Genomic DNA, 112,197 nt, shown 5'->3' with positions numbered 1-112,197 from the left:
GCAGCACCTGCCCGTCGGTGACCCAGGTGACGGTCTGCAGGCCGATGTGGGGGTGCGGTCCGATGTCCAGGCCACTGTTCTCGGTGACGTCGGCCGGGCCCATGTGGTCGGCGAAGCACCAGGCGCCGACCGTGCGGCGGCCCCGGCGCGGCAGCGCGCGACGCACCCGGGTCTTCCCGACCGTCGCCTCGCGGCTGTCGCTGATCTCCACGCACGGTGCCTCGGGGTGGCCGGTATCGGCCCGGGCCACGGGGGCGTCGACCGTACTGACCGGTCCGCTCATCACAGCACCTCGTCTTCTGTTGCCTTCACCGCGTACGTCGGCGGCGGATCGCCTGCGGGTTCTGCCGGGAGTCATGGGGCGTTTCGGTGCCTTGCGGCGGGTCGGGTGCACGGTGCGCGGGATGCCCGCGGTGATCCGCGGTGATCGCGGCGTGCGGTTCGGGAACACAGGTACCCCGGGTGCGCGTCCGGCAAAAGAAGGAGAACGCCGTCCGGCCGGAGTAACTCGGTGGTGCCGGTCCGGCCGGACAGTTCTCGCCGCCCGCGAGCAGGCGCTTGCGCTTCGCGCAGGCGCGATGACGTGGCAGACACAACCAGTGCCGTGCCACGAGGTGGCACGACGTAGCACCACCGGCTAATATGCGGGTTGTGTCAGCCCAGCACGAGATCACCCAGCGCGACCTGCGCAACCGGTCGAGAGAAATCATGGACGCCGTCCAGAACGGACAGTCCTTCACCGTCACACGGGACGGAAACCGGATCGGCGAACTGATCCCCCTGCGTCGACGCAGACGCTTCGTGCCACGCGGTGAATTTGCCGCGATGTCGCACACCGCCCCCGACATCTCCCTGGACACCTTCCGGTCGGATCAGGCCGCCACCGCCGAGCAGGAGGCGGACGACCCCTATGCCCGCTGAGTACCAGCAGGGACTGCTCGACACGAACATCATGATCCTGCGCAGATGGGTGGACCCGGAAGAACTCCCCGCAGAGGTGGCGATCAGCGCGATCACCCTGGCGGAACTCTCAGCGGGGCCCCATGAGGTGCGGCGGAACGAGGAGCAGGACGACTACGACGAGTACGCCGAGCGCGCCCGCCGTCTCGATGTCCTGCAGCGGGCCGAGAACGAGTTCGACCCCATCCCCTTCGACGCGGAAGCCGCCCGCATCTACGGCCGGGTGTGCGCGGCTGTGATCGGAGCCGGCCGCAGACCCCGCCGCCGGGTGGCCGACTTGATGATCGCCTCGATCGCCGTCGCCGAGGACCTCCCTCTCTTCACCACCAACCCCGACGACTTCAAGGGACTCGGCGACCTGCTCACCGTCGTCCCTGTGACCCGCCCCAAGGTGCTGCACGCCCGCTGAGGCGCACACATCTCCCTCCCGGGAGCCCGTCGGCCGGAACGCACACCGGGGCACCACCGGGGCGGATACCCGGTGGTGCCCCGGCCCTCGCCCGGCCGGGTGTGCCGGCCGGGCCGGGTGTGCCGGGCGCGCCACTGCCCGGACGGCCGGGTCTCAGTCCACGTCGATCACGACGTGCGGCGGCTGCCGGATCGAGTTGTGCACGGTGCAGTGGTTGACGACGGCGGCCAGCGCCTTGCGGCGCTGCTCGGGCAGTTCCCCGGGGACGACGAGGCGCATCCGCACCTCCCCGACCCGCGCCGGGCGGTCCCCGGCCAGCGCGAACTCCGTCTCCACCCGCAGGCCCTCGCGCGGCAGCCCGTGCCGGGCCAGATAACGGCCGGCGTAGTAGCCGACGCAGGTGGCCAGCGAGGCGGTGAACAACTCGACGGGGGTGGGGCCGAGGTCGTCGCCTCCGGCGTCCAGGGGCTGGTCCACGGTGAACTCGTGGCCGCGCACCGCGACCGAGTAGGACTCCCCGTCCAGGAAGTTCACGGTCATCTTCTGCATCACGTACCTCCTCGATACCCCTCCAGCCAACCGGAACCGGACAAGGCCGCACAGGGCCGAACGTCCGCACGGCGGAGGGCCGCCCGGACCCCTCCCACGGGCGAGTGCCGGGTCCCGGTGGGCGGGCACCCGGGTGCCCGGACCTGGCCGCGGCTCGGCCGGGCCCTCGCGTTCCGGCTCCCGCCGGGCCCTGAGCGTGGTGCCCGGGCGGCCCTCCGGGGCCCGCTCCCCGCCCCATCCGGAACCCTCCGCTCCGCACCGCGCCACTCGCCGTACGGGCGCGGCCCCGCCGCCCGATACGGTTACGGCTGTACGGCGGCGCTCGCGCCCGCACCGCCGGCGGTCCGCCCGGGAGGCCGGGCCGCACCGAAGCCCGATGGGGAACTCTGCCGGAAAGGCCCTGGACCGACGTGAACGAGCACCACGACCTGCAGGCTGTCGCCGAGGAAGCCGTCGAGGCGGGAGTCGCATGGCTCGTGCGAGCCGGGGACGAGTGGTCCGAGAAGAGATTCAAGGAGTCCGGCGAGGAGGTCACGGACGCCGACGTCGAGGTCGAACGGCGGGTGACCCGTGTCCTGCGCGAGCGCACCCCGGACATCCCCGTCATCGGCGAGGAGTCCGCCGAGGGCGGCCCGCTCCCGGAGCGCTGCTGGCTGCTGGACCCCATCGACGGCACCATGAACTACACCCGGGGCGCACCCCTGCACGCCGTCTCCCTCGCCTACGCGGAGGCCGGGACCCCGTCCGTGGGCGTGCTCCACGCCCCGGCCCTGCACCGCCGCTGGACCGTCGGCCCGCGCAACGCCCCGTCCACGGAACCGTCCGGGGTGCGCGAGGTCTCCCGGGCCATCGTCTCCGTCACGGGCACCGGATCGCCCCGCTCCCGGTCCGGCACCTTCCTCTCCGGCCTGCTGGGCGGCGTCGCCTACCGGGTGCGGATGCACGGCTGCATGAGCCTGGACCTGGCCGCGGTGGCCGAGGGCTGGCTCGACGCCTGTGTCTGCTTCGGCCCCGCCCCCTGGGACGTGGCCGCGGGCGTCACACTCCTCCGCCGGAACGGCCTGACCGTCCTGGGCGCGGAGGGCCGCGACTTCACCTTCGGCTCCCCGATCCTGGCCGCCGGCCACCCGGACCTCGCCAAGGAGCTGATCGAGATCTGGGAGTCCCTCCCGGCGAACGACGGAGCGGGAACCGAGCGGGCTTCCTGAGCCGGCACCGGACGGAGGAGCCCTGCCGGGCGCGTGCCGGCGGCAGGGCTCTCGCCCCCGGGGCCCGGCCGGCGATCAGCGCGGCCGGCGCAGTCCCGCGATGAGGGGTTCGACCATGCGGCGCGCGTCGTAGCGGGGGTCGTCCGCGCCGACGCAGAGGTTGCCGACGCCGCGCATGAGGTCGAGGGCCTTCACGTCGGACCGGATCTCCCCGGCAGCGGCGGCCGCGTCGAGCAGTTCGGTGCACACGGGCACGAGGCGGTCCAGGAAGTAATCGTGCAGCGTCCCGAAACCGGCGTGGTCGGACTGCAGCACGGCGGCTAGCCCGTGTTTGGTGACCAGGAAGTCGACAAAGAGGTCAATCCACTCCCCCAGCGCCGCATAGGGAGTCGGGCCGGCCGCCAGCAGGGCCGGCGCGGCCTCGACACAGGCCTCCACCTGGTGCCGGAAGACCGCGATGATGAGATCCGCCCGCTTCGGGAAGTGGCGGTAGATCGTCCCCACTCCGACGCCGGCCTCGGCCGCGATGTCGCGGACCGGCGCCTCCACACCCGCCCTGACGAAGACCGCGGCGGCCGCGTCGAGCAGAGCCTCCCGATTGCGCCGGGCATCCGCCCGTTTGGGCTGGGCCGCACGCCCCGCGCACTCACCGCTGCCTCTCACCGCGCCGCTCCCTCTCTCACATCACGCTTGCCAAAGCGGAACACTGTTCCGTATCGTCGTTCCGGAACGAGGTTCCGTTTGCTCATGATGCCAGAGCACGGACCCGCCACCAAGCCATGCCGTGCGGTGCGGTGCCGGCCGTGACGTGCCGCCACGCCACCGCACACCCCACCCGTCATGACGCCATGAGGAGACACGCTCATGCAGTACCGCACCTTGGGCCGCACCGGTGTGCAGGTCAGCACCCTCGCGCTCGGCGCGATGAACTTCGGCGCCATCGGGCGCACCACCCAGGACGAGGCCACCGCCATCGTCGACGCCGCCCTGGAGGCGGGGATCAATCTCATCGACACCGCCGACATGTACAGCAGGGGCGAGTCGGAGGAGATGGTCGGCAAGGCCATCGCAGGCCGCCGCGACGACATCGTGCTGGCCACGAAGGCGAACATGCCGATGAGCGAGGAGCGCAACCACCAGGGCAGTTCACGCCGCTGGCTGGTCACCGCACTGGACGACAGCCTGCGCCGCCTCGGTGTCGACCACGTCGACCTCTACCAGATCCACCGGTGGGACCCGAACACCAGCGACGAGGAAACCCTGTCGGCCCTCACCGACCTGCAACGCGCGGGAAAGATCCGCTACTTCGGCTCCTCGACCTTCCCCGCCCACCGCATCGTGCAGGCCCAGTGGGCCGCCCGCGAGCACCGTCTGAGCCGTTACGTCACCGAGCAGCCCAGCTACTCGATCCTGCAGCGCGGTATCGAGACCCACGTGCTGCCCGTGACCGAGCAGTACGGACTCGGTGTGCTGGTGTGGAGCCCGCTCGCCTCGGGCTGGCTGACGGGCGCGGTCCGCGCGGGCCGGGAGGTCACGACCAGCCGCTCGGCGGTGATGCCGGAACGCTTCGACCTCACCATCCCCGCCAACCGGGCCAGGCTCGACGCCGTCGAGCAGCTGGCCGGAATCGCCGACGAGGCCGGCCTGACGATGATCCAGCTCGCCCTCGCCTTCGTGACCGCGCACCCCGGCGTGACCAGCGCGCTCATCGGCCCCCGCACCCTGGATCACCTGCACGCGCAGACCGCCGCGGCCGACACCGTGCTCTCCGCCGACGTCCTCGACGCGATCGACGCGATCGTCGCCCCCGGCACCGACCTCGCCCCGCACGAGAAGCACGACACTCCGCCCTCGCTGCTCGACGCGTCGCTGCGGCGCCGCTGACCTCCCGGGAGACAGCCGCTCTCCCGCTTCCCGAGATCCGGGGGAATCGCGCGGGTGCCCGGCGAGACGTCGATCGTCCGCAGGCTCCCCGGGCACCCGCCGGCACGGACCTGCGGCGGCTCGTCACGTGGCGAACGCCACTTCTGCAGACAACCGACTCCACGGCTCCGGGCCGCGCCCCTCCCACTCGTCCGGATCACATCCCGCTCCCCGCCCCGGCCGGTGCCGCGGGCGTCGAAAGGACTGACCTTCCATGCCGCACACACCCCTGCCCAGCTTCGGCATCATGACCGCCCCCATGCAGGTCGGCTACCACGACATCCTGCGGGTCTGGCGCGAGGCGGACGCGATCCCGGCCATCGGGCACGCCTGGCTCTTCGATCACCTCATGCCGATCGGCGGCGACCCCAACGGGCCCGCCCACGAGGGCTGGACGCTGCTCTCGGCCCTCGCCGCCCACACCCGGCGGCTGCGGCTCGGCGTCATGGTGACCAGCAACCGGTTCCGGCCGCCCGCGATGCTGGCCAAGATCGCCACAACCGTCGACATCGTCTCCGGCGGACGGCTCGACTTCGGCATCGGCGTCGGCTCGCGCCCCCATCCTCCCGCGGCCCGGCGGGAGTACGCGGCCCACGGCCTGCCCTTCCAGGACCCAGCGCACGCCGTCGAGAGCCTCGCCGAAGCCTGCACGGTGATACGGCAGTTGTGGACCGAGGAGAAACCGTTCGACTTCCACGGCACCCACCACCGGCTCACCGGAGCGTTCGGCAGCCCCAAACCCGTCCAGCGCCCCCACCCGCCGATCCTCATCGGCGGACGCTCGTCCGCGACGCTGCGCGTGGTCGCCGAGCACGCCGACCTGTGGAACATCCCGGGCGGCGACATCGACGACGTCGTCCGCCGCAGCGCACTGCTGGACCGCTACTGCGCCGACATCGGCCGCGACCCCGCGTCGATCACCCGCTCGATCCACCTGCCCGTCTCCTACGACCGGCCCGCCGCCACGCGGGACGCGATCGCCGAGGCGGTCGGCGCCGGCTTCGGGCACATCGTCCTCGGACTGCCGTCGCCCTACCCGGACGGTGTCGCACGGTGGGTCGCCGACGAACTCATCGGCACGCCGGCCCGGTAGCCGTCGGCCGGCCGGCGGGCGCGCCCCGCGTGGAGATGCCCGTGCGGGGCAGGGTCAGAGCCGTGTGGCCGTGCGGATCAGCCCGGCGAGGGCGAGCGAGCGGCTGTGCGCGGGCCAGGCGATGTGGGTGACGACAGGGGGCGCGTCGGTCACGGGGACGGCGGCGTGCTCGGCCCACAGCCAGGCGCGGGCGGACTCGGGGAAGAGGGCCATGGTGCGTCCGAGGGCGATCAGTTGGGCCAGCTGCGTCTGATCGTGGATCTCGGGTCCCGGGCCGGGCGGGTAGCTGCCGCGGCGGGGCCAGCGGGCGTGCGGTAGACCGGGGATGTCGGTGACGTCGGCCAGGGACAGGGTTTTGCGCGCGGCGAGGGGGTGCCCGGCGGGCAGGATCGCGATCTGCCCCTCGGTCAGCAGTTCCTCGCTGTCGAACCCGGCGAGGGAGTTGAACGGCCTGTGCATGAGCGCCACGTCGGCGCGGCCGTCGCGCAGCATCTCCTCCTGCTCGCACGTGCCGCTGGGCAGCACCTCGACCTCGGCGGCGCCGGGCTCGGCCGCGTAGGCGGCGAGGAGTTTCTGCAGCAGCTCGTGGGAGGCGGCGGCCTTCACGGCCAGCACCAGGCGGTTGCGGGCGCCGCCCGGGGTACCGGCGCGACGGGTGCGGCGCGCGGCGGCGGTGGCCGCGTCGAGGGCGGCGCGGCCCTCGTGCAGCAGGACCTCTCCGGCGCCGGTCAGGGAGACGCCGCGGCGGTCGCGCTCCAGCAGGGAGACGCCGAGGCGCCGCTCCAGCTGCTGGATCGCCCGGGACAGCGGTGGCTGGGCGATGCCCAGGCGCTCGGCGGCGCGGCCGAAGTGCAGTTCCTCGGCGACGGCCGTGAAGTACCTCAGCTCGCGGGTCTCCAGGGTGTCCGGGGCATCCGGGGCGTCCATGGCCACGAGGGTACGCCGGTGATACCCACCGGGTATGACAGAGCACCGAATCGGTGTTGGATGCCCCTTGGGTCCGCGAGCGAGCATCGGCGGTATGAGCGAAACGAAGATCGCGCTGGTGACCGGCGCGAACAAGGGGATCGGATACGAGATCGCGAACGGGCTCGGCGCCCTCGGGTACCGCGTGGGCGTGGGAGCCCGCGACGACGCCCGGCGCGAGTCCGCCGTGGAGAAGCTGCGCGCGGCCGGGGTGGACGCGTTCGGGGTGCCGCTGGACGTGACCGGTGACCGGAGCGTCACCGAGGCCGCGGAACTGGTCGAAGAGCAGGCCGGGCGCCTGGACGCCCTGGTCAACAACGCCGGAATCTCGGGAGAGACGGGGCCGGGGTGGGGGCAGGACCCGACCTCGCTCGACCTCGACGTGGTCCGCACGGTCGTGGAGACCAACGTCATCGGTGTCATCCGGGTGACCAACGCGATGCTGCCGCTGCTGCGGCGCTCGGCGTCGCCCCGCATCGTCAACGTCTCCAGTTCCGTCGGCTCCCTGACCCGCCAGGCGGACCCGGACATCGATGTCGGCCCCGTCATGGCGGCCTACGCACCGACGAAGTCGTACCTCAACGCCGTCACCGTGCAGTACGCCCGGCAGTTCGCCGGCACGGACATCCTGATCAACGCCGCCTGCCCGGGCCTGGTCGCGACCGACTTCACCGGCTTCAACGGACCCCGCACCCCCGAACAGGGCGCGGCCACCGCGATCCGGCTCGCCACCCTGCCCGACGGCGGCCCGACCGGTTCGTTCTTCGAGGACGACGGCGTCATCCCCTGGTGACCCCGGGCTTGTCGTGACCGCGCGGTGGGCCCGGGCACGCTCGACACGGCCACGGACCCCGCGGCCGGCGCCCCTCGGCCACGCCCCAGGCCGAGAGGTCCTCGGCTCCGCTCCGTGGCCGGGCCGGGTCGTGGTCCGGATCCCGGGCGGCGCTCAGCGCCCCTTCAGGACCCGGTCCGCGAAAACCTCGACCGCGTCCACCACCGCCTCGAACCGGGCCGAGGGGAACAGGTCGAAGGCGTGCTGCGCGCCCGGGAGTTCCGCGTGGACGACGGAGGCGGCGGAGGCTGCGCGCAGTGTCCCGGCGAAGCGGCGCGCTTCCCTCGCCGCCACCACCGTGTCCCGGTCACCGTGGACGATGAGGAACGGCGGCGCGTCCGCGCGGACATGGGCAGCCGGGGACGAGGCGGCGCCATGGCCGTAGTACGGGCCGAAGTAGCCGTTCAGGCAGACGGCCGCGGTGACCGCGGTGTCGGCCTCCTCGAAGCCCGGCTGGAAGACGGGATCGTTCGGCGTCAGCGCGGCGAGGGCCGCCATGTGCCCGCCGGCCGAACTGCCCGCGACGACCAGCCGGGAGGGATCGGCGCCGTACCCCGGTCCGTGAGCGCGGAGCCAGGCGATCACCTGCTTGAGATCGACGAGGTGGTCGGGATGGCGCGCGGCCGGCCGCAGACGGTAGTTGGCGCTCACACAGACCCAGCCCCGGCTCGCGAGGCGGTACAGGAGAGGGAGCGCCTGAGTGTTCTTGCGGCCCTGGCGGTACCCCCCGCCGTGCAGATGGATCAGCACCGGGCCGCCCGCCGGGCGGGAGCGGTGGCGGTAGACGTCGAGCAGGTTCCGGCGCCCGGCGTCGCCGTAGCGGAGGTTCGGAATCCGCTCGACATCCCGGCGGCGCGGGAACACCGGTGCGAACAGGGCTCGGGCGAGCCGGCGGCGGTGGCGGGGCCGCCCCTCCGGCCCGGCACCGGCGGCCGCCCGCCCGTCCGGACCCAGCCCTTCGGCGAGGGCCCGCTCCAGCACCGGGGCGGCCCGCAGACCGCGCCGCGCGATGGCCACGAGACCGGCGCCCGTGAGAGCTGCCGCCCCAACGACCGCCCACGCGCCGGGACTTCCGATGTCCCGCTGGGCGAACACCAGCAGCGTCGAGGCCAGCAGGAAGTAGCCGCCGAGGACCGGCGCCTCGTTGAGCAGCAGCCCGAAGCGGAAGCTCAGCTCGGCGAGTGGCCGTGGCCGCCGCGGCGGCGCCAGCGCGCAGAGCGTTCCGGCCGCGATGACGGCCACGCTGATCAGATATCCGACTGGCACAAAGGCCCCCCGCTCCGCTCCCCGTCGTTCACGCCGCCCTTCGAGTCCTACCACGAAGGCTCGGGCACACCGGGGTCAGGCCCGGGGCCCGGTGACCGGAGCCCGGTGACCGGACATGGGCCCGCTCGCCCGCCACTCCGGTGCGAGCACCGACCAGATCTCCATGTCGAACCGCTTTCCCCGGCGCAGGTAGCTCTGGCGCAGCACGCCGTCCCGCGTCATCCCCAACCGCCGGGCGACGGCGATGCTGGGTTCGTTCCCCGTCACGGCCCACCACTCCACGCGGTGGATGCCCCGCTCCTCGACGGCCCAGTCGATGATGACGCGCGCCGCCCGGGTGACCAGGCCCCGCCCCACCGCCGACGGCTCCAGCCAGCATCCCGCCTCGGCGGTGCCGTGCTGGACGTCGAAGGTTCGGAAGAGCACGCCGCCGACCAGCCCGCCGTCGACCCGGATCCCGTAGAGCCGCCCGGTGTCGGCGGCGGCCTTCTCCGCGTAGGACCGGAGGAACGCCCGGCTCGACTCCGGGTCCGTGACCACGTCGGCCAGCCCGATGTACTGGCCGATGAACTCCCGCCCCCGGTCCATGTGGGCCAGGAACTCCCCGGCCTGCCACGGCTCCAGCGGACCCAGCACCGCGCCGTCCCCGCCCAGGGACACCGTGAACATCCGCGCCTCCAGCATGAGTGGACCGGTCCGCACTGCGACGAATCCTCCCACGGCGATCACGGGCGCCCCAGTGGATTACGACCGCCCTCGCGGAAGTGGACGATCACCCGGCCCTTCGGCGGCCGGGCAGCCGGCACTCCGCCCAGACGGTCTTCCCCGGGCCGTCGCTGCGGGCGCCCACCCCCACCGGTCGGCCAGCGCCGCCACCAGCAGCAGGCCCCGCCCCGACTCCGCGTCCGCGTCCCGCTCCCCCGGCCGCGCCGGCATCGGCAGCCGCTCGGCCCGGGTGTCGGTCACCTCCACCCGTACGCCACCGGGGCCGAGGGCCACCCCGAGCCGGAAGTCCCGCCCGGGGACACACCCGTGCCGTACGGCGTTCGCGCACAGCTCCGCCACCACCAGCGTCACAGCGTCGTGCGCATCGCTCCCGTACGGCACGCCCCGCTCGTCCAGCCACTGCCCGGCCAGTCGGCGGGCCAGCCGCGCACCGCGCGGGGTGGAGCTGAAGCGCAGGGTCAAGTCCCGGACATTCGCGGGGAGTCGGAAAGGGGTGGCGCACTGATCAGTCTTGCTCGTCATGCCTTCACGCTGACGCCCCAACCACAACGTGACCAGCGGTGACGCGCCCCGGCCACTCCGTTGTCCCACAGGCGGCATGCGCTGTACGCGCAGGGTGTGCGAAACCCAGTCGGGCGCCTACGGACCGGAGCGGCGCGGGGGCACCGGCTGTACGAGCCCACTGCGGCCTTGTACGCGGCGTGCGGCGTGACCGGCTCCGTGCCCGCCCGGTTGGACAGTGCCGAGCGTACGTCTGGAAGGGCGGTGGGCAGTGAACCAGGGGGACGACATGCGCGAGGGACCGGAGGGTCGAGAGGCGACGGCCGCGGCCCGCGACCAAGAACACCCGGCGGCCAACGACGAGCAGCACCGGGACGACGAGCACGGAACGGGCATCGTGACGGCATTCGGCCGTCAGCTGAAGCTGCTCCGCACCCGAGCGGGCCTGGAACGCCCCGAGTTCGGCTCCCTGATGAGCTACTCGGCTTCATCGATCGCATCGTTCGAGCAGGGCAGGCGCATCCCCCTGCCGACCTTCATCGACAAGGCGGACGAGGTGCTGGGAGCGGGCGGCCTTCTCAAGGCGCTCAAGAAGGAAGTCGAGCGGGCCCAGTACCCCAGCTTCTTCCGCGACGCCGCGCGCTTCGAGGCGGGCGCCACGGCGCTGTACGTCTACGCCGTCTACGCAGTGCCCGGGCTGTTGCAGACCGAGGACTACGCACGGGCCGGGTTCCGTCTCCAACGGCCGCTTCTCGAAGAGGACGTCATCGAGCAGCGGCTGAGCGCACGCATGGCACGCCAGGAAATCCATGACCGTCGACCTGCGCCTCTGCTCAGTTTCATCATCGAGGAGGCGGCTCTTCGCAGGCCTATCGGCGGGCGCACAGCTCTACGAGAGCAATGGGAGAAGCTGCTTCGCGTCGGGCGGCTTCGCAACGTGGAGATCCAGGTCATGCCGACAGACCGGGAGGACCACGCGGCGCTGGGAGGACCCTTCACTCTGATCGACGCTTCCACAGGCCAGCGCATCGCCTATACCGAGGTGCAGGACGACAGCCGCCTGTACACCGAGCAGGCAAAGATCCGCGAGCTCGAAACCCGCTATGGCATTCTCCGGTCTCAGGCACTCACACCGCGTGAGTCATCGACGTTCGTCGAGAGACTATTGGGAGAGTCATGAACGCTGAGCGCTCGGAGTCGGCCGTGCCCGAGGCAGCATGGTTCAAGAGCAGTTACAGCACCGGCGGAGGCGGTGAATGTGTGGAGGTGGCCGCCATGACGGACACCGTCCACGTCCGGGACTCCAAGAACCTCACCGGTCCTGAACTGACCGTGTCCCCGGATGCCTGGTCGTCCTTCGTCGGACTGGTCACCGGCCCGTCCGCCTGACGGCAGCACAGCGAGAGCGAGGGAGCCCTGCCGCACGCCTCTTGGCGCGGCAGGGCTCCCGTTCCTGGCCTGCCCCTCTGCCACCGCTCCGTTCGCCGGCGATCACCGGATCAGGTCCGCTGTCAGCGAATCCCCCTGGGCGCCCCGCTCGCGCGGTGCTTGAGTACCGGGATGGAGATCCTGGTACTGGGTGGGACGGCGTGGGTGGGCCGGGAGGTGGCGCGGCTGGCTTTGGCGCGCGGTCACCGGGTGACGTGCCTCGCACGCGGAGAGAGCGGCGAAGTCGCGGACGGGGCACGGCTGGTGGCCGCCGACCGGCGCGAACCCGGTGCGTACGAGCCGCTGCTCGACCGCGAGTGGGACGCCGTGGTCGAGGTGTCGTGGCAGCCGGGGTTCGTCCGCGAGGCGCTCGACGCCCTGGGCGGCAGGGCCGGGCACTGGACCTACATCTCCTCCTGCAACGCCTATGCCTCCCATGACACCCCCGGCGCCGATGAGTCGGCGGCCCTGCTCGCCGCGACCGACCGTGACGAGGTGGACCGCTCGCTGTACGGGGAGGCGAAGGTCGCCTGCGAGCAGGCGTCGGCGGCGGCCGTCGGCGACCGCCTGCTCATCGCGCGCGCCGGTCTCATCGGCGGCCCGGGCGACCACACCGGGCGCTCCGGCTACTGGGCGGCCCGCGCCGCACGCGATCCCCACGAGCCGATGCTGGTACCCGCCACCCCGGACCTGCCGACCCAGGTGGTGGACGTACGGGACCTCACCGCCTGGCTGCTCGACAGCGCAGAAATGGGAACCACCGGCACGTACACCGCCGTCGGCCCGGTCGTCCCGTTCGTGGAGTGGATCGAGCTGTCCCGGACCGTCGGCGGACACACCGGTCCGGTGGTCACGGCCGACTCCGCCTGGCTGCTCGCGAACGGCGTGGCCGAGTACATGGGTGACGAGTCATTGCCGATGTGGCTGGTCGAGCCGGGCTGGGAGGGCTGGTCCGCCCGTGACGGCTCGGCGGCGCACGCCGCGGGCCTCCGCCACCGGCCCCGTGCGGATCTGCTGACCGACACCCTGGGCTGGGAACGCGAGCAGGGCCTGGCCCGGCCCCGGCGCGCCGGCCTCAGCGCGGGACGCGAACGCCAACTGCTGGACGCCTGGCGGAAGATACGGTCGAGCCGGGAAGCGGACGAGCGTCGCTTGTAGGAGCCCTGCCTGTGACCGTGAAGACCGGTGCCCCCGATCGGCCCGGCACCGGGTCGATCCGCCGCAGACCCGATCATCGTCCTGTGCCCGGCACTCCCATCTGCGCGATCTCCCGTGGAAAGTAGGTCTCCAGGCTCTCCCCCGATCCGTACAGCTCGCGCACGAGGGCACGCGACCGCTCCACGACCTCCGGCTGCGTGAACCTGGTGGCGCCGTCGGGTACGCCCGCAGGGGTGTAGTCGAGAACGTAGACGGCTTCGGAGCCCAGCACGCACAGTTCGGGCAGGGGCTTCTCCCGCTCGTACGGCGCGACCCGCTCCGCTTCGAGCACGGAGACCTTCTCCCCGTACTCCCGCTTGACGTGCAGGATGTTCAGCTCCCACTGGATGTACGGCGTGACGGGCCGCTCCACGATCCGCACCCGGTGCAGGCCGATACCCGACCCAGTGATCTTCCCGAACTCCTCCTCGTACTCCGGGCGCAGCTCCTCGATCAGCCTCAGCGACCGTTCCCACTCGCCGCCACGGAACGCCAGCCAGCTCGGGAAGTCGCCCTCGTCGTAGCGCTGCATCCGCTCCAGCTTCCAGAAGCCCTCGGCCCCGATGCGCCAGAAACGCTCCATGAAGTCGGGTGTGTAGGCCGCCTGTTCAAGCCGGTTTCCGTGAGCGCCGCCGAAAATCTCACGCATGACGGGGACTCCCTCTCCTTCACAGTGGCTCGTCGGCAACCGCGTTGCTGCCGCCAAGTGACAAGCCAGCGAAGCTACCCCGCCTGCCCGGGGTGAATGCCTCTCCGCGGCTGGATCTACACCATGGAATGGGTCTCGCCCTGAAAGCCCCGATAGGCGGCAATTGCCGTGCAGACTCGACCACGTGGTTCAGGCCGCATCCCCTCGGAAGGAAGGCACATCCATGCCCAGGATTCGTCGCGCCGCCATCGCCGCGTCCACCGCCGTACTCACCTTGTCCGGCCTTGTCGCCGCCGGCACCGCGCCCGCCTCGGCCGAGCCCGGCTCCTTCGACCTCATCAACAAGAAGGACGGCTCGCGTCTCGCCCTGGTGGACAACAACACCGTGGCCGAGGGCGCCTTCGCCAACAGCCTGCGGGACCCGGGCTGGAAGTACAGCACGGAGGAGTGGACGTCACAGGTCGTCGGCGGCCGACTGCACGACGACACGCACAACCGTGTCCTCAGGAACGTGGCGGCGAACAAGTGCCTCCAGCCGCTGACCGATTCGCCGACGCGCGGGATGCGAGTCGTCGTGAAGACCTGCAACGGGTCGGAGGTCCAGAAGTGGAACCTCCAGCACGAGACGGTCTCCGGCACGAACTCGCGCTGGCAGATCTGGCGTCCCGTCGTCAACAAGCGTCTCGCGCTGACGCTCGACAAGTACGGGAACGGCAGCTGGAACACGCTCTACCTCGACACCTCCTACCCGTCGTCCGACAGGCTCTGGGTTCTCCGGCCGAACGACCAGCCCTGGCGTTACTGACGCCCCGCAGGCCGCCCGTCCGGTCGGTCGGAGGCCGATCCGGCTGGTTGTGTGAGAGCACGGCAGTTGTCACGTGCGCAGACCTGCCGCCCGGGAGAAGACTCCCTCAGACCAGTCCGATCCCGGCGATGACCGGGAGGTGGTCGCTGCCGGTCGTGGGCAGGGTCCTGATGTGACCGACGGTCGCGGAGCGGGCCATGATCTGGTCGATCCGGGCCAGTGGGAAGGCGGCGGGGAAGCTGAGGGCGAAGCCCCGGGCCGGCACGTTCATCTGTGCGGTCAGCGGGGCCAGCCCACGGTCGTCGACTGTGCTGTTGAGGTCGCCGAGGAGTATCACCGTGCTGAGCTTCTCGGCGGCTACGGCCTTGCCCAGCAGGTCGGCGCTTTCGTCGCGCCGGGAGGAGGCCAGGCCGGCCGCGTGGAGGCGGACCGAGGGCAGGTGCGCGACGTACACCGCGATCTCCCGGTGCGGAGCGCGGACGGCGGCCCGCAGTCCCCGGTTCCAGGGCTCGGTGATCCCGTCGGGTTTGATGTCCAGCTCTTCGACATCGGTGAGCGGGTGTTGCGACCAGAGTCCGACGGTGCCCACCACCGCGTGGTACGGGTAGTGCGGGGCGAGGGTTCTCTCGTAGACCGGCAGCGCCGCGGGGAGCAGTTCCTCCAGGGCGACGAGGTCGGGCTCGGCATCGGCCAGAGTGCGGGCCGTGCCCGCCGGGTCGGTGTTCTCGTCGCTGACGTTGTGCTGCACCACGACGAGGTTGTGCGCGCCGGGCTCTGCCCCGGGCAGCAGCAGTCCGCCGAAGAGGTACGTCCAGGCCGCCACCGGCAGGAGCAGGGCCAGCAGTGCGACAGCCGAGCGGCGCAGCAGCGCCAGGCCGAGCAGCACCGCGATCACCAGGCCGGACCAGGGCAGGAAGGATTCGAGCAGGCTGCCCAGGTGTCCGGGGGTGTTCGGGACCAGCCGGTGGAACGCCGTCAGCACGGCCGTCAGCACGGCCGACGCGGCGAGCATCCGCCCCCGTGTCCGGGACGCCCGGTTGCCCGCGTTCGCGACCGCCGACCACCACTTGGCCCTCTCGGGGGCTGCTGCCCCCGCCGGCGTCGCGCTGCTGTTCCGCTCTCCCATGGTGTCCCGTCCACTTGCCCTGTGCCATCGTTCCTGCCCGTCAGGACGAGCCGCCCGGTGCGGCGGGTTCTGTTCTTCGCGGGTGGGACGGCGCACATCCGTGAGGCCCTGGGGGCGGAACGGAGCCCGCCACACCCGGCGTCCCGGGTCCGGGAGATCAGCGGTTCGCGGTGCCGGAGGACTCGGGAGACGGGGACCCGGTCGCAGTGGCACGGACAGACAGTGGCAGATGTACTACCACCAGGCCACGCCCGTTCCGCCCGGCCAAACGTGACCGTCCCGCCGCACCCCGCTTCGGCGATGGGGCGGCCGACGGTCATCGCCGCAACCGCTGAACCTGCTCAGAGCCCCGGGTCCGGCGCTTCCAAGTGTGCGATCTCCCGGGGGAAGTAGGCCTCCACCCCTTCCCCCATCGCGTACAACTCGCGCAGGAAGGCACGGGACCGCGCCACGACGTCCGATTGGGTGAAGCGCGTGGCGCCGTCGGGCACGCCCGCAGGGGTGTAGTCGAGAACGTAGACGGCCTCGGAGCCCAGCACGCACAGTTCGGGCAAGGGCTCCGCCCGCTCGTACTGCGCGACCCGCTCCGCTTCGAGCACGGACACCTCCTCCCCGTACTCCTGCTTGACATGCAGGACGTTCAGCTCCCACTGGATATACGGCGTGACGGGCCGCTCGACGACCCGCACGCGGTGCAGGCCGATACCCGATTCGGTGATCTTCCCGAACTCCTCCTCGTATTCCGGGCGCAACTCCTCGATCAATTGCAGCGAGTGCCCCCAGTCGCCACTGCGGAACGCCACATAGCTCGGGAAGTCACCTTCGTCATAATGCTGCATCCGCTCCAGCTTCCAGAAGCCCTCGGCCCCGATACGCCAGAATCGCTCCATGAAGTCGGGTGTGTAGGACGCCTGTTCAAGCCGGGTTCCATGGGCGCCATCGAAAATCTCACGCATTACGGGGAATTCCTCTCCTTCACAGTGGCTCGCCGGGACCGTCGTTGCCGACGCCAGGTAACGAACCAGATGGCATGGACGCCGACGACGGCCGCAAGGGTAAATGCGGCGTCGGATACATCGAGTGGGGACCTGGCTGAGCTCAGCTGAACACAAGCCCTGCCGATCAGGCGAATCTCCGCCGGAATGGTGAAAGCGGCAAATCCTGCCAGACAGAGCACAGTTCCGGCCACCATGACGAAGCTGTAGATCCGGACCGCACGCCGCTCAGAAGCGGGAAGACTACGGCTCGGGTCGTCGCCCACCGACTCCCTTCGGAGCAGCCGTCTGGCCAAATGCCCGGCGTAGGCCCGGCCGTCGCCGTAGAGGTCGCGACAAGCGGTGAGGTCCTGAAGGACGAAATAGACGTCGGTCCGCATGAACACCATGAACTGGAAGGTGAGGGGCAGGGCCGCCCAGAGCACCACGGCCGCGAGGAGACGGTGCGCCGTTGTGTTCGGCGGCACCAGGGCAAGCAACAAAACCGCCGTGGAGGCGACAGCGAGATTGACCCCGATACCGGCGAGGTAGGCGGTCAGTCGATGGCGTCGAGGAGCGAGTTCGATACCGCTGATATCAGTCTGCATCACAAGGAATTGGAGCCGCGTTCCGAAACTTATCCTCCCGGGAACGTCCGCAGCCCGTGCCACGGCGAGATGCGCCACCTCGTGCAGGAAGACAATCGACCAGCCGACAATCAGCCCAACCGCCACCACCAGGGTCCCGTACGAGCTCCACACCAGATCGCGATGGGTCGGAATCAGCTCCGGACGCGCAAGAAGAACCGCCAAGGCGGCAGCAACCAGAACAGTCGGCAGCAAGGGGAGCGACGGACGCAGCAGAAACCGCACATGGTGTGCTCGCAACCTCGGAAAACTTTCGGGAGTCGTCGGAGCCGAGGAGATCTTCCTGCCGTCGACCTCGGCCACGAAGTCGACCGTCAACAGGCCCTGTACAAACTCCACGAGGTCTGCTTCCTCCCCCGTTCTGGCGCGCAGTTCCGCTTGCGCCGAAGCGACGCTCATGCCGCGTTCCAGCAGACCGAGTGCCTCGACTCCGATGTGGGGCAGGGCCACGAATACGCGGGTCTCGCGGCGCCCCACGATCCATTCATCGCCGTCCGGCCGCTTGCTCAGCCGGTGCAGCAGCACCCGGGAGTCGGGGCGGACAGCCACCGTTGCGCCCTCACCTCGGTCCCCCGTCATCTCACGGCTTCACCACAGACCTGGCAGTCGCGTCGACGGTGCACCGGCTCCCATCCAGGCTCTCCTGGGAGCATGAGGTTGAACTCCAGGCGGAAACCGGGGTGGAGCGGCGGCACACCGGTAAGCACCGCAATGGCGGCGTACACGAACAGAGCGCCTGCCAGAGACGCAGTGACGGCGTTCACCGGGCTCCACGGCATCCGAGGAGAAACGGTGTCCTCGTGTTGACCGGGCGGAAGCCTGAGGTCGCGTGACTCCGCCTGCGAGGATCTGTAGCACTCCAGGCAGCCGCTCTTGCCGGGCACATAAGCGCCTGCCGTGACCAGTGGCCCCCGATATCCTCCGTCTATCCACGGCGTGCCCGTCTCCAGGCATGCCTGGTTGGCCCAGGAGCGTATGGCAGCCGGACGGTCCGCGCTCAGCACCATGAGGTCGTATCCCTCTGTCCCCGCTACCCGCTTCTGCAGCAGTCGCACGAGGTCCTCGGCGTTCCGCACCTCGTCCACCTCGCCCGTTAAGGCGACATCGGAGTTCAGCGCTCGCAGTGATTCCAGAGCCACCTCCACCTTGTCCCGGCCGATATCACGCTCGCGGTAGAGCACTTGGCGGTTGAGGTTGGATAGTTCGACGACATCGGGATCCACGCAGTGCAGACTCCCCACACCTGAAGCCACCAGGCCCTGGGCTGCGATCCCTCCGGCACCGCCCAGACCTATCAGCAGGACACGCGCACGGGACAGCGAGAGTTGCAAGTCCCAACTGTTCCCTCTGGGCGAGGTGTCCATCCATCGGAGCAGGGAGACGCCACGGCCGTAGCGGACCTCCTCCCGCTCGGAGAGCTCTCCGGGAACTCCTGTGGCGGCGTCCTCGAGAAAGCCGGCCTGCCTCAGGTCGGCCATGGCTTGCAGGACGGCACCCTCGTCAACGGCTGCATGGGACGCGGCGACCTCAGCTGCGATCTGACGCGGACTGCGGTATCCGTCCAATGCCTGGGTCAATGCCCAGACCCAACCATCGGGATCCGCGATCTCCGCTCCAATACCGTGGATCACGCTTCCGATGCGCACATGGCCATCGACAGTCCGGTAGGGGCGGTGTTCAGGCTTGACGCGCGGCCGCAAAAAGTCGGCATCGCCCTTGCTTTGCTCCCCCACCGCAGCGCAACTCCCGTCCGCAGCAACCCACTTGACTACCCACGCCCCTGTGGCAGTGTTGGCATGCTAGCGCCAGACGAGACCAGGGAGGCAAGCATGGCCACCAAGATCACGATTCGTCCGCTGGACAAGAAGGAGACCACGGGCGAAAGCCAAGGGATCAGCAACTGAACCCGCTCGATGTTGTGATCAAGGGTTCCCATCTCCACTGAGGCCTTGGTCCACACCGCCGAGGCGCGGAGGCGGAGGCCGGCTGGGTGACGCGCAAGCGTCTCGTCGTGACGGGGCGCGACGCCGAGCCGGCCTCCTGCTTGTGACTGGGACCGAACGAGTATCGCGGACCTCCCCTTTGCCTGGCCACTACCGAGCCGGGCCCGCCAACGTACTGATGGGTAACGGAGGGCACATCTCCGGCTTTCGGGTGAGGCCCACCAGTTCCTCTGCAGGTTGTTTCCCGTCCCGGACAGCCGTGACATAGGCCTTCGCCTGCTGTGGTCCCAACAACGGGGCCTGCTTCCGTACGTGGCGCATCGCGGCCATGGTCCCGTCGGAGCACACGAGTGCCAGGACATCCGTGATCAGCGGATCGGGTGGTCGAACACCTCTGATCTGTTGGAGGTAGAGCTCCTCCCAGCCTTCGCCGACGAACGTAGTGACAGGGATGTGGTGAATGCTCCCGTCCTGTCGGTCCACCAGATAGGGACCATGGCCCACCAACATCTTCCCGATATCGCGGCTGCGGATGTACTCCACCGATTGCATGAAGACCAGCCACCCGAGGGCGTGCTCCTCCACATCGAGGACAGCGAGCTCGGGCGGCCCTGCCATCCATGGTGACTCCTGCCGCTCTCTCGACAGCAGGTCCTCGACCAGTTCCACGGCCCGTTCCTTGGTGACCACGTCCCTCATCTTTCACCACGGCGCAACCGGGTTTCGATTCCGACCGGACCAGTCGCACATCCCCAGATCGAGATCTCAAACGCGGCGCCCCCCTCGAACGTCATCGGTGCCCGGAGGGGGAGTGGGCACCGGCCGCGAAGGTACATCGCTGGGCGTCCCCGGCTCCCGGTCAGCGTGCCGTGTCCGATGACTCCGGGGAAGGGGTGAAAACCCGGTCGCAGTGCGGCCAGTGGCGGAAGTCCCGGTGCTGGTCCCACAGGCGCTTGGCGGCCCGGATGTTCCACTCCGGGTCCAGGGCCTGGCGCGGTGTGCCGCCGAGGTCGCGCAGACGGATGTCGGAGATCTGGAACACGCCCCAGTTCCTGGAGCCGTTGGTGTTCGGGAGGATGTGCAGCGGGTCGAGGAAGGACTGGCAGTCGGCGATGACGACCGCTCGGTCCGGTGCTTCGGTGAACACCTCGCGGATGCGCTCGCGCACCTTCTCCGGCGGCCACACGCTCATCTTCACGGGCTGCTCGTATAACGCCTTCTTGGTGGCATCGCCGACGACCCCGTTGGGCTTGAGGCCGGCGAGCACCTGGAAGGCGGTGACTCTTCGCTGGGTCTGCGGGCCGAAGTTCCCGTCCACGTCGATGTCCGCGCCCTTGGCGCGCAGCAGTTGCTGCACCTCCCGTGCGCAGGCGTCGTGCTGGCCCATGGCCACCACAGGACTGCAGGAGGCGGTGAAGAGCAGCCGCCGGCCGTTCTCGGCGGCCCCGCCGGTGCTGCCCGCGCTTCCGCCGTTTCCGGACGGAGCCGTCAGGGTCGCCACGGTCCAGGCGGTGGCGCTCAGGGCCAGGGCCGCGGCGATGACCCCGACGGCGGCCCGCACCCGGCGCCGTCCCGGGGAGGCGGAGGGTGCGCGCTCGTTCCGGTGGTCCTCGGCGGAACCGGCGGGAGCGCGGGGAGCGGGGGATGCGGCCGTCCCGGTGTGCTCGGCGGTGTTGTCCGGGGCGTCTTCGGTCCGGGGGACATTGCCGGTTCGGGGGGCGCCTTCGGGCCGGGCGTCCTCCTCCGTCCCGCTCTTCGGCGAGGGCGTTGTTCCGCCGCCTGCCTGGGCGCCGCCGGCCGGTCCGGTGTCACTCACCGGTGCGGTGCCTGCGCCTTCCTCGGCGGCAGCTTCGGCAGATCTGGCGCCTTCAGCAGCACCGGCCGCTCCGAGGGCTCCGGCGGCGGGCGTGGCCCGGGCAGTCTCCGCCCCGGCACCGGCCGCCCCGGCCCCGTCCGCCGACTGGCGTTCCCGCTCCGCCGGTTGACGTGTGCCGGTCTCCCCGCCGTCCCCGGTCCGCCCGGCTCCTCCGCCGTCTCCCGGCCGCGCCGCTCCTCCGCCGTGTCCCGCTCCCCGCCGCGTCCCGTTCCCGGGCCGCGTCCGCCAGGGCCCAGAGGCGGTGCAGCGTGCGCAGCTCGTCCGGGGCCGCTCCGCAGGCGACGGCGAGCCGGTGGAGGCTTCCGTAATCCTGCGGGACGGAGGTCCCCCGGCAGTAGCGGTGCAGACTGGAGCCGCTCATCCCGGACTTCCTGGCCAGCGCCTCGTAGCTCATTCCGGACCGGTCCTTGAGCGAACGCAAGAACGCGGCGAACCGCTCGGTTTCCCCGCACGCCGTCATCGGCGCACCCCCCTTGCCACACCCTGCGGGACGGTGGTCGGCCCGCCCCGGCCCCACTCTGCCACGGAACGCCGACAGCGCATCCCACTTCCGTCCCAGCCGTCCCGCAACGTGCCAGGCGGGACCACCGCACCGTCCCAGGCGTCCCGTCCCGGCCGATCTCCTTGCCCGTGCCGGCGGCCGGTTGCGAGCGTCTAGCCCGTTCCGCACGAGCCAACGAACTCCGAGGAGACGGGCCCATGCACTTCCCTTCCGTACGCAAGGGGCGCCGGACCGCGCCCCTGCTCGCCGCCTTCACCGTCAGCGCGGCGGCCGCCACGGCCTTCGTCCTGCCGACGTCCTCCGCCGCCGCGGCGCCGGCCGCGCCCGCGGCCGTGGACTGCGCGACGGGCGACGTGTGCTTCTGGACCGGTTACGACTTCACCGGCAGGAAGTGCGCCTGGGACATCGCCGACCCCGACTGGCAGAACGGGGCCATCAAGTGCTCCTGGGCCGCCACCACCAACGTCAAGTCGGTGTGGAACGCCGGCACCGGCAGCTACTCGGGCGTGGCCTACTACAAGGGTGCCAACTACACCGACCGGGTCGGCTGCACCCGCAACCAGCACGGCGGCAATCTGGCCGGCACCTACAAGGTCCGCTCCCACAAGTGGATCACCAGTAGCTGCGGCTGACGGCTGCCCCTCATGACCCGCCTCCCCGGGAGGGGGCCGGACCCGACCCCACCGGGTCCGGCCCCGGCCGGCCGCCGCGGCGGCGGACGACGGGCGGCGCACGACGGGCGACGGGCGGCGCACGACGGGCGACGGGCGGGTGCGGGGCCTGCACGCCGTCACCGCCCGTACGGGCACCCGCCGCGGCCGTGCCGACCACACGGCTGCGGCGGGCCGCCCCATTCCCCGCTCCCCGTTGACAGAAAGCGCTTCCCGCCCTCTCGACAACTCCCTCCCGCCCCACCAGGCTGCTACCCGGCCGGGGAGACGGACGAGAGGAGACGCTCGTGAGGCGCAGGACGTTACTGACGGCGGCCGGCGGGGTGCTGCTGGGCACCGCCGTGGCCCCGGGCACGGCGCACGCCGATGCGACGGTGCGGGTGGAGCCGGGCACGGACTACGGGGCCTGGGAGGGCTGGGGCACCTCGCTCGCCTGGTGGGCGAACGTCTTCGGCGACCGGGACGACTTCGCCGACGCCTTCTTCACCCTCGGCGACGTCCCGTACGACGGCCGTACGCTCCCCGGCCTGGGGCTGAACATCGCGCGCTACAACCTCGGCGCGTGCAGCTGGAACAGCGTGGACGGCGAGTCGATGGCGGTCTCGCCCAACATCCCCCGCTTCAAGCAGATCGAGGGTTTCTGGCAGGACTGGCGCGACGAGGATCCCGACTCCGCCGCCTGGAACTGGAACGTCGACGCCAAGCAGCGGGGTGCCCTGCTCCGCGCTCATCGCCGCGGCGCCAAGGCCGAGTTGTTCTCCAACTCCCCGATGTGGTGGATGTGCCTCAACCACAACCCGTCCGGGGCGGCCGACGGCGGCAACAACCTCCAGCCGTGGAACCACCGGCAGTTCGCCACCTATCTCGCGGTCACGGCGCAGCGGTCCCGTGACGCCTGGGGGGTGCCGTTCGTCTCCGTGGAGCCGTTCAACGAGCCGTCCTCCGACTGGTGGCGGGCGGACGGCCGGCAGGAGGGCTGCCACATCGACGCCGGGGTGCAGGCCACGGTGCTGGGTCATCTCCGTACGGAGCTGGACCGTCTCGGGCTGTCCGGCACGCCGATCGCCGCGTCCGACGAGACGAGTTACGACCTGGCCCGCACGACCTGGGCGTCCTTCGACGCGGGGACCCGGGCGCTGGTGGACCGGGTCAACGTCCACGGCTACCAGGGTTCGGGGGGCCGCCGGGATCTGCTGCACCAGGAGGTCACCGGCGCGGGCAAGGCGCTGTGGAACTCCGAGACCGGCCAGAACGACGCCACGGGCCTGTCGATGGCCACCAACCTCTTCCTCGACTTCCGCTGGCTGCATCCCAGCGCGTGGGTCTACTGGCAGGTGATGGACCCCAGCCCGGGCTGGGCCATGATCGCGTACGACCCGGACACGCTGCAGCCGGGGGCCGTGCAGACCAAGTACTACGTGTTCGCCCAGTTCACCCGGCACATCCGGCCCGGGATGCGGATTCTCGGCACGAGCGCGGGCAACAGCATCGCCGCGTACGATCCGGCGGCCCGGCGGCTGGTCGTCGTGGCGGTCAACCCGGACCAGGCGCAGACGCTGACCTTCGACCTCTCGCTCTTCGGGCGGGCGGCGGGCGGGCCGGGCGGCCAGGTGACACGCTGGTCCACGCACACCTCCGGCGGCGGCGACCTCTACACCCGGCGCACCGACACCCGTCTGACGGGCAAGTCCGTGAGTGTGCCGTTCGCGGCGGGCCAGGTCCAGACGCTGGAGATCACCGATGTGACGGAGTAGGGGCGGCCGCGCGGGCCCGGCGCACGGCCGTGAGCCGGGGCCGTGCGCCGGGGCCGTGGGCCGGGGCTCGTCCTCAGTCGAGGATGTGCCGCAGATACACGCGCGGGTCGTTGAGGTAGCGGCGCCAGTGGTCGACCAGGGCGAGGTCGCTCCACTCCGTCCGGCGCAGGCCGTGGTCGCCGACCTCGATGATGTCCGCGCCCGGCAGGGCGGTGAGCAGCGGGGAGTGGGTGGCGCAGATGACCTGGCCGCCGTTCTTCACCAACTGGTCGAGGTGGCCGAGGAGTTCGAGGCAGGAGGAGAACGAGAGCGCGGCCTCCGGCTCGTCCATCACATACAGACCGGGGCGGAGGAACTTGCCCCGGAACGCCGCCAGGAAGCCCTCGCCGTGGCTGACGGAGTCGGGCGCGAACCCTTCCCGGTCGAGCGCGTCGAGGGCGGTCTCGGCGCGCAGGAAGAAGCCCGTGCGTGCGGACCAGTTGCCGAGCATGCGCCGTCCGCGCGGCGCCGCTTCGAAGCGGATGCGCTCGCCGAGGACCGACTTGCCGCGGTGGCTGGCGTAGCGCCATTCGTGCGAGCCGCCGTAGGGGTCGAGCCCGAAGCCCTCCGCCAGGGCTTCGACGAGGGTGGACTTGCCCGAGCCGTTCTCGCCGACGAGGAAGGTCACCGGTGCCGTGAAGCGCAGCCCGTCCGTCAGGAGGCCGCGCACACAGGGCACGGACCAGGGCCACTCCCCCTCGTCGTGCGATTCCACATGTGCGTACGCGCGTTCGACGATCACGGGCCGAGTCTCGCACAGGGCGGGCCTGACCCTCTCGGCGCCGGCCCAGCGGTGTCGCCGTCCGCGGGCGGTCGCCCGGGCCCCCGCGAGCGGGCCGCCCCGCTACCCCGGGTATTCGGGCAGCAGCGGCCCGGGCGGGGCGGTCTCGGCGAGGCGCACCAGGGCGCCGGCGATGTCGCGGAGCTTCAGGTTGGTGCGCTGGGAGACGTCGACCAGCAGCTGGAAGGCGTCCTCGGGGTTGCAGCGGCGTTCGGCCTGGACGATGCCGATGGCCTGGTCGATCACCCCGCGGGAGCGCAGCGCCTGCCGGAGCTGGGCGATCTCCTCCTCCAGTTCGCGGTGGCGCTTGGTGTCGTCGGTGGTCTGCTCGACGTGCTCCGCGTAGCGCCGCTGGGCGACCGCGGAGTGGGTGCGCGCGGTGGGGGTGTCGGCCTGCCCGTAGGCGCGTTCGACGCGTCGCAGGTCCTCGTGGAAGGCGGTGACGTCCTCGACGTGGTGCAGGATCCCGGTGATCTCGCCGTGGGCGTCGGTGACGGGGCTGTTGACCGGGCTCCAGTACATGTCGCGGAAGCCGCTCGGGCTGTCGCGGAAGGGGATGGGGTACCTCTGGACCCTCATGGTGTCCACGCCCGCGCCCCGCAGGACGCGCCGCAGCGAGGCGCTCAGGTTCGCCACCCCGTCCGCCCGCGGGTCGTGGGGGTCGTCGGGGAACGCGTCGAACATGTGCAGCCCGAGCAGTTCCTCCCGCTCCCGGAAGGTCGCCGACGCATAGGCCCGGTTGGCGTCGCGGATCACCAGATCGGTGGTGAGGACGAGCAGGGGTGCGGTTGTGGCGTGGAACACAGCCTCGAAGTCGCTGGGGGACGCGTCGAACGGTGCCATACCCAGAACGTAACCCGGTTGAGGCTTCACACACTCCGCGGGGAGCCGGGGAGCACCGCCGCCTCGGGGGTGTCGGCCGGCCGGTCCGCCGCCGGTCCCGCCTCCAGGACGACAACGGCCGGCGGCCGGTCGCGGCGCAGCCCGGCCAGGGCGACGAGCACGACGAGGGCGAAGGCGGCGCCGCCCAGGCCGAAGCTCAGCGTGTACTGGGTCTCGGCGGGCAGCGCGGGCGCGCCCGGGGGCAGGTCCGGCAGGGTGTCGGCGGCGAGGAGCGTGGTGACGACGGCGCTCGCCACGGAGCTGCCCACCGAACGGGAGATGGAGTTGATGCCGTTGGCGATGCCGCTCTGGTGCGCCGGTACGCCGGCGACGATGAACGCGGGCAGGGTGGCGAAGCCGAAGGCCACGGCGATGCCGGTCAGGACGCCCCCGGTGACGACCGCCGCGGGGGTGCCGTGGGCGAGGGCGAGGACGGCGAAGCCGGCGACTCCCGCGCAGGCTCCGGCGGCCAGGGTGATCCGGGCGCCGATCCTGCGGACCAGCGCCCCGCCGAGCTGGGCCGCCAGGAGTGAGGCCGTCGCCCCCGGCAGCAGATAGACGACGGAGGTTCGCAGCACGGAGGCGCCGAAGCCGTACCCCGCGATCTCGCGGGGCGTCTGCACCAGGTACGAGACGCCGATGAACTGGGTGAACAGGCCGAAGCCGAGCAGCACGCCGGCGATGTTGGTGAAGAGCACGGGCCGCTGCAGGAGCATCCTCAGGTCCACCATCGGTTCCCGCACCCGGCGCTCCACCAGCGCCCACACGGCCGTCGCCACCGCCGCGCCCGCGAGGCAGCCGAGCGCCCGGGGCGAGCCCCAGCCCCAGGTGTTGCCCTGGGAGACCGGCAGCAGGAAGAGCACCAGGGCGGTGGCGAGGAGGGCCGCGCCCGCCCAGTCCGTGCGGCCGCCCGCGGGGTGCGGTGACGGCGGGACGGCCAGGGCCACGGCCGCCAGCGCGACGGCCGACAGCACCGCGGCGAACCAGAAGACCCGGTCGTAGCCGGCCTCCGGGCCCCGTGTGAGCAGTCCCGCGCCGACCAGCGCGAATCCGCTGCCGAACGCCAGGGTTCCGCTGACGAACCCCATGGCGCCGGGCAGCCGGTCGGCCGGCAGCTCGTCGCGGAGGACGGAGAGGGCGAGCGGGAAGATCGCGGTGGAGGCTCCCTGCAGCACACGGGCGGTGATCAGCAGGGGAAGCGAGCCGGCCGTGGCGGCGAGGACGGAACCGGCGACGGCCAGCGCCAGGACGCCGAGGAGGACGGGCCGCTTGCCGCGCTGGTCGCCGAGCCGCCCCAGCAGCGGGGTGGACACGGCGGCGGAGAGCAGGGTCGCGGTGATCAGCCAGCTCGTGGCGGAGGAGGTGAGGGACAGCTCGTCCCGGATGACGGGCAGGATCGGCACGACCAGGGTCTGCATCGTGGAGACGACCATGGCGGCGGGTCCGAGCGCCAGGACGAGAACGGGCGCGGGACGGAGCCGGGGCGGGGCCGGCGGTGCGGACGCGGCCGGGGACGGAGCCGCGGCCCCGGTCCCGGCCCCGGAACGGGGACAGGACGCCCCGGGGCCGCCGCGTGCGGTGTGCTGGTGGCATGTCGGTGTCGGTGCTTTCTGGGCGTGCGGACCCGGGCGGGTCCGGGGGCCGGACCGGCCGGCGGAGCGGGTGACGCCGGCCGGACCGGTGCGGGGACTCAGGCGAGCGGCACGTCCAGGACGGCCTTGTGGTGGCTGAACGTGGCGAGGGAGTGGCGGCCGTGGTAGTTGCCCATGCCGCTGGGGCCGACGCCGCCGAACGGCAGCTCGGGGACGGCGAGGTGGTAGATGGGCAGGCCGAAGTTGAGCGCCCCGGAGGAGGTCTCGGCGGCGAGCCGCTCCCGCGTGACGTCGTTGTCCGTGAAGGCGTACAGGGCGAGCGGCTTGTCGCGCTCGTTGATGAAGGCGATCGCCTCGTCGAGACCGTCCACGGTGACGATGGGCAGCACGGGGCCGAAGATCTCCTCCCGCATCACCGGTGCGTCCGGGTCCACGTCGGCCAGCACCGTGGGGGCGATGTACCGGTCGGCGCGGTCGTGGGTGCCGCCGGTCACCGTCCGCCCCGAGTCGAGGAGCGCCGCCACACGGTCGAAGTGGCGCTCGTTGACGATGCGCGCGTACGCGTCGGAGGACTGCGGGTCCGGGCCGAAGAGCTGCCCGATCACCTCGGTGAGGGCCGTTTCCAGGGCGCGGGCCGTGCCGGGGTCGGTGAGGACGTAGTCCGGGGCGACGCAGGTCTGCCCGGCGTTGGCGAACTTGGTGGCGGCGAGCCGTGCGGCCGTCGCGGCCACGTCGGCGTCGCGGTCGACGAACGCCGGGGACTTGCCGCCGAGTTCGAGCGTCACCGGGGTGAGGTGCTCGGCGGCCGCCTTCATGACGATGCGGCCGACCGTGCCGTTGCCGGTGTAGAAGACGTGGTCGAAGCGCTGGGCCAGCAGGGCGGTGGTTTCCGGGACAGCGCCCTCCACCACGGCGACGGCGTCGGCGTCCAGGTACTCCGGCAGCAGCCGGGCCATCAGCGCCGAGGTGGCCGGGGACAGCTCGCTCGGCTTGGCCACCACCGCGTTGCCCGCGGCCAGGGCGCCCGCGACCGGTACCAGCAGCAGGTTGACGGGGTAGTTCCAGGCGGATATGACCAGGGCCACGCCCAGGGGGTCGTACTGGGTGCGGGCCGTGGTGCCCTCGGGGAAGGCGGCCTCGGGGACGCCCGCGGGCCGCGGGCGCAGCCAGTCCTCCAGGTGCTCCAGGTAGTGGTCGATCTCGGTGACGGTGCTCGCGATCTCCATGGAGTCGGACTCCGCGCGGCTCTTGCGGAGGTCCGTGTGGAGGGCGGCGGCGATGGCGTCGCCGTTCTCGGTCAGCAGCGCGCGCAGCCGGGAGAGCTGCTGCTTGCGCCAGGCGAGCGGCTTGGTGCGCCCGCTGCGGAAGGTGGCGCGCAGGCGGCCGGTGAGGGCCGCGGCGTGCTCGGTGGTGAATCCGGTGCCGGTGGCCTGGTGGGTGGCCGGGGTCGCTGTCATGGTCGTGTCCCGTTCTGTCGAAGAGGTGGTGGGGAGGGCTGCCGGGCGGGGACGGGAGCCGGAGGGACGGTCGGCGGTCGGCGGTCGGCGGTCGGCGGTCGGCGGTCGGCGGTCGGCGGTCGGGGGAACGAGCGGTGCGGGCGGGTTCACCGCCGGGTGCGCGGATCAGGGGCGGCGCCAGCGTCGCCGAGCAGCCCGCGAGCAGCGCGTCCACCGCCGGGCGGAGAAGCTGTTCACCGCCGGGTACGGACTCCAGGCCGAGCACGAGGGCGATGCAGATGTCGGCCGCCTCGGCCGGATCGACCGCCCCGGCGCCCCCCGGAAGCCAGCGGGCGTCCGCCGTTCCGGTGCCCACCCGGTGTGCGTCCGCCGCCGGGCCGCCGGACGGCCGGGGTCCCGCCCCGGGGCCGGCCGGCCCGGCCTCGGCCGGGTCCGCGCCCCTGAGGCCCGCCTCGGCGAAGACGCCGATCAGCAGCGTGCGCAGGTCCGCGGTGAACCCGTGGCAGATGTCGCCGAACAACCGGGCCTTCTCGTCGAGGAGTTCGGCGGTGTGCGGCGAGTCGCCGGCCAGTTCCAGGACCAGGCCGAGCTTGGCCTCCAGGACGCCCCGGACCCGGGTCGCGGGCGGGGCGTCGGCGGACGCGGCCCGCCGGGCCCGCTCCAGCGCCCGCGTGTGCAGGCGCTCGGCGAGCCGGCGGACCGCGTCGTCCTTGCCGCGGACGTACTGATAGACCGCCGACCGGGACACGCCCATCGCACCGGCGATGTCGTCCACCGTGGTGCGCCGTACGCCGTACCGGGTGAGGCAGTCGTACGTGGCGTCCAGGACCTCCGTGAGCCGGTCACCCCCCATGGTCAGCCCAGGGCCTTGACCAGCTCGGCCGCGAGCGGGCCGGAGGAGGCCGGGTTCTGCCCGGTGTAGAGGTTGCGGTCGGCGACGACGTTCGGGGACCAGGGCTCGGCCTCGGCGTACTCCGCGCCCATCGCGACGAGACGGTCCTGGAGCAGCCACTTCGCCCGGTCCGCCAGGCCCGCCTGCTGCTCCTCGGCGTTGCTGAAGCCGGTGAGCCGGTAGCCCGCGAACGGCGAGCCGCCGTCCGCGCCGACGGTGGCCAGCAGCGCGGCGGGGGCGTGGCAGACCACGCCCAGGGGGCGGCCCGACTCCAGGGTCCGGGTCAGCACGGCGGCGGAGTCGGCGTTGACGGCCAAGTCCTCCATCGGGCCGTGGCCGCCGGGGTAGAAGACGGCGGCGTAGCCGTCCGGGTCCACGTCCTCCAGCTTGACGGGCCGCCGCAGTTCGTCGATCGACTCGAGCCTCTTCGCCATCGTGTCGGCGCCTTCCCGGCCGCCGTTGGCCTCCGGGGCGAGGCTCGCGCGGTCGACCGTCGGCACGACACCGCCCGGGGTGGCGACCACGATCTCGTGGCCCGCGGCGGTGAACACCTCGTGGGGGGCCACGGCCTCCTCGGCCCAGAAGCCGGTCGGGTGGCGGGTGCCGTCGGCCAGCGTCCAGTGGTCGGACCCGGTCATCACGAACAGGATCTTTGCCATGGTGGTGCTCTCTCTTTCCGGTTTCCGGTTCCGGTTCCGGGTTCCTCGGCGGTTCCGGTTCCGGTTCCGGGTTGGGGTGTTCCGGTGTTCTCGGGTGACGGTCTGACGTTCTGGACTCAGAGCGTCAGCCCACCGGCACCCCCGACCGTAGGCCGCCTCCGCTTCGGCGATCCAATAGAGTTCGCAAGATGAGAAATAGGGAATCCAATGGGTCGTGGGAAGGATCGGAGGGAACTCCGCCCGAGTCCGCACAGGGCTTCCCGGCGGCCCCGCTGGACCCGCCGGGCCGGCCGGCGGCACCGTCCGCACCCAGGCAGGCCCCGGCCGCGCCCGTGAACCTCTCCCTCCTCCGCACCTTCCTGGCCGTGCACCGGACCGGCTCGTACACGGCCGCCGCGCCCCTCCTCGGCCTGTCCCAGCCGACCGTGACCACACAGATCCGCGCGCTGGAGCGGCACCTCGGGCGCCAGCTCTTCGAACGGCAGTCGCGCGGGGTGGCGTCCACCCCCTTCGCCGACGAGCTGGCGGACCGGGTCGCCGGACCGATCGACGCCCTCGCCGCGGTCGCCGACCGCGGGCCGTCCGACGGCGACACCGCCGCGCCGGTACACCTCGCCGGGCCCGCCGACTTCCTCAGCTCCTGCGCCCTGCGCGTCCTCGCACCGCTGGTCGCGCGCGGCGTGCGGCTGCGGGTCGCCACCGGTCTCTCCGAGGACCTGCTGGAAGGGCTCCGTGCGGGCCGCCACGACCTGGTGGTCTCCTCCCGCCGGCCACGCGGCCGCACCCTGGCCTCCGTACCGCTGGCGGACGAGGAGTTCGTCCTGGTCGCCTCGCCCGAGTGGGCGGAGCGGATCGGCCCGGACCGGGTCGCCGCCGAGGGCCCGGCCGCCCTCTCCGGGGTGCCCCTCGTGACGTACGCGGAGGATCTGCCCATCGCCCGCCGCTACTGGCGCCATGTCTTCGGCCGGCGCCTGACCGGGCAGGCCGCGCTGACCATGCCGGATCTGCGGGGCGTCCTGACGGCGGTCACCGCCGGGGCCGGTGTCACCGTCCTGCCGGACTACCTCTGCCGGGCCGAACTCGCCTCGGGCGCCCTGGTCCCGCTGCTCAGCCCGGAGGACCCGCCCATCAACACGGCCTATCTCGTGCAGCGGCCCGGAACCGCGGACAACCCGCATGTGGCACTGGTCCGCGACCACTTGCTGAGAGAGTCCCGCAGCTGGTGACCCGGCGGGCCCGGGAGCCGGCGCGGGCGGAGCGGCTGCCGGCGGGGCCGGCGCCGGTGTCGGCGCCGTCCGGGGGAAGTCAGTCACCGGGGTGCGCCCGCAGGTGTTCCAGCAGCAGACGGTTCAGCACGCCGGGGACCTCCTCGGGGACCCAGTGGCTCACGCCCGGAAGGCGCTCGAAGCGGTAGGGCCCCTCGACCCGGCTCCCGGTCTCCTCGGCGGCGGCCGGGCCGAAGGCCGTGTCCTCCGTGCCCCAGACGTACAGGGTCGGCACGCCGGTGGCGCCGATCGCGTGGCCGGGGCGGCCGCCCCGGTACCAGTTCAGCGCCCCGGTGAGGGCGCCCGGCGGCGACAGGTGCCGCACGTACTCCTCGACCCGGTCCGCCGGGACCGCGTCTCCGTAGAGGGCGCGCAGTTCGCGGGCGCCGTCCGCGAGCATGCGCCGCTCGGTCGCCGGGTCCCGCCACTCGGTCATGTACCGCGAGCGTGCCCGCTGGTCCGGGTCGGTGCGGAGGGTGCTCGCCAGGGCCCCGGGGTGCGGGGTGGAGACGACCGTCAGGGTGCGCAGCCGGTCCGGGTGGGCGTCGGCGGTCCACCAGGCCACCGCGCCGCCCCAGTCGTGGCCCACGAGGTCGAAGACGGGCCAGCCGAGTTCACCGGTGATCGCCACCACGTCGGCGACGAGGGCCTCCATGGCGTAGTCGGCGGGGTCCTCCGGGCGGGCGCCGGGCGAGTACCCGCGCTGGTCGGGTGCGGCCACCCGGAACCCCCGGTCCGCCAGCGCGGCGATCTGCCGCTCCCAGACGAGCCCGGTTTGCGGGAATCCGTGCAGCAGGAGGACCGGACGGCCGTCCTCGGGCCCCGCGGTGACCGCGTCGAACACTCCCCGGGAGGTCGGGATCCTCACCTGACCTGACATGCGCCACCTCTTCATACCGACTGGTCGGTCCAGCCTTTGGCAGCGGCGGTGATCTGTCAAGCGAGCTGTGCACACACACGGTTCCCCGGAGGACAGCCGGTGCTCACGGCACCGTGGGACCCAACGGACGATCCACCCGGCCCCGTCCCCGTCCCTCAGTCCTCTCCTCGCATCAGCGGCTCCCGGGCGCGGGGGCGAGCGCCGGCTCGGGCTCCGGCCCGGGCGGGAGACCCTCGGCCTCCACGCTGATCCGGGGCAGCCGGCGGCCCAGCCGGCGGGGCAGCCACCAGGTGGCACGTCCCATCAGGGCCATGGCCGCGGGCACGAGGACCATGCGGACGAGCGTGGCGTCGAGCACGATGGCGGTCGCCAGGCCCAGGCCCATCATCTTGACGAGGGGTGAGGGGTTGGCGACGAAGCCGAGGAACACCACGGTCATGATCAGTGCGGCCGAGGTGATCACCCGGCCGGTGGCCGCCATGCCGCGCGCCACCGACTCGGTGGTGTCCCCGGTGGCCTCGTACTCCTCCCGGACGCGGGAGAGGAGGAACACCTCGTAGTCCATGGAGAGGCCGAAGAGGACCGCGAAGAAGATCGTGGGCAGGGGCGAGGCGATCAGGAAGGTCCCGTCGAGGTTGAACAGGCCGCCGAGCCAGCCCCACTGGAAGACGGCGACCACCACGCCGTACGCCCCGCCGATGGACAGCAGGTTCACCACGACGGCCTTCAGAGGCAGCGCGATGGAGCGGAACACCAGCATCAGCAGCAGGAAGGACGCTGCCAGGATCGCGGTGATCAGAACCGGCAGGGTGTCGGCGAGTTGCCCGGTGAGGTCGTCGGTCACCGCGGTCACCCCGGACACGGCGACGTTGGCGGGGACGAGGTCGCGAACCCGTTCGAGAGTCTGCGCGGTATCGGAGTCCGCGGGGCCGGTGGCCGGAATCGTGGGCAGCACGACGGTGTCCCCGGCCGCGGAGGTCTGCGCCTCACCGACCGTGACGATGCCGGGGTCGGCGGCGATGCGCCGGGCCAGCTCCGGGATGTCCTCGGCGCCGGCCCCGGGGCTGCGCAGATCGGCGACGATGACCAGGGGTGCGTTGACGCCGGGACCGAACCCCTCGGCCAGCAGGTCGTAAGCACGCCGGTGGGTGGTGGTCGTCGAGTCGTCGCCGGCGTCGGGGAAGCCCGTCTCCATGCTCAGCGCGGGGGCGGCCAGGGTGAGCAGCACCGCGGACGCGGCGAGCAGGTGGCGCCACGGCCGGGCGGACACGCGGTGGGCGAAACGCCACCACGCCGTGTCCTCGGACTTCTTCGCCGGGCGCTCGCGGCCCGGGAGCCGTCGCCTGTGGTGGACGCGGTCGCCGAGGAGCGTGAGCAGGGCCGGCAGGAGGGTCAGGGCGGCCGCCACGGCGAAGAGGACCACCAGGGCGGTGCTCAGGCCGATCGACGTCAGGAAGCTCAGCCCGGTCAGCGCGAGGGCGGCCATCGCCACGACGACGGTGCCGCCCGCGAACAGCACGGCCGCGCCCGCCGATGCCATGGCGTTCGACAGTGCGGTGGCGTTGTCCTGGCCCGCGGTGCGGTTCTCGCGGTGACGGGCCACGATGAACAGGGCGTAGTCGATGCCGGTGCCCAGGCCGATCATCGCGCCGATCGTGGGGGCGGCGGTGGAGACGTCCATCGCGTTGGCCAGCAGCAGGACGCTGCCCAGGCCCGCGGCGACGGCCACCAGGGCGAGCGCGACCGGCACCAGGGCGGCCACGATCGTGCCGAACGCCACCACCAGGATGACCAGTGCGGCCAGCAGGCCCGCCGCCTCCGCGCCCGAGGTCTCCGTCTCGGCGTTGAGGAAGACGGCGTCACCGCCCAGTTCGGCGACGAGGCCCTCACCGCGTGCGGGCTCGATCGCGTCGGCCAGGGCCTCGATCTGCTCGGGGTCCACATCCATCACGGGCACGTCGAACGTGATCCGGGCGAAGCCGATGCGTCCGTCGGGCGAGAGCGCACCGTCGGTGAAGGGGCCGGCCGCCGAGGCGACGTGCTCCACGTCGGCGATCCGGACGACCGCGGCGTCGACGGCATCCCGGTGCCGCTGCAGCCGGTCCCCCTCCGGCGCGGCGAAAACCACCATGGCGCTGCCGCCGGACGCTTCCGGGAAGCGCTCTTCGAGCAGTTCCATCGCTTTCTCGCTCCGGCTGCCGGGAGCGACGAGGTCATCGGCGAACGCCCCGCCGAACGTGCCGGCCAGAGGCAGCACGAGGAGGAGGGCGACCGCCCAGGCGGCGATCGTGGCCCGGGGCCGGCGGGCGCTCGCGCCGCCGATGCGGCGCGTGAATCGGTTCATGGATGTGTGTGCTCCCGTGAGATGACTGCCATCCGCCGTCTCTCTTCGGTGCGGCGGGGGCAGGAGCCGTGAGGCGGTTCCATCGTGGGCGCCCGGCCCCTGGCTGTCCCCGCCGCCGGACGGGTTCGCCCCTCCCCGCGGGGCGGGGGGACCGGGGCGGCGTCTCCCCCGCGCGACGGAGGAGGTACCCGCCCACGGGCGGGTGACCGCGTCTCCGACCTGGCCCTACGATGGTGTGCCCGGTGGATCCCGACGGCTCGCCGGGGCACCGAAGCCTCCCCGGGAGCGATGATGAACCGCACGGCGCTGCCTTCCGGTGTTCCGCTCCCCGGTCTGCCGAGCGGGTTCCGCGGGCCCTTCACCCGCCGGCCGCGCACCGCGGACGCCGTGCTCGCGGCCGTCATGTTCCTGCTGACGGTTTTCGTGGAGGAGGCGCCGGGCGACGCGCTCGCCCTCCGCCCGGTCACCGACGTCCCCGTCCCCGTCCTGCTGCTGTTCGCCGTGGCCGGCACGGCGCTGTACCGGCGCCGCGGCGAACCGGCCGCGGTGCTGGTGGTGGTGCTCGTCGCCTGGGCCCCGACGCTGGGGAGCAGCTACGCCACCATGGGCGGGATGGTGGTCGTCGCCCTGTACAGCGTGGGGAAGTACGCGGGTGCCACCCGGGGGAACCGTCTCGCCGTCGCCGCGGCCCTCGCCGCGCTGGTGGCCGACGGCCTGCTGGACTCCGTCCCCTGGGGGGACATCGGCTTCGGCGTCCTGGTCATGGCCGGTGCCTGGTACATCGGCCGGCGCCTGCGGCTGCGGGCGGAGCGCGCCGTCCAACTCCGTTACGAGCAGGCCGCCGAGGCGCGCCGGATCGTCACCGAGGAGCGCAGCCACATCGCCCGCGAACTGCACGACGTGGTCGCGCACCGGGTGAGCATGATGACGGTGCAGGCGGGTGCGGCCCGGATGGTGGCCGCCCACGATCCCGAGGAGGCCCGCGAGGCGATGGCAGCGGTGGAGGAAGCCGGGCGCCAGGCGCTGGACGAGCTGCGTCACCTGCTGGGAGTGCTGCGGCCGGAGGCGGACCGCGACCGGCTGGGCCCGCAGCCCCGGCTGGACGACCTCCCCCGGCTCGTCGAGCAGGTGCGCGAGGCGGGTCTGGACGTCTCGGTCGTCCCGGCCGGCGGCGGTGCCGGGGCTGCTCTCCCCGCCCGGGTGGAGCTGTCGGCGTACCGCATCGTCCAGGAGGCGCTGACCAACGTGCTCAAGCACAGCGGGCCGCGGACCCGCGCCGAGGTGCGCCTGCGCAGGGACGGCGGCGACCTCACCGTCGAGGTGGTCGACGACGGCCGTGGGGCCGCCGTCCCGTCCGTGTCGGCCGGCGCCCACGGCGGTGTGGCGGGCCACGGAATCCTCGGCATGCGGGAGAGAGCGCTCCTCCTCGGCGGAAGCCTCGACGCGGGGCCGCGTCCCGGCGGCGGATTCCGGCTGACGGCCCGTCTGCCCACGGGAGGAGAGCCCGCGTGAGCATCGGTGTCGTCGTCGTCGACGACCAGGCGCTGGTCCGCCGGGGCTTCGCCATGATTCTGCGGGTCCATGACGACATCCGGGTCCTGGCCGAGGCCGGGACGGGAATCGAGGCCGTCGAGGCGGTACGCAGGCACCGTCCGGATGTGGTTCTCATGGACATCCGTATGCCGGGCATGGACGGCATCGAGGCCACCTCCCGGATCCTGCGGGAGGCGGACTGGGACGTCCGGGTGCTGATCCTCACCACCTTCGACCCCGACGAGTACGTGTACGAGGCACTGCGCGCCGGTGCCAGCGCCTTCGTGCTCAAGGACATCCCGCCCGAGCAACTCGCCACCGCCGTACGCACCGTGGCCGGGGGCGGTGCGCTGCTGGCCCCCTCGATCACCCGGCGCCTCGTCGACCGGTTCGCGGAGCGCCGCGTCAACACAGCGGTGGCGGGCCGCCTGGAACGGCTCACCGAGCGGGAGCGCGAGATCGTGGTCGCCGCCGCCCGGGGCGCGAGCAACGCGGAGATCGCCGCCGAGCTCTTCATCGGGCCCGCCACCGTCAAGTCGCATGTGTCGAGCATCCTCGGCAAGCTCGGCCTGCGCGACCGGGTGCAGATCGTCATCTTCGCGTACGAGAGCGGACTGGTGGAGGCGGGTGACCGGGACATCGGGCACTGATCCCGGTCCGCGGGCCTGCCGGTCAGCACTCCTGCCGGTCCGCACGTCTGCTGGTGCGCACGTCTGCCGGTGCGCACGTCTCCCGGTCCGCACGTCTGCCGGACTCACCGGCCCGCCGGCCGTCCGGCCTGCCGACCCACCGTGCCCTCCGGCCCGCCGGCCGCGGGTCCGAACGCCGATCCCCACCGCGGGCGGCTCCGGCCGGGACACCGCCGGAGGCGCGGCCGCTACGCCGCACCCCGCCCCGGAGCGGCGGCGACGCGCGGCAGTGCCGTGACGGCCACGGGGCGGGCCAGGAGCGAGTAGCGCCCCGTGTGGTCGGCGGCGGTGAGCCGGAACGGCAGGCCCTCGGCGAGCCGGAGGGCTGCGGCCTGCTGCCGCAGGTCGTCGGCGGCCCAGCGGCGCAACTCGGCCGGCGCGTCGGCGTACCGCTCCGGTACGGGGCAGAGGACGCCCTCACCGGCCCACGGCTCGGCCGGGTCGGGGTCGAGCCCGTCGGCGATCCGGTGTGCCTGGGCGCGGAGCCAGCGGAGGGCGAGACGGCGGGTGGGCGCCGCGTAGCCGCCGAGCCGCACGGCGACGGTGCGGCCGTTCACCGGGCCCTCGGCGGTGGCCTCCGACCAGTAGACGCAGGCCACGGAGGCGCCCGGCAGGGGCCCGCCGTCCACGGCCACCCCGTGCGGCGCGAACGTCAGCGCACGGCGCCGGGCGGGCGCCCTGGGCGCTTCCCGGCCACCGGGGCGGCGGACGGACGCACCCCGAAGTGCCGTACGGGGAACCGGAGTCGGGCGGGGCATGGGGGGAGGCGGAGGTCGTTGGCCACGTCCCCGAACCCTGCCGTTCCCACGCCGCGTTGACCAGAGGTGGCGCACCGTCACCCGGGGGCTGTACGGGCGCGGCACCCCACCGGTACGCGCCGTACGGAGGACCGGTGTGCGAAGGAGCGGCGCACGCGCGCACCCGTACCCCGGCCCGTGCGCCGGTGCACCCGAGGCAGACGGCGCTCCCCCACCATGGGCACGCGTGTACCGGGCGCGACGAGCCCGAGGACGCTGGACCACGGCCGCGCCGCCCAGCGGCCGGTGTAGCCACCGCATGCCGGGCGGCCATACGGTGCCCGAAGTCCTGATCTCGTGTTGCGGCCTCCGACCCGGCGCCGGCGGCGCAGCGGGGAACCGGTCCGGCGACGACCACGCCGGGCTGCCGCATCGCGCCGACACCAACAGAAGAGGGGGGATGGACATGGCCGTACTCGTCCTGTCCGGGATTCTCGTGCTCGTCGCCGGAGGATGCGGCTGCGTCGTGTGGGCGGCGCGGGGCGGCCCGCGCTGGGTGCGTGCGGTTTCCGGAGTGACCCTGGCGGTGGCCCAGGTGGTCAGTCTGCTGGGGCGTTCGGGCCGGCGTTCGAGCCTGGGCCGGGGCGGAGGCTCTGACGACTGACAGCGCGGTGGGGTGTGCGGCGCCGCAACGCTCTTGTGTCTCAACTCCCGCGCTACACGGTCGTCCAGAACTCCCGGTCGGGCCGTGAGCAGCGGCCGAGTCGCCGCCCCACTCCGGACGCCCGGAGCACCGCCGTACGCGAGGCACGCCGTGACCGGCGCACCGCCCGCCCGTTCTCCCGTGGCAGAGGCGGAAGGAAGCCCCTGCCACGGCGGTAACCCGCGCGGCAGGGGCTTCCTCGTGCGCTCGTTCCGGACAGCGGAGCACACCGGCGTACCGCTCAACTCCCCACCGGTCTCAGCTCGTCCAGCGTGCTTTCGCCATACGGACCGGCCCGCGCCACCCGTGCGGCACGCACCGTGGAGGTCAGGCGCCGGGTGCGGGTGCCGGGGCCAGGCCGTCCTCCGCCAGACCCGACAGGACCGCCTGGCCGAGGGTGACGACGGCGGAGTGCGGGCGGACCATGACCGTGAGTTCCGTGATCAGGCCGGCCTCGTCGAAGGTGAAGAGGTCCATGCCGTGGATCTCCTTGCCGTCCACCGTCGCCCGGAAGATCAGGACGGCCGAGTCGGCCTCCTCGCCGGTGGCGTTCCGCTCGGAGGTGCCGGTGAACTCGCCGACGTAGCGGAAGTCCTCGAAGACGCGCATCAGGACGCCCAGCACGCCCATGATCATGGGCCGGCCCTCGAAGGGGCGAAACTTCACCGGGCTGTAGAGGCGGGCGTCAGGGGTGAACAGCTCCTCCAGGGTGGCGAGGTCCCGCTGCTCCGCGGCCGCACGGAAACGCTTCTGGGTCTGAGTGGCCTGAGTGGACATGACTTCTCCTCGTTCCTCTCGTGATGCGCGCCGTCGCCCCGATGGCGGCGGGCGTCGTCCCCGGGCGTCGTGCCCGTGGTTGCCCCGGGCGTGCTGGGGTGTCCCCCGGCGGCGCCGCGTGGGGCAGGCCCGGGGGCGCTCAGGTCGTGCGGAGGCCCGCCAGGGCCTTGGTCAGCCAGCCGATCCAGAAGGTCTCCTGGTCGATGCCGGCCTGGAGGACGAGGTGCCGCAGCCGGTCCGGCTCGTCCGCCGGTTCCTCGCCGAAGTCGCGGCGTTCGATGCCCTCGTACTCCGCCAACTGCCGTCGGTGCAGCTCCAGATGGCGTTCCAGTTCGGCTTCCAGGCCGGCCGCCCCCACCACCGCCGCCGCGCGCATGCGCAGCAGCAGCGGGTCGCGGATCTGCTTGGGGTCCTCCCTGCGGGCCACCCATTCGGTCAGTTCGGCGCGGCCGGCGGGCAGCACCTCGTACTCCTTGCGCTTCCCCTGCGCGGGGCGGTCCGACGGCAGCGTCCGGATCAGGGCCTTCTCCTCCAGGCGTCCCAGCTCGCGGTAGATCTGCTGGTGCGTGGCCGACCAGAAGTACCCGATGGACCGGTCGAAGCGGCGGGCCAGTTCGAGGCCGGAGGAGGGCTTCTCCAGCAGGGCGGTGAGGATCGCGTGCGGCAGGGACATACGGGCATCCTAGGTACGGTCCGCCGGGCGGCCTCCCGGCCGTCCTCCGACCCCTCCGGCGGCTGACCGGCCGGTCCGGGGCCACGCACGCCGCGGCCCGCGGCTGGAGCCGGGGCCGCGGACCGGTGGCCCGCGCCCCCGGTCCGCGGCGTGCGGCGCGTCCGCGTCTCACAGCGCGGCGGCGAGTTCCGTGCCCTGGAGGATGGCCCGCTTGGCGTCGAGTTCGGCGGCGACGTCCGCGCCGCCGATGAGGTGCACCGGGCGGCCCGCGGCGCGCAGTTCCTCGTACAGGCGCCGGTTCGGCTCCTGGCCGGCGCACAGCACCACCGTGTCGACCGGGACGACGCTCGCGGTGCCGTCGACCGTGATGTGCAGGCCCTCGTCGTCGATGCGGTCGTACGCCGCTCCCGCCACCGTCGTCACGCCGCGGTGCTTGAGCTCGGCGCGGTGGATCCAGCCGGTGGTGGTGCCGAGTGTGGCGCCGACCTTGCCGGTCTTGCGCTGGAGCAGGTGCACGGTGCGCGGCGGCTGCGGGCGCTCGGGGGTGCCGAGGCCGCCCGGCTCGCGGTAGTCGGTGTCGACGCCCCACTGGCGGAAGTAGGCGTCGGGGTCGAGGCTCGTCTTCTCGCCGCCGTCGGTGAGGTACTCGGCGACGTCGAAGCCGATGCCGCCCGCGCCGATGACCGCGACCCGGTCGCCGACCGGTGCGCTGTCGCGGAGCACGTCGAGGTAGCTGACGACCTTGGGGTGGTCGATGCCCGGGATGTCCGGGGTGCGGGGGATGACGCCGGTGGCGACGACGATCTCGTCGTACGCGGCGAGTGCCGGGTCCCCGGCCTCGATCCGGGCGCCGAGCCGGACGTCCACGCCGTGCTCCTCCAGCTGGACGCGGAAGTAGCGCAGGGTCTCGTCGAACTCCTCCTTGCCGGGGATGCGGCGGGCCAGGTTGAGCTGGCCGCCGATCTCGTCGGCCGCGTCGAAGAGGGTGACGGTGTGGCCGCGCTCGGCGGCCGACACGGCCAGGGCGAGGCCCGCCGGACCGGCGCCGATCACGGCCACGCGCTTGCCGCGCCGGGTGGGGGTGAGCACGAGTTCGGTCTCGTGGCAGGCCCGCGGGTTCACCAGGCAGGAGGTGATCTTGAGGCTGAAGGTGTGGTCGAGGCAGGCCTGGTTGCAGCCGATGCAGGTGTTGATCGTCTCGGGACGGCCCGCGCGGGCCTTGGCCACGAAGTCGGGGTCGGCGAGGAAGGGCCTGGCCAGCGACACCATGTCGGCGCGGCCTTCGGCGAGGAGCCGCTCGCCGACCTCGGGCGTGTTGATGCGGTTGGTCGTGACCAGCGGGACGGAGACCGCGCCCATCACCTTCTCGGTGACCCAGCTGTACGCGCCGCGCGGCACGGAGGTGGCGATGGTGGGGACGCGGGCCTCGTGCCAGCCGATGCCGGTGTTGATGATCGTGGCGCCCGCCGCCTCGATCTCCCGGGCGAGGGTGATCACCTCGTCCAGCGTGGAGCCGTTGGGGACGAGGTCGAGCATGGAGAGCCGGTAGATCAGGATGAAGTCGGGGCCGACTCGCTCGCGGACCCGACGGACGATCTCGACGGGGAAGCGCATCCGGTTCTCGTACGAGCCGCCCCAGCGGTCGGTGCGGTGGTTGGTCGCCGAGACGATGAACTCGTTGATCAGGTAGCCCTCGGAGCCCATGATCTCGACGCCGTCGTAACCGGCCGACCGGGCCAGCCCGGCGGCGCGGACGAAGGACTCGATGGTCTCCTCGATCTCGTCCTCGGTGAGGGCGCGCGGGACGTTCGCGTTGATGGGGGCGCGGATGGCGCTGGGCGCGACCAGGTCCTGGTGGTAGGCGTACCGCCCGAAGTGCAGGATCTGCATCGCGATCCGGCCACCCTCGCGGTGCACGGCCTCGGTGACCACCCGGTGCTGCTCGGCCTCCGCCTCCGTGGTGAGCTTGGCGCCGCCCTCGTACGGCCGGCCGCGGTCGTCCGGGGAGATGCCGCCGGTGACGATGAGCCCGACACCGCCGCGCGCCCGCGCCGCGTAGAAGGCGGCCATGCGCTCGAAGCCGCGTTCGGCCTCTTCGAGCCCGACGTGCATCGAGCCCATCAGCACACGGTTGGGCAGGGTGGTGAAGCCCAGGTCGAGCGGGCTCAGCAGGTGGGGGTACGCGGTCATCCGTCGTCTCCTCGCGCGCGGGTGGTACCGCCCTTTGTAGAGGACTCCCGCCTCTTGTGCAACTAGTTGCACAAGAGGTCTCCGTCACGCCGGCGCGTCACGGGCGCGTGCTTGGGACGATCAACCGGTTGGGCGGCCGGGCGAGGGCACTTCGTGACAGACGCGGCATCTCCGCCGCGTCCGGCCCGTTACGTACGGCCCGTCCTGGCCGTTGAACCGAGCATCCGTTTGATTGCGCGTCCACAGCCGGATGGTGCGCGCCCCGCGGCCGCCACCAGAGCCCGGCAGGGCGGGACCGACCACACGAGGGGGATGGGATGACGGCATCGGCACAGGCCGACTCGTCTGAGAACCACGGGCCGGGCGGCGAGCAGGACGCGAAACCCGACGGAAGCCCCGGCAAGGGCGCCGGGCCCGTCGGCGGCGGCGTCTCGGAGAGTGAGCGGCTGCTGTTCGGCGGGCGGCTGGTGTACGACACGAGCTGGGCCTCGTACGAGGAGACCCGGTACGCCCTCACGCTGCGCACCATGGCGGCCACGCTCCCCCGGCTGATGGGGATGGCCGTGCGGCTCTCCTGGCAGGCCGGGCGGGGCGCCACCGCGGCGGTCGCGCTCGCCGAGATCGGGCGGGGGGCGGCGCAGGCCGTGGGCCTGCTCGGGGTCAACGCGCTGCTCGCGGTGCTGCTCGGACCGGGTTCCCTGGACGGCCGGCTGCGGGAGTCCCTCCCCGTGGTTCTCTTCGTCGCGGGGGCCGCCGCCGTGGGGGCGCTCTGCTCGGCCGCGTCGATCCGGTTCACCGGGCCGCTGGAGCCGCGGGTGGAGCGGCTGGCGCGGGAGATGTACCTGGAGCGGGCGTACCGGGTCGAGATGGCGGCCATGGAGGACGAGGAGTTCCACCGGCTGCTGCAGTCGGCCCAGTTCGGCGCCGACTCGGCGCGGCGGATGGTCGGTCACTGCGTGGCCGTCATCTCGGGTCTGCTGTCGCTGGTCGCGGCGGCCGGGGTGCTGACCGTCCTGCATCCGGTGCTGCTGCCGATGCTGGTGGTGATGGTGGTGCCGAGCGCCTGGGCCTCGCTGACGGTCGCGCGCCGCCGGTACCGGTCGTTCCACCGCTGGCTCCAGCATGTCCGGGCCTCCTCGATGCTCTCCCAGCTGCTGACGGACACGGACGCGGCGGCGGAGGTCCGGGTGCACGGCGCGGGCCCGTTCATCCTGGAGCACTTCCGGGGCATGTCGCGGGCGGCGGAGGAGGAGCAGACCCGGCTGGCCCGGCTCGCAGCCCGTACGGGCCTGCTGGCCTCGGCCCTCACCGGGCTGGTCACCCTCGCCACGTATCTGCTGCTGGGCGCGCTGCTGTGGACCGGCGCCATGGCCCTGGCCGGCGCCGGGGCCGCGGTCATGGCGATCCGCACCGGCACCGGCGCCCTCGACGGGCTGATCCGGCGCGTCAACTACCTGCACGAGGAGTCGATGCACGTCGCCGATCTGAACCGGCTGCTGAAGGAGTCCGCCGACCGCCAGATTCCCGTCGGCGGACGGCAACTGCCCGCCCGGGTACGGGAGATCCGGCTGGAGGACGTGACCTTCGCCTACCCGGGCTGCGAGGAGACCCCCGTCCTGCGCGAGGTCGGCCTGGCCATCCCGCTGGGCGGCGTCGTCGCCCTGGTCGGTGAGAACGGCTCCGGCAAGTCCACCCTGGTGAAGCTGTTGTGCGGGCTCTACGCGCCGCAGCGGGGGCGCATCCTGTGGGACGGGGTGGACGCGGCCGACGCCGATCGGCAGGCCGTCTTCGAGCGGTTCGCGGTGGTCGCCCAGGACCACTACCGCTGGCCGATGACCGCCCGCGTCAACGTCGCCATCTCCGACACCTCGGCGCCGCTGTGCGAACGGCGGCTGGCCGAGGCGGCCGAGCACGCCGGGGTCGACTTCGTCGACGAGCTCCCCCGCCGCTGGGACACCCTGCTCTCCCGCACCTTCAAGGGCGGCCACCAGCTCTCCGGCGGTCAGTGGCAGCGCCTGGGCATCGCCCGCGCCCGCTACCGGGACGGCGAGATCCTCGTCGTGGACGAACCCACGGCCGCCCTGGACGCCAAGGCCGAGGAGCGGGTCTTCCGCCAGATCCGCCAACTCGCCGACGCCGGGCAGACGATCGTGCTCATCACCCACCGCATGGCCTCGGTCCGCCACGCCGACCTCGTCCACGTCCTCCACGAGGGCCGCCTGATCGAGTCCGGCCCACCGTCCGAGCTGCTGACCCGCCCCGGCGGCCACTTCCGCGAGCTGTACGAACTCCAGGCCGCCGCCTTCGACCGGGAGCAGCGGCCCTCCGGCAACGGCACGCCGAAGGGCATCCCGCCCCAGCAGGACGGCGCCGCCCGGGGCTGAGCCCGGGCCCTTCGCCTGCCCGCGGCTCAGGCCCCGCCCCCGGCCCCGTTCGCGGCCCCGCCCCGCGCTCCCGGTTCCCGGCCTCCCGGTCCTCGCTCTCCCGGTCGGCGGCGACCCGGGGGCGGAGCCGGACGCCGGTGACGGCGTGGTGGTCCACCTCGGTGACCTCGATGTCCCAGGTGCCCACCGGGATCCGTTCCCCGGCCGTCCTCGGGATGCGGCCGAGCCGGTCCAGTACGAGACCGGCGACGGTGGTGAACCGCCCCCGCGCCGCCAGGTCTCCCATGTCGACGCCGATGTCCGGCAGGTCGTGGACCGGGAAGGCCCCCGGCAGGAGCAGGGAGCCGTCCGGCTGCCGCCGCACGGACAGCACGTCGCGGTCCGTCTCGTCGTAGATCTCCCCGACGATCTCCTCCAGCAGGTCCTCGATCGTGACGATGCCCTGGACCGACCCGTACTCGTCGACGACCAGGGCGAACTGCTGGCGGTCCGCCCGGAAGCGCCGCAGGGCCTCGGACACCCGCATGAAGTCGGAGAACACCACGGCCGGCCGGGCCACCTCGGCGACGGGGACCGTGTCGTCGCTCGTCGTCAGGTCCCGCAGGCGCACCACGCCGACCACGTCCTCGAAGTGCCCGGCCCGGACGACCGGCGCGCGGGAGTGGCCGGCGCCCGCCAGCTCGGCGCGTGCCTCGGCGGCGGGCAGTGACGCGGCGAGCGTGAACACCGAGCGGCGCGGCACCAGGACGTCCCGCAGGATGCGTTCGTGGATCTCCAGGGCACTGGCGAGGATCCTGCGCTGCTGGGCCGTCAGGCCGCGCTGGCCGACCACCATGTCCTTGAGCTCGTCGGGGGTCGGGGGTTCCTGCCCCGCCCGCGGATTCCCGCCCAGCACTCGGACGAGGGCGTTGGTGGAGCGGCCCAGGGCCCAGATCACCGGCCGGGACGCGGTGGAGAGCACCGTCAGCGGGGTGGCGGCCAGCAGCGCCCACCGTTCGGCGAACTGCATGGCCAGCCGCTTCGGCGCCAGCTCCCCGGCCACCAGCGTCACGAACGTCAGCACCAGCGTCACCAGGGCGATCGCCACCGGTTCGGCCGCCGATCCCAGGAACGACAGCCGGGGCACCACCGGCTCGGCCAGGGACACCGCCGCCGTCGCCGACGCGAGAAACCCGGCCAGGGTGATCCCCACCTGAATCGTCGCCAGATAGCGGTTCGGGTCCTCGGCCAACCGCACCAGTCGGGCCGCGGTCGTACCGCCTCGGCGCCGCAGCCGGCGGAGCCGGCTCTCCCGCAGCGAGATCAGCGCGATCTCGCTGCCCGCGAACAGGGCGTTCAGCACGATCAGCGCGGCGACCAGCGCCAGCTCCCACCAGTAGCCGTCCATGACGGCCACCCTGCCACGTCCCGGGCGCGGGGCCGCGGTGCCCTCCGCCGCCCGTCCCCAGCACCGCTCCGGCGCTGCGCCATCCGGGGGACGGGGGGCGCGCAGCGCGCGGCCGCCTGCCGCGCGCGGGGTCTCCGGAGCCCCCGCGGACGGTCTCCCGGCCGGGCCTCCGCAACCGGGCGTTCGCTCCGCGGTCATCGCACTTTCTCGGCCAATCCTCGCGCAATTCTCATCGCCCTCTCATACGCCACTGGTTGCTTGTCCGGAGCCGGAAGATCCGGACCGCACGAACGAAGGAGGCGCAGGGTGGCGCGACCCGGAACGTCCGCACCGCGGGGCGGACGACACGGAGGGAATCAGGCAGGCGAGGCCTCCGCGGAGGAGGCGGCGGAGCGGGAGGGCGGGCCGCCGGAACGGGTGGCCGGCCGGCCGCACGTGTTCAACCGCTTCGAGCTCAAGTACCTGGTCCCGGTGGAGCAGGCCGCCGGCATCCGGGAGGAGCTGGCCGAACGCATGGACCCCGACCCCCACAGCCCGGCCGGCGGCTACGGAGTCTGGAGTCTCTACTACGACTCCCCTGGGCTCCGCTTCTACTGGGAGAAGATCGAGGGCTTGAAGTTCCGCCGGAAGCTTCGCATCCGCCACTACGGCGACCCGTCCGGCGTGACCGACGCGTCGCCGGTGTGCGTGGAGATCAAGCAGCGCGTCAACCGGGTCACCCAGAAACGCCGCATCGCCCTTCCCTACGGCACGGCCCGGCGGCTCTGCGACGGCCGGGAGCTGATCGAACACGCCCCGGGGGAGAGCGCGTTCGTCCAGGAGGTGCTGGAACTCCTCGTCCGGCTGAACCTGCGGGCCACCGCGATCACCGGATACCAGCGCGAGGCCCTGGTCGGCACCGGCACGGACACCGGGCTGCGGGTGACGTTCGACCGGCGGGTGCGCGGCCGGGACCGCGACTTCCACCTGGGGACCGCCGACCCGGAGAACCGGTTCACGATCCCGCCGCACCTGGCCGTCATGGAGGTCAAGGTCAACGAGCGCACGCCGTACTGGATCAGCGATCTGGCCGCGCGCCGGAACCTCGCTCTCGTGCGGGTCTCCAAGTACGTCCAGTCCATCGAGGCGTTCGGCCGGGCCCCGGTCCGTCTTCCACATCGGCGGGGCGGACCTCCCCGCCCCCGCCCCGACCCCACGGCCGCCGCACGGCAGCCGGCGGCGCGGCACCCCCACGCGCCCGTGAAAGCAGGAGCACAGTGAACTTCGAACTGCAGGAACTCAGCGGCACGTTCAGCGTCCTCGACGTCGTCGCCGCCATGTCGCTCTCGTTCGTCCTGAGCACGATGATCGGCTACGTCTACCGGTACACACACCGCAACATCTCCTACAGCCAGTCCTACGTCCAGACGCTGGTCCTGGTCGGCATGATCGTCGCGCTGATCATGCTGGTCGTCGGCTCCAATCTGGCCCGGGCGTTCTCCCTGGTCGGCGCGTTGTCCGTGATCCGGTTCCGGAACGCCATCAAGGAGACCCGGGACGTCGGCTTCGTCTTCCTGGCCATGGCGATCGGCATGGCCTGCGGTGCCCGGTTCTACACCCTGGCCGCGGTCGCCGCGGTGGTGATCTGCGCCGTCGTCGTCGTGATGTACAAGTTCAACTGGTTCCGGCTGAACATCCAGCGCCAGGTCGTCAAGGTCCAGGTCCCGGCCGGGGAGGACTACACGCCGGCCGTCCGCGATGTCCTCATCCGCTACACCACCGAGTTCGAGCTGGTGAGCACCGAGACGATACGCGGCGGGGCGCTCGTGGAGATCTTCTACACGGTGCGCATGAAGAAGGGCACCGAACCCGCCGACCTGGTGGCCGCGCTCCAGGAACGCACCGCCGGGCAGCGGGTGACGGTCCTCACCGGCTACGACCAGACCGATCTGTGATGCCCGGCGGCGGAAAGGCGCGGCGGGCTCCCGGGGCGGCGCGCCGGCGGCGGCTGCGGGACCGCGTTCCGGTGCGGCTGCGGCACCACTGGCGACCGGTGGCGGCCCTGTGCGCGGGGCTGGCGGTGATGGTGTACACGATCGGCGACGCCCGGGTCTCGCCGTACGTCACCTCGGCCTCCGCCGTGGAGGCCGACGCGATCACGCAGAACGTCCGCGGCACGGTCGGCCTGTACGACGACTCGGTGGCGCACACGATCCAGCTCGAGTACGACACGACCGACTTCGAGAAGATGATGAAGGAGTTCCGCGAGGAGGGTTCCAAGGAGTACATCGAGGCGGATCTCACCATCGACGGGGTCCATCTGGAGGATGTCGGCATCCGCCTGAAGGGCAACTCCACTCTGATGTCCCTGCGCGGCGGCGACCGCGGCATGCCCGGTGGCGGCCGGGCCGTGCCGGGCGGTGCCGCGCCGGACGGCGCCGCGGGCGGCGGCCGCCGCCCCGGCGGAGCGGGCGGCATGACGATGTACGACCTGTCGCCGGACAAGCCCGAGGAACTGCCCTGGCTCATCAAGATCGACGAGTACATCGAGGGCCGTGCCTACCAGGGCGAGCGGGAGATCTCCCTGCGCCCCGGCAGCGGCGGCGCGGTACCGCTCAACGAGGCGCTGTCCCTGTCGCTGACGGCTGCCTCCGGGGAACCGGCCGAGCGGTACGCCTTCTCCTCGGTGAAGGTGAACGACCGGCCGGCCGTCACCCGGCTCATGGTCGAGAACCCCGACACCGAGTACGCGGAGGCCGTCGGCGACGGCAACGGCGTGCTGTACAAGGCGCGGGCCGGCGGCAGCTTCGCCTACCGCGGCGACGACCCGTCCGCGTACGAGACGTCCTTCCGCCAGCTCAACAAGGCCGGCAGCCAGGACCTCACCCCGGTGATCCGCCTCATCAAGTGGGCCGACCGGGCGTCCGACGAGGAGTTCGCCGAGGAGCTCGGCCGGTACGTGGACGTGGATTCCCTCGCCGCGTACACCGCGGCGCAGAACCTGCTGCTGAACTTCGACGACATGAGCGGCCCGGGCAAGAACTACCTCCTCTGGTACGACCTGGACACGAAGAAGTTCTCCGTCCTGGGCTGGGACTACAACCTGTCCTTCGGCGGCGACACGGCGGCCGGCCCGGACGACTCGCTCGGCAAGGGCGGCGTCCCTGCCGAGCGGGAGGGCACTGGCACCGGCGCGGACACGGCCGACGGCCGGGCCGGGCAGAAGGTGCAGCCGCCGAAGGGCGGGACCGAGGACATGCCGCCCGGAGCCCCGGCGGGCAGAACGGCCGGGGGCCGGACGACGGGGAGGCGGGGGCGGCATGCCCGGCGGCATGACGGGCCATCCCCTCAAGGACCGCTTCCTCGAACTGGATGCCTTCGACGACGCGTACAAGACGGCCTACCGCGAGCTGTACGAGAAGTTCTACGGTTCCGGCACCGCGCTCCGGGTCCTGGACCGCATTGCGGACGGGGCGCGTGCGGCGGGCGCGGACACCGAGGAGCTGTCCACCGCCGTGGCGAGGCTGCGCGAGACGGTGTCCGCGCGGACCGAGGCCCTCGCCGAGGATGAGGAGGTCACCGGCTGATCCCCCCGCAGCACGCCGCCGCCGGGCCCCGCGGTCCGGCGGCGGCGTGGCTGTGCGATGACGGTGGTGGTGTGGCGGCGGCCCATCAGGCCGGTCCGGCGGGGCGGATCACGGCTTCGGAGCGCGCTGGAGGTTTTTCGCCGTCGGAGCCGGTGGATCGCGCCGGGTCCGGAGGGTCATGCGCCGGACGCCGACAGGTGAGCGCGCTCGCCCTGCGGGCCGAACAGGGTGAGCAGTTCCGCGGGCTCGCCGCCGGCGCTGCCGATCCAGTGCGGCACCCGGGTGTCGAACTCGGCGGCCTCCCCCGGCCCGAGGCGGAACTCCTGCTCGCCGAGCACGAGCCGGACCTGTCCGTTGAGGACGTAGAACCACTCGTATCCCTCGTGGGTCCGCAGATCCATGGTGGGCGCCCGGCCCGCGGGCGGGTAGATCACCTTGTACGCCTGGACGCCCCCGGCCCGTCTGGTGAGCGGCACCAGGACCAGCCCGGAACGCCGCACCGGCCGCAGGTGGATGCGCGGGTCCCCGGTCGGCGGTGCCGCGACGAGGTCGTCGAGCGGAACGCCGTGCGCCCGGGCCAGGGGCAGCAACTGCTCCAGCGTGGGGCGGAGTCTTCCGTTCTCGAGCCGGGACAGCGTGCTCGGCGTCAGGCCCGTCTCGGTGGCCAGGTCCTTCAGCGTCGCGCCCCGCGCCCTGCGCAGGGCGCGCAGGCGCGGTCCGACCCCCGCCAGGACGTCCTCTCCCGTTCCGCTCATCCCACCATCATGCGGATCCGCAACTTTTCTTGCAAGCCCGTAACCGGGGCGGGGATGCTGCCCGCGGAGGTGAGTCCGCATGACAACGCATGCCACAACAGCTCACGGGAGCGGAACAGCCGTCATCCGCCCGGCCGGGTCACGGTGGAGGCGCGGCGCGGCCATGGCCGTGGCCGTTCTCGTCCTGACGTCCGCGTGTGCGACGGGCGCCGGACGGACGCAGGACGAGGCACCACACCGTCCGGCCGCGGCAGCGAGTGCCCCGTCCTTCGACTCCGCCACCCGCGACGACGCCGAGTTCAACCGCCTGTTCCGCCATGAGTTCGCCCTCGTCGACGGGGTGCGCATGCACTACGTCACCGGCGGAACCGGCGAGCCGCTCGTCCTGCTGCACGGCTGGCCACAGTCCTGGTACGCATGGCGCGGCATCATGCCGGCGCTCGCCGAGCGGTACACGGTGTACGCGCTGGACCTGCCGGGACTCGGTGACAGCGAAGGAGCGCCTTCCGGCTACGACAAGGCCACCCTCGCGCGGTACGTGCACGGCCTGGTCGCCGGCGACCTGGGCCTGCGCGACATCAATCTCGTCGGGCACGACCTCGGCGCCGGCGTCGGTTTCCAGTACGCCGCGCGGTACCCGGACGAGGTCGCCCGGTATGCCCATCTGGACTATCCCCTTCCGGGCCCCGGACTCAGCGCCGACCGGTACCGGTCGCTGAGCTGGCATGTCGCCTTCCACGACCAGGAGATGTTCCCGGAGACGCTCGTGGCCGACGACGTGCGCGAGTACCTCGAACTGTTCTATCCGTACGTCGCCCACGGCGGTACGAGCTTCGGCGGGCCCGGCGCGGAGTCCCCCTTCACCGACGAGCAGGTCGACGAGTTCGCCCGCACCTACCGCCGGCCGCGGGTCCTGACCGGCGGGTTCGAGCTCTACCGGACGCTGGACCGGGACGAGCGCGACAACACCGCCGCCGCGCCGGTCTCCGTGCCGACGATGCTCATGACCGCTGAGGGCCTGCTCGAGTTCACCCGGTCCACCGCCGAACCCCGCATGTCCCGCATCACGCGGGCCGTTGAGGTGCCCGGAGCGGGCCACTGGCTGCCGGAGGAGAACCCGGACTTCGTCACCGCCGAACTGCTGGCGTTCTTCGACGACCGGGCAGCCCGGTGACGGCACGGCACGTCCACCCAAGAAGAAAGGAGCCACCGCGCATGGACGCCACACGAAGCCATGACCACGCCGACCCCGCGGACCACGAGGCCGAGTCGTTCTGGGAGCGGCACTACGCCGCCCGGAGCGGCGGGGGCGAGCGCGTGAACCCCCTGCTCGCCGAGACCGCCGGGCCGCTGCGCCCCGGAGCCGCGCTGGACCTGGGCTGCGGTGCGGGCGGCGACACCCTCTGGCTCGCCCGGCACGGCTGGCGGGTCACCGCCGTGGACGTCTCCGCCACCGCCGTCGAACGGGTACGCGAGCGCGCCCGTGAACTGGGTGCCGGGGACCGGGTCACCAGCGAACGGCACGATCTGGCCCGTAGTTTCCCGGCCGGGGAGTTCGACCTCGTCTCCGCGCAGTACCTCCACACCCCGTTCCCGCTGCCCCGCAGCCGGATCCTGCGCACGGCCGCACGGGCCCTGCGGCCCGGGGGTCTCCTGCTGATCGTCGACCACGGCTCCACCGCGCCCTGGTCCTGGAACCGGGACCCCGGCGTCCACCACCCCACCCCCGCCGAGATCGCCGCCGAGCTGGATCTCGACCCCGGGCAGTGGCCCGTCCTGCGCGCGGACAGGCCGCGGCGCCGGGCGACCGGCCCCTCCGGCGAGACCGCGACCGTCACCGACCACGTCCTCGTTCTCCGGCGGACCACCGGATGAGCGGGCACCCGACCACACGACACGCCCCGCAGCGGAGGAACGCGATGCCACTCGATCACCCACCGGAAGCCACGACGCGGACGCGGGACACCGGACCTCCGCGAACCGGCGGCGACGAGAAGGCCGTCCTTCTCGGGTTCCTCGAATATCTGCGGCGCTCGGTCGCGGACAAGGCGGCGGGGGTACCGGAACCGCAGGTCCGGACCGCCGGGGTGCCCTCGGGAACGAGCCTCCTGGGCCTGGTCAGGCATCTGGCGTGCGTCGAGCGGTTCCACTTCCTGGGGGAGGAGCCCGAGGACTGGGCCGGGACCATGAGGCCGTCCCCCGGGGAGACAGCCGGCGGTGTGCTCGCCGACTACCGGGAGGCCATCGCGCGGGCGAACGAGGTCATCGAAGCCTGTACGGACCTGACCCGCCCGCGCCCCGGCCCCGCAGCGGCGAGGGCGGCACCGTCGATGCGGTGGGTCCTGGTGCACATGATCGAGGAGACCGGCCGGCACGCGGGCCACGCCGACATCCTCCGCGAGCAGATCGACGGGTCCACCGGGCGCTGACTCCCGGCCGCCGGACGGGCGGTCACGCGCGGCGATTTCGGCGCGGGCCGCCGCCGGGCCCTCAGGTCCGGCGGCGGCCCGGCGGCGGCTCGCTCGGCAGCGGCTCAGCAGATGCCGAGTGCGGCCAGGGTCCGGCGCTGGACGGCCGTGGGGCGGGCCGGCCAGTAGAGGTAGCAGATGCCTCCCGTGCCGCTCGCCTCCTTGCCGGAGGCGTTGTAGCGCTTGGTGCGCAGCCAGATGTTCTCGAACTGGCGGCGCTTGTAGACGTGGCGCACGGCGTCATTGCTGTCGCTCGCCGGGTCGTTGGCGATGACGTCGCCGTCCTCCGTGAAGCCGATGAGGCACATCAGGTGGCCGGCGGTGCCGTAGCCGGCGCCGTCGAGCTCCGACTCCAGGAAGGACTGGGACGTTATCACCGGGATGCCAGCGCCGATCAGCTTCTCGACGTCGCCCAGGGAGCCGAGGCGGGTGACGATGCCCTGCATGTCGCGGTACGTCGCGGCGTAGGCGGCGTTGAAGGGCCAGTTGCCGCAGCCGTCGTACTGGTAGTCGAAGGTGTAGCGGGCGGCGTGGCAGACCTGGGGGTCGGCGAACTCCGGGTTGACCCAGGCCAGTTGCCGCTTCGTCGGCTTGCGGCCCCAGTACTCGATGACCATCTGGGACGAGGTGGGGCTGCACCACGCCTCGCCGCCGTTGTCGTACTCGGGGTACTCGCCGATGTGGATGTTCTGCGAGTAGCGCGGCACCTCCAGCTCGCGGGCGGCCCCCGCGCCCGGCGCCGAGGCCGGGACGGTGAAGCGGTCCGGGATGTCGGAGGCCATCGCGCCGAGCCGCCAGACCACCGGGGTGCGGTCGCCGCCCGGCTTGCGGTAGAGGGTGAGGCGCAGCCGGTACGAGGCGAGGCGCAGGTCGCCGGCGGAGCTGTTGACGGAGAAGGTGTCGGTCCAGATGCTGCTCCTGCCGTCCGACTGGTCGTCGACGGAGGTGCGGCGGATGTCGCCCTCGCCGTCACCCGCGGCCCAGCGGCCCATGACGTACCAGGGGGTGTCGGTGCCGTCGGTGTAGGTGCCGCGCAGCTCGACCTGGAGCCAGGTGCCGGCCGGGGTGTGGGCGTTCCAGGAGGGGACCACCTCGTTCGCCGGGACGGAGAGCCGGCGGACCGGGCCGGTCCAGGTGGCGTACTCCCAGGTGGCGGTCTGCTGCGTGTGCGGGTCGGTGTAGTCGGTGCGGCCGGCCGGGCGGCCGATGGCGACACCGGGTCTGCGGCCGGTGCGGACGGCGGTGCCCTCGGCCGCGCCGCCGCGCCAGTCCGAGGCGGTGGTCCAGCCGTGGTAGTCCACGCGGGGCACGCCCCTCCCGGCGGTGGTGTCGGACGGGTTGGTGGCGGCGGTGGCGGTGCCCGGGCCCGCCTGGGCGCCGGGGGCCCGGCCTCCGCCGGGGACGGCGAACGCGGCGGGGGCCGCCGCGGCGCCCGCCGCCGTGGCGAGTGCGGCGGCGAGGAGGGTACGCCGTGGTGTGGGTGAGGTCATGCGGATTCCCCCAGTCATGGGCCGGTCGGGCCACTGGTCTGCTGCACGGGTACGGGGCTGTGCGGCCCGCGTTGGCGCGTTCCGGCGCCGCCGCGGGGTCTTCCACTATCCCCGTCGTGATACCCGCCGACCAGCGCTCGTGCGCGGATGTCGGCCCGTTTGCCGGCCGGTACGGCCACGCGGCCGAATGACCGGCGGCTTCCCCTCCCCTGCTCCCTCTCCCCTTCCCCGGTTTCCCGGTCCGCCGGTGCGCGTTCCTCCCGCGGGCCGTCGGCCGTCAGCCTCCCAGCCGTACGGACAGGCGCACGGCCAGCCGTTCCCCGCGTCCGCTCTCCGGCAGGCGCGGAAGGCCGGAGGTGAAGTCGTCGGCGCCGTCGTCCTCCGTCACCGGCCCGGCGGGAGCCGGAGAGTCCCGGCAGGCCAGATCCCGCTGTACCGCGGCCACGGTCAGGGACAGTTCCTCGCGCCACCGGGCCAGCCGGTCCGTGGTCGGCGCGCAGAGCCCGATGGCCATGTCGGCCGTGCCGGTGACGGCCACCACCGGCATGGCCAGGGCCAGCAGGCCGGGCACCTCGTGGTCCCGCGTCAGCGCCCAGCCGCGGCGGCGTACTTCCGCGAGCCGGGTGCGCCGGCCCGACGCGCCCGCGCCGCGGTGGGCGAGCAGGGCGAGGCCGGCGGCCGACCCGGTCAGGGGGTGGCGCGGTCTGCGCCGCGGCCCGGCCGTACCGGCGCGCCGGCCGCCGAGATACTCCACGAACACGGCGTCGGAGCCGTCGGGGACGGCCAGATAGCTGTCCTCGCCCGTCCGCTCGTACAGCTTCCGCAGGTGGGGCAGTGCCACCTCCCGGGCCGAGGTCAGGGCCTGGGACAACGAACCCAGCTCCCACAGCCGCAGGCCGATGCGGTACCGGCCGTCGTAGCCGCGTCTCAGGGCGCCCCAGGTCTCCAGTTCTCCGGAGAGGCGGTGCACGGTGGCGAGGGGGATCCCGGTCCGCCGTGCGATGTCCGACAGGGTCAGGCTGGGGTGGAGGGGGTCGAAGGCACCGAGTATCGAGAGGGCTCTGCTGGTCACCGACGCACCGGCGGCCCGTGCGTTACCGGCCATCGTTCCCCTCCGCTCCGGGAGTCGCGGGGAGAGGGCGGACGTCGTTCATCGATGACTCCAAGGAATCGGTTGCTCCGGAAGGGCGGGCGGGTGGACGGGGGCACGGTGGTGCTCAGGCGGCGGCCGGGGCCGTCCGCGGGCCGCCGCGCGGGAGGCCCAGATTGCGGTGGATCTCCAGCGTCGCCGTGGAGCGGTTGAGCGTGATGTAGTGCAGCCCGGGTGCTTCCTCCGCCAGCAGCCGGAGGGCCATCTCCGTGGCGTGCTCCACACCGATCCGCCGGCTCTCGGCGGCGTCGTCCCGGGCCGCCTCCAGGCGCCGCGCGAGGTCCGGTGGGAAGGCGGCTCCGCTGAGCTCGGCGAAGCGGGTGATCTGCCGCACGTCGGTGGCCGGCATGATCGCCGGGATGACGGGGGTCGTGCAGCCCGCGGCGGCCAGCCGGTCCCGCAGCCGCAGATAGTCCTCGACGTGGAAGAACATCTGGGTGATGGCGTAATCGGCCCCGGCCCGGCATTTGGCGACGAAGTGCCGGATGTCGCTCTCCCAGTCCGGGGACCGCGGGTGGCGCTCCGGAAAGGCGGCGACGCCCACCCCGAAGTCCCCCAGCTCCCGTACCAGGCGCACCAGTTCACCGGCGTGGCGGAAGCCCCGCGGGTGCGGGGTCCAGGGGCCGCGCGGGTCACCGGGCGGGTCGCCGCGCAGGGCCAGCACATCGCGGACCCCCGCACTCGCGTACTGGCCGATGATCCGGCGCAGTTCGGCGGCGGAGTGCCCCACGGCGGTCAGATGGGCGACGGGGCGGAGGGTCGTCTCGGCCGCGATCCGCTCGGTCATCCGCACCGTGCGGTCCCGGGAAGAGCCTCCCGCGCCATAGGTGACCGACACGAACGTCGGCGCCAGGGCCTCGACCCGGCGGACGGCGTGCCACAGAGTGCGCTCTCCGGTCTCCGTCCGGGGCGGGAAGAACTCGAAGGAGTACGTCCGTTCACCCGCCGCGAGAATCTCGCCGAGTGGTCTCACGTCTGTCCCTCCGGTCGTCGTGCCGCGTGCGGCGGCCTGCCCGCCCCCGCCCCGGGTGGGCCCGGGTTCGGTCCCGTCATCCCGTGCCTCCGAGGGCCCGCTCCATGGCGTGCGCCGCGGCGGCGCCGTAGGCCCGGGAGACGCGGCCCAGGAGTTCTCCGGCGGACAGCTCGTACTCCTGGGTGCCGACCGTGCCGATCACCACGGATGCCAGGGCGCAGCCCAGTTGGGCCGAGCGCTCGTCGGGCCAGTCCCAGGCGGTGCCCGCCAGGAAGCCGGCGCGGAAGGCGTCGCCGACGCCGGTCGGGTCGGCCGTTTCGGTGACCGGTACCGCCGGGACGTGCAGCGGGCGCTGCCCGGCCCGGGTGACGGTCACCCCGTCCCCGCCCCGGGTCGTGACCCAGGTGCCGACGCGTTCCAGTACCTCCCGCTCGCTCCAGCCGGTGCGCCGCAGGAGCAGGGCCGCCTCGTAGGCGTTGGTGAAGAGGCAGGCGGCCCCGGTGACGAAATCCCGGACCTCCGCGTCGGTGAGGCGGGCGAGCTGCTGGGAGGGGTCGGCGGCGAACGGGATGCCCGCCCGCCGGCACCGTCGCGCGTGACGGAGCATGGCCACCGGGTCGTCCGGCGAGACCAGGACGAGGTCCGCCCCGCCCATGCGCGCCACGACCTCGGTGATGTCGATGTGCCGGGCGTCGGCCATCGCGCCCGCGTAGAAGGAGGCGATCTGATTGGCGTCTCCGTCGGTCAGGCAGACGAACCGGGCCGTCTGGCGGGCACTGGACACCCGGACGGAGTCGATGTCGACGCCGTTCTCCTTCAGCCAGACGCCGTAGTCGGCGAAGTCGGCGCCCACCGCCCCGACGAGCACCGGCGACAGGCCCAGCCGCCCCAGGCCCAGCGCGATGTTGGCCGCCACTCCCCCGCGCCGCACGTCGAGTTCGTCGACGAGGAAGGAGAGGGAGATCTTGTCCAGCTCCTCCGGGAGCAGATGCTCCGCGAAGGTCCCGGGAAAGGTCATCAGGTGGTCGGTGGCTATGGAACCCGCTACCGCGATACGCATCCTCACTCCCGCCCGTCCGTGGTCCGCACGCGTGCCGGGGGCCGATGGACCGGCCCGGTCACACCCCCGCCGCCTTGCGCAGTGCGTCGACGCGGTCGGTGCGCTCCCAGGTGAACTCGGGCAGCTCCCGGCCGAAGTGACCGTAGGCGGCGGTTCGGGCGTAGATGGGACGAAGCAGATCGAGATCGCGGATGATCGCGGCCGGACGCAGATCGAAAACCTCACCGATGGCCTGCTCGATCCGCTCCACGTCCACCGTGGCGGTACCGAAGGTCTCCACGAACAGACCGACCGGCTCGGCCTTGCCGATGGCGTAGGCCACCTGCACCTCACACCGCGAGGCCAACCCCGCCGCGACGACGTTCTTGGCCACCCAGCGCATCGCGTACGCCGCCGAACGGTCCACCTTCGACGGGTCCTTCCCCGAGAAGGCACCACCACCGTGCCGGGCCATACCACCATAAGTATCAATGATGATCTTGCGGCCGGTCAGCCCCGCGTCCCCCATCGGCCCCCCGATCTCGAACCGCCCCGTCGGATTCACCAGCAGCCGGTGTCCGTCGGTGTCCAGCGCGATGCCGTCCTCGGCGAGCTGCTTCAACTCCGCCTCCACGACGTGCTGCTGGATGTCCGGGGCGAGCAGCGAGCCGAGCGAGACGTCGGCCGCGTGCTGCGCGGAGACGACGACGGTGTCCAGACGGACGGGGCGGCTGCCCCGGTACTCGACGGTGACCTGGGTCTTGCCGTCGGGGCGGAGGTAGGGGGCGAGGCCGTCCTTGCGGACGGCGGTGAGGCGGCGCGCCAGACGGTGGGCCAGCGCGATGGGCAGCGGCATCAGTTCGGGGGTCTCGTCGCAGGCGTAGCCGAACATCAGGCCCTGGTCGCCCGCGCCCTGCCGGTCCAGGTCGTCACCGTCCTTGCCCTCGGTGTCGACGCCGCGGGCGATGTCGGGGGACTGCGCCCCGATGGACACCGAGACACCGCAGGAGGCGCCGTCGAAGCCCTTGGCCGACGAGTCGTATCCGATCTCCAGGACCTTCTCGCGGACGAGCCGGGCGATCGGCGCGTAGGCGCGGGTGGTGACCTCGCCGGCGATGTGCACCAGGCCCGTGGTGATCAGGGTTTCCACGGCGACCCGGGAGCCCGGGTCCTCACGGAGCAGCGCGTCGAGGATGGTGTCGCTGATCTGGTCGGCCATCTTGTCGGGATGTCCCTCGGTGACGGACTCCGAGGTGAACAGGCGGCGGGACATGGCGGTTCCTCCTCCGGTGGAGCGCAGGGCCGGGTGCCGGGGACGGCACACGGGGTGGGTACACGGGGTGGCACACGGGACGCGGAGGACGCACGGGACAGGCGGCCGGCGCGTCCCGGGGACGGGGCGCGGATCAGGGGCGCGGATCAGGAACGCGGGGTCAGAGCAGACCGGCGAAGTCGGGGACGGTGACGACGCCTTCCCTGCCGGCGGCACGCTCCAGGACGAGGGCGCCGATGGCGATGTCCAGCGAGCCGAGACCGAACGGGGCGTAGACGACGGTCCTCCCGCGGGAGGGGCGGGCGGCACCGCGCAGATGGTCGCCGATGGCGGTGATGTCCTCGCGCCGTACGGTTCCCCGCTCCACCGCCAGGGCCAGGGAGGTCTTCTCCCGCAGCGCGTGCGACACGTCGTCCACGACGTGTGCCGCGTCCGCCATGGCCTCCGGCTCCAGGTCGCGCAGCGACATGTGCAGGACGACGGCCCCGGGCTTGAACCACCCGGCGTCGGTGACGTACGGGACGACGGCGGTGGTGGCGAAGAGCACCACGTCCGCGTCGTCCAGCGCCTCCCGGAGGGTGCCGGCGACGGAGACGGAGGAGGCGAGGCCGTGGGTGCGCTCCGCGGCGAAGGCGCGGGCCCGGTCCACGTCGAGGTCGTGGACCGCCAGGGAACCGGCGGTCCAGCCCTCACCGGCCATGACCGCCAGGGTGGTGGCGGAGATGTAACCGGTGCCGATCACGGCCAGCTTCCCGATCCGGCTGTCGCCCCCGCGCAGGGCCCGGGCGCCCACCGCGGCGGACAGCGCGGTGCGGTGGCCGCTGATCCGGGACCCCTCCAGTACGGCCGTGGCCAGACCGGTGCGGACGTCGTTGAGGGCGATGAGGGCGGAGGCCCGGGGCAGTCCGAGCGCGAGGTTCCCGGGGAAGCTCGAAATCCACTTCACGCCCATGGCGGGCGCGGCTCCGGGCACGTAGGCGGGAAGGGCGATGGCGCGTTCGCGGCGGTCGGGGTCGGGGCGCAGGAACAGGCTGTCGGGGTTGACCAGGCCGCCCCGGGCCGCCTCGATGTACACGTCCTCGACGACCTGCCTGCACTCCTTGCCCAGCTCCGCCAGGACCGTCTCGACGACGGCGCCCGGGACGATCACCAGATTCCCGGAGTGACGTGCTTCCTGCATGAGTTCCCCCTCATGGGTCGGTTCGGTGGCCCGGCGCCGCGGCGCCGGACGTCACCTCAGCAACGAGAATTTCTTGGTCAGCGGGTCGAGGACGTCGCGCGGCCCGAACGCCGCGACGGCGTAGTAGTCGAGGTCCGCCTCCGCGGTCCGCTCCATCCGTTCGAGCTGGTCGGCGTAGGTGCCGCCGGTCATGGCCGAGGTGAAGTCCGTGCAGAGCAGTCCGGCCTCCGCGGCCTCGGAGCGCAGCCGCCGCAGCCAGGCCGGGCGGCCTTCGAGGACGACCAGGGAGAGGCCCGACACCGGCCAGTGCTCCTCGCCCCCGGCGTCGGGGAAGCGCAGGAACGACATGCGGGGAAGCAGTTCCGGACGCTCCTGGGCGGCCTTCGCGACCAGTCCCAGGCACAGGTGGGCGGTGGCGTTCATGGCCACCCCGTGATCGAGCTTCGCCCTGACCGCGACCACGAATTTGCAGTCGGTGTCGACGTTTTCCGGCTCGACGGCGATGGAAAGTGATTCGGACATGGCGGTACCCCGGAACGCTTCTCTTGTGATGCCGCGTGAACGGCGGACGGAATGGGCGCTGCTCCGCACCCGGAATTGCTGTCGGTCGTGCCCGGCCGGTGGCCGGCCGGCGGTCTGGTAATAGTTACCCGATGGTCAGTCGATGGTCGAATACGACGTGAATTTACGGACGCTCTGTGGATTCATGCGGTAGCCCGGACGCCCCTGGATCACCGCGTCCGACGCGATGTCCCAGTCCGTCACCTCGTCGAACCTGTCCCGGCACGCCATGCGGAACCTGCGGACGGACTGCGCCAGGGCCGCGGGGGTGCGGTGGGTCCGGGCGGACAGTTCCGACGCCGAGAGAAATGAGGGTTCCTCATTCTTCTCACGACTCCGCATGAATTCTTCTCCGAGTACCCGCAGAATGTCAAGGAGTGGCGGCGGGGTTTCTTCGTATACCGTCACCCCTTCCACGGACAACAGGTTTCCATACAGCGCAACCTCCCATGACGGCGAGCCCGTACCCGGTTCGTCGAGCAGCACGACCGGCAGTATCTCGGGCACCAGGAAATCCGTACGGAGCCCGATGTATTTACTGAGAAATCTCCGCCCGGCGATATTCTGCGGCGCCTGCAGATAATCGACGGCAACCTGGAGGATCTCCGGAATGCTCGGTCTGATGTCGATCAGATAGCGCGTTATCCACTCCACCGCGGCACCTTTTCCGTGCAGCCGCTCGTGCAGCACGGCCGCGTCCAGCAGGACCAGGTCGGCCTGCTGTTCCAGGCCCGCGTACGCCAGCCGGTCGTGCAGCGTCACGGCCACGTCGATCAACTGGCGGGCCTTGGTCCGCACCCGGTAGGTGCGCAGCATCCGGTGCCACTGCTCATGCGCCGTCAGATGAACGCTCCACGAGCCGGCCCGCCCTCCGTACCGGTCCGCGAGGTGCCTGAAGATCCGCGGATACGGCGACTGCTGGAACGTGACCCAGCCGAAGGAGAAGACGTCCATCGCCGCGTCGAAGTCCCGGCGGGAGCCGTAACGGCAGGCGGCGATGAGGAACTCGCTGGTGCGCACATAGCGTTTGAGCAGGGCCCGGTCCTGGTCGGACAGTTCCTTGGGCCGCAGCGACGAGGACTCGATGAAGGTGCTGTAGCTGCCGCTCTGCACATCCCCCAGCGAGAAGGCGAAGGAACGGGCCCCGGTGGCCGAGGGGTGGGAGGCGTACACCTCCTCCACATAGTGCCGCTGGCTGCCGAGCGCGGTCACCGCCTCCTCCAGACGGCCGGCCGTGAGGTGGTTGATGACGATGTCCGTGTAGAGCCAGGCGGCGTCCGCGTAGTAGAGGTACTTGCGGTACCGCTCCAGGGAGTCGTGGATCAGCGGCAGCGCCCGGTCGTGGTCGCCCGCCGCGGCCGCTCCCAACGCCTGCCACCAGAGCACGAAGGAGACCCGCGTGTACCGCGCCGGCTCGCCTCCCAGCCCCAGCCCTTCGGAGAGCCGGGCCAGGCCGGCCGGGAAGACGGAGTCGGGGTAGGTCGGCCATCCCTGGCTGAGATGGTCGGCCACCTCCACCAGGAGGTCGGGGGACCTCTCGTCCACTCCCCCGTCGAGGAGTTCGATGATCTCCTTGGTCCGCGGGAGGATGCGCCCGGTGTACAGGAGGGAGGTCTCCATGTAGCGCCGGGCGATGTCGAAGAGTGCCGGGGTGACCGGCTCGCCGCCTCCCATCCGGGCGCTCAGCGCGCCCAGCAGGAGCAGGACCGAGACGTCGTGCTCGCTCTCCTGCCGGAGATCGACGGAGGAGAGATCCGCCAGTTCCCCGGCGGCGAGGCGCCTTCCGCGCAGCACCCGTTCCTCCAGCGCCTGGCGCACCTCGGCCACTCTTCTCATCCTCGTCGTCTGCCTTCGTCCCTGCATCGCTCCGCGGGGAGCGACAACCACCGCCTACCGGACATCCCCGGGGGCGGTCACCTGATGCCACCACCGCCCGGTTGTGGCACTCCGCCGACCGTCTCCAGCCACCTGTCGCTGTAGACCGTGCTCTCGTACTTCTCTCCACCGTCGGCGCAGATGCACAACGGGTCAGTTATATCGGGGTTCTCCCCGAGGTGGCGCACACAGGCCGCCACGACCGCCCCCGAGGAAGCGCCGAGGTGGATCCCGGCCTCCCGCAGGACCTTCCGGCAGTAACGGGCGGTCTCGTCCACGTCCACATAGAGGTAGTGGTCGATCAGTTCGTCCGTGAGGAAGGAGGACGGGCGGCTGGCGCCGATGCCGGAGAGGTACCGCTTCCCGGGCGGGCCTCCGTACGCGGCCGAGCCGCTGATGTCCACGGCCACCATCCGGGTGGCCAGTCCCCGCTCCCGGAAGCACTGGCTCAGACCGGCGAAGGTCCCGCCGGTCGACACGGCCGCGAACAGCGCGTCCGGAGGAATCGGCATCTGGCCCAGGATCTCCGGGCCCGTCATCTCCCGGTGGATCTCGGGGTTCCGCCGGCTCTCGTACTGGTTGCCCCAGACGTACCGGTCATCGGTTTCCAGCAGTTCCCGCACCTTGGCCAGCCGGGAGAGCAGATAGCCCCCCGCGTGGTCGGCCTCCTCCACCATGACGACGCGTGCGCCCAGGTCCCGGAGACGGGAGCGGCTCTCCGCGGTGCTCAACGGGTCGACCACCGCGGTGAATCCGACGCCCAGGTATCTGGCCATGCTGGCCAGCGCCACGCCGAGGTTCCCCGAGGTCGACTCCAGGAGCTCGGCGCCGGGCCACAGCCGGCCGTCCTGCACCAGTCCCCGTACCAGCCCATAGGCCGTGCGGGCCTTGATGGAGCCGGTGATGTTGTAACCCTCCAACTTCAGATGAAGTCTGCGCGGCCGTCCGAGGACGTCGAGTTCGATCGTCTTCACGGGCGTCGGGCCGAGCAGGGCCTCGAACCGTTCCAAGAGGTGCTGCATGGACTTGCGGACCTTCCCCTCGATTCGTTCGCCGCTCGACCGAACGGCTACCAAATCCGACGACCGCGCATGTCATACTGATGCAGCTGAATGACATTGCTCGGTCAGCCTACGCATGATGTCTGACCGCCAAAAGCACCGTCTCAGGATCTGAGCCGAAACCGGAACCGGAATGCCGAGCTCCCGAGAAAGGCGACCCGTGAGCGAGTCAGCAGAGACAGCAGAGTCCGTTGGGACTCCGGAGACAACGAGGGGACCGGCGACGCGATTAGGCCGGCCGGCGCTCCTGCGGGATGCCCTGGGCATCGGCCTGGCAGTCGGCGCGTACGGACTCTCCTACGGCGCTCTGGGCGTCTCCTCGGGCCTGACGGTGGTACAAACCCAGTTCCTCTCCCTCCTCCTGTACGGAGGCTCCTCCCAGCTCGCCCTGGTGGGAGCACTCGCCGCGGGCAGTACGGGCGCGACGGCGACTGCCACCGCGGTGCTGCTCGGTGCGCGCAACCTGTTCTACGGAGTCGGCCTCCGCCCGGTGCTCGGGCTGCGCGGCCGCCAACTGCTGCCCGCCGCCCACCTCCTGAGCGACGAGAGCGCGGCCATGGCCATCGGCCGGCCCGACCGGGCCACGGCGCGCTACGCCTACTGGGCCACCGGCGGCGTGGTCTTCCTGTGCTGGAACCTCGCGACGCTGGCGGGCGCCCTGGCCGGCTCCCTCATGGCGGATCCCAAGGCGTTCGGTCTGGACGCCGCGTCCTCCGCCGCCTTCCTCGCCCTGGTGGCACCCCGGCTCGGGGAACGCGCCAACCGGATCGTCTTCGTTCTGGCCTGCGTGGTGGCGGTGGGTGTCTCCCCCCTGGTGGGAGCCGGGCTCCCGGTGGTGCTCGCGGGCCTGACCGCGCTGAGCGTGCTGCTCACCCCCCGAGCCCGGGCCGCGCTGCGAACGGCGCCGCCGGCCTCCGGCGGCGCGGCGGCGGCCCGCCCGGAGGACCCGGACGGCACACGGCACGACGGCGGCACGCCGGAGAAGGACGGTGCGGCATGAGCTGGACCTGGATCGCCGTCGCGGCCGCGGCCTGTTTCGCGCTGAAGCTGCTCGGACTGCTCGTCCCCCAGCGGACGCTGGATCACCCGGCCGTCTCCCTGACGGCCGAGGCCGTTCCCGTCGCCCTGCTCGCCGCGCTGATCGCCGTTCAGACCTTCACCGCGGAGCAGCAGATCGCGCTGGACGCACGGGTCGCCGGGATCGCCGTCGCGGCCCTGTGCATCTGGAAGAAGGCCCCGTTCCTCGTCACGGTGGTCGCCGCGGCAGCGGTCACGGCGCTGCTGCGCTGGGCCGGGGCGGCCGGCTGACCGCGCCCGCGTCCGGGCCGGCGCGGACCGGGCGCCCCGCGGCGGTGCGCCCGGGTGGCACGGCGGTCGGACCGCGCCGCCCGGGCGGCCCCGCGGTGGCGGCGCCCCGGGGGACGCTCAGCTCCGGGGAGTCGCGTAGACCACCCAGTTGTCGTGCTTGTGCGGGTAGGGACGGAAGTCGCCGTGCGGCGGGTCGTCCCAGGAGATGCGGTCCATCTCCAGGATGTTCCAGCCGGCGAACAGGGTCCGCATCTCGTCCTCGTCGTAGTACCGGAAGAGCGTGTCCTTGTAGGCGAAGGTGTGCGGGGCGATCTCGGTGCCCTCGCCGTAGGTCTCGTCCTTCAGCGTGAAGGCGTTGGTGACGAACAGTCCGTCGGGGTGGACCACCCGGCGGGCCTCGGCGATCAGCTGGGTCGGGTCCTGGATCTGCCCGAACACGTCGAAACAGGTCACCGCGTCGACCGAGGCGTCGACCAGCGGCAGCGTCGTGGCGTCCGCCCGTAACAGGAACGCCCGCTGACGGATCACCCGGCGCGCGTGGGCCAGGCCCGTTGGCGCGATGTCCACACCCGTCGCGTTGAAGCCCGCGTCGGCCAGGGCCGCCAGATTGCGCCCGTCCCCGCACCCGAGATCGACCACCGTACGGATATTCCGCTTCTTGAGTGCCTCGATCGCCGGCGGGATCACCGGAATCGGGTCCTCCTGCCACAACGGTCCTTCACTCTGCTCCTGGTACGCCTTCTCCCAGCCGTACTGGAGCTCCGAAAACTCGGGCATTTCTGTCACCTGACCTCCATAGGATGACTGATGAAAATCATCCTATCGACCCGAGTTGACAAAACAAAGGGTGTCTCGGTATTTGAACCAAAACTCCGCGTGAACAGGAGATCCGGAATTGGAGGATCACCTTTCGCTCCGCACCGGGTATTTCGGATTTCAATATTCCGGATTCCCGGGCCGGACGACCCGGCAGCAATTCTTTCCTTGTTCCCGGTTTCCGGGCGCCGTTTTTCCGGATTCCACGGCGCTCTCCCCCGCACCGTCCTGGACCGCGGTCATGCCGATGGCCCGGCCGGAGTACGGCCGGGCCGGTGCGGTTCCCCGGAGACGGTGCCGCCCCGGTGGTCCGCAGCCCTCTCGGCGGAACGTCACCGGGGGTCCCGCACGCGTTTTCCGTCACCCTTTCCGTCGCCGGGAGCGCCGGGCACCTTGAGCCGCGTCCCGGCCGGCGGCCGGGCGAGCGCCTCGTTCATCTCCTCCAGGGCGAGCCCGTTGGTCGTCGGGCCGAGCACTCCGATGTTCACCGCGATCGCGATCAGCGTCAGGGCCACTCCGGCGAACAGCGCCCCGGGCCCGTGGGCGGCCAGGAAGGGCACCATGATGAAGGGCATCGCCGCGGTGGTGAGGCGCGAGAGCGAGTACGTCCAGCTCACCGCGGAGACCCGGGCGGCGGTGGGGAAGATTTCCGCCTGGTAGACGTGGTAGGCGTTCGAGAAGACGTTGGTCACGGCCGTGAAGCAGAGCCCCGAGATGATGATCATCGGCTCGCCCCGCGCGAACCCGAAGAGCAGGCCCGAGCCGGCCATGGCCAGGGACGTCGCCACGATGAGGTGCTTCCGCTCCACCCGCTCCATCAGCGGGACGGACAGCAGCGAGCCGAGCGGGTACCCCACGAACGTCACCGCGCTGAAGAGCAGCGAGTTGACGATCGAGTACCCCTTGTCGGCGAGCACGAGGGGGGCCATGGTCCCGAAGCCGTAGCCGCCGAACGCCTGAAGCAGGTGGAACACGGCCAGCATCGCGACCCGGCGCCGGTGGACCGGGCTGAGCCTCGTCCTCACCACGGCCGCGGGGCGCCGGTCCGGTGCCACCTCCGTCCCGGCGGGCCGGGCGGCGGCGGACGGGCCGGCCCGGTCCCCCGACTCGGCCTCCAGCCGGGCCAGGACGGCCTCCGCCTCCGCCGTGCGCCCCACCGACGCCAGCCAGCGGGGTGACTCCACGAGCCGGTGCCGGAGCAGCAGGACGGAGAGGCCGCCGGCCGCGCCGGTCAGGAACAGCCAGCGCCAGCCCGCCAGTCCGAGCGGGTCCATCGGCTCCAGCCAGCGGGCGAGCAGACCGACCGCCGGTACCCCCGTGAAGGCGATGGTGTACGCCCACGCGGTGTACCGGCCGCGGGAACGGGACGGCAGCAGATCCCCGAGATAGGCGTCGGCGAGCGGGAGCACCGGGCCGATGCCGAGTCCCGCGAGGAACCGCGCGCCGACCACCATCCACACCTCGTCGCCCACCGCGCCGAGGGCGGAGAACACCGTGTAGACGGCGACCGCCAGCAGCAGCGCGCGGCGCCGGCCGAGGCGGTGGGCCAGCCGCCCCATCGCGAGCACACCGATGAACATGCCGACGAAGACGGAGGCCATGACCGCGGAGACCTCTGTACGGCCGAGCTGGTACTCCTCGGCCAGCACGGCGCCCAGCACGCCCGACATGAAGATCTCGAACATGTCGAAGAACAGGGCGAGTCCGACGGTGACGATCACACGGCGCAGGGTGGGGGTCAGGGGCAGCCGGTTCATCCGTGCCGCGATGGCGGCGGAGCCCTGGTCCATGGCTCTCCTCGGTCGGGTGGTGTGCCGCTCACGGTGGTGCGGGTCCGTCCGCGCGGGTGGACCCGCACCGGGGTCAGGCGGGTTCGTTGCCCGGGCTCCACTTGATCGAGCAGCCCATGGAGGGGTGGTGGGGTTCGGGCACCGGCAGGCCCGCCAGCACCTGCTCCACGGCGGTACGGAGCCGGGCTCCGGTGACCGCGCGGCCGTTGCCGGGCGTCGAGTCGTCGAAGGAGCCGCGGTAGACGAGCCGGTCATCCGCGTCGTACAGGAAGAAGTCCGGGGTGCAGGCGGCCCGGTAGGCCAGGGCGGCCCGCTGTCCGGTGTCGAGCAGATAGGGGAAGTCCCAGCCGGTCCGCTCGATCTGGTCCCGGAGACCGTCCGGGCCGTCGTCCGGGGCCACTCGCGTGTCGTTGCTGCACACGGCGACTGCCGCGAGCCGCGGGAACTCCGCCACCAGCTCGCCGAAGTGCTTCTCCAGGTGCCGGACGAAGGGGCAGTGGTTGGACATGAAGGCGACCAGCAGGGCCGGCGCCCCGGCGAAGTCCGCCCGCCGGACGGTGCTTCCGTCGAGCGAGGGCAGAGCGAAGTCCGGGGCCGGAGTGCCCAGGGGCACCATGAAGGAGGAGACGGGCACGGTGGGGCGACCTTTCTGTCGGATCGACGGGGCTGGGCGGCCGGGCCTACGGGAGCGCGGATCCGCGCGGCGGCACGGGCCGGACCGGGGCCCGGCCCGGGGCCGGAGGGCTAGCGCGGGGCGTCGGTGAGCAGCAGCGGGCGCTCCGGGTCGAGGTCGCGCGCGTCGTGCACGACCTCGACGTACATGCCGTCCGGGTCGATCACGAAGAAGTAGTCGACGAGGGTCCGGCCGCGGGCGATCTCGGTGACCTCCCCGATCCCGGCCTCGATGATCTCCGCCCGGGTGGCGGCCAGGTCCGGCACGGTGAATCCCACGTGCTTCACCCCGATCTCGGGCAGGTTGTTGCCCACGGTGAAGGCCGGGCGCGGCCGGGCGCCGTCGTCCGCGTAGTGGAACAGTTCCAGGACGAAGCCGTCGTCCTGCCGCAGATGCGAGATGGTCAGCGACTTGTCGCTCTTGCTCCACTCGGCGACCGGCCGGAAGCCGAAGTAGCCGTAGAAGGCCTTCGAGCGGTCGAGGTCGCCGACGCTGAGGGCGATGTGGTGCGGTGCGAAGGTGGTCATGCTTCCCTGCCTGTCGTGGTCCGGTCGAGGGGGAACGGCACGCGCGGGGGGTCCCCGCCGAGCCGGCCCGCGGTGTGCAGCGGTTCGAGGAGTTCCATGCGCGGCGGCCCCTGGACGTACGGTGCGTGCCGGGCGAGGAACGCCGCGGTCTGGGGCGTGGCGCGGTGCTCGGCGAACGCGTCGCGGTCGCGGTAGATCTCGTAGAAGACGCGGGCCAGCGGCTCCCCGTCGACCCGGTGGATCGCGTAGGCGACCAGGCCCGGCTCCTCCGCCGCGGCCTCCGCGATGCGCCACCGGGCCAGGGCGTCGAACTCCCCGGCGCTCTCGGGTCTCAGCTCGAAGCGTGCGACCACTGCGTACACGTGTGCTCCTCCGCTCTGCTTCCGTGGTTGCGCCGGGTGTCCCGGCCGCCGGCTCCGCTACCGAGGGGTGTCCATCGCGAGCAGCGGGAAGCCGCCCTCGTACGAGACGCCGCGCGCGAGTTCGTCCTCGTTCGCCGCGACGCAGTCCGCCAGGGCCGCCACCCAGTCCTCCTCGGTGCCGCGGGCGTGCGCCGCGGTCAGGATCTGCCGCAGGGGGTTGATGTGGGCCTCCGAGAGGCCGCGCAGGCTCCTGATGTGGTCGGGGGTGACCTCCAGCGGGAAGGAGGCCGGGACCGCGGCGCCGCTGACCTTGAAGTTCAGGATCGTGCGGATGCACTTCTCGCAGCGGCAGCAGTTGCGGTCCTTCTTCTCCCCCTGCCAGCAGACCCGCAGGTTGTCGGCGCCCTCCGGCCACAGCCGGGCGAGTCCCGCCACCTTGTCGTTGCGGTCCACGCCGGTCGCGTCGTGATGCACGCGCAGGCGTCCGCCGGACATCATCCAGTCGGTCACCGGGTTGGAGCCCCAGGGCAGCAGCAGCGATCCGTACGGTTCGGAGCTGGCGATGAGACCGTGCCGGAACCGGCCGCTGAAGAGGGTGAGCACCGAGGTCATACCGGTCCCGAAGGCGTCCTCCCAGTGGCTGAGGTCGCTGTGCCACAACTGGCGGAAGTTCGTGGTGACGGGCAGGAGTTCGATGCCCTGTCCGGCCAGGAGCGGAGCGCTGCGGTCGCGGAGGGTCTCGTACGATCCGCGCTCCTCCAGCGGAATGTCGAAGCCGTGCACCATGACCGCTCCGGTGAGGTGCAGCGATCCCCGCCCGGCCGCGCCGCTGACGTGGCGGATGGTGGTGTAGGCGCTGTCCGCCCCGCCGGAGAAGGTCTGCAGGGCCGAGCGGTCGTCCGGGCCGGGGCGGTCGGGGAGTTCCTCGTCGGCGGTGATCTCCACCCGGGTGTAGCGCTCGGGCCGCCACTGCAGCCAGGCGGACTGGAACTCCTCCAGGTTCTCCAGCAGCGTGGCGGTCACGCCGCCGGCCGCGTGCAGGCTCTCGCCCGTCCGCATGGCGACGAAGAGGGCGGCCAGCAGGAAGGGGTCCATGGTGTCCGTGAGCATCGGCTCGTGGCGCCGCTCGACGCGGTACCACAGCCGGTCGCCCGTGGGCTTCGCCTCGCTGGTCACCTCGACGGCGATCTCCGTCGAGTCGCCGTCGTGCGTGCGCTGCACTGGGCCGATCTTCATGTGCGGTTCCCTTCGCTCTCGGCTTCGGTTGGGCTCCCGGCCCCGGCCGGGCGGGTGCGCGCGTCCGGTTCCCCGGCCGCCGCGGTGCGGGAGGGCGGCTCGATGAGTTCGACGAGATTGCCGTCCGGGTCGCGGAAGTAGAGGAACCGGGTGCCGCGTGCGGCAACGGGCCGGTCCACTTCGACGGGGCCGCCCACCACCTCGTGGCCCCGGGCCCGCAGTTCGCCGGCCGCGGCCCCGATGTCGTCCACGCGGAGCGCCAGATGGCGCAGGCCGGGGGCGTTGGCGGGGGCGCGCGGGTCGGCTGCCGGGTGGTGTGCCGCGTACTGGGTCAGCTCCACCACGGTGGACGCGCCGGGAAGCCGCAGGTGAACGGTGCGCGCGGTGGCCCCGGGGACGCCGACGCCCTCCCCGAACACCGGTGTGGTGAGGGAGAGGTCCTTCACCACCTCGGCCCCGAAGAGACCGGTGTAGAACGCCGCCATGCGGTCGAGATCCGGGGTCACCACCGCCACGTGCAGCAGGCCGCCGACTGCGATCGCCATCAGACCAGGGCTCCTCTCACCGCGTACCCGGGCGTACCGCGGCCGGGGACGGCGTCGCGGGCCGGGTCCAGGGACGGCAGCACGCCGGACAGCCGCGCGCGCTGGCGCCCTTCCAGGAACCGCAGGAAGGACCGGCCGGTGCCGTTCTCCAGCCCGGACCGGAAGGAGTCGACCACCCATTCCTGCAGGAGGTCGGTGCGCGGCGCGGATACGGCGGGGGCGGCGGCGCCGGCTCCGGGGCCGCCCGCGATCGCGGACCGGATGAGTCCGTCGCTGCGCAGCACCTCGTCCAGACCGAGCCGGCCGCCCGTCCCGCCGCGGAGGGTGTGGTAGGCCGAGGAGATCATCCCGTGCATGTTGTCGTCCTCGGTGAAGAGCTGCTTGGCCAGCACGGCGTCCCCGCGGCCGAGGATCACCCCGGCCTTGATGTCGGTGAACTCCTCGCAGATGGGCGCGTAGGTGGCGTGGACCGAGAGCCGGCCGCGGCAGAAGAGGTCCAGGCTGCGGACGACCGTGGGGTGGTGGAGGTTCGAGTAGTGGACGAAGGCGGCGCCGGAGGCGGCCCGGCCCACCAGCAGGCCCTCGCCGAGCCGGAGCCGCCCGTCCTCACCCGCCATGGGGTCCAGGTCCTCGGCGTGGTCCAGGGAGCGGGCCTCTCCGAGCAGGTCGTCCCCGATGTAGAGCTGGTGCGGCATCTCCACCTCGTAGACCGTCGGCAGGCCGTCGGCGGAGGCGCCCCGGCCGCGGAGGTTGTCGGCCCGGCGGTCCTTGGAGAAGTTGGTGACGCACAGCACGGGTTCCAGGTCGTACAGATCGAGCAGTTCCCGCACGGTCGCGTGCACCCGGGAGTGGAGATAGTTGCGGACGAGCACGGCGCGCGAGCCGGCGAGGGCCTGCCCCACCTCGCGGGCCAGCTCCTGCGGCACCATGAACGGCTTCTCGATGACGAAGTTGCGGTAGCCGGCGCGCCACCAGTCCACCAGGGCCGGCGCCAGGGTGCGGCTGGGCAGGCACAGGTCGACGATCGTCGTCTCGGGGGCGGCCGGCTCCAGCTTCTCCCGGGCCGCCACCACGTTCTCGGGGAGGCCGTCGGCGCGCAGCAGCGCCGCCAGTTCGGCGCCCGCCCGCTCCCTGGGGTCGACGAACCGGATCCGGGTGCGGTCGAGCACGCCGGACCGGCCCAGCCGGGAGTAGGCCCGGTAGTGCAGCGATCCGGCCTTGCCCGCGCCGACGATGACCACGTCCATGGCGGCTAGACCGCCTTCACGTGCTCGACCGCGCCGGCGAACTCCGCGTCCCCGGTGTGGAAGGCGAGGTAGCGCAGGGTCTCGGTGCCGCTGTTGGTGATCCGGTGCCTGGTGCCCCGGGGGATGCGCACGCAGGTGGACGGCGCGAGTGCGTAGTGCTCGCCGTCGAGTTCCAGTTCCGCGTTCCCGGAGATGATGAAGTAGGTCTCGTCCGTCCGGGGGTGGTGGTGGAGCTGGCCGCCGCGGCCGGGCTCGGCGCTGGCCATCGCGACCCGGACCACGCGGGTTCCGGGGTTCTCCGAGGCCGCGTAGAGCAGGGAGCGGACGACGTCGCCGCCGTACACCGATTCCGTCAGGGAATCCACGTCGATCATCGGGTTCATCACAGCTCGCCTTCAGAGGAGTTCGCAGCTCTTCATGATCGTTTCAAGTTCGCCCGTCCGCTCCTCGGGGAACGGGGTGAGCGGAAGCCGCGGCTCACCGACGTCGAAGTGCGCCAGCGAGAAAGCCTTCTTGAGCGCTATCGGGTTCGTCGCGAAATAGATTCCGCGGTAGAACTCGGCGAATTTGAGGTAGAGATCGCGAGCCGTCACGTAATCGTCGGCGAGAGCCGCCTCGACGATCGAACGGCTCTGCCGCGGCATGACGTTGGCCGCCACGGAGATGTGCCCGTGGCCGCCGAGCAGCAGGGTGGGGAGCGCCGTGAAGTCGTTGCCCGAGAGGACCACGAAGTCCGCGTCGCGGACCAGGTGCAGGACCCGGCGCATCCGCACGATGTCCTGGTTGCCCTCCTTCATCCCGACGATGTTGGGGTGGGCCGCCAGTTCGGCGACCTGCTCCGGTGAGGTGTCGACGGTGGTGCGTCCCGGCAGGTTGTGCATCATCAGCGGGATGCCGACGGAGTCGGCCACCTGCCGGAAGTAGGCGACCAGGCCGCGCTCGGTGGGCGGGTCGAGGTACGGGGTGAACGCGAGGACGGCGTCCGCGCCCAGGGCCTCGGCCCGTTGCGCCAGTTCGACGGTGCGGGCCAGGCACTCGGTGCCGATGTCGGGGATGACCATCGCGCGGCCGGCGGCCTGTTCGACGCAGATCTCGGTGATCCGCAGCTTCTCCTCGTCGGTCAGCGCGGCGGCTTCCCCGGTCACCCCGTTGGGGCAGAGCCGGGTGACCCCGTTGGCGATCTGGAAGTCGACGAGGCGGCGCAGCGCGTCCTCGTCCAGCGCGCCGGAGGGCTGGAACGGGGTCAGGAGTGTGGTGTACGCCCCGATGAAACGGTGGTTCGCGGTACTGATCATGACCAGGTCTCCAGGAGGGATGAGGTGCGGCGCCGGGCGGGCGCCCGGCGCGGGCGGCGGAGGGCTCGGTACGGGGTGGCGGGGCCGGGGCCCGCGCCGGCGGACGGCCGGGGCGGGGCGGGCTGGGTCAGGCGGCCCGGCCGGGCGCGAGCCCGTCCCACAGCTCGCCGGCCATCGCCGCGGACGCCGTGCCGGGGCGCCGGTCGAGTCCCCGTTCGAGAAGCAGCATCTCCAGGGCGGTCAGCACCGGCATCAGCTGGAGCGGGGTCACCGCGCCGATGTGGCCGACGCGGACGATCCGGCCCTTGAGGCCCCCCTGCCCGCCGGCCACGCGGAAGCCGAAGCGGTGGTGCAGCTCCTCCACCAGCCCGTCCGTCCGCACCCGCTCCGGCAGACGCACCGCGGTCAAGGCGTTCGACGGGGCCGACCGGGGAAACAGCTCCAGCCCGAGGGCGCCGACCCCGGCACGGCACACGGCGGCACTGCGCGCGTGCCGTTCCCAGACCTGCGTGAGCCCCTCGGCCTCGATCGCGTCGAGGGCGGCGCCGACCGCGAACAGGGTCGTGGTGGGCGGGGTGTTGGGCACGGTGCTCTCCAGGGCACTCGCGCGCAGGATGTGGAAGTTCCAGTAGGAGTAGCCCTGTGCGGGCCGGACGCGTTCCCACGCCTGGTCGCCGACCGCGACGAACGCGGCCCCGGGCGGGCTCATCAGACCCTTGTGCGAGGCCGTGACGGCGAAGTCCACCCCCCAGTCGTCCATGTGGAAGGGCTCCACGGCGATGGAGGTCATCGTGTCCGCGACGACGGTGGCCCCGTACTCGCGCCCCAGCGCGGCCAGGGTCCGCACGTCGTGGACGGCTCCGGTCGAGGTCTCGCAGTGCGTCAGGAAGAGATGCCGCGGCCGGGCGTCGCGCAGTGCGCGCTCCACCGCGGCGGCGTCGAAGGTGGCACCGTCGGGCACTTCGTGGAGCCGTACATCCGCCCGGTACGTGCGGCACAGCTCGGCCCAGCGGCGGCCGTACTTGCCGGCGGCCAGGACCAGGACGGTGTCGTCCGGCTCCACGACGTTCGCCACGACGGCCTCCATCGCGCCGGTCCCCGAGGCCGGCAGCATGAGGATCCGGCCGCCGGTGGCGAACAGGCTCTGCAGACCGCTGTGAATACGGTCGTGAAGTTTGGTGAATTCCGGGGAGCGGTGATGTGTCAGCCGGGATATCGAGGCCATTCTCATGGCCAGAGGAATATGCGTCGGGCCGGGCGTGAACATGGCGACATCGTGCATCGTGATTTCCCCCGCTCAGGAAAGACGCAGACCGCGCGACAGCACACCGGTACCGCACAGGACGACCAAAGAAAGAGGAATACGATCCGGATCCCCGGGAAGACGATCCGGTTCGGTCGGTACCGGGCGCGCACCGAAAACCCTGGCACACGGCCGGTCACGCCGCAATGATCAGCCGCCGCCACCCGTTCCACTCAACGGAAAGCGGCAGGCCACGGCGGCGGATTCAGTTCCGCGCCGCTCCGGGGAAACGGGCGGCCGCGCCCTCCGCGGAGAACGCGCCGGGCGCCCGGGCAGCCGGTGCGGCGGGGGCGTCCAGCAGCCACCGCACCTTGTCCGCGGTGTCGGTGTGCGGCGCCGGGTTGTAGAGCACGACCGTGAGATCGGGGCGGGCCGGCATCCGCAGCTGGCTCGCCTCGAACCGCATCGTGCCGACCACCGGATGCTCCACCTCGTTGACCAGCACGCCGGCGGCCCGTACCTCCTGCCGCGCCCAGAGCTCGGCGAACTCCGGGCTGGTCCGGGTGAGTTCGCGGATCACCGCCCGGAACCCCTCGTCGCCGGGGCGCTCGGACACCGCGGCGCGGAAGGCCGCCACCACCGTCGGCGCGAGCTCCTCCCACGCCCGCACCCGGCTGCGGAACGCTCTGTCGCGGAAGAAGCCCACCAGGCAGTTGCGGTCGGCCCCGGTGATGCCGAGGGCCAGCCGCGCCGACTCGTTCCAGGCCACATGGTTCCAGTAGGGGTCGAGCATCGTGGCGGGGTTCGGCCCCCACGCGTCGATCAGCCGCTGCAGCCCCTCGCAGTAGGCCACCGTCCGGGCGGGCCCCGGCAGCGGCGGGTTGAGCCCGGCGAGCGTGTACAGATGGCGCCGTTCGACGTCGTCGAGGCAGAGCACACGCGCCACCGCGTCCAGCACCCGGGGCGACACATTGATGTCCCGCCCCTGTTCCAGCCACTGGTACCAGGACGGGCCCACCCCGGCCAGCACGGCGACCTCCTCACGGCGCAGGCCCGGGGTCCGCCGGCGGCCGGCCGCGGGCAGCCCGGCTTCCGCGGGACTGATCCGCGCCCGGCGGCTCATGAGGAAGTTCCGCAACTCGCGCCGCCGGCCGGCCTCTTCTGCGCTCACCACGCCCACCCTCTCGCTCTGCCTGGTGGTGCCACCACCAGTGGAAACACGGACTCCCCAGCCGGCGGCCGCGGCCGGAAGCCTGGGAGCATGACAACAGCACCCTCGTCGACCGGCGCGGACGACGGTCTCCGGAGCGGTCCCGCCCCCGGGCCTGCCTCCGGGCCCGACGCCGGCTCCGGCCGGTTCACGCCCCGGGCCCGGCTGATCCTCCTCGTTCTGTGCGCCGCCCAGTTCTTCATCTCCCTGGACTTCTCCATCCTGAACGTGGCACTGCCGGTCCTCGGCCGGGACCTGGGCATGGGCCCGGCGGACCTCCAGTGGGCGGTCACCGCCTTCGCCCTGCCCTCCGGCGGCTTCCTGCTGCTCTTCGGCCGGATCGCCGACCTGTACGGACGCAGGCGGCTCTTCCTCACCGGTGTCGCGGTGTTCACCGGCGCGTCCGTGCTCGCCGCGCTCGCCTGGAACCCGGGGCTGTTCCTCGGCGCCCGCGCCCTCCAGGGACTGGGCGCGGCCGCCGTCGTGCCCACCGGTATGTCGCTGCTGACCACCATCTTTCCGGAGGGGCCACGGCGCAACCGGGCCCTCGGTATCAACGGCACCCTCCTGTCCCTCGGTTACACCACGGGCATGCTCCTCGGCGGCGGCATGACCGAGGCCCTGGGCTGGCGCTCCACCATGGCGCTGCTGGCCCTTGCCGGAACCGCCGTGCTGGTCGGCGCCGGTTTCCTGCTGCCGGAGAGCCGCACCCCCGAACGGCCCCGGCTGGACCTGCCCGGAGCCCTCGCGGTCACCGGCGGCCTGCTCTCCGTCATCTACGCGCTGTCCACGGCCGCCGAGCAGGGCTTCGGCCGGCCGGACGTCGTGGCGGCGATCACGGCGGGAGCGGCCCTGCTGACGGCCTTCGTGGTCATCGAGTCGCGGGCCGCCCAGCCGCTGGTCTCCCTGGGCATGCTGCGCCGCCCCACCGTCGCCTTCGGCAACCTCGGCGGTGTGATCACGTTCTCGATGATGAGTTCGGTCATCTTCCTGCTCACCCTCTACCTCCAAGTGGTCCTGGGCCTCTCCGCCCTCCAGACCAGCCTGGTCTTCGGCGCGCAAGGGGCGGTGCTGGCCCTCACCGGAGCCACCTCGTCCCGGGTGATCGGCCGCATCGGGGCCCGTGCCACGCTCACCGGCGGCCTGGCGGTGCAGGGCGCGTGCACGACGGCGCTGGTCCTCGTCGGCGCGGAGCAGGGCGCCTGGCTCGCCCTGACCGCCCTCTGCCTCGCCTCCGTGGGGCACATGTCGGCCGTGGTCTCGTACGGCGTCAACGCGACCTCGGGGCTGCCCGACCACGAGCAGGGACTGGCCACCGGGCTGATCACCAGCTCGCAGCAGCTCGGCATCACCATCGGTATCCCGGTCCTGGGCGCGCTGTCCGCGAGCCGGGTGCACGCGCTGCGCGAAGCGGGCACCGCCGCCGATCTCGCCATGCTGAGCGGGGTGCGGCTGGCCTTCGCCGTGGACGCCGCCGTGGTGCTGGCGGCGTCCCTGCTCATCGGGTACGGCCTGTTCCGGCGCCGCCGGTCCACGGGCCGCTCCTGACCGCACCGCACCCGCCGCGGTGCCGGCCCCGCCACCCGGCGGGGCCGGCTTCCCGAGCCCCGGGGTCAGCTCCGGAAGGAACGGTTGACGGCGGAGACCAGCGCCCTCAGGGACGCGGCGACGATGCTGGAGTCGATACCGACGCCCCACAGGGCCCGCCCGTCGACGGCGCACTCGACATACGCGGCCGCCCGCGCGTCACGCCCCTCGGACATCGCGTGCTCCTGGTAGTCGCGTACCCGGACGTCGATGCCGATCCCGCTGAGCGCCGTGGTGAAGGCGTCGATCGGGCCCTTGCCCACCCCCTCCAGGTCCACCGGGGTGCCGCCGTCGAGGACCTGTGCCGTGAGGCTGCTCTTCCCGTCGACCGAGTCGCTGACCGTGTGGGACAGCAGGCGCAGCCGGCGTCCGGCGGACGCGCCGCCCTCCTCGTCGAGCAGGTACTCCTCGGTGAAGACCTCCCACAGTTCGCCGGGGGTCACCTCCCCGCCCTGGACATCGGTGCGCGTCTGGACCGCGCGGGAGAACTCGATCTGCAGCCCGCGCGGCAGCTCCATCTGGTGCTCGGTCTTCATCAGGTGGGCCACCCCGCCCTTGCCCGACTGCGAGTTGACCCTGATGACGGCCTCGTAGTCGCGGCCGACGTCCTTGGGGTCGATGGGCAGGTACGGCACGCCCCAGGTGTGCTCGGACACCGGGCGGCCCGCTGCCCGCGCCTCCCGCTCCAAAGCCTCGAATCCCTTCTTGATCGCGTCCTGGTGGGATCCGGAGAAGGCGGTGTACACCATGTCGCCGCCGTACGGGTGGCGGAGGTGGACCGGGAGCTGGTTGCAGAACTCCACGGTGCGGCGGATCTCGTCCAGCCGCGAGAAGTCGATCATCGGGTCGATGCCCTGGCTGAAGAGGTTCAGCCCGAGCGTCACCAGGCAGACGTTGCCGGTGCGCTCCCCGTTGCCGAAGAGGCAGCCCTCGACGCGGTCCGCGCCCGCCAGGTAACCGAGTTCCGCGGCGGCCACCGCCGTACCGCGGTCGTTGTGCGGGTGCACGGACAGGACGAGCGCGTCACGCCGGTCGAGGTTGCGGTGCATCCACTCGATGGAGTCCGCGTAGACGTTGGGCATCGCCATCTCGACGGTCGCCGGCAGGTTGACGATGGCCTTGCGCTCCCGGTCGGGCTGCCAGACGCCGGTGACCGCGTTGCAGATCTCCGCGGCGAACTCCAGCTCCGTACCGGTGTACGACTCGGGCGAGTACTGGAAGCTGATGCCCGTGCCGGGCGTCCGCTCGGCGAGATCGGCACAGGTGCGGGCGCCCCGCACGGCGAGCGCGGTGATCTCGCTCCGCTCCATGCCGAAGACGACCCGGCGCTGGAGGGTGGAGGTGGAGTTGTAGAGGTGGATGATGGCGTGGTGCGAGCCCCGCACCGCCTCGAAGGTGCGCTCGATGAGTTCCGTCCGGGCCGGCACCAGCACCTGGATCGCCACGTCGTCCGGGACGCGGTCCTCCTCGATGATCTTCCGGAGGAAGTCGAAGTCGGTCTGGCTGGCGGACGGGAAGCCGACCTCGATCTCCTTGTAGCCCATGGAGACCAGGAGTTCGAACATGCGCAGCTTGCGCTCGGCGCCCATCGGGTCGATCAGCGCCTGGTTGCCGTCGCGCAGGTCGACCGCGCACCACTGGGGCGCCTTGGTGACCACGCGGGAGGGCCAGCTGCGGTCGGGGAGGTCGATGGGGGCGAAGGGGGTGTAGCGCCCCGCGGGCATGCCGGAGGGCTGCTGTTCGGGGAAGACCGGGTACCGGTCGGAGGCGTGCTGGACACGGCTGTGCATCGGGAGGCTCTCTCTCGACTCTGCGTCAGGGCGGCCGACTCCTACGGCACAGGACCGACACCGCGACGAGGAGGTCGGCCCGGGCGGCCCTCGTCGCGGCACCTAAGGAGGAGGTTCCACGAGCACATGTCGGACATCGAGCGTCACCTTACAGCTACGTTCCGCAGCACGGCCGGTGTTTCGCCATTCCGCCGGAAAGCCGCCCGTCCGGATCCGGGCGGGCGGACGTGCGGGCGGACCGGCGGACGTGCGGCCGGACGGACGCGCCGCCGGACGGGAGCCGTACCGTGACGGGGTGGACTCCGCCGAGCACTCGGACCTCGCCGCCCTCGCCCGGCGGCTGCGCGGCCTGCCGCCGTCCTGCGGCCCCGTCCGGCTGGTGGCCGTCGACGGCCACGCCGGGTCGGGCAAGAGCACCTTCGCCGGACGGCTGGCCGCCGCCCTGGGCGGGGCGCCGGTGCTGCATCTGGACGATCTCGCCACCCATGACGAGCCGTTCGGCTGGACGGACCGGCTCGTCCGCGAGGTGCTGGTCCCGTTCGGCCACGGCGGGACGGCCCGCCACCGGGTCTACGACTGGCGTCTGCGGCGCTTCGCCGCGGAGCGCGAGCTGCCGGCCGCGCCGGTGGTCCTGGTGGAGGGGGTCGGTGCCGGGCGGCGGGCCCTGCGGCCGTATCTGGCGCTGCTGATCTGGATGGAGACGCCCCGCGACACGGCCTGGGAGCGGGGGCGGCGGCGCGACGGCCCGGAGCTGTCCGCGTTCTGGGACGGCTGGACCCGGTCGGAGCAGGAACACTTCGGATACGACCCCACGCGCCCCCGTGCCGATCTTCTGGTGCGGCAGGGATCTGAGGGCTTCGTGTGGTTCAGGAGGCTTCCGGGACCGGAATGACTCCCTTCCGATCTCACGGACAGTGACTAAATCCACTCGCTGCGCAGTCCGGTCCCGTTGGAGCCGCCGCGGGGCGGCCGGAAGTCCGCGAACTCGGCTTGACCTGGCGGCCGGACAGGTCTTACGTTCTCAGTGTGCGCCCCTTCGGGGCCACATCCAGACGCGAAGCCCCCGGTTGTTCCCCCGTGACCGGGGGCTTCGTTCTGCCTCGACACCTCCCGAAAGCCGCATTCCGGACAGGAATCCGCCGCCGACGATCACACTCGGTGATCGTGCGCCCCCTCCCCCGCGGCGCCCCGTGAAGGGCCGATACCGCCCCTCACCTGCGCGGCGCCCTTCGGCGTGCCCTGCCGCCGCGGGTACGATGCCAAGCGGGAGGAGCCGCAAGTCCCTCCCACAGCGCGGTGGTTGAAAGGCTGCGGCCCGGCGTCCGCCGGCCGCCACCACGGGGGCAGTTTGTGGGGGACGCGATGGACTTCGGCATCCGGGACCGGGACGACTCACCGGCCGATCTCGCCTGGCTGCGCGCCCTCGACGCGTACACCATGGGCGCCTACGCGCAGGCGGAGGACGAGTTCCGGGCCGCCGTGCGGAGGGACCCGGGGATGGCCGACGCCTGGCTCGGGCTGCACGCCCTGCGCGTCGACCCGGCGACGGCCCTGCTGCGGATGTACCGCCACCGCGACCGCTTCGGCGAGCAGCGCGCCCGGCACCGGCGCAAGCTCAACTCCTGGTACTGGCTGGGCTGGTGGGTCCAGCCCGTGCTGGAGAGCCCCCGCGATCTGCTGCTGGCGCACGCCTCCCACTGGCTCGACGGCCGCCACGTCCCCGAACTGGACCGCGCCCTGGCGGGCTGCCCTCCCGTCGACGCGGATCCGCAGGTGCGCTTCCTGCACGCCTGCCGCGCCTATCTCGTCAAGGACTGGGAGCTGCTCATCCGGCACACCGGTCCCCTGCTCGACGACCCGCTGCTCGGCATCGAGGCCGGCCTCTTCGGCGGCATGGCCCGGGTCCGGCTGGAGATGTACGGGCAGGCCGAGCCGCTGCTCTCGGCGGCCCTGATGCGCTGCCGCAGCGAGCAGCCGCAGCGCAAGGAACTGCGCTACTGGCTGGCCCGCGCCCGCGAGGGCACCGGCCGCAGCGCCGCCGCGCTCCCCCTCTACCGGGCCGTGCACCGGGTGGACCCGGCGTTCATGGACACCGCCGCCCGGCTCGCCGCGATATCCGACGGCGACGGCCTGGAGGCGGGTGACCTGGCGGCCGTCTCCCTCGCGGGCACCGGCGGCCAGGACCTGCTGGACGCCATGGCCGACCCCGAGGGCTACGGCTCCGACCCGCCCGCCGACCCCGGACGCGACTTCCCGCCCGCGGCACCGGCCGCGGCGCCCCGGCCGCCAGGACCCGGCGGGCGACCCGGACGGCCCGCTGCCCGGCCTGGCCCCGTCGACGCCGACGGCATCCGCGAGAAGGCGGTGCTGCCGGTCCAGCCCCGCCCCGCCTCGCCCCTGCCGGACGGGCCGCCGGACCCGGTCCTGCTGGCCCAGGCGCTCGACGAGCTCGAACGGATGGTCGGGCTGGAGCCGGTGAAGCGCCAGGTGCGGGCGCTCTCCGCACAGCTCCACATGGCGCGGCTGCGCGCCGGCGAAGGGCTGCCGGTCCAGCCGCCCAAGCGGCACTTCGTCTTCTCCGGCCCCTCCGGCACCGGCAAGACCACGGTGGCCCGCATCCTCGGCCGGGTGTTCTACGCGCTCGGCCTGCTCGGCGGCGACCACCTGGTCGAGGCCCAGCGCGCCGACATGGTCGGCGAGTTCCTCGGCCAGACCGCCGTCAAGGCCAATGAGCTGATCGACTCCGCGCTCGGCGGGGTGCTCTTCGTCGACGAGGCGTACAGCCTCTCCAACTCCGGCTACAGCAAGGGCGACGCCTACGGCGACGAGGCCCTGCAGGTGCTGCTCAAACGCGCCGAGGACAACCGCGACCGCCTCGTCGTCATCCTCGCCGGCTACCCCGAGGGCATGGACCGGCTGCTCGCCGCCAACCCCGGCCTCGGCTCCCGCTTCACCACCCGCGTGGACTTCCCCAGCTACCGGCCACTGGAGCTGACGAGGATCGGCGAAGTGCTGGCCGCCGAGAACGGCGACGGCTGGGACGAGGAGGCCGTCGAGGAACTGCGCAGCATCTGCGGCCACGTGGTCGACCAGGGCTGGATCGACGAGCTCGGCAACGGCCGCTTCCTGCGCACCCTGTACGAGAAGAGCTGCGCCTACCGCGATCTGCGGCTCGCGGGCTGCGCCGCCACCCCGACCAGGGAGGACCTGGCCACACTGCGGCTGCCCGACCTGATGCAGGCCTACGGCGAGGTGCTGTCGGGCCGGGGCCCGCTCGGGCCCGGCCCGCAGTCACCCCTCTGAGACCGCCGCGGCGCGGCGCCGCGGCGTCCCGGGCGAGGTGCACCCGTACGGGTCAGGCGAGTTGGTGTCCCGTGGTGCTGTCCACGTTCTCCGGGATCTCGTCCTCCGGGCGGTCGCCGGTCGTCAGGGTCCCGCTGGGCTCGAACATCATGATCGACCCGCCGGGCGACGACGGCTTGTGCTCGGTGCCCCGGGGCACCACGAAGGTGTCGCCCTTGCGCAGTTCCACCGTCCGCTCCGTGCCGTCGGCGTCGCGCAGGGCCACGTCGAACCGGCCGTCGAGGACGAGGAAGAACTCGTCGGTGTCCTCGTGGACGTGCCAGACGTGCTCGCCCTCCACATGGGCGATGCGTACGTCGTAGTCGTTGACCCGGGTCACGATCCGGGGGCTGTAGATCTCCGTGAAGGAGGCCAGGGCGTCGGTCAGGTTGACGGGTTCCGCGTTCGCGTCCATGCCCCGATTCTGGTCCGCCCCGCCGCCGGGCGTCGCGCGCTTTTCCGCCGTGTCCGGCCGCGCGCGGCGCGTACGGCGGCGGGCCGGCCGCCTTCCGTCTCACCCCCGGACGGGCGTCTCCCTGAAGGGAGTCGACCGGGGGCGCCGGGCCACGACGCGGGCTCCCCGCTGAGCCGTGAGACGGCGCGAGCGGTGTGCCGGGTCGTGAACCTCCCCGACCAGGGTCTCCAGGACGTCCTCCAGCGCGACCAGGCCCAGGACCCGCCCGGAGGCGTCCGAGACCTGGGCGAGATGGGCGGCGGCCCGGCGCATCGCGGTCAGCGCGTCGTCGAGCGGCGTCTCCGCGCGGAGCACCGGCATGGGGCGCAGCACACGGCGCGGGAGCGCCCGGCCCGTCCCGTGCCCGCCGTCTCCCCCGTCCGGGCCGTCTCCGGCCGGTGCGCCGGCCACGCCGGGCGGGTGGAGAGGGGCTTCGCAGGCACCGGGATCGTCCGTGTCCAGGACGTCCTTCACGTGGACGTAGCCGAGGAAGCCCGTGCCGGAGCCGGCGGACGGCCCGGTTCCGTCGCGTACGGGGAAGCGGGAGAAGCCGGTGCGCACGGTCAGCTGTTCGATCTCCCGCGCGGTCGCGCCCGGGCCGACCGTGACGAGGGCCGCCGGGTCGAGCAGCACCTCGGTCACCGGTCTGCTGCCCAGGTCCAGCGCGTCGGCGAGCCGCTCCTGCTCCTCCGGGTCGAGCAGACCCGCCTCGTGGGAGTCCGCGACGAGGCGGCCCAGTTGTTCGCTGGTGAAGACCGCCTCGACCTCGTCCCTGGGCTCCACCCGGAAGAGCCGCAGCACCAGGTGGGCCCAGGAGCCGAAGAGCGCCGTCACCGGTCGGCACAGCCGGGCGAAGGCGACCAGGGCGGGCGCCAGCCGCAGGGCGGTCCGCTCGGGGGCGGCCATGGCGAGGTTCTTCGGCACCATCTCCCCCACGACCAGGTGCAGGAAGACGACCAGGGCCAGGGCGATGGCGTAGCCCAGCGGATGCACCAGCGGCTCCGGCAGGCGGACGGCGTGGAAGACGGGCTCCAGGAGCCGGGCCACGGTCGGTTCGGCGACGGCGCCGAGGGTCAGCGAGCAGACCGTGATCCCGAACTGGGCGGCGGCCATCATCTGCGGCAGGTTCTCCAGGCCCGTCAGCACGGTGCGGGCACGGACCGAGCCGGCGGCGGCGAGCGGCTCGATCTGGCTGCGGCGTACGGACACCAGGGCGAACTCGGCGCCCACGAAGAAGCCGTTGCCGAGCACCAGCACTGCGGCGAAGAGGAGTTGGAGCAGACTCATCGCGCTCCTCCCGCCCGGACCGGGGCATGGTCACGGGCCGCACGGTCCCGGTCCGCACGGGCCGGGGCCGCCGGGGCCACCGCCGCGCGGACGGGAGCCCCTCGCGCGGGCGCGGCGGACACGGGCACCCCCCGCGCCGCGGACGTCCCGGCCCCGGCCGCTCCCGTCGCGCCGGCCGCGCCGGCGGCCCGTACCGGATCGGCCCCGCCGGAGTCCGGCGCGCCCTGACCGCGCGCGCCGGCCGTCCGCACCAGCCGTACCGACTCGGCGCGGTGGTGGCCGACCCGGCGCACCCGCAGCCGCCAGCCGGGGAGTTCGGCGGTGTCCCCGACGGCCGGGATGCGGCCGAGGAGGTCGGCGACGAGTCCCGCCACGGTCTCGTACGGCCCGTCGGGCGCGGCCAGACCGATGGGCCGCAGGGTGTCGATCCGGCAGCCGCCGTCGGCGTCCCACGCGGGCCGGCCCTCCTCGGCCGGGGCGGGGGCCAGTTCCGGCCGTCCGGCGGCGTCGTGCTCGTCGCGCACCTCGCCCACCAGTTCCTCGACGATGTCCTCCAGGGTGACGACCCCGGCCGTGCCGCCGTACTCGTCGACGACGACGGCGATCGGCTGCTCCCGGCGCAGCCGCTCCAGCAGCCGCTGGACGGGCAGGGTCTCCGGCACCATCAGCGGGGGCACACTGACGCGCCCCACCGGCGTGCGCCGCCGTTCGTGCGCCGGTACGGCGAGGGCGTCCTTGAGGTGGACCATCCCGACGACCTCGTCCAGCCGCTCGCGGTAGACCGGGAAGCGGGAGAGCCCGGTGGCCCGGGTGAGGTTGACGACGTCCGCCGCGGTGGCGGAGTCCTGCAGCGCGGCGACCCGCACCCGCGGGGTCATGACGTGCTGCGCGGAGAGCCCGGCCAGCGACAGGGTGCGGACGAACAGATCGGCGGTGTCCTGCTCCAGTGCCCCGGCGCGGGCCGAGTGCCGGGCGAGGGAGACCAGTTCACCGGGGGTGCGGGCGGATTCCAGGGCGTCGGTCGGCTCCACGCCCATGCTGCGGACGAGCCGGTTGGCCACCCCGTTGAGCAGGGCGATCACCGGCCGGAAGAAAGCGGCGAAGGCGTACTGCGGTCCGGCGACGAACCGGGCGACCTCGAAGGGCCGCGACACCGCCCAGTTCTTCGGCACGAGTTCGCCGACGACCATCTGCAGGGCGGAGGCCGTGAGGACGCCGATCACCACGGCCGCGCCCGGGACGGCGCCCGGGGGCAGCCCGGCGGCGGTGAGCGGGCCGGCCAGCAGCCGGGCGAGCGCGGGTTCCGCGAGCATGCCCACCACGAGGGAGGTGATGGTGATGCCGAGCTGGGTGCCGGAGAGCTGGAAGGAGAGTTCGCGCAGGGCCTTGACGACGGTGCGGGCGCGCGGGTCGCCCTCGGCGGCGGCCCGTTCGGCGTCCGCGCGCTCGACGGTGACGAGGCCGAACTCGGCCGCCACGAAGAAGCCGTTGGCGAGGACGAGCAGCAGGGCCGCGGCGAGCAGGAGAAGGGGAACGATCATGCCGCCGCCTCCGGGGAGAGGGCGGCGCGGGTACTACAGGACGGACCGTCCATCGGCTAAGTGATTCACTCCTCGGCTCGCGGGTGCCCCGCGGGGCACGCACGCTGCCGCGGTGCCCTCCGGTGCGGGGCGGGGCGCGCTTCGCGCCGCCACGGGACAGGGTAATCACTGCTCCTGGGCCTGCGAAGGCGCACGGACGTGCGATCCGGCTTCCGCCGGCGGGTCCGGCGCGCCGCCGGCCGCGGCGGACCCGGGGGAAGGCGGCGTTCCGTCAGTCCGCCGCCCGGCCGCTGCCGTGGTGGTCGGCGAGGGCGCGCAGCGCGCGGGCGTCGGCGATCGCCTTGTCCCGGGCGACGCCGGGCTGGATGCCCATCGCGGGCAGATGGGTGCCGTCGGCGAGGTCCAGATGGACCCACGGGTCGCCGGGCCGGAGGTTGACCCGGAGCACTTCCGCCCAGGAGAGGCGGCGCCGGGCGGTCAGGTTGACCACCGTGATGCCCTCCTCGTCCGCGTCGATGCGGGGGCGGCTGAGGAGCACCATGACGCCCAGGCCGAGGAGTCCGGTGAAGACGAAGCTGGAGCGCTCGGCCGGGCTGAGGGACGGCAGCACCACGGCGAGGACCGTCAGGGTGGCGAGCACCGCCGCGCCCGCGCTCAGCAGGATCACCCGGGTGCGGGTCGGCCGGAAGGTGACGGGCAGCGCGGGCAGGCCGTCCGGGCCGGGCCGGCCGGCGGGTTCCCCGCCGGAGGTGGAGGAGGACACAGGGGTCTCCGGAGGTTCGGGCCCGTGCCGCCCGGGCTCCGCCCGGCCGCTGTTCCGCGGCGCGGGAGGGCCGCCCGGGCGGGCGCGGGCGGCGGTTCTACAGGCGGCAGGCGTGGATGCCGGTGGTGAGGATCGCCCGGGCGCCGAGGTCGTACAGCTCGTCCATGATCCGCTGGGCGTCCTGGGAGGGGACCATCGAGCGGACGGCGACCCAGCCCTCGTGGTGCAGCGGGGAGACGGTCGGCGACTCCAGGCCGGGAGTGAGGGCGACGGCGCGCTCCACCTGTTCGACGCGGATGTCGTAGTCCATCATCACGTAGCGGCGGGCGACGAGGACGCCGTGCATCCGGCGGAGGAACTGCCGCACCTTCGGTTCCTCGCCGTCCTCGCCGGTGCGGCGGACGACGACGGCCTCGGAGCGGAGGATCGGCTCGCCGATGATCTCCAGGCCGGCGTTGCGGAGGGTGGTGCCCGTCTCCACGACATCGGCGATGATCTCGGCGACGCCGAGCTGGATGGCGGTCTCGACGGCGCCGTCGAGGCGGACGACGGAGGCGTCGACGCCGTGGTCGGCGAGGTGCTTGGTGACGAGCCCGGCGAACGACGTGGCGACGGTCATGCCGCCGAAGTCACCGACCTCCTGGGCGGTGCCGGGCCGGGTGGCGTAACGGAAGGTGGAGCCGGCGAAGCCGAGCTGCATGATCTCCTCCGCGTCCGCGCCCGAGTCGAGCAGCAGGTCGCGGCCGGTGATGCCGATGTCGAGCCGGCCGGAGCCGACGTAGACGGCGATGTCGCGGGGGCGGAGGAAGAAGAACTCGACGTCGTTGTCGGAGTCCACCAGGACCAGCTCGCGGCGGTCCTTGCGCTGCTTGTAACCGGCCTCCTGGAGCATCTCCGACGCAGGCTCGCTGAGAGCACCCTTGTTGGGGACGGCGATGCGCAGCATGAGGCGTTCCTTCGCTTCTTCGGGGCGGCGTTCTTCGGGGCGGCGGGGCGGCGTTCTTCGGGACGTTCGTCCGCCCGCCGCGGGGCGTCGAACGGTACTTCGGGGGCTGTCGCGGGCGGCGTCCGCGGCGCCGCCGCGGGCGGGGCCGGCGGGCGGCGGGCGGTCGCGTACCGCGGAGCGCGCCGTCGGGGCGGGGCCCCGGCGCGGCGCTGCTCAGAGGTGGGCGTACACGTCGTCCAGGGAGATGCCCCGGGCGACCATCATGACCTGCAGATGGTAGAGGAGCTGCGAGATCTCCTCGGCCGTGCGGTCGGTGCCCTCGTGTTCGGCGGCCATCCACACCTCGGCCGCCTCCTCGACGACCTTCTTGCCGATGCTGTGCACGCCCTGCGCGACCAGCTCGGCGGTGCGGGAGGTAGCGGGGTCGCCGGTGGCGGCCTTGTGGCGGAGCTCGGTGAAGAGCTCCTCGAATGTCTTGTTCGCCATGGTGGCTACAACTTACCGGGTCGCGTCCCCTGCTTGCCCGGCGCCTCGGTGCGCCGCCACGGTTCGGCGACGGTGCGGAGCGTGGTGGCGGTGGCGACGGCGGCCATGACGGCCTCGTGGCCCTTGTCCTCCCGGCTGCCCTCCAGGCCGGCCCGGTCCAGGGCCTGCTCCTCGGTGTCGCAGGTGAGCACCCCGAAGCCGACCGGGACCCCGGTGTCCACGGAGACCTGGGTGAGCCCCTGGGCCACGCCCTGGCAGACGTATTCGAAGTGCGGGGTGCCGCCCCGGACGACGACGCCGAGGGCCACGATGGCGTCGTAGCCGCGGCCCGCCAGCACCTTGGCGACGACCGGCAGTTCGAAGCTGCCGGGGACGCGGAGCACGGTGGGCTCCTCGATGCCCAGTTCGCCGAGGGCGCGCAGGGCGCCGTCCATGAGGCCGTCCATCACCTGCTCGTGCCACTGCGCGGCGATCACGGCCACGCGCAGATCGCCGGAGTCCTGTACGGACAGTTCGGGGGCACCCTTACCGCTCACGTCTGTTGTCTTCCCTCGCGTCGTGCCCGCCGGGGCGGGCCTGTTGTCGGTGTCGTGCGTTCCGCCGGGTGGCCGGGTCTCCCGCCGGTGCGGCGGGTTCCGGCGGTTCCGGCCGGGGCCTACTGGACGTGGCGGGCCGGCGGCCGGCCGTCGTCCAGCCAGGGCAGGTCGTGGCCCATCCGGTCGCGCTTGGTGCGCAGATAGCGGAGGTTGTGCTCCCCGGCCGCCACCGGCGCGGGCTCCCGGACGACCCGCAGCCCGTGCGCGAGCAGCGCCGCGGTCTTCTCGGGGTTGTTGGTCATCAGCCGCAGACTGCGCACGCCCAGGTCGGTGAGCATCTGCGCGGCGGCGGCGTAGTCGCGGGCGTCGGCGGGCAGGCCGAGCTCCAGGTTGGCGTCGAGGGTGTCCCGGCCGTGCTCCTGGAGTTCGTACGCCCGGAGCTTGGACAGCAGTCCGATGCCCCGGCCCTCGTGGCCGCGGAGGTAGAGGACGACGCCGCGCCCCTCCTCGGTGACCCGGGACAGGGACTCCTGGAGCTGGGGGCCGCAGTCGCAGCGCAGCGAGCCGAAGATGTCGCCGGTGAGGCACTCGGAGTGCACCCGGACGAGGACGTCCGCCCCGTCGCCGATGTCACCCCGCACGAGGGCGATGTGCTCGACGCCGTCGGCCGTGGAGCGGTAGCCGTAGGCGCGGAAGTCGCCGAAGGCGGTGGGCAGCCGGGTCTCGGCCTCGCGGCGGACGGTGGGCTCGGCCGCCCGGCGGTAGGCGATCAGGTCCTCGATGGAGATGATCGACAGGCCGTGCTTGCGGGCGAAGGGGACCAGTTCGGGCAGGCGCATCATGGTGCCGTCCTCGGCGGCGATCTCCACGATCGCGGCGGCGGGGCGCAGCCCGGCGAGCCGGGCGAGGTCGACACCGGCCTCGGTGTGCCCGTTGCGGGTGAGGACGCCGCCGGGCCGGGCGCGCAGCGGGAAGACGTGGCCGGGGCGGACGAAGTCGCCGGGCGTGCTGTCCCCGGAGGCGAGCAGGCGCAGGGTGGTGGCCCGGTCGGCGGCGGAGATGCCGGTGGTCACGCCGTGCTCGCCGGAGGCGTCCACGGAGACGGTGAAGGCGGTGCCCATCGATTCGGTGTTCTCCCGCACCATCTGCGGCAGTTCGAGCCGGTCGAGGGTGTCGCCCTCCATCGGGGCGCAGATGAGGCCGCGGCACTCGGTCATCATGAAGGCGACGATCTCGGGGGTCGCCTTCTCAGCGGCGACGATCAGGTCGCCCTCGTTCTCCCGGTCCTCGTCGTCCACGACCACGACGGGGCGGCCGGCGGCGATGTCGGCGATGGCGCGCTCGACGGGGTCGAGGACGATCCGGTCGTCCGTGTACCCGTCGTCCGTGAACCGGTCGTGGGTGTCCTGGAGTGCGGTGGTCATGCTGGCTCCTTCGGTGCTCCGGAGGCCGGGGCCCGGGGTGTCGCCGGCCCGCGCGGAGCGGAGCGGCGGTGCGGCGGCGGTGCGGGCGGCGGCCGGTGCGGCGGGCCGCGCGGGGGCGGTCATGCGGAGGTCTCCCCGGCGGCGGCCCCGGCCGGCACGGCCTGCCGCGGTGCCCCGGCCGCGGCGGGCGCCGGCTGCCGGCGGGTGTGCAGCCACCAGTCGCGCAGGCCCCACAGGACGAGGACGAAGTAGATGACGTAGACCAGGCCGGAGAACGGCAGTCCGCTGCTGAACGCCAGCGGGACGCCGACCACGTCGACCAGCATCCAGGCGAACCAGAACTCGACCAGCCCGCGCGCCTGGGCGACCATCGCGGCGAGGGTGCCGACGAAGATGTACGCGTCCGGCCAGGGGCTCCAGGAGAGCGACGGCACGGCGGTGAACAGCCCGCCGACGGCCAGGGTCCCGAGGACCGTGCCGACCGCCAGCAGGCCGCGTTCCCGCCGGGTGGCGAAGCGCACCGCGAGGGTGCCGTCCCCCGTGCGCCGCTTCCCGTGCTGCCACTGCCGCCAGCCCCACACGGCGACGCCGATGACCAGCAGTTGCTTGCCTACGCCGCCGCTGAGCTGCGCGGAGGCGTAGGCGGCGACGAGGACGACGCCGGAGAGGAGCTGGGTGGGCCAGGTCCACAGGGAGCGGCGCCAGCCGAGGGCGAGGGCGATCAGGCCCAGGGTGTTGCCCACCATGTCGGACCAGATGACCTCCTGGCCGAGGACGGTGAAGGCGTGGCCGTTCAGCCAGTCGAAGGTGCTCATACGGCGGCCTCCCCGGTGTCGGCTCCGGTGGCGGCTCCGGCGACGGCCCCGGCGGCGTGCGCTCCGGCCGGGACGGCGCCCGCGCCGAGCAGCCGTTCGACGTACTTGGCGAGGACGTCGACCTCCAGGTTGACCGGGTCGCCCGCCTTCTTGCTCCCCAGGGTGGTGAGTTCCAGGGTGGTGGGGATCAGGCTGACGGTGAAGTGGTCGTCCGCCGCCCCGACGACGGTGAGGCTGACGCCGTCGACCGTGATGGAGCCCTTCTCGACGACGTAGCGGGCCAGCCGGGACGGCAGCGAGACCGTGACGAGCTCCCAGTGCTCGCCCGGAACGCGCTCGGTGATGGTGCCGGTGCCGTCCACGTGGCCCTGGACGAGGTGGCCGCCGAGGCGCCCGCCGAGCGCCATGGGGCGTTCGAGGTTGACGCGGCTGCCGGGGCCGAGGGCTCCGAGGCTGGAGCGGTTCAGGGTCTCGGCCATCACATCGGCGGTGAACTCGCCGGCGGCGGTGTCGACGACGGTCAGGCAGACGCCGTTGACGGCGATCGAGTCGCCGTGCTTGGCGTCCTGGGTGACCAGCGGGCCGCGCAGCCGGAAGCGGGAGGAGTCCCCGAGATCCTCGACGGCGGCGACCTCGCCCAGCTCTTCGACGATTCCTGTGAACACGTCAGTTCTCCTCGGAGGCGGGAACGGCGGAAGTGGCGGGGGCGGCGGCCGGAGCCGGCCCCCCGGGAACGGCGGTGATCCGCAGATCCGGACCCAAGCGGTCGACACCGGTCACATCCAGGCGCAACGCGTCGGTGATCGTGCCGATTCCGGCATCGGCGAGGACGGCCGGACCGGCACCGAGCAGGGCGGGGGCCAGATAGCCGACGACCTGGTCGACGGAGCGGGCGGCGACGAAGGCTCCGGCGAGGGTCGCCCCGCCCTCCAGCAGCACGGAGCGCACCTCGCGCTCGTAGAGGGTGCGCAGCAGCATCGGGATGGACAGGCCGCGTCCGCCGGGCGCGCGCGGCAGCCGCACCACGGGGACGAGGCCCTCCAGGTGCGCGGCGTCGGCCTCCTCGGCGACGGCGACGAGGGTGGGCGCGCTGCCGTCAAGGACCCGGGCGCCCGGCCTGACGGCGGAGGCGTTGCTGTCGACGACGACGCGCAGCGGCTGGCGGAGCCCGGCGCCGAGGGTGTCGAGCAGACCGGGGTGGCGGACGGCGAGTTGGGGGTCGTCGGCGCGGGCGGTGCCGGAGCCGACGATCACGGCGTCCGCCTCGGCGCGCAGCCGGTGGACGTCCGCGCGGGAGGCGGGCGAGGAGATCCAGCGGCTGGTGCCGTCGGCGGCGGCGGTCCGGCCGTCGAGCGTGGCCGCGTACTTCCAGCGGACGAACGGCCTGCGGCGGCGTACGGAGGTCAGCCAGGGGAGGTTGACCTCCTCGGCCTCGGCGGCCAGCAGTCCGCGCTCGACCTCGATCCCGGCGGCGGCGAGGGTGGCGGCTCCGCCGGCGGCCTCGTCGTGCGGGTCGGCGACGGCGTAGACGACACGGGCGATCCCGGCGTCGATCAGCGCGCCGGTGCAGGGGCCGGTGCGGCCGGTGTGGTCGCAGGGCTCCAGGGTGACGAGGGCGGTGCCGCCGCGGGCGCGTTCGCCGGCCGCGCGGAGGGCGTGGATCTCGGCGTGCGGCCCGCCGGCCCGCTGGTGGTACCCCTCACCTGCCGGCTGGCCCGCGGCGTCGAGGATCACACACCCGACGACGGGGTTGGGGCTGGTGGAGCCGGTGCCGCGGGCGGCGAGCGCGACGGCACGCCGCATGGCACGGGTCTCGGCCGTGCGGGGCGCTTCGGTGGCCACCGGGTCCTCCTGCCTCTGCGGGCACGGACTCCGGGGCTGTCGACGAGGACAGAGGCGGACGACACACACGGGGCGACGCGGGTACGGCCGTACGGCTCACCCCCACGAAGGGACGGACCGCACCGCCGGACGGCGGCGCACCGGTGCTCGACCGCCGCGCACTGCCTCCCATCCGGACTTTAACCGTCGGTCCAGGAATCTCACCTGGTCAACCGGCCACTGGCAGTGGCCGGGTCGCGGACTTTAACCGCCGGTTCGGACTTTCACCGACCCCGGAGTGCGCTGACGTCACTGGTACGGCCCCCAGTCTGCCACGCGACGGCGACGCCGGCCCGGGCGCGTCCTGTGTCATCGCTCACAGCGCGCACCGCCGGCGTCACGCTCCGGCGGGGCGGAGAGCCGCGGACACGGGGGCGGGGCCCGCCGGACGACCGGCGGTGAGCTGCGGAAACGGGCGGGGGTGACGAGGCCGAAAGGGCCGTCGCCGACCCCGCTCCGCTACGGCCGGGGGCGGCGACGGAGGGACCGGAGGCCGGAATGGCCGGATCCGGGGTTGCGGCCGGGGCCGTTCCGGTCTCGACCGCCGCGGTACCGCTCCGGACAGCCGTGGCCCGAACCGCCGCGGCCCGCACCGCCGCAGCCCGTATCGCTGCCCCTGCCGGCGTCGCGTCAGAGCTGCCCGGGCCAGTGGTCCGGGCCGCCGCCGCGCCACTCGATCAGGGACGGGTCGTCGAGGCGCACCTCGTCCGGGTCGAGTCCGGCGCGGCGCAGGAATTCGAGGAGATCGCGGGGGCCGGTCGCGGTACCGGCACGCCGGCCGCGGATCTCGACCCGCCGGCCGGTGCCGGCCGGCGGGTGCACGAGCACAGGCGGCTTGTCGTTCATGTGTTCCAGCCTGCCCCCGACCCCGGCACCCCGCACATCGGTGACCGCCGTCACTCCGCGCACGGCCGTAACGCCCCTGGAGCACCCCCCTTAACATTGGCGGGATTTCATCGCCGTCGGCACCGGCGGCAGGGCAGAGGAAACGGAGTGGTCATGGGCCTCGGCGTGGGCTGGAAACTGCACGGTGACGGGCGGGTTCCCGCACCCGGTGCGGTCGTCGGGCCGGACGAACGGCTGTCGTGGCCGCGGACGGCGGGGCTGGGCGCGCAGCACGTGGTGGCCATGTTCGGGGCGAGCTTCGTGGCGCCCGTGCTCATGGGCCTGGACCCGAATCTGGCCATCATGATGTCCGGCTTCGCCACCATGATCTTCCTGCTGGCGACGCGCGGCCGGGTGCCCAGCTACCTCGGGTGCAGCCTCTCCTTCGTCGGTGTGGCGGCGGCGATCAAGGCGCAGGGCGGCGGCATCGCGACGATCACCGGGGCGATCCTGGTCGTCGGTGTCGTGCTCTTCCTGAGCGGCCTGGTCGTCCAGAAGTTCGGGGCGCGGGTCATCCACGCGACGATGCCGCCCGTCGTCACCGGTGCCGTCGTGATGCTGATCGGCTTCAACCTGGCTCCGGTGACCGCCTCCGTGTACTGGCCGCAGGACCAGTGGACGGCGCTGCTGACCATGCTCTTCACCGGGCTGGCCGTGGTCGTGCTGCGCGGCTTCTGGTCGCGGATCGCGATCTTCCTCGGTCTCGCCTTCGGGTACGGCGTCTCCTGGCTCTTCGACCTCGCCCTCGGCAAGATCCATTCGGTGCAGGGCGGCACCGAGGCCGTGGACCACTGGCGGCTGGATCTGTCCGGTGTCGCCGAAGCGGCGTGGTTCGGGCTGCCGTCCTTCCACGCCCCGGCGTTCGAACTGCCGGCGGTCCTGGTCGCCCTGCCCGTGGTGATCGCGCTGATCGCCGAGAACGCCGGCCATGTGAAGGCCGTCGGCGAGATGACCGGCGACCCGCTCGACGACCAGCTGGGCACCGCGATCGCGGCGGACGGCGCGGGCACCGTGCTGTCCACCGCCGTCGGCGGCCCGGCCACCACCACGTACGCCGAGAACATCGGCGTGATGGCCGCCTCCCGCGTCTACTCCACGGCCGCCTACTGGGCCGCGGCCCTCTTCGCCCTGCTCTTCGGCCTCTGCCCCAAGTTCGGCGCGGTCGTGGCCGCGATACCCGGGGGCGTGCTCGGAGGCATCACCGTCATCCTCTACGGCATGATCGGCCTGCTCGGCGCGCAGATCTGGGTGCACAACAAGGTGGACCTGCGCAATCCGCTGAATCTGGTGCCGGTGGCGGCGGGCGTCGTCATCGGGGTCGGCGGGGTCGGCCTGCGGATCACCGATGACTTCGAGCTGAACGGCATCGCGCTCGGCACCATCGTGGTGCTCAGCGGCTACCACGTGCTGCGTGCGCTCGCCCCGGCGCACATGAAGGCGGAAGAACCGTTGCTGGACGAGGGCACCACCTCCTACGACGACGCGGCCCGGGAGGAGCCGGAGGGCACCGGCACCCCCGCGAAGTGACCCGGGGGCGGGCCCGTTCCCCACGGTGGTCACGAGGGAGCCCAAGTCGCATCCGTCAATCGGGAGTTGACCGGCGGGGGCCACCGCCATTAGGCCGTTCCGGTCACCAACAGTGACATCGCCGGACAGATGCGCCGGGGAATGTCACCGTGCGTGCATGACCACAACCGAACCCCTGGCTGCGGCCGATGTGCGGGACGCGATGGAGCGGATGCGGGTCCTGGAGGCCGCGCTCCCCCGGCAGGACGGGGTGGCCGTCTTCAACCGGGTCTATCTGTCCGTCACCGAGGAGCTGGAGCGGCGCGTCGCGGCGGGCCACTTCCGGGACCCGGCCCTGACCGCCGGGTTCGCGGCGCGCTTCGCCCGGCGCTATCTGACGGCGGTGGACGCCGACGGGGCCGGGCGCCGCCCGCCGGCCTGCTGGCGCCCGCTGTTCCAGCAGCGCCGTCATCCCGGCGTGCTCCCCGTGCAGTTCGCCCTCGCCGGGGTCAACGCCCATGTCGGGCACGACCTGGCGCTGGCCGTCGTGGACACCTGCACGGCGCGCGGCTGCGAACCGGGGGCGCTGCGGAGCGACTACGAGCGGGTGGACGAGGTCCTCGTCGAGCTGGAGGAGCGGATCCGGGAGGAGCTGATGCCCGGCCCGGACCTGCTGGACGTGGCCGACCCGCTGACCCATCTCACCGGTTCCTGGTGTCTGGCCCGGGCCCGGGAGGGGGCCTGGGCCGCCTCCCGCGTGCTGTGGGAACTGCGCGGGGCGGACGGGCTCCGCGAGGAGTTCCGGGAGCGGCTCGACACGGGGACCGGCATGGTCGGCCGCTTCCTCCTCACACCGCTGGGGTGACGGGGCGGGGCGGCCCGGCGGGACGGCAGCGGGCGCCGGGCCGCGCGACCGGCCCGGGCGGCCCGTCCCCGCCGCGCCCGGGCCTTCCGCCCCGCGCACTTCCGCTCAGTCCTCCGGCAGTTCGACCGGCGCGATCTCGTCGTAGACGTCGCCCGGGCCGGGGTTGGCCGGGTCCGTCCTGCCGCCCAGGTGGCGCATGACCCCCCAGACGGCGTTCAGGGCGGTCTGCACGGCGCCCTCGGCCCAGCCGGCCGTCCAGGAGATGTCGTCGCCCGCGAGGAACAGCCCCCGCCGGTCCTCGGGCAGCCGGTCCTGCACGAAGTGGGTGAACAGCCGGCGCTGGTAGCGGTAGTGGCCGGGCAGATTGGCCTTGAACGCGCCCATGAAGTACGGCTCGTTCTCCCAGGAGACGGTGACCGGGTTGCCGATGATGTGCCGCCGGATGTCCACCTTCGGGTAGATCTCGCCGAGCGACTTGAGCATGACCTCCATCCGCTCGTTCGCGTCCAGCGGCAGCCACTTCAGGCTGTCGTCGCACCAGGTGTAGGAGAGGCAGATCACGGCGGGCCGGCCGGGGCCGTCGTCGAGCAGATACGTGCCCCGGGTCATCCGGTCGGTGAGCGTCATGCTCATCACGTCCCGCCCCGTCGGCTCGCCCCGGTCGTCGACGTCCTCGTCCAGCCAGAACGGCCGGTCGACGGGGACGAACAGCTTGGAGGACTCCATGTAGTGGGTGCGTTCGATCGCCGTCCAGTGGTCGATCGGGAAGAGCGCGTCATCGCACTCGATCTTGGACAGCAGCATCCAGCTCTGCGCCGTGAAGACCGCCGCCCGGTAGGTGCGGATGTCACCGCGGGCGTCGGTGACGGTGACGCGGTTGCCCGCCGTACGGTGCAGCCGGGTCACGGCCGGGCGGGGCTCCCCGTCGGGGTGCAGCTCGGCGAGCGAGGTGCCGTGCGGCCAGTGGACGAGCTTCTCGGGCCGGTGCTCCCAGAGCCGCAGCGGGAGTTGCTGGCTGCCGCCGACGATGCCGCGGTGGTCGTCGTCCGCGCCGGTGTAGACGACGCGCAGGATCTCCAGGATGGAGTTGGGGAAGTCGGTGTCCCAGCCGCCGGTGCCGAAACCGACCTGGCCGAAGATCTCCCGGTGCCGGAAGGACCGGAAGGCGTCGGAGGCGCAGAGGAAGCCGTAGAAGGTCTGGTTGTCGAGCTTCTCCACCAGCCGGGACCAGATCTCGCGGATCACCGGGACGTCCCGCTCGCGCAGGGCGCGCTGCATGGCGGAGAAGTCGGCGCCCTCCTCCAGACAGGCGTTCCAGGCGTTCATCACCTGGGTGTAGACCTCGGGGAGGTCGTCCAGGGTGCGGGCGTAGTGGGACTCGCCCTTGAGGTCGACGACCGTGGAGGGCGTGGCCGGCGAGAGCGGGTTGGGGAAGGGCCGGGTCTCCAGACCCACGAGGTCCACGTAGTGCTGGAAGGCGGTGGAGGACGGCGGGAAGCGCATGGCGCCCATCTCGGCGGTCAGGGACGGGTCACAGCCCTCGAAGCCGACGGTGCGCAGCCGGCCGCCGATCCGGTCCGCCTCGTAGACGACCGGCCTGAGGCCCATCTTCATCAGCTCGTACGCGGTGACGATGCCGGAGAGGCCACCGCCGATGACGGCGACCTCGGTGCCGTGCTCGGTGGCGGGCACGGAGCCCAGCCCGGCCGGGTGCGCCAGGAAGTCGTCGTACGGATAGGGGAAGTCCGGGCCGAACATGGTGATGGGCGGCTGGGACTGGGCCTCGGCGTGCTGCTCGTCGTGGACGGCGGTGGGCACGGACGTCATCGGCTGGGGTCTCCTGGGGATGCGGTACGGCGGATGCGGATGCGGTGCGGATGCAGTGCGGGTGGTGCCGGGCGCGGGTGGTGCCGGGGCGTGCGCGGTGCCGGTACGGGGCCGGTACGGGGCGGGGCTGGTGGACGGAGCCGGGGGTGCAAGCGGTGGCCGGGCGCGGCCGGCCTCAGCCCTCGGTGAGCGATCCGTAGAGCTCGGGGCGCCGGTCGCGCAGATAGGGATTCGCGGCGCGGGACCGGCCGAGCAGCTCCCGGTCGGCGTCGGCGACGAGCAGGTCCTCACCGGAGCCGGCGCGGGCGGGAACGGTGCCGTCGGGGGCGGCGAGGCAGCTGAGCCCGGTGAAGTCGAACTCCCCTTCGGGGCCGCAGCGGTTGACGTAGGCGATGTGCAACTGGCTCTCGTAGGCACGCGCCGGGACCAGCGTGCGCGCGACGATCTCATACGGGCGCATGAGCGCAGTGGGTACGAGCAGCAGTTCGGTTCCGGCCAGGGCGTGCGCGCGCACGGTCTCCGGGAACTCGACGTCGTAGCAGATCAGCAGCCCGAGCCGGGTGCCGTCCAGCTCGGCCTGGACGACCGGCTCACCGCCCGGTGCGAAGTGGGTGGTCTCGAACTCCCCGTAGAGATGGGTCTTGCGGTACTGGGCGAGCGGGGTGCCGTCGGGGCCGGTCAGCCGGACGGCGTTGTAGACGGCGTCGCCGTCGCGCTCCGGGTAGCCGAGGCCGATGGCGAGCCCGTGGTCGGCGGCGATCCGGGCGACCCGGTCGGCGGACGGCCCGTCGGCGGGCTCGGCCAGCCCGGGCAGCCGGTCGCCGACGGCGTATCCGGTCAGGAACAGCTCGGAGGTCAGCAGCAGCCGGGCGCCGGAGGCGGCGGCGCGGCGGGCCGCGTCCGCCAGGAGCCGCAGGTTGTGCGGCACATCGCCGGGGCGGCCGGAGCTCTGGAGCAGGGCGGTGCGCAGCGGCGGCATGGAGGTCCTCGGGAGGTACGAAACGGGCGATGAGGGGACGGAAAGACGGTACGGTCGCCCGATCCGGCCGGACAAGCCGCTTCCGTTGCCACCAACAGGCGATTCATTGCGCCTGCCGGGCCCGGTCCGGCGATTCGTTGCGCGATGGGGCCGCGTGCGGTCGGCGCCCGCCGGGTGCGCACCCCGGGCGCCCTCCGGCTCCGCCCCGTGTCGCTCCTCCGGCCGCCCGGAGGCCGGGCCGGGACCGCCGCCCTTATCCCCTGCCGCCGCTACCGGGGCGCCCCGTTGCCGTAGCGCCGCAGCAGCGGGGAGAGCACCAGCACGGACTTGGTGCGCTCCACGTACGGCTCGCCCGCGATCTGTTCCAGCACCCGTTCGAAGTGCCGCATGTCGGAGGCGAAGATCTGCGCGATGGCGTCCGCGTCACCGGTCACGGTCGAGGCGGACACCACCTCCGGGTAGCGCGAGAGACCGCGCCGGATCGCCTCCGGGGTGGTGTGGCGCCGGCAGTAGATCTCGATGAACCCCTCGGTCGCCCAGCCGAGCGCCGCCGGGTCCACCCGGACGGTGAACCCGGTGATCGCCCCCTCGGCCCGCAGCCGGTCCACCCGCCGCTTGACGGCCGGGGCGGAGAGGCCGACCTCGGCGCCGATGTCGGCATAGGAGCGCCGGGCGTCCCCGGCGAGGGCGTGGACGATGCGTTCGTCGAGCTCGTTGAGTCGCACTGCGGATGGATCACTTCTCTGGACGGAGGGGCCGCACGCGGCACCCCGGCGGGGCGGGCGCGGGGCGGCGGACGCCGCAGCCGCAGTACAGCACAGTCCGCCCCGCCCCGGCCGACGGCGGGCGCCCGGCCGTTCCCGCGCCGCCGCCGCGGCGTCCGCGGGAACGGCGGGGCCCGTCGCCGTCGCTCCGGCGCGGGCCGCCGTCAGAGCCAGCTGGCGTGGAGCGGCTGGCCCTCCGCGTAGCCGGCGGCGCTCTGGACGCCGACGACGGAGCGCTCGTGGAACTCCTCCACGGAGCCCGCGCCCGCGTAGGTGCAGGAGCTGCGCACGCCCGCGACAATCGCGTCGATCAGGTCCTCGACACCCGGGCGGGCCGGGTCGAGGTACATCCGGGAGGTGGAGATCCCCTCCTCGAAGAGGCCCTTGCGGGCCCGGTCGTACGCCGACTCCTCGCTGGTGCGCTTCTGCACGGCCCGCGCGGACGCCATGCCGTAACTCTCCTTGTAGAAGCGGCCGTCGGGGTCCTGCTGCAGATCGCCCGGCGACTCGTGCGTACCGGCGAACCAGGAGCCGATCATGACGTTGGACGCCCCCGCGGCCAGCGCCATGGCGACATCGCGCGGATGCCGCACCCCACCGTCGGCCCAGACGTGCCTGCCCAGCCTGCGGGCCTCGGCCGCGCATTCGAGGACGGCGGAGAACTGGGGGCGGCCCACACCGGTCATCATGCGCGTGGTGCACATGGCGCCCGGACCGACCCCGACCTTGACGATGTCGGCCCCCGCCTCGACCAAGTCGCGCACGCCCTCGGCGGAGACCACGTTGCCCGCGACGACCGGCACCCGGGGGTCCAGGGCGCGGATCGCCCTCAGGGTGCTGATCATGCTGTCCTGGTGGCCGTGCGCGGTGTCCACGACCAGGGTGTCCACCCCGGCGGCCAGCAGCCCCTCGGCGCGGCGCACGGATCCGCCGTTGATGCCGACGGCGACGGCGATGCGGAGCCGGCCGTCCGCGTCGGTGTTCGGGGTGTAGAGCGTGGCCCGGAGCGCGCTCTTGCGGGTGAGGATGCCGGCCAGGCGCCCGTCCGCGCCGACCACCGGGGCGAGTTTGCGGTGGGCCGCGTCGAGCCGGTTGAAGGCGTCGCGCGGGTCGACGCCGTCCTCCAGGAGCACCAGTTCCCGCGACATGACCTCGGAGAGCTGGGTGAAGCGGTCCACACCGTTCAGATCGGACTCGGTGACGACGCCGACGGGCCGGCCGTCCTCGACGACGATGCCCGCGCCGTGCGCCCGCTTGGGGAGCAGGGAGAGCGCGTCGGCGACGGTCCCCGTGGGCCCGAGGGTGATCGGGGTGTCGAAGACCCGGTGCCGCTGCTTCACCCAGGAGACGACCTCGGTGACGACGTCCAGCGGGATGTCCTGCGGGATGACGACGAGACCACCCCGCCGGGCCACGGTCTCCGCCATCCGGCGGCCCGCGATCGCCGTCATGTTGGCGACCACGATGGGGATGGTGGTGCCGGTGCCGTCGGGGGTGGCGAGGTCCACGCCGTGCCGGGAACCGACGGCGGAACGGTTCGGCACCATGAAGACGTCGTCGTACGTCAGGTCGTAGGGGACCGGAGCTGTCTCTACGGGGCGCCCCGTGCCGGGCTCGAGGAAACGCATAGGTCTCACTTTTCGGGTGGAACGGCGCAGGTGACTCCCACGTGGACACGGCAAAGGACCCCCGGCCTCCGTTCCGCTCCTCCGCGGGGGCGGGCGTGGCGGGGGTTTCCGTGCCAGGCAGTGAGACCTGCCTTGCTCCGGAATTTTACCGGATCACCCGACCATGGGCCCGGGCACGCGGCCCGGGTCCCGCACGCCCCGGATCCGGAGCGGCGCCCGGAAGGGCTCCCGGCCGCCGGAGCGGGCACCTCGCGGCGGGCACCCCGGGCCGCCCGGGCCCGCGGGCCGTCACGTGTTCGCGGGCTCCGCGCCGTCGGGGTCGGCGCGGTCGAGTGCCGGCCGCGGCTTGGGGCCCGTCTCCTGGAGGAGGTGGTCCGCGGCGGCCGTGTCCGTCACCAGGCTGGTGACCAGGCCGGAGCGGAGCACGGCGTCGATCGCGGCCGCCTTCCGCCGTCCGCCGGCGATGGCGACCACCTCGGGGATGCGGCGCAGCCGGTCGGCCTCGACGGTGATGCAGCGCTCGCCCAGGTCGCGCCCGATCCGGCGGCCGTCGGCGGCGAAGAGGTGCGCGGACATCTCGGCGGCGGCGCCCAGCGAGGCGTAGTGGGCGCGCTCCTCGTCCGACAGCATGTCGTGGACGGTGGAGATGCCGGGCTCCCAGGAGCCGATGGAGACGGCCGCGACGGTCACCTTGTCGAAGTACTCGAAGGCACGTGCGATGCCGGGCTGGGCGCGGAGGGCGGCGGCGGTGGTGGCGTCCGGCAGGAGCATCGGCGCGTAGATGGGGTGCGCCTCGCCGCCGGAGACGGTCGCCGCGCGGCGGACGGCCTCCACGGAGCCGCGTTCGGCGGTGCCGGCGTCGTAGACCCCGGTGAGCTGGACGACGGTGCAGGGCGGCAGCCGGTTGAGGGCGGCGGCCATGTGGATGGTGGAGCGGCCCCAGGCGAGGCCGAGCACATCGCCCTCGTTGACGAGTTCGCCGAGCAGGTCGGCGGCGACCTCGCCGAGGTTCTCCGGGTCCACTCCGTCGTCCTCGGCGTCGGAAGGCGATTCGACGACGACGGCGTTGCGCAGGCCGTAGCGGGCACGCAGCGCGTCGGAGCGCTCGGCGTCCAGCTCGGCGGGTACCCGGATCTCGATCCGGACGAGGTCGCGTTCGAGCGCCGTCTCCAGCACACGGGCGACCTTGAAGCGGCTGACGCCGAACTCCTCGGCGATCTGGATCTTGGACTTTCCCTCGAGGTAGAAGCGGCGGGCCATGGCCGCCGCCTGCACCAGCTCCGCGGGTCCCATCCGCATGGCTGATCGGCCCGTCGACACCGCTTTCTCCTTCACTGTTCACTGTCCCATTCGTGAACCCGCCGCCATCCTGTCAGAAGCGGCGGTCGCCGGCCGGTCCTCGCGCTCCACTCCACCGGAGAGTTCACCGGAGTTCATCGCTCCGTGTCCTCCGGGGCCGGGTGTCAGTGCCCGCGGGCCCACCCCGCCTTGGCCGTCGCCTCCTCGGCCTGGCGGCGCAGGGCGCGCACCGCGGCGGCCGGGTCGTCCGCGCCGTAGACGGCGGACCCGGCGACGAAGACGTCGGCGCCGGCCTCGGCGCAGCGCTCGATGGTGTCCGCCGAGACACCGCCGTCGACCTGGAGCCACATCTCCAGGCCGTGCCGGGAGATCAGCTCCCGGGTGCGGCGGATCTTCGGCAGCATGATGTCGAGGAAGGCCTGTCCGCCGAAGCCCGGCTCCACGGTCATCACGAGGAGCATGTCGAGCTCGGGCAGCAGGTCCTCGTACGGCTCGATGGGGGTGGCGGGCTTGAGCGCCATCGCGGCCCTGGCCCCCTTGGCCCGGATCTCGCGGGCCAGCCGGACCGGCGCGGCGGCGGCCTCGGCGTGGAAGGTGACCGAGCCGGCGCCGGCCTCGACGTAGGCGGGGGCCCAGCGGTCCGGCTGTTCGATCATGAGGTGGCAGTCCAGCGGGGTGTCCGTCGCCCTGCTCAGCGACTCGACGACCGGCACGCCGAGGGTGAGATTCGGGACGAAGTGGTTGTCCATGACGTCGACGTGGAGCCAGTCGGCGCCCTGGGCGGCCTTCGCCTCCTCCGCGAGGCGGGAGAAGTCGGCGGAGAGAATACTGGGACTGATCTGCACGGCCATGGGGACAGCCTGCCATGCGTGGGAGGGGTCCGCCGACGCCCGTTTCCGGCATTCCGTGACCCTCCCTCCCCAACCGCCCGAGAACGATTTCGTGACGGTGTCCGTCCGGTGTCCGCGGCGCGGGCGGGGGAACCGTCGCCGCTGTCCGCGTTCCACACGCCCACCGTCGAACTAATCCGACATTAAGCAGATTATCTGCCTATACGGTGCCGATCTGTGCGATCTCCACCGGATGGAAAGGAACACCTGTGAAGCAGAACGGGATGCGGCTCGGCCTGACGGTCCTGGCGGCACTGGCCCTGGCGGGCGGAGGCGTGTCGGCCGCCCAGGCCCACGACGGGTACGGCAAGGACCATCACGGCGGCCCCACCTTCGTGGTGAACGGGGACAACAACCACTTCGCGGTGGGAGACGAGAACGTCATCGGCCGGGACGGCGTGGTCAGCTCGGGCCACAGCGACACCAGCGGGGTGGGGGCCGGCGAGGAGGTCGGGACACCGGCCCAGCCGTACGGCACCGTCATCAGCCCCAGCGGCGTCGTGAAGCGGGCCCAGCCGACCACCAACTCGGCGAACCTGGGAACACTCGCCTACCACGCGCAGGTCGGGCTCAACTGCAAGGTCCACGGCCAGAACGTCGACGGCAACGACCTCTGGTACCTGCTGCGGGACGGGTCCGGATGGGTCGCCGCCCGGTACGTCCAGAACACGGGCACGGTGCCGTTCTGCCCCTCCGTGGAGGATTCGGAGGGCGGCGGCACCCAGGCCCTCCGCGGCGCTTCCCGGGACGGCGGCACGAGCACCGCCGACATGGAGACCGCCGACATGGGCACCGCGGCCCCGAGCCGGACGGACACGGCCGGTCCGCAGGGCTGACCCCCGTACGGACACCCGGCCCCGGCCGGTACCGGCGACCGGGCGTCGCCCGTACCGGCCGGGGCCACCGGGGTACCGCCGGTTCGCGGCGGCGCTCCGCCGGGCCCCCGGTCGTCAGGACGTGCGGCGCAGCAGGGCCAGGTACATCGCGTCGGTGCCGTGCAGATGGGGCCAGAGCTGGATGTCGGGACCGTCGCCCAGCGCGGGGACGCCGGGCATCAGCGGCCGCGCGTCGAGGAGTTCGGCCCCGGGCGCCGGTCCGCCGCGGCCCCTCAGCACGTCGTCGACGACGGCCCGGGTCTCGGCGAGATGCGGTGAGCAGGTGGCGTAGCCGACGACGCCGCCCACCCGGACCGCGTTCAGCGCCTCCCGCAGCAGCCCGCGCTGGAGCGGCGCGAAACCCTCCAGGTCCGACGGGCGCCGCCGCCAGCGGGCCTCGGGGCGGCGGCGCAGCGCGCCGAGCCCGGTGCAGGGCACGTCGACGAGCACCCGGTCGAAGCTGCCGGGACGCCACGGCGGCCGGGTGCCGTCCGCGGCGATCACCTGGTACGGACCGGGGTTGCCGGCCAGCGTCCGCGCCACGAGCCGGGCCCGGTGCGGCTGCTTCTCCGAGGCGAGGAGCGACGCCCCCCGCTGCGCCGCGAGGGCGGCGAGCAGCGCGGCCTTCCCGCCGGGGCCGGCGCAGCCGTCGAGCCAGCGGCTGTCCTCCCCCTCCAGCGGGGCGTTGGCCAGGGCGAGGGCGACGAGCTGGCTGCCCTCGTCCTGGACGCCGGCCCGGCCCTCGCGGACCGGCTCCAGCGCCCCGGGCTCCCCGCCCTCGGAGAGCCGTACCGCGTACGGGGACCAGCGGCCGGGCAGCGCCGACTCCTCCCCCGCCGAGTCCAGCAGTTCACCGGCGGTCGAGCGGCCGGGGCGGGCGACGAGGGTCACCTCGGGCCGTTCGTTGTCCGCCTCCAGCAGGTCCTCGATGCCGGCGCGGCCGCCGCCGAGCGAGTCCCAGAGCGCGGAGACGATCCACCGCGGATGGGAGTGGACCACGGCGAGATGCTCCTCGGGATCCTCGTCGTAGTCGGGCGCCACCCGCTCCAGCCAGCCGTCCAGATCGTCGGCCGCGATCTTGCGCAGTACGGCGTTGACGAACTTCGCCCGCCCGTCGCCGAGCACCACCCGGGCCAGCTCGACGGTGGCGCTCACCGCCGCGTGGCTCGGGATCCGGGTCCCGAGCAACTGGTGCGCGCCGAGGGAGAGCACGTCCAGGACGGGCGGGTCCACCTCGCGCAGCGGCCGGTCCACGCAGGCCGCGATGACCGCGTCGTAGGTGCCCTGGTGGCGCAGCGTCCCGTACACCAGCTCGGTGGCGAGCGCGGCGTCGCGGCCGTCGAAGCCCTCGTCCTCCCGCGCCTTGCGGAGCAGGGGCGGGAGGACGAGGTTGGCGTAGGCGTCCCGTTCGTCGACCGCCCGCAGCGCCTCGTAGGCCAGGACGCGGACGGGGTCCCTGCGGGGACGGCGGTAGGGCTTGCCGGGGCGGCGGCGACGGGACTGGTCGGTGCTCAAGGGAAAGGTGCTCCGCGGGTGATGAGGACGGTCCCGGGTGATGGGGACGGTCCGTCCAGCCTACGACGCCCCGCCGTCCTTCCCGGTATCACCCCAGCCGCCCTGGATCATGGTCTGGAACGCCCATTCCCCGTTCCGCTTCAGCAGGATGTCCGCGTAGCGCAGGGTCTGGGTGTGCCCGCCCGCCGTCACGACGCCCTCGGTGAAGACGACGACGAGCGAGGGGGTCAGGAACTGCGGGGTGCGCACCGACTCGAAGCGGGGTTCCTCGCCGTCCGCCCCGCCCAGGACCTGGCTCATCGTGGCGGTGAACCGCTCGCGGTCCCACTGCTCCGCCGATCCGTTGCCGGCCGCGTCGTCCGTGACGACGTTGAGCGGGAAGACGGCCATGTCGGCCATCGCCTCGACGTCCGCCCGGGCACTGAGGGCTTCGTACCGCGCGAACCACGCGTCCAGCGCCCGGCGGTCCTCGTCGGTGGGGGTGAACACGGCTCCGGCCTCGGGGACCGCGAACTGCTGCTCCGTCATCCTGCTCCTCCATGACAACAGCTAATCAAGCTTGACTACTTGCCCCGCACCGTACTGCCCGGGGAAGGGATTAGTCAAACTTGATTACGTGAGCCGGTGCGCATCCGGTGCCGTCCACGCCGGATGACGCCGCGATGCCGCGACGCCGGATGCTGCGGCTGGAACCACTGAGGGAGGCGGGCAGGCCGTACGGGCGCGGCGGGCACTCGGCCCGCTTCCGGGCGCCGGCCCGGCAGAGCCCCGCCCCCGGCGGCCCGGACTCCCCGCCCGCTCCCGACTGTTCAGGCCCGGGGGCCCATCCGTCGGGCTCCGTTCAGCCTCGGCGGCCCGTCAGGCGCCGAGCCGGTCGTCGGGGCCGATGCGGACGCCGCGGGCCCAGTCGGCGCCCCGCATCGGCTTCTTGCCCTGCGGCTGCACCCACAGCAGTTCGACGGCGTGCGAGCCCGTGCCCGCGGACACGGCGTTCTTCGCCGCGGAGAGGGCACCGGGCGCCAGGTCCGTCCGCTCCGGGAGCAGGGCCACCGACATCACCTTCAGCCGCTCGCCGCGGAAGAGCGTCCACGCGCCGGGCGCGGGCGAGCAGCCCCGCACGACGCGGTCCACCCGGAGGGCGGGCGCCGACCAGTCGATCTCCGCGTCCTCGACCGTCAGTTTGGGCGCGAGGCTGACGCCCTCGGCCGGCTGCGGCACCGGCTGGAGCGAGCCGTCCTCGATGCCGTCCATCGTCGCGGCCAGCAGCCCGGCGCCCGCGAGGGCGAGCCGGGTCAGCAGGTCCCCGCTGGTGTCGGTGGGCTTGATCTCCTCGGTGATCACCCCGTACACGGGGCCGGAGTCCAGCCCTTCCTCGATCAGGAAGGTGGAGGCGCCGGTCATCTCGTCTCCGGCGAGCACCGCGTGCTGCACCGGGGCCGCACCCCGCCAGGCCGGCAGCAGCGAGAAGTGCAGATTGACCCAGCCGTGCGCCGGGATGTCCAGGGCGGACTTGGGCAGCAGCGCGCCGTAGGCGACGACGGGGCAGCAGTCGGGCGCGATCTCCCGCAGCCGGGCGAGGAAGTCCTCGTCCCGGGGACGGGCCGGCTTCAGCACCTCGATGCCCGCCTCCTCCGCCCGCTGCGCCACCGGGCAGGCGACCAGCTTCCGGCCGCGGCCGGCGGGGGCGTCGGGCCGGGTGACGACGGCCGCGACCTCGTGCCGGTCCGAGGCGATCAGGGCGTCCAGGGCGGGAGGGCGACCTCGGGGTGCCGGCGAAGACCAGCTTCATCGGGGTGCACTGCCTCTCGGGTCGGTCGGTTCCCGGTCCGGAGCACCCCGGACACCGGGTACGGCACCGGGGCGGGCCCGCGGGCGGGCCGGGGACGGGCGCACCAGTCAGGGCCCGTCCGGCCCCGCTCCCCAGGGTCCCCGGCGCCCGGCACCGCGCCCCGCCGCGTCGCCGGGCACGCCCGCGTACGGTCCGGCGCGCGGGCGCCCCTCCGCCGGACGACGCACGGCACCGGGCGCCGCTGCCCGCTCCGGCGCGACGGGGCGGACAGGCCCGGGCCCCGGACCCGGGGGCGTACGCGCGGGTACGCGCCCCCCGCACCGGCCCGTGCCCCCGACACCGTGACCAGCGGGGCCCGTCGGGCGTTGGTCACGGGAGATTGACCAGCCACGGGGCCCCTGCCGGGGCCCATCCCCTGCAACGCCGGTTTCGAGAGGCTTGTTGATGGCCGACCACTCCACGCACGACACCCAGGCCCGGGCCAGCCTGCACCTGCTGGTGCGGGACATCGAGCGGGTGCGCCGGCAGGCGGATGCCCTGCGCACGCTCACGGCTCAGCTCGGCACTGTCTACCGCCCCCGCCGCAGCGGCCCGTCCGCGGCGGGCTTCATCGTGTACGGGCGGGCGCCGGCGCCGACGGTCCGGCTGGCACAGGAGCTGCGGGACAGCGTCGAGACCCTGGTCACGGCCGCCGTCGACTTCGACCGCTCACTGGGGTTCTCCTGGGACGCGGTGGGTTCCGCCCTCGGGGTCACCAAACAGGCCGTGCACCGGCGTTACGGCGGTTCCCGGCGGGCCGCGGCGCGCAGCGCGGCCGAGGCCGAGACGGCCGCCACGGCTCCCTCCTCCCCGGCGGGCACGACGGCGACCGCCACGGCGACGGGCGGGCCGCACCCGGAGCCCGCCCCGCCCGTCCAGGAGCGGCAGCCCCGTCCGACCGGCCGGTCGTACCCGCGGCCCGTTCCGTCACGGGCCCGCCGCCCGGCTCCGCGCTGCCGGAGCCCTCCCGCCCGCACGGCCTGCCAGAGACCCCGCGTCCGAACGGCTTTCCGGCTCCCCGCAACGGCTGACGGCCGTCTCCCGGCCCCGGCCCCTCACCCGCCATCCCGGGAGCCCGCCGGCCGTTCCGTCCCGCCCTTCGCAGGGTCAGCCGAGGTCCGGCGGGTCGATACGGATCCGCACCGGTGGCCCCTCCCGGCGGGTGAGGCGCGCCGCCTGGGCTGCCTTGAGCGCCGACGCCAGCGCGGCGCCGTTGCCGGGCCGCACCCGGATCAGCGCCCGGTCCCACTGCTCGCCAGGGGGCGGCCCTCCGGGCCGGGCGCCGCCGGGGCCGGGCACGCCCATCGGCACCGGGCCGAGCACCTCGGCCCCGGGAGGCAGCCGGACCGTCTCCAGAAAACCGGCGACCGCCTCCGGCGGGCCCGCAACGGCCGCCATCCGGGAGACCGGCGGGAAACCCAGCTCCGCCCGCTCGGCCAGCTCCCGCGCGGCGTGCCCGGCGGGATCCCAGCGGACCAGCGCCTGCACCGGCCGCAGCGACGGCTCCGCGACCACCACGACCGTCCCCCCGGCGGGCTCCGGGCGCACCAGCGCGGCCGCGCCCAGCCAGCGGCGCAGGGTCTCCTCACCGGCGCGCAGATCGGGGCGGCCGAGCATCGCCCAGCCGTCGAGGAGCAGCGCCGCCGCGTAGCCGCCCTCGGCGACCGGTTCCGCGCCGGGTGTGCTGACGACGAGCGCGGGCGCGTCCGGCACGGTGTCCAGGACGTGGTCGCGGCCCGAGGTGCGCACCGGCACCGCGGGAAGGCCCGGCCCAGTTCCTCGGCCGTGCGGCGGGCGCCGAACACCTGGCCGCGCAGCCGCGCCCCGCCGCACTCCGGGCAGTGCCACCCCGGCGCCTCCCGCCCGCACCAGCCGCAGCACAGCGCCTCCGCCGGGCCCACCGCCTCCAGCGGCCCCGAACAGTGCGCGCAGCGCGCGGGCGTGCGGCAGCGTTCGCAGGCCAGCCGGGGGACATAGCCGCGCCGGGGCACCTGGATCAGCACCGGCCCCCGCTGGAGCGCGTCGCGGACGGTGCGCCAGGCCAGGCTGGGCAGCCGGGCGGCCCGAGCCGCCGGGTCCCGTGCCTCGTCACCGTCGCCGATGGTGCGCACCCGGGGCGCGGTGGCGCGCACCGTCTCGCGTTCGGCGGCCAGCGGGTGCGCCCAGCCGGTCTCGACGAGCTGCGCCGCCTCGACGGTCCGGCCGTGGGCGCCCAGCAGGAAGCCGGCTCCCTCGTGCGCCGCCCGCAGCATCAGGACCTCGCGGGCGTGCGGGTAGGGGGCGTGCTCGTCGCTGTGGCTGGAGTCGCCGTCGTCCCAGATCGCCGCCAGGCCCAGCTGCCGTACGGGGGCGAACATCGCGGCCCGGGTGCCGATCACGGCCCGGACGGCGCCCCGGGAGATCGCGAGCCAGCGGCGGTAGCGGGCCTCGGGACCGGCGTCGGCGGTGAGCAGCACATGGTGCCCCGGGCCGGTCAGCGCGGTCAGCGCGGCGTCCACCCGGGCGGCGCTGCGCCCGTCGGGCAGCACGGCGAGGGCGCCGCGGCCCCCGGCGAGCGTGGCCGCCACGGCGCGGGCCAGCTCCCCGGGCCACCCGGCGCCGGGCAGCGCGGTCCACACGCCGCGGGGCGCGCCGCCGGAGGCCAGGGCATGCAGATAGCCGGGGCCGCCGGTGTACCGCTCCCAGCCGCCGGGCTCCGGCTCGGGCGGCGCGGGCGGGGCGGGCGGCGACGCCTTCTTCTCCGCGCGGGCCATGCGGCGCGGCACCGCCAGCTGGACGACGTCGGCCAGGGCACCGGCGTACCGGTCGGCGACCGCGCGGCAGAGGGCGAGCAGTTCCGGGGAGAGGACCGGCTCGGGCGAGAGGACCTGGGCGATCGGGGCGAGGGTGCCCTGGTAGTCGCTGTCGGGGCGGCGCTCCACGATGAAGCCGTTGATCAGCCCGCCGCCCTCGCGGCGGCCGTTCCGCTCCCCCGCGCCGAACCGGACGCGCACCCGGACACCGGGGCGGGCCTCGGCGTCCATGGCGGCCGGGACGGCGTAGTCGAAGAAACGGTCGAGGTGGACGAGGCCCTTGTCCACGAGGACCCGGGCCACCGGGTCCGCCGCGGCGAGCGCGGCACCGCGCCAGGTGCGCGGCTTGGCCCGGGGGACCTTGGCCGTCCGCACCGTCTCCCGGATCAGCGCGAGCTGTTCGCCCCCGGGCGGTTCGGCCGCCGGGGGCCGGTGCGCCACCGGGGGCTGGTGCGCCGGTTCCCCGCCCGGCCGCCGGTTCTCGCTGCTCACCGTCCCAGTCCTACCAGAGCGCACCGACATGCCCCGCTCCGCCCCGGGCGGCCGACACGGGCGCGGGCCGGTCCCCCGTCCGTCCGCCGCGGGACGGCCGCCCGGGGCACGGCCGCGGCCCGGGCCCCGCTCCGGGGTTCCGGGCCGCGGCCGGAGAACGCGGGAGCCGGCCGTCAGGCCCCGGCGGCCTTGCGCAGTGCGTCGACGCGGTCGGTGCGCTCCCAGGTGAACTCGGGCAGCTCCCGGCCGAAGTGACCGTAGGCGGCGGTTCGGGCGTAGATGGGACGAAGCAGATCGAGATCGCGGATGATCGCGGCCGGACGCAGATCGAAGACCTCACCGATGGCCTGCTCGATCCGCTCCACGTCCACCGTGGCGGTACCGAAGGTCTCCACGAACAGACCGACCGGCTCGGCCTTGCCGATGGCGTAGGCCACCTGCACCTCACACCGCGAGGCCAACCCCGCCGCGACGACGTTCTTGGCCACCCAGCGCATCGCGTACGCCGCCGAACGGTCCACCTTCGACGGGTCCTTCCCCGAGAAGGCACCACCACCGTGCCGGGCCATACCACCATAAGTATCAATGATGATCTTGCGGCCGGTCAGCCCCGCGTCCCCCATCGGCCCGCCGATCTCGAACCGGCCGGTGGGGTTCACCAGCAGCCGGTAGTTGGCGGTGTCGAGCTTGATGCCGTCCTCGATCAGCTCGGCGAGGACGTGCTCCACGACGAACTCGCGGATGTCCGGGGCCAGCAGGCTGTCCAGGTCGATGTCGGAGGCGTGCTGGGAGGAGACCACCACCGTGTCGAGGCGGACGGCCTTGTCGCCGTCGTACTCGATGGTGACCTGGGTCTTGCCGTCCGGGCGGAGGTAGGGGATGGTCCCGTTCTTCCGCACCTCCGACAGCCGGCGGGAGAGCCGGTGCGCCAGGTTGATCGGCAGCGGCATCAGCTCGGGGGTCTCGTCGCAGGCGTAGCCGAACATCAGGCCCTGGTCGCCCGCGCCCTGCCGGTCCAGCTCGTCGTCCGCGTCCCGCTGGGAGGCGCCCCCGACGCGCTGCTCGTACGCGGTGTCCACGCCCTGGGCGATGTCGGGGGACTGCGAGCCGATGGAGACCGAGACGCCGCAGGAGGCGCCGTCGAAGCCCTTCTTCGAGGAGTCGTAGCCGATGTCGAGGATCTTGCTGCGCACGAGCGTCGCGATGTCCGCGTACGCCTTCGTCGTCACCTCGCCGGCCACATGGACCAGACCGGTGGTGATCAGGGTCTCGACGGCGACGCGGGAGGCCGGGTCCTCCATGAGGAGGGCGTCGAGGATGGAGTCGCTGATCTGGTCAGCGATCTTGTCTGGGTGGCCCTCGGTGACGGACTCGGAGGTGAACAGGCGGCGGGACACATCGCTCCCTGGGGTTGCAGCGGCTGCTGGCTGAATCTTGGCGGAACCGTTTCGAGGCTGCGGCCGCACGGTTCCGCAGGCAGTTTATCCGGAGCGGCCCGGTCTCGGACACGGCGTCTCGATCCTTGGGAGCCGTGTGACCTGCGGCACCGGCGCCGTACCAGCGGGAGTCGAGCGTTCCGGCAGGCCGGAACGGTTCCGCGCGTCACGGCGTTTCGCCGCCGAGGGGCCCGGCGCACCGGCTCGACGCGGCGCGCGGCCGTCTTCGGCCGGTCTCAGACCAGCCGCCGC

101 protein-coding genes, 7 pseudogenes and 1 riboswitch (2 of these 109 running past the window's edge) are annotated in these 112,197 nt (G+C 73.0%); of the genes and pseudogenes, 33 read left to right on the top strand and 75 right to left on the bottom strand.

Annotated elements, in window-relative coordinates; all coding sequences use genetic code 11:
- On the bottom strand, nt 1–283 hold the start of the coding sequence (locus E4N63_RS28360; RefSeq protein ID WP_125622612.1) for a pirin family protein. Its footprint begins 671 nt before the window's first position; 283 of the gene's 954 nt are visible here — the first part of the coding sequence; the start codon lies at nt 281–283; its stop codon lies beyond the left edge, outside the window.
- 368 nt (nt 284–651) lie between these two features.
- Between E4N63_RS28360 and E4N63_RS28355 the strand changes: the two genes are divergently transcribed.
- Together E4N63_RS28355 and E4N63_RS28350 are read left to right on the top strand one after the other, a co-directional pair.
- The gene (locus E4N63_RS28355) at nt 652–921 is read left to right on the top strand and encodes a type II toxin-antitoxin system Phd/YefM family antitoxin (RefSeq protein WP_374112847.1); all 270 of its coding nucleotides are present in this window, start codon (nt 652–654) and stop codon (nt 919–921) included.
- On the top strand, nt 911–1,369 hold the full coding sequence (locus E4N63_RS28350; protein WP_125622614.1) for a type II toxin-antitoxin system VapC family toxin: 459 nt from the start codon (nt 911–913) through the stop codon (nt 1,367–1,369). The genes E4N63_RS28355 and E4N63_RS28350 overlap by 11 nt, the downstream gene beginning before the upstream one ends.
- Before the next feature lie 153 nt (nt 1,370–1,522).
- On the opposite strand, the gene E4N63_RS28345 is transcribed toward E4N63_RS28350, so the two are convergent.
- A complete protein-coding gene (locus E4N63_RS28345) occupies nt 1,523–1,918 on the bottom strand; it encodes an OsmC family protein (RefSeq protein ID WP_019708622.1) in 396 nt (131 codons plus the stop codon).
- 410 nt (nt 1,919–2,328) lie between these two features.
- Here E4N63_RS28345 and E4N63_RS28340 point away from each other — a divergent pair, with 410 nt between their 5' ends.
- Nucleotides 2,329–3,126: an inositol monophosphatase family protein gene (locus E4N63_RS28340; protein WP_125622615.1), complete on the top strand. Its 798-nt coding sequence runs from the start codon at nt 2,329–2,331 to the stop codon at nt 3,124–3,126.
- Between the two features lie 75 nt (nt 3,127–3,201).
- Here the strand turns inward: E4N63_RS28340 and E4N63_RS28335 are convergent, their stop codons facing one another.
- A complete protein-coding gene (locus E4N63_RS28335; protein ID WP_230242027.1) occupies nt 3,202–3,789 on the bottom strand; it encodes a TetR/AcrR family transcriptional regulator in 588 nt (195 codons plus the stop codon).
- A gap of 201 nt (nt 3,790–3,990) precedes the next feature.
- On the opposite strand from E4N63_RS28335, the gene E4N63_RS28330 reads away from it, so the two are divergent.
- Both E4N63_RS28330 and E4N63_RS28325 read left to right on the top strand, forming a co-directional pair.
- Nucleotides 3,991–5,010 (top strand): aldo/keto reductase, encoded by a 1,020-nt coding sequence (locus E4N63_RS28330; RefSeq protein ID WP_125622617.1) that lies wholly within the window; start codon nt 3,991–3,993, stop codon nt 5,008–5,010.
- Between the two features lie 253 nt (nt 5,011–5,263).
- Nucleotides 5,264–6,142, top strand: a complete 879-nt coding sequence (locus E4N63_RS28325) for an LLM class flavin-dependent oxidoreductase (protein ID WP_230242026.1) — start codon at nt 5,264–5,266, stop codon at nt 6,140–6,142.
- A 54-nt stretch (nt 6,143–6,196) separates the two neighbouring features.
- Here the strand turns inward: E4N63_RS28325 and E4N63_RS28320 are convergent, their stop codons facing one another.
- Complete coding sequence (locus E4N63_RS28320) at nt 6,197–7,069, bottom strand: LysR family transcriptional regulator (RefSeq protein WP_230242025.1); 873 nt, start codon at nt 7,067–7,069, stop codon at nt 6,197–6,199.
- A 94-nt stretch (nt 7,070–7,163) separates the two neighbouring features.
- Here E4N63_RS28320 and E4N63_RS28315 point away from each other — a divergent pair, with 94 nt between their 5' ends.
- Nucleotides 7,164–7,901 carry an SDR family oxidoreductase gene (locus E4N63_RS28315; RefSeq protein WP_230242023.1) on the top strand — a complete coding sequence of 246 codons (738 nt, stop codon included), beginning with the start codon at nt 7,164–7,166 and terminating at the stop codon, nt 7,899–7,901.
- Nucleotides 7,902–8,054: 153 nt separating this feature from the next.
- Here E4N63_RS28315 and E4N63_RS28310 read toward each other — a convergent pair whose 3' ends face one another.
- The 3 genes from E4N63_RS28310 to E4N63_RS28300 all read right to left on the bottom strand — a co-directional run bounded on the left by E4N63_RS28310 (nt 8,055) and on the right by E4N63_RS28300 (nt 10,394).
- Complete coding sequence (locus E4N63_RS28310) at nt 8,055–9,206, bottom strand: alpha/beta hydrolase (RefSeq protein WP_230242021.1); 1,152 nt, start codon at nt 9,204–9,206, stop codon at nt 8,055–8,057.
- A 75-nt stretch (nt 9,207–9,281) separates the two neighbouring features.
- Nucleotides 9,282–9,875: a GNAT family N-acetyltransferase gene (locus E4N63_RS28305; RefSeq protein WP_125622641.1), complete on the bottom strand. Its 594-nt coding sequence runs from the start codon at nt 9,873–9,875 to the stop codon at nt 9,282–9,284.
- Between the two features lie 75 nt (nt 9,876–9,950).
- Nucleotides 9,951–10,394, bottom strand: coding sequence for an ATP-binding protein (locus E4N63_RS28300; RefSeq protein WP_374112846.1), 444 nt, complete (start codon nt 10,392–10,394; stop codon nt 9,951–9,953).
- 328 nt (nt 10,395–10,722) lie between these two features.
- Here E4N63_RS28300 and E4N63_RS28295 point away from each other — a divergent pair, with 328 nt between their 5' ends.
- From E4N63_RS28295 to E4N63_RS28285, 3 genes are all read left to right on the top strand, one after another.
- Nucleotides 10,723–11,613 carry a helix-turn-helix transcriptional regulator gene (locus E4N63_RS28295; protein ID WP_125622642.1) on the top strand — a complete coding sequence of 297 codons (891 nt, stop codon included), beginning with the start codon at nt 10,723–10,725 and terminating at the stop codon, nt 11,611–11,613.
- Nucleotides 11,610–11,822, top strand: coding sequence for a DUF397 domain-containing protein (locus tag E4N63_RS28290; protein ID WP_125622623.1), 213 nt, complete (start codon nt 11,610–11,612; stop codon nt 11,820–11,822). The genes E4N63_RS28295 and E4N63_RS28290 overlap by 4 nt, the downstream gene beginning before the upstream one ends.
- A gap of 171 nt (nt 11,823–11,993) precedes the next feature.
- Nucleotides 11,994–13,019 (top strand): NAD-dependent epimerase/dehydratase family protein, encoded by a 1,026-nt coding sequence (locus tag E4N63_RS28285; RefSeq protein WP_230242019.1) that lies wholly within the window; start codon nt 11,994–11,996, stop codon nt 13,017–13,019.
- Between the two features lie 73 nt (nt 13,020–13,092).
- Here E4N63_RS28285 and E4N63_RS28280 read toward each other — a convergent pair whose 3' ends face one another.
- On the bottom strand, nt 13,093–13,707 hold the full coding sequence (locus E4N63_RS28280) for a DUF6879 family protein (RefSeq protein ID WP_230242016.1): 615 nt from the start codon (nt 13,705–13,707) through the stop codon (nt 13,093–13,095).
- A 223-nt stretch (nt 13,708–13,930) separates the two neighbouring features.
- Between E4N63_RS28280 and E4N63_RS28275 the strand changes: the two genes are divergently transcribed.
- On the top strand, nt 13,931–14,512 hold the full coding sequence (locus E4N63_RS28275; RefSeq protein ID WP_125622626.1) for an RICIN domain-containing protein: 582 nt from the start codon (nt 13,931–13,933) through the stop codon (nt 14,510–14,512).
- A gap of 106 nt (nt 14,513–14,618) precedes the next feature.
- On the opposite strand, the gene E4N63_RS28270 is transcribed toward E4N63_RS28275, so the two are convergent.
- The 4 genes from E4N63_RS28270 to E4N63_RS28255 all read right to left on the bottom strand — a co-directional run bounded on the left by E4N63_RS28270 (nt 14,619) and on the right by E4N63_RS28255 (nt 18,737).
- The gene (locus E4N63_RS28270; RefSeq protein WP_374112898.1) at nt 14,619–15,524 is read right to left on the bottom strand and encodes an endonuclease/exonuclease/phosphatase family protein; all 906 of its coding nucleotides are present in this window, start codon (nt 15,522–15,524) and stop codon (nt 14,619–14,621) included.
- A gap of 455 nt (nt 15,525–15,979) precedes the next feature.
- Nucleotides 15,980–16,594, bottom strand: a complete 615-nt coding sequence (locus E4N63_RS28265; protein ID WP_230242014.1) for a DUF6879 family protein — start codon at nt 16,592–16,594, stop codon at nt 15,980–15,982.
- Nucleotides 16,594–17,808, bottom strand: a complete 1,215-nt coding sequence (locus tag E4N63_RS28260; protein WP_230242013.1) for a hypothetical protein — start codon at nt 17,806–17,808, stop codon at nt 16,594–16,596. Before E4N63_RS28260 ends, E4N63_RS28265 begins: the two co-directional genes overlap by 1 nt.
- A gap of 26 nt (nt 17,809–17,834) precedes the next feature.
- A complete protein-coding gene (locus E4N63_RS28255) occupies nt 17,835–18,737 on the bottom strand; it encodes a ThiF family adenylyltransferase (RefSeq protein ID WP_230242012.1) in 903 nt (300 codons plus the stop codon).
- A gap of 168 nt (nt 18,738–18,905) precedes the next feature.
- Between E4N63_RS28255 and E4N63_RS28250 the strand changes: the two genes are divergently transcribed.
- A complete protein-coding gene (locus E4N63_RS28250) occupies nt 18,906–19,163 on the top strand; it encodes a hypothetical protein (RefSeq protein ID WP_230242011.1) in 258 nt (85 codons plus the stop codon).
- A 189-nt stretch (nt 19,164–19,352) separates the two neighbouring features.
- Here the strand turns inward: E4N63_RS28250 and E4N63_RS28245 are convergent, their stop codons facing one another.
- The 3 genes from E4N63_RS28245 to E4N63_RS28235 form a co-directional block, all read right to left on the bottom strand.
- Entirely contained in the window at nt 19,353–19,892 is a 540-nt protein-coding gene (locus E4N63_RS28245) for a YrhB domain-containing protein (protein ID WP_230242010.1), read from the bottom strand.
- Between the two features lie 169 nt (nt 19,893–20,061).
- Nucleotides 20,062–21,018: a peptidoglycan-binding protein gene (locus E4N63_RS31310; protein ID WP_230242008.1), complete on the bottom strand. Its 957-nt coding sequence runs from the start codon at nt 21,016–21,018 to the stop codon at nt 20,062–20,064.
- A 52-nt stretch (nt 21,019–21,070) separates the two neighbouring features.
- On the bottom strand, nt 21,071–21,538 hold the full coding sequence (locus E4N63_RS28235) for a helix-turn-helix domain-containing protein (protein WP_374112845.1): 468 nt from the start codon (nt 21,536–21,538) through the stop codon (nt 21,071–21,073).
- Between the two features lie 239 nt (nt 21,539–21,777).
- On the opposite strand from E4N63_RS28235, the gene E4N63_RS28230 reads away from it, so the two are divergent.
- Together E4N63_RS28230 and E4N63_RS28225 are read left to right on the top strand one after the other, a co-directional pair.
- A complete protein-coding gene (locus E4N63_RS28230) occupies nt 21,778–22,212 on the top strand; it encodes a peptidase inhibitor family I36 protein (RefSeq protein ID WP_125622631.1) in 435 nt (144 codons plus the stop codon).
- A gap of 326 nt (nt 22,213–22,538) precedes the next feature.
- Nucleotides 22,539–24,005, top strand: a complete 1,467-nt coding sequence (locus tag E4N63_RS28225) for a glycoside hydrolase (RefSeq protein WP_230242005.1) — start codon at nt 22,539–22,541, stop codon at nt 24,003–24,005.
- Between the two features lie 73 nt (nt 24,006–24,078).
- On the opposite strand, the gene E4N63_RS28220 is transcribed toward E4N63_RS28225, so the two are convergent.
- From E4N63_RS28220 to E4N63_RS28200, 6 genes and pseudogenes are all read right to left on the bottom strand, one after another.
- Nucleotides 24,079–24,786 (bottom strand): AAA family ATPase, encoded by a 708-nt coding sequence (locus E4N63_RS28220; protein WP_125622633.1) that lies wholly within the window; start codon nt 24,784–24,786, stop codon nt 24,079–24,081.
- A 102-nt stretch (nt 24,787–24,888) separates the two neighbouring features.
- Entirely contained in the window at nt 24,889–25,668 is a 780-nt protein-coding gene (locus E4N63_RS28215) for an ANTAR domain-containing protein (protein WP_230242004.1), read from the bottom strand.
- Between the two features lie 26 nt (nt 25,669–25,694).
- Nucleotides 25,695–27,140: an MFS transporter gene (locus tag E4N63_RS28210; RefSeq protein WP_308188754.1), complete on the bottom strand. Its 1,446-nt coding sequence runs from the start codon at nt 27,138–27,140 to the stop codon at nt 25,695–25,697.
- A gap of 257 nt (nt 27,141–27,397) precedes the next feature.
- The gene (locus E4N63_RS28205; RefSeq protein ID WP_230242003.1) at nt 27,398–28,756 is read right to left on the bottom strand and encodes an aldehyde dehydrogenase family protein; all 1,359 of its coding nucleotides are present in this window, start codon (nt 28,754–28,756) and stop codon (nt 27,398–27,400) included.
- Nucleotides 28,757–29,471: 715 nt separating this feature from the next.
- Nucleotides 29,472–29,609, bottom strand: a pseudogene (locus E4N63_RS31620) (TetR/AcrR family transcriptional regulator); the annotation flags it as partial.
- A gap of 2 nt (nt 29,610–29,611) precedes the next feature.
- Nucleotides 29,612–30,307 (bottom strand): type 1 glutamine amidotransferase domain-containing protein, encoded by a 696-nt coding sequence (locus E4N63_RS28200; RefSeq protein ID WP_230242002.1) that lies wholly within the window; start codon nt 30,305–30,307, stop codon nt 29,612–29,614.
- 332 nt (nt 30,308–30,639) lie between these two features.
- Here E4N63_RS28200 and E4N63_RS28195 point away from each other — a divergent pair, with 332 nt between their 5' ends.
- Nucleotides 30,640–31,533, top strand: a complete 894-nt coding sequence (locus E4N63_RS28195; protein ID WP_308188753.1) for a LysR family transcriptional regulator — start codon at nt 30,640–30,642, stop codon at nt 31,531–31,533.
- Between the two features lie 79 nt (nt 31,534–31,612).
- Here E4N63_RS28195 and E4N63_RS28190 read toward each other — a convergent pair whose 3' ends face one another.
- Together E4N63_RS28190 and E4N63_RS28185 are read right to left on the bottom strand one after the other, a co-directional pair.
- Nucleotides 31,613–32,452 carry an alpha/beta fold hydrolase gene (locus E4N63_RS28190; RefSeq protein ID WP_125624773.1) on the bottom strand — a complete coding sequence of 280 codons (840 nt, stop codon included), beginning with the start codon at nt 32,450–32,452 and terminating at the stop codon, nt 31,613–31,615.
- A 172-nt stretch (nt 32,453–32,624) separates the two neighbouring features.
- The gene (locus E4N63_RS28185; protein ID WP_230242000.1) at nt 32,625–34,796 is read right to left on the bottom strand and encodes an MMPL family transporter; all 2,172 of its coding nucleotides are present in this window, start codon (nt 34,794–34,796) and stop codon (nt 32,625–32,627) included.
- A 288-nt stretch (nt 34,797–35,084) separates the two neighbouring features.
- Between E4N63_RS28185 and E4N63_RS28180 the strand changes: the two genes are divergently transcribed.
- A complete protein-coding gene (locus E4N63_RS28180) occupies nt 35,085–36,308 on the top strand; it encodes a sensor histidine kinase (RefSeq protein ID WP_230241999.1) in 1,224 nt (407 codons plus the stop codon).
- Nucleotides 36,305–36,979 (top strand): response regulator transcription factor, encoded by a 675-nt coding sequence (locus E4N63_RS28175; protein WP_125624776.1) that lies wholly within the window; start codon nt 36,305–36,307, stop codon nt 36,977–36,979. Before E4N63_RS28180 ends, E4N63_RS28175 begins: the two co-directional genes overlap by 4 nt.
- Before the next feature lie 227 nt (nt 36,980–37,206).
- Here E4N63_RS28175 and E4N63_RS28170 read toward each other — a convergent pair whose 3' ends face one another.
- Nucleotides 37,207–37,647, bottom strand: a complete 441-nt coding sequence (locus E4N63_RS28170) for a hypothetical protein (protein WP_230241998.1) — start codon at nt 37,645–37,647, stop codon at nt 37,207–37,209.
- A 574-nt stretch (nt 37,648–38,221) separates the two neighbouring features.
- On the opposite strand from E4N63_RS28170, the gene E4N63_RS28165 reads away from it, so the two are divergent.
- Complete coding sequence (locus E4N63_RS28165; protein WP_230241997.1) at nt 38,222–38,419, top strand: hypothetical protein; 198 nt, start codon at nt 38,222–38,224, stop codon at nt 38,417–38,419.
- Between the two features lie 366 nt (nt 38,420–38,785).
- On the opposite strand, the gene E4N63_RS28160 is transcribed toward E4N63_RS28165, so the two are convergent.
- From E4N63_RS28160 to E4N63_RS28150, 3 genes are all read right to left on the bottom strand, one after another.
- The gene (locus E4N63_RS28160; protein ID WP_230241996.1) at nt 38,786–39,235 is read right to left on the bottom strand and encodes a nuclear transport factor 2 family protein; all 450 of its coding nucleotides are present in this window, start codon (nt 39,233–39,235) and stop codon (nt 38,786–38,788) included.
- Between the two features lie 139 nt (nt 39,236–39,374).
- A complete protein-coding gene (locus tag E4N63_RS28155) occupies nt 39,375–39,908 on the bottom strand; it encodes a PadR family transcriptional regulator (protein WP_230241995.1) in 534 nt (177 codons plus the stop codon).
- 168 nt (nt 39,909–40,076) lie between these two features.
- Nucleotides 40,077–42,098 carry an NADPH-dependent 2,4-dienoyl-CoA reductase gene (locus E4N63_RS28150; RefSeq protein ID WP_230241994.1) on the bottom strand — a complete coding sequence of 674 codons (2,022 nt, stop codon included), beginning with the start codon at nt 42,096–42,098 and terminating at the stop codon, nt 40,077–40,079.
- 317 nt (nt 42,099–42,415) lie between these two features.
- Between E4N63_RS28150 and E4N63_RS28145 the strand changes: the two genes are divergently transcribed.
- Entirely contained in the window at nt 42,416–44,482 is a 2,067-nt protein-coding gene (locus E4N63_RS28145; RefSeq protein ID WP_228429675.1) for an ABC transporter ATP-binding protein, read from the top strand.
- Between the two features lie 130 nt (nt 44,483–44,612).
- On the opposite strand, the pseudogene E4N63_RS28140 reads toward E4N63_RS28145, so the two are convergent.
- Nucleotides 44,613–45,869: pseudogene (locus E4N63_RS28140) on the bottom strand (hemolysin family protein); the annotation flags it as partial.
- Nucleotides 45,870–46,286: 417 nt separating this feature from the next.
- Between E4N63_RS28140 and E4N63_RS28135 the strand changes: the two are divergent.
- The 3 genes and pseudogenes from E4N63_RS28135 (at nt 46,287) to E4N63_RS28125 (ending at nt 49,435) form a co-directional block, all read left to right on the top strand.
- Nucleotides 46,287–47,129 (top strand): annotated as a pseudogene (locus tag E4N63_RS28135) (polyphosphate polymerase domain-containing protein).
- The gene (locus E4N63_RS28130; RefSeq protein ID WP_230241992.1) at nt 47,126–47,803 is read left to right on the top strand and encodes a DUF4956 domain-containing protein; all 678 of its coding nucleotides are present in this window, start codon (nt 47,126–47,128) and stop codon (nt 47,801–47,803) included. The pseudogene E4N63_RS28135 and the gene E4N63_RS28130 overlap by 4 nt, the downstream one beginning before the upstream one ends.
- Nucleotides 47,803–49,435, top strand: a pseudogene (locus tag E4N63_RS28125) (CotH kinase family protein). The gene E4N63_RS28130 and the pseudogene E4N63_RS28125 overlap by 1 nt, the downstream one beginning before the upstream one ends.
- Nucleotides 49,436–49,611: 176 nt before the next feature.
- Here E4N63_RS28125 and E4N63_RS28120 read toward each other — a convergent pair.
- Nucleotides 49,612–50,190, bottom strand: a complete 579-nt coding sequence (locus E4N63_RS28120; protein ID WP_230241990.1) for a helix-turn-helix domain-containing protein — start codon at nt 50,188–50,190, stop codon at nt 49,612–49,614.
- Nucleotides 50,191–50,353: 163 nt separating this feature from the next.
- On the opposite strand from E4N63_RS28120, the gene E4N63_RS28115 reads away from it, so the two are divergent.
- The 3 genes from E4N63_RS28115 to E4N63_RS28105 are packed head-to-tail and all read left to right on the top strand — an operon-like array spanning nt 50,354 to nt 52,619.
- A complete protein-coding gene (locus E4N63_RS28115; RefSeq protein ID WP_230241988.1) occupies nt 50,354–51,364 on the top strand; it encodes an alpha/beta fold hydrolase in 1,011 nt (336 codons plus the stop codon).
- Between the two features lie 41 nt (nt 51,365–51,405).
- A complete protein-coding gene (locus E4N63_RS28110) occupies nt 51,406–52,065 on the top strand; it encodes a cyclopropane-fatty-acyl-phospholipid synthase family protein (protein ID WP_230241986.1) in 660 nt (219 codons plus the stop codon).
- 44 nt (nt 52,066–52,109) lie between these two features.
- Nucleotides 52,110–52,619 carry a DinB family protein gene (locus tag E4N63_RS28105; protein ID WP_230241983.1) on the top strand — a complete coding sequence of 170 codons (510 nt, stop codon included), beginning with the start codon at nt 52,110–52,112 and terminating at the stop codon, nt 52,617–52,619.
- Between the two features lie 104 nt (nt 52,620–52,723).
- Here E4N63_RS28105 and E4N63_RS28100 read toward each other — a convergent pair whose 3' ends face one another.
- From E4N63_RS28100 to E4N63_RS28060, 9 genes are all read right to left on the bottom strand, one after another.
- On the bottom strand, nt 52,724–54,148 hold the full coding sequence (locus E4N63_RS28100) for a peptidase C39 family protein (protein ID WP_125624405.1): 1,425 nt from the start codon (nt 54,146–54,148) through the stop codon (nt 52,724–52,726).
- 277 nt (nt 54,149–54,425) lie between these two features.
- Nucleotides 54,426–55,253 (bottom strand): IclR family transcriptional regulator, encoded by an 828-nt coding sequence (locus E4N63_RS28095; protein ID WP_230241980.1) that lies wholly within the window; start codon nt 55,251–55,253, stop codon nt 54,426–54,428.
- A 112-nt stretch (nt 55,254–55,365) separates the two neighbouring features.
- On the bottom strand, nt 55,366–56,271 hold the full coding sequence (gene metF / locus E4N63_RS28090) for a methylenetetrahydrofolate reductase [NAD(P)H] (RefSeq protein ID WP_125624403.1): 906 nt from the start codon (nt 56,269–56,271) through the stop codon (nt 55,366–55,368).
- Nucleotides 56,272–56,347: 76 nt separating this feature from the next.
- Nucleotides 56,348–57,331: a carbohydrate kinase family protein gene (locus E4N63_RS28085; protein WP_125624402.1), complete on the bottom strand. Its 984-nt coding sequence runs from the start codon at nt 57,329–57,331 to the stop codon at nt 56,348–56,350.
- Between the two features lie 58 nt (nt 57,332–57,389).
- Nucleotides 57,390–58,583, bottom strand: a complete 1,194-nt coding sequence (metK, locus tag E4N63_RS28080) for a methionine adenosyltransferase (protein ID WP_230241978.1) — start codon at nt 58,581–58,583, stop codon at nt 57,390–57,392.
- A 160-nt stretch (nt 58,584–58,743) separates the two neighbouring features.
- Entirely contained in the window at nt 58,744–59,763 is a 1,020-nt protein-coding gene (locus E4N63_RS28075; RefSeq protein WP_230241975.1) for a 2,3-diaminopropionate biosynthesis protein SbnB, read from the bottom strand.
- A 51-nt stretch (nt 59,764–59,814) separates the two neighbouring features.
- Nucleotides 59,815–60,285, bottom strand: coding sequence for a DUF2000 domain-containing protein (locus tag E4N63_RS28070; RefSeq protein WP_125624399.1), 471 nt, complete (start codon nt 60,283–60,285; stop codon nt 59,815–59,817).
- Nucleotides 60,286–60,420: 135 nt separating this feature from the next.
- Nucleotides 60,421–62,160, bottom strand: a complete 1,740-nt coding sequence (locus E4N63_RS28065) for a tetratricopeptide repeat protein (protein WP_228429679.1) — start codon at nt 62,158–62,160, stop codon at nt 60,421–60,423.
- Nucleotides 62,161–62,237: 77 nt separating this feature from the next.
- Nucleotides 62,238–63,221, bottom strand: a complete 984-nt coding sequence (locus E4N63_RS28060; RefSeq protein WP_125624397.1) for a pyridoxal-phosphate dependent enzyme — start codon at nt 63,219–63,221, stop codon at nt 62,238–62,240.
- Nucleotides 63,222–63,420: 199 nt separating this feature from the next.
- On the opposite strand from E4N63_RS28060, the gene E4N63_RS28055 reads away from it, so the two are divergent.
- Nucleotides 63,421–64,260 carry an AzlC family ABC transporter permease gene (locus tag E4N63_RS28055; RefSeq protein WP_221772633.1) on the top strand — a complete coding sequence of 280 codons (840 nt, stop codon included), beginning with the start codon at nt 63,421–63,423 and terminating at the stop codon, nt 64,258–64,260.
- Nucleotides 64,257–64,568 carry an AzlD domain-containing protein gene (locus E4N63_RS28050; RefSeq protein WP_125624395.1) on the top strand — a complete coding sequence of 104 codons (312 nt, stop codon included), beginning with the start codon at nt 64,257–64,259 and terminating at the stop codon, nt 64,566–64,568. The genes E4N63_RS28055 and E4N63_RS28050 overlap by 4 nt, the downstream gene beginning before the upstream one ends.
- A gap of 117 nt (nt 64,569–64,685) precedes the next feature.
- Here the strand turns inward: E4N63_RS28050 and E4N63_RS28045 are convergent, their stop codons facing one another.
- The 12 genes from E4N63_RS28045 to E4N63_RS27990 all read right to left on the bottom strand — a co-directional run bounded on the left by E4N63_RS28045 (nt 64,686) and on the right by E4N63_RS27990 (nt 75,425).
- Entirely contained in the window at nt 64,686–65,345 is a 660-nt protein-coding gene (locus E4N63_RS28045; RefSeq protein WP_125624394.1) for a class I SAM-dependent methyltransferase, read from the bottom strand.
- A 371-nt stretch (nt 65,346–65,716) separates the two neighbouring features.
- Nucleotides 65,717–67,174 carry an MFS transporter gene (locus E4N63_RS28040; RefSeq protein ID WP_230241973.1) on the bottom strand — a complete coding sequence of 486 codons (1,458 nt, stop codon included), beginning with the start codon at nt 67,172–67,174 and terminating at the stop codon, nt 65,717–65,719.
- Nucleotides 67,175–67,247: 73 nt separating this feature from the next.
- The gene (locus E4N63_RS28035; protein ID WP_230241971.1) at nt 67,248–67,808 is read right to left on the bottom strand and encodes a thioredoxin family protein; all 561 of its coding nucleotides are present in this window, start codon (nt 67,806–67,808) and stop codon (nt 67,248–67,250) included.
- Nucleotides 67,809–67,918: 110 nt separating this feature from the next.
- Nucleotides 67,919–68,374, bottom strand: a complete 456-nt coding sequence (locus E4N63_RS28030; RefSeq protein ID WP_043472538.1) for a VOC family protein — start codon at nt 68,372–68,374, stop codon at nt 67,919–67,921.
- Entirely contained in the window at nt 68,371–68,736 is a 366-nt protein-coding gene (locus E4N63_RS28025; protein ID WP_125624390.1) for a putative quinol monooxygenase, read from the bottom strand. Before E4N63_RS28025 ends, E4N63_RS28030 begins: the two co-directional genes overlap by 4 nt.
- Nucleotides 68,737–68,793: 57 nt before the next feature.
- Complete coding sequence (locus E4N63_RS28020) at nt 68,794–69,972, bottom strand: hypothetical protein (RefSeq protein ID WP_230241969.1); 1,179 nt, start codon at nt 69,970–69,972, stop codon at nt 68,794–68,796.
- Entirely contained in the window at nt 69,969–70,517 is a 549-nt protein-coding gene (locus tag E4N63_RS28015; RefSeq protein ID WP_230241967.1) for a VOC family protein, read from the bottom strand. Before E4N63_RS28015 ends, E4N63_RS28020 begins: the two co-directional genes overlap by 4 nt.
- Entirely contained in the window at nt 70,517–71,764 is a 1,248-nt protein-coding gene (locus E4N63_RS28010) for a Gfo/Idh/MocA family oxidoreductase (RefSeq protein WP_230241965.1), read from the bottom strand. The genes E4N63_RS28015 and E4N63_RS28010 overlap by 1 nt, the downstream gene beginning before the upstream one ends.
- Before the next feature lie 5 nt (nt 71,765–71,769).
- Nucleotides 71,770–72,138 (bottom strand): cupin domain-containing protein, encoded by a 369-nt coding sequence (locus E4N63_RS28005; protein WP_185831235.1) that lies wholly within the window; start codon nt 72,136–72,138, stop codon nt 71,770–71,772.
- A gap of 21 nt (nt 72,139–72,159) precedes the next feature.
- Nucleotides 72,160–73,059 carry a 4-hydroxy-tetrahydrodipicolinate synthase gene (dapA, locus tag E4N63_RS28000; protein WP_125624386.1) on the bottom strand — a complete coding sequence of 300 codons (900 nt, stop codon included), beginning with the start codon at nt 73,057–73,059 and terminating at the stop codon, nt 72,160–72,162.
- 127 nt (nt 73,060–73,186) lie between these two features.
- Nucleotides 73,187–74,290, bottom strand: a complete 1,104-nt coding sequence (locus E4N63_RS27995) for an alanine--glyoxylate aminotransferase family protein (protein WP_185831371.1) — start codon at nt 74,288–74,290, stop codon at nt 73,187–73,189.
- A gap of 277 nt (nt 74,291–74,567) precedes the next feature.
- On the bottom strand, nt 74,568–75,425 hold the full coding sequence (locus tag E4N63_RS27990; protein WP_125626572.1) for a helix-turn-helix transcriptional regulator: 858 nt from the start codon (nt 75,423–75,425) through the stop codon (nt 74,568–74,570).
- Between the two features lie 138 nt (nt 75,426–75,563).
- Here E4N63_RS27990 and E4N63_RS27985 point away from each other — a divergent pair, with 138 nt between their 5' ends.
- Nucleotides 75,564–77,060, top strand: coding sequence for an MFS transporter (locus E4N63_RS27985; RefSeq protein WP_125626569.1), 1,497 nt, complete (start codon nt 75,564–75,566; stop codon nt 77,058–77,060).
- Between the two features lie 65 nt (nt 77,061–77,125).
- Here the strand turns inward: E4N63_RS27985 and leuA are convergent, their stop codons facing one another.
- Nucleotides 77,126–78,889, bottom strand: coding sequence for a 2-isopropylmalate synthase (leuA, locus tag E4N63_RS27980; protein ID WP_230241964.1), 1,764 nt, complete (start codon nt 78,887–78,889; stop codon nt 77,126–77,128).
- A 295-nt stretch (nt 78,890–79,184) separates the two neighbouring features.
- Between leuA and E4N63_RS27975 the strand changes: the two genes are divergently transcribed.
- Nucleotides 79,185–79,781: a uridine kinase gene (locus E4N63_RS27975; RefSeq protein WP_230241963.1), complete on the top strand. Its 597-nt coding sequence runs from the start codon at nt 79,185–79,187 to the stop codon at nt 79,779–79,781.
- 470 nt (nt 79,782–80,251) lie between these two features.
- The gene (locus tag E4N63_RS27970) at nt 80,252–82,192 is read left to right on the top strand and encodes an AAA family ATPase (RefSeq protein WP_230241962.1); all 1,941 of its coding nucleotides are present in this window, start codon (nt 80,252–80,254) and stop codon (nt 82,190–82,192) included.
- Nucleotides 82,193–82,244: 52 nt separating this feature from the next.
- Here E4N63_RS27970 and E4N63_RS27965 read toward each other — a convergent pair whose 3' ends face one another.
- The 12 genes from E4N63_RS27965 to E4N63_RS27910 form a co-directional block, all read right to left on the bottom strand.
- Nucleotides 82,245–82,646: a cupin domain-containing protein gene (locus tag E4N63_RS27965; protein WP_125626530.1), complete on the bottom strand. Its 402-nt coding sequence runs from the start codon at nt 82,644–82,646 to the stop codon at nt 82,245–82,247.
- A gap of 99 nt (nt 82,647–82,745) precedes the next feature.
- On the bottom strand, nt 82,746–83,972 hold the full coding sequence (locus E4N63_RS27960; protein WP_125626529.1) for a hemolysin family protein: 1,227 nt from the start codon (nt 83,970–83,972) through the stop codon (nt 82,746–82,748).
- A complete protein-coding gene (locus tag E4N63_RS27955) occupies nt 83,969–85,513 on the bottom strand; it encodes a hemolysin family protein (protein WP_230241961.1) in 1,545 nt (514 codons plus the stop codon). The genes E4N63_RS27960 and E4N63_RS27955 overlap by 4 nt, the downstream gene beginning before the upstream one ends.
- A 271-nt stretch (nt 85,514–85,784) precedes the next feature.
- Nucleotides 85,785–86,276, bottom strand: a complete 492-nt coding sequence (locus E4N63_RS27950; protein ID WP_228429680.1) for a PH domain-containing protein — start codon at nt 86,274–86,276, stop codon at nt 85,785–85,787.
- Between the two features lie 97 nt (nt 86,277–86,373).
- Nucleotides 86,374–87,222 (bottom strand): ATP phosphoribosyltransferase, encoded by an 849-nt coding sequence (gene hisG / locus E4N63_RS27945; protein ID WP_125626527.1) that lies wholly within the window; start codon nt 87,220–87,222, stop codon nt 86,374–86,376.
- A 213-nt stretch (nt 87,223–87,435) separates the two neighbouring features.
- Entirely contained in the window at nt 87,436–87,708 is a 273-nt protein-coding gene (locus tag E4N63_RS27940) for a phosphoribosyl-ATP diphosphatase (protein ID WP_019711913.1), read from the bottom strand.
- A 5-nt stretch (nt 87,709–87,713) separates the two neighbouring features.
- Nucleotides 87,714–88,244 (bottom strand): 6,7-dimethyl-8-ribityllumazine synthase, encoded by a 531-nt coding sequence (gene ribH / locus E4N63_RS27935; RefSeq protein ID WP_125626179.1) that lies wholly within the window; start codon nt 88,242–88,244, stop codon nt 87,714–87,716.
- Between the two features lie 119 nt (nt 88,245–88,363).
- Nucleotides 88,364–89,668, bottom strand: coding sequence for a bifunctional 3,4-dihydroxy-2-butanone-4-phosphate synthase/GTP cyclohydrolase II (locus E4N63_RS27930; protein ID WP_125626180.1), 1,305 nt, complete (start codon nt 89,666–89,668; stop codon nt 88,364–88,366).
- Between the two features lie 119 nt (nt 89,669–89,787).
- Nucleotides 89,788–90,483 (bottom strand): nicotinamide mononucleotide transporter family protein, encoded by a 696-nt coding sequence (locus tag E4N63_RS27925; protein WP_125626181.1) that lies wholly within the window; start codon nt 90,481–90,483, stop codon nt 89,788–89,790.
- A complete protein-coding gene (locus tag E4N63_RS27920) occupies nt 90,480–91,148 on the bottom strand; it encodes a riboflavin synthase (RefSeq protein ID WP_125626182.1) in 669 nt (222 codons plus the stop codon). The genes E4N63_RS27925 and E4N63_RS27920 overlap by 4 nt, the downstream gene beginning before the upstream one ends.
- 1 nt (nt 91,149) lies before the next feature.
- On the bottom strand, nt 91,150–92,286 hold the full coding sequence (gene ribD / locus E4N63_RS27915; protein ID WP_125626187.1) for a bifunctional diaminohydroxyphosphoribosylaminopyrimidine deaminase/5-amino-6-(5-phosphoribosylamino)uracil reductase RibD: 1,137 nt from the start codon (nt 92,284–92,286) through the stop codon (nt 91,150–91,152).
- 193 nt (nt 92,287–92,479) lie between these two features.
- Nucleotides 92,480–92,610, bottom strand: a riboswitch (FMN riboswitch).
- Between the two features lie 384 nt (nt 92,611–92,994).
- Complete coding sequence (locus E4N63_RS27910) at nt 92,995–93,210, bottom strand: hypothetical protein (protein ID WP_125626183.1); 216 nt, start codon at nt 93,208–93,210, stop codon at nt 92,995–92,997.
- A 153-nt stretch (nt 93,211–93,363) separates the two neighbouring features.
- On the opposite strand from E4N63_RS27910, the gene E4N63_RS27905 reads away from it, so the two are divergent.
- Together E4N63_RS27905 and E4N63_RS27900 are read left to right on the top strand one after the other, a co-directional pair.
- On the top strand, nt 93,364–94,776 hold the full coding sequence (locus tag E4N63_RS27905; RefSeq protein ID WP_125626184.1) for a uracil-xanthine permease family protein: 1,413 nt from the start codon (nt 93,364–93,366) through the stop codon (nt 94,774–94,776).
- Between the two features lie 157 nt (nt 94,777–94,933).
- The gene (locus tag E4N63_RS27900; RefSeq protein ID WP_230241960.1) at nt 94,934–95,620 is read left to right on the top strand and encodes a DUF5995 family protein; all 687 of its coding nucleotides are present in this window, start codon (nt 94,934–94,936) and stop codon (nt 95,618–95,620) included.
- 105 nt (nt 95,621–95,725) lie between these two features.
- Here the strand turns inward: E4N63_RS27900 and E4N63_RS27895 are convergent, their stop codons facing one another.
- The 6 genes from E4N63_RS27895 to rpe all read right to left on the bottom strand — a co-directional run bounded on the left by E4N63_RS27895 (nt 95,726) and on the right by rpe (nt 102,968).
- The gene (locus E4N63_RS27895; protein WP_125626186.1) at nt 95,726–97,447 is read right to left on the bottom strand and encodes an NAD(P)/FAD-dependent oxidoreductase; all 1,722 of its coding nucleotides are present in this window, start codon (nt 97,445–97,447) and stop codon (nt 95,726–95,728) included.
- A 175-nt stretch (nt 97,448–97,622) separates the two neighbouring features.
- Nucleotides 97,623–98,426, bottom strand: a complete 804-nt coding sequence (locus E4N63_RS27890; RefSeq protein WP_228429681.1) for a carbon-nitrogen hydrolase family protein — start codon at nt 98,424–98,426, stop codon at nt 97,623–97,625.
- 269 nt (nt 98,427–98,695) lie between these two features.
- Nucleotides 98,696–99,151, bottom strand: a complete 456-nt coding sequence (locus E4N63_RS27885) for an Lrp/AsnC family transcriptional regulator (protein ID WP_019708705.1) — start codon at nt 99,149–99,151, stop codon at nt 98,696–98,698.
- Between the two features lie 203 nt (nt 99,152–99,354).
- The gene (locus E4N63_RS27880; RefSeq protein WP_125626281.1) at nt 99,355–100,818 is read right to left on the bottom strand and encodes a GuaB1 family IMP dehydrogenase-related protein; all 1,464 of its coding nucleotides are present in this window, start codon (nt 100,816–100,818) and stop codon (nt 99,355–99,357) included.
- 288 nt (nt 100,819–101,106) lie between these two features.
- Entirely contained in the window at nt 101,107–102,111 is a 1,005-nt protein-coding gene (locus tag E4N63_RS27875; RefSeq protein WP_185831356.1) for a sugar-binding transcriptional regulator, read from the bottom strand.
- A 170-nt stretch (nt 102,112–102,281) separates the two neighbouring features.
- Nucleotides 102,282–102,968, bottom strand: a complete 687-nt coding sequence (gene rpe / locus E4N63_RS27870; RefSeq protein ID WP_125626279.1) for a ribulose-phosphate 3-epimerase — start codon at nt 102,966–102,968, stop codon at nt 102,282–102,284.
- 248 nt (nt 102,969–103,216) lie between these two features.
- On the opposite strand from rpe, the gene E4N63_RS27865 reads away from it, so the two are divergent.
- The gene (locus E4N63_RS27865) at nt 103,217–103,843 is read left to right on the top strand and encodes an SH3 domain-containing protein (protein ID WP_185831355.1); all 627 of its coding nucleotides are present in this window, start codon (nt 103,217–103,219) and stop codon (nt 103,841–103,843) included.
- 114 nt (nt 103,844–103,957) lie between these two features.
- Here the strand turns inward: E4N63_RS27865 and E4N63_RS27860 are convergent, their stop codons facing one another.
- The 3 genes and pseudogenes from E4N63_RS27860 to fmt all read right to left on the bottom strand — a co-directional run bounded on the left by E4N63_RS27860 (nt 103,958) and on the right by fmt (nt 107,186).
- Nucleotides 103,958–105,397 (bottom strand): RsmB/NOP family class I SAM-dependent RNA methyltransferase, encoded by a 1,440-nt coding sequence (locus tag E4N63_RS27860; protein WP_125626278.1) that lies wholly within the window; start codon nt 105,395–105,397, stop codon nt 103,958–103,960.
- Nucleotides 105,398–105,457: 60 nt separating this feature from the next.
- Entirely contained in the window at nt 105,458–105,925 is a 468-nt protein-coding gene (locus E4N63_RS27855) for a nuclear transport factor 2 family protein (RefSeq protein ID WP_230241958.1), read from the bottom strand.
- 330 nt (nt 105,926–106,255) lie between these two features.
- Nucleotides 106,256–107,186, bottom strand: a pseudogene (fmt, locus tag E4N63_RS27850) (methionyl-tRNA formyltransferase).
- A gap of 444 nt (nt 107,187–107,630) precedes the next feature.
- Between fmt and E4N63_RS27845 the strand changes: the two are divergent.
- Nucleotides 107,631–108,256: pseudogene (locus E4N63_RS27845) on the top strand (hypothetical protein).
- A 76-nt stretch (nt 108,257–108,332) separates the two neighbouring features.
- Here the strand turns inward: E4N63_RS27845 and E4N63_RS27840 are convergent.
- The 3 genes and pseudogenes from E4N63_RS27840 to coaBC all read right to left on the bottom strand — a co-directional run.
- A pseudogene (locus E4N63_RS27840) lies at nt 108,333–110,509 on the bottom strand (primosomal protein N').
- Nucleotides 110,510–110,682: 173 nt separating this feature from the next.
- Nucleotides 110,683–111,906: a methionine adenosyltransferase gene (gene metK / locus E4N63_RS27835; RefSeq protein ID WP_125626219.1), complete on the bottom strand. Its 1,224-nt coding sequence runs from the start codon at nt 111,904–111,906 to the stop codon at nt 110,683–110,685.
- 275 nt (nt 111,907–112,181) lie between these two features.
- Nucleotides 112,182–112,197 carry the 3' end of a bifunctional phosphopantothenoylcysteine decarboxylase/phosphopantothenate--cysteine ligase CoaBC gene (coaBC, locus tag E4N63_RS27830; protein WP_230241957.1) on the bottom strand. It continues 1,229 nt past the right edge of the window, so only the last 16 of its 1,245 coding nucleotides appear in the window; the start codon falls outside the window, past its right edge — the gene reads right to left on this strand; it ends in the stop codon at nt 112,182–112,184.

This window comes from Streptomyces sp. MNU89 (assembly GCF_020982505.1).
Taxonomy (GTDB): domain Bacteria; phylum Actinomycetota; class Actinomycetes; order Streptomycetales; family Streptomycetaceae; genus Streptomyces; species Streptomyces xinghaiensis.
The sequence above is the reverse complement of the archived record's forward strand: the minus strand, read 5'-3'. Positions and strand labels throughout refer to the sequence as shown.

Coding starts and splice junctions, on each gene's coding strand:
- E4N63_RS28180 (WP_230241999.1), top strand. CDS start 35,085: ATGATGAACCGCACGGCGCTGCCTTCCGGTGTTCCGCTCCCCGGTCTG.
- E4N63_RS27875 (WP_185831356.1), bottom strand. CDS start 102,111: ATGGGACCCGCGGAGCTGGTGCAGGCGGCGGCCATGGCCCGCCGCTTC.
- E4N63_RS27905 (WP_125626184.1), top strand. CDS start 93,364: ATGGGCCTCGGCGTGGGCTGGAAACTGCACGGTGACGGGCGGGTTCCC.
- E4N63_RS28330 (WP_125622617.1), top strand. CDS start 3,991: ATGCAGTACCGCACCTTGGGCCGCACCGGTGTGCAGGTCAGCACCCTC.
- E4N63_RS27960 (WP_125626529.1), bottom strand. CDS start 83,972: ATGAGTCTGCTCCAACTCCTCTTCGCCGCAGTGCTGGTGCTCGGCAAC.
- E4N63_RS28350 (WP_125622614.1), top strand. CDS start 911: ATGCCCGCTGAGTACCAGCAGGGACTGCTCGACACGAACATCATGATC.
- E4N63_RS28020 (WP_230241969.1), bottom strand. CDS start 69,972: ATGAAGATCGGCCCAGTGCAGCGCACGCACGACGGCGACTCGACGGAG.
- ribD (WP_125626187.1), bottom strand. CDS start 92,286: ATGCGGCGTGCCGTCGCGCTCGCCGCCCGCGGCACCGGCTCCACCAGC.
- E4N63_RS27965 (WP_125626530.1), bottom strand. CDS start 82,646: ATGGACGCGAACGCGGAACCCGTCAACCTGACCGACGCCCTGGCCTCC.
- E4N63_RS28150 (WP_230241994.1), bottom strand. CDS start 42,098: ATGACCGCGTACCCCCACCTGCTGAGCCCGCTCGACCTGGGCTTCACC.
- E4N63_RS28345 (WP_019708622.1), bottom strand. CDS start 1,918: ATGCAGAAGATGACCGTGAACTTCCTGGACGGGGAGTCCTACTCGGTC.
- E4N63_RS28315 (WP_230242023.1), top strand. CDS start 7,164: ATGAGCGAAACGAAGATCGCGCTGGTGACCGGCGCGAACAAGGGGATC.
- E4N63_RS28115 (WP_230241988.1), top strand. CDS start 50,354: ATGGCCGTGGCCGTTCTCGTCCTGACGTCCGCGTGTGCGACGGGCGCC.
- E4N63_RS28265 (WP_230242014.1), bottom strand. CDS start 16,594: ATGCGTGAGATTTTCGATGGCGCCCATGGAACCCGGCTTGAACAGGCG.
- E4N63_RS28100 (WP_125624405.1), bottom strand. CDS start 54,148: ATGACCTCACCCACACCACGGCGTACCCTCCTCGCCGCCGCACTCGCC.
- E4N63_RS27880 (WP_125626281.1), bottom strand. CDS start 100,818: ATGCGTTTCCTCGAGCCCGGCACGGGGCGCCCCGTAGAGACAGCTCCG.
- E4N63_RS28040 (WP_230241973.1), bottom strand. CDS start 67,174: ATGGACCAGGGCTCCGCCGCCATCGCGGCACGGATGAACCGGCTGCCC.
- E4N63_RS28160 (WP_230241996.1), bottom strand. CDS start 39,235: ATGTCCACTCAGGCCACTCAGACCCAGAAGCGTTTCCGTGCGGCCGCG.
- E4N63_RS27890 (WP_228429681.1), bottom strand. CDS start 98,426: ATGCCGCCGCTGCGCACCGCCCTGCTCCAGAGCTCCGGCCGCCCCGGC.
- E4N63_RS28275 (WP_125622626.1), top strand. CDS start 13,931: ATGCCCAGGATTCGTCGCGCCGCCATCGCCGCGTCCACCGCCGTACTC.
- E4N63_RS28325 (WP_230242026.1), top strand. CDS start 5,264: ATGCCGCACACACCCCTGCCCAGCTTCGGCATCATGACCGCCCCCATG.
- hisG (WP_125626527.1), bottom strand. CDS start 87,222: ATGCTGCGCATCGCCGTCCCCAACAAGGGTGCTCTCAGCGAGCCTGCG.
- E4N63_RS27990 (WP_125626572.1), bottom strand. CDS start 75,425: ATGAGCCGCCGGGCGCGGATCAGTCCCGCGGAAGCCGGGCTGCCCGCG.
- E4N63_RS28185 (WP_230242000.1), bottom strand. CDS start 34,796: ATGAACCGATTCACGCGCCGCATCGGCGGCGCGAGCGCCCGCCGGCCC.
- leuA (WP_230241964.1), bottom strand. CDS start 78,889: ATGCACAGCCGTGTCCAGCACGCCTCCGACCGGTACCCGGTCTTCCCC.
- E4N63_RS27895 (WP_125626186.1), bottom strand. CDS start 97,447: ATGACGTCCGTGCCCACCGCCGTCCACGACGAGCAGCACGCCGAGGCC.
- E4N63_RS28285 (WP_230242019.1), top strand. CDS start 11,994: ATGGAGATCCTGGTACTGGGTGGGACGGCGTGGGTGGGCCGGGAGGTG.
- dapA (WP_125624386.1), bottom strand. CDS start 73,059: ATGATCAGTACCGCGAACCACCGTTTCATCGGGGCGTACACCACACTC.
- metK (WP_230241978.1), bottom strand. CDS start 58,583: ATGTCCCGCCGCCTGTTCACCTCGGAGTCCGTCACCGAGGGACATCCC.
- E4N63_RS28295 (WP_125622642.1), top strand. CDS start 10,723: ATGCGCGAGGGACCGGAGGGTCGAGAGGCGACGGCCGCGGCCCGCGAC.
- E4N63_RS27985 (WP_125626569.1), top strand. CDS start 75,564: ATGACAACAGCACCCTCGTCGACCGGCGCGGACGACGGTCTCCGGAGC.
- E4N63_RS27900 (WP_230241960.1), top strand. CDS start 94,934: ATGACCACAACCGAACCCCTGGCTGCGGCCGATGTGCGGGACGCGATG.
- E4N63_RS27855 (WP_230241958.1), bottom strand. CDS start 105,925: ATGACGGAGCAGCAGTTCGCGGTCCCCGAGGCCGGAGCCGTGTTCACC.
- E4N63_RS27910 (WP_125626183.1), bottom strand. CDS start 93,210: ATGAACGACAAGCCGCCTGTGCTCGTGCACCCGCCGGCCGGCACCGGC.
- E4N63_RS28120 (WP_230241990.1), bottom strand. CDS start 50,190: ATGAGCGGAACGGGAGAGGACGTCCTGGCGGGGGTCGGACCGCGCCTG.
- E4N63_RS28205 (WP_230242003.1), bottom strand. CDS start 28,756: ATGACAGCGACCCCGGCCACCCACCAGGCCACCGGCACCGGATTCACC.
- E4N63_RS28280 (WP_230242016.1), bottom strand. CDS start 13,707: ATGCGTGAGATTTTCGGCGGCGCTCACGGAAACCGGCTTGAACAGGCG.
- E4N63_RS28085 (WP_125624402.1), bottom strand. CDS start 57,331: ATGCGTATCGCGGTAGCGGGTTCCATAGCCACCGACCACCTGATGACC.
- E4N63_RS28155 (WP_230241995.1), bottom strand. CDS start 39,908: ATGTCCCTGCCGCACGCGATCCTCACCGCCCTGCTGGAGAAGCCCTCC.
- E4N63_RS28235 (WP_374112845.1), bottom strand. CDS start 21,538: ATGACGGCGTGCGGGGAAACCGAGCGGTTCGCCGCGTTCTTGCGTTCG.
- E4N63_RS28060 (WP_125624397.1), bottom strand. CDS start 63,221: ATGCAGCACCTCTTGGAACGGTTCGAGGCCCTGCTCGGCCCGACGCCC.
- E4N63_RS28255 (WP_230242012.1), bottom strand. CDS start 18,737: ATGGCCGACCTGAGGCAGGCCGGCTTTCTCGAGGACGCCGCCACAGGA.
- E4N63_RS27940 (WP_019711913.1), bottom strand. CDS start 87,708: ATGGCGAACAAGACATTCGAGGAGCTCTTCACCGAGCTCCGCCACAAG.
- E4N63_RS28290 (WP_125622623.1), top strand. CDS start 11,610: ATGAACGCTGAGCGCTCGGAGTCGGCCGTGCCCGAGGCAGCATGGTTC.
- E4N63_RS28070 (WP_125624399.1), bottom strand. CDS start 60,285: ATGTCCGAATCACTTTCCATCGCCGTCGAGCCGGAAAACGTCGACACC.
- E4N63_RS28005 (WP_185831235.1), bottom strand. CDS start 72,138: ATGATCGACGTGGATTCCCTGACGGAATCGGTGTACGGCGGCGACGTC.
- E4N63_RS28045 (WP_125624394.1), bottom strand. CDS start 65,345: ATGCCCGAGTTTTCGGAGCTCCAGTACGGCTGGGAGAAGGCGTACCAG.
- E4N63_RS28110 (WP_230241986.1), top strand. CDS start 51,406: ATGGACGCCACACGAAGCCATGACCACGCCGACCCCGCGGACCACGAG.
- E4N63_RS28065 (WP_228429679.1), bottom strand. CDS start 62,160: ATGAGAAGAGTGGCCGAGGTGCGCCAGGCGCTGGAGGAACGGGTGCTG.
- E4N63_RS28015 (WP_230241967.1), bottom strand. CDS start 70,517: ATGGCGATCGCAGTCGGCGGCCTGCTGCACGTGGCGGTGGTGACCCCG.
- E4N63_RS28190 (WP_125624773.1), bottom strand. CDS start 32,452: ATGTCAGGTCAGGTGAGGATCCCGACCTCCCGGGGAGTGTTCGACGCG.
- E4N63_RS28050 (WP_125624395.1), top strand. CDS start 64,257: ATGAGCTGGACCTGGATCGCCGTCGCGGCCGCGGCCTGTTTCGCGCTG.
- E4N63_RS28105 (WP_230241983.1), top strand. CDS start 52,110: ATGCCACTCGATCACCCACCGGAAGCCACGACGCGGACGCGGGACACC.
- E4N63_RS28145 (WP_228429675.1), top strand. CDS start 42,416: ATGACGGCATCGGCACAGGCCGACTCGTCTGAGAACCACGGGCCGGGC.
- rpe (WP_125626279.1), bottom strand. CDS start 102,968: ATGGCCGTGCAGATCAGTCCCAGTATTCTCTCCGCCGACTTCTCCCGC.
- E4N63_RS27930 (WP_125626180.1), bottom strand. CDS start 89,668: ATGACCACCGCACTCCAGGACACCCACGACCGGTTCACGGACGACGGG.
- E4N63_RS28200 (WP_230242002.1), bottom strand. CDS start 30,307: ATGGCAAAGATCCTGTTCGTGATGACCGGGTCCGACCACTGGACGCTG.
- E4N63_RS28305 (WP_125622641.1), bottom strand. CDS start 9,875: ATGTTCACGGTGTCCCTGGGCGGGGACGGCGCGGTGCTGGGTCCGCTG.
- E4N63_RS28270 (WP_374112898.1), bottom strand. CDS start 15,524: ATGCTCGCCGCGTCGGCCGTGCTGACGGCCGTGCTGACGGCGTTCCAC.
- E4N63_RS27970 (WP_230241962.1), top strand. CDS start 80,252: ATGGACTTCGGCATCCGGGACCGGGACGACTCACCGGCCGATCTCGCC.
- E4N63_RS28095 (WP_230241980.1), bottom strand. CDS start 55,253: ATGGCCGGTAACGCACGGGCCGCCGGTGCGTCGGTGACCAGCAGAGCC.
- E4N63_RS27955 (WP_230241961.1), bottom strand. CDS start 85,513: ATGATCGTTCCCCTTCTCCTGCTCGCCGCGGCCCTGCTGCTCGTCCTC.
- E4N63_RS28230 (WP_125622631.1), top strand. CDS start 21,778: ATGCACTTCCCTTCCGTACGCAAGGGGCGCCGGACCGCGCCCCTGCTC.
- E4N63_RS28320 (WP_230242025.1), bottom strand. CDS start 7,069: ATGGACGCCCCGGATGCCCCGGACACCCTGGAGACCCGCGAGCTGAGG.
- E4N63_RS27995 (WP_185831371.1), bottom strand. CDS start 74,290: ATGAGAATGGCCTCGATATCCCGGCTGACACATCACCGCTCCCCGGAA.
- E4N63_RS28250 (WP_230242011.1), top strand. CDS start 18,906: ATGGCCATCGACAGTCCGGTAGGGGCGGTGTTCAGGCTTGACGCGCGG.
- E4N63_RS28010 (WP_230241965.1), bottom strand. CDS start 71,764: ATGGACGTGGTCATCGTCGGCGCGGGCAAGGCCGGATCGCTGCACTAC.
- E4N63_RS28165 (WP_230241997.1), top strand. CDS start 38,222: ATGGCCGTACTCGTCCTGTCCGGGATTCTCGTGCTCGTCGCCGGAGGA.
- E4N63_RS27925 (WP_125626181.1), bottom strand. CDS start 90,483: ATGAGCACCTTCGACTGGCTGAACGGCCACGCCTTCACCGTCCTCGGC.
- E4N63_RS28210 (WP_308188754.1), bottom strand. CDS start 27,140: ATGGTCGTCTCCACGATGCAGACCCTGGTCGTGCCGATCCTGCCCGTC.
- E4N63_RS28030 (WP_043472538.1), bottom strand. CDS start 68,374: ATGACCACCTTCGCACCGCACCACATCGCCCTCAGCGTCGGCGACCTC.
- E4N63_RS28075 (WP_230241975.1), bottom strand. CDS start 59,763: ATGCAGGAAGCACGTCACTCCGGGAATCTGGTGATCGTCCCGGGCGCC.
- E4N63_RS28215 (WP_230242004.1), bottom strand. CDS start 25,668: ATGGCACCGTTCGACGCGTCCCCCAGCGACTTCGAGGCTGTGTTCCAC.